The following is a 114,051-nucleotide window of genomic DNA, read 5'->3' as shown; positions in this document are numbered from 1 at the left end:
CGTGATGAGGATCAGCATGATCAGCGCGATCAGCAGCGAGGCGCCTTTTTGGGAGCGACGTTTCATGGCATCAGATTTCTCAGGCTGATGGTGCTGCCGGCAATTTGGTAGATACGGCTATCGCCATCTTTGAAGTCTGTTTTGTAGCGGTCATTCCAGCTGGCGATGATAGGGTTGACGCCTGTATCCAGATTCTTGCTGCTGGCGAGTAGGAGTCGATAACGAACTGCACCGATCTGTTGCCCAGAGGCTGGTTTGTCACTGTAGCTGGAAACCTTCCTTGCAGTGGTGCTTGCCCCGAAGTCGAATCGCACATCGGCTACGCCATCGATCAGAGTGCCGATACCTTTTGGGGTCTGGCAGGTTAGCCCGGGAAGGTCCTCATCCGCATTCTTTGTTAAGGTGTAGCGCTCGACGAATTCCGCAGTAGTACTGGTATAGGGTATTTTCAGGTTTGCGCTATCGGATGCGCCATAGCCAAGACAGTCTAGTTCGGCTGTATCCCTGGGTTTGTATCTGATACACAGGGTCTGGCTGTCAGGGGTGTTGATCGCTTCTCCGCTTGAAAACTTGCAAAATTTATAATCTTTCGCAGGAAATTCTACGGTGACGTCGACAAAGGGACGTCTTCTGAATCCGGCTTTGGATAGCTGCTGCTCCAGCATCAAGAGCGAATAGCGCCCATTCTCTTGGTTGATGGCCTGGCCTTGCTGGAATAGGTAGTTTCGCTTATTGGAGATATAGAGTTGGGTTACGCCTAATATGAGAAAGCTACTGATGACCAAGGCAATCATAAGCTCAATAAGAGAAAGGCCCCTTTGATGGTGGGTCATGGCCTAGAGCTCCGACCGCAAGCGATAACGGCAGATGCCTTTGTCCGCATCGGCATCTTGGCTATCCATACACTCTCCGTTTCTGACTCTCCAGGCCAACTGGATCTCAACTGTGGTGCCATCGGCATCGCACGTTTTGGCAGCTTTCGCTTTGCACACCTGAAATTCGTTCGTTAGTAGGTCCGCATCCACGCCTGGAAGCAGTCGAGCGGCTTCTTGGGACCAACAGCCCAATTGCTTGTCCGCTTCACTGGGCGTGCTGGTACAGCTATCTACGGCAGTAAAAGCATCTCCTTTCTTCTTTTCAGAGACCTTTCCTTGGGCGCGCATCAGTTCGAGCGCGTCCTGAGCCAGCATCGCTGCCGTATTGCGCTGCGTGGTGTCCTGAGTAAAGGCGATGGACTTGCTTTGGAGTGCGACCATGCCGAGCACGCCGATCGTGATGAGTACCAGAGTCACCAGTACTTCGATCAGGCTGAAACCATCTGACTTGATGAGTGACCTACTCATGGTTTGCACGCGGCCAGGGCGTTGCCCGTTTCGTCTGCCTTGCCCTTGGCGTAACGCCTGGTCACACCATTACGTTGAATGTCGATCTTGTAGCCGTAAGCCACCTCTAGGTCGTGGCAGATGAAGTAACTGACGCGGGATGCGACGTCGCCGTTGGTGGTTCCGTCGGCGTAGTAGCTTAGATTCGCCTGGCTTGCCCGGACATTCACCTGGGCCGGACTGATAGACATCGTACGCAGCTGTGCGCTGGGAGCGTCACAGGAGCCGAGAACCGATATCAACTGCGTATCAGACAGACAAAGGGAAACGGTTGCACGCCTGAGTACCGCCTCTGATCGCGCATGCATGATCAAGCCAAATATATTATCCGCTACGCTGCTGGTCCGGGTCTGGTTGATGAGGCTTGTAAAGCTCGGTACTGCGATAGCTGCGAAAATGCCCAGCAGGGCCACCACCGTCAACATCTCGAGTAATGTGAATCCCTTCTGCGCATGGGCGCGATGCATGATGACTTCCTATACTCAGCCAGGGGTTAGTTTCTTGCCGAGCTCTGCAGCTGTCGCCTGGGAAGGGACGGTCGGGAGGAGATCTTGGATGGCCGGTTACGCGGCTTCGGAATGATCAATCTGCCGCTTGCTCAAGGCACAGGGGACGACCCTTTGGTCTGGCCAGGCGCGCACGGCCATGGTTATTGACGGCAATTCGAGAGATTTCCTTGCCATGCGTATTACACAGGGAAAGAGTGCCGTTGAGTCCAGCACTGGTGCCGTTGTGGCGGTAGGTAATGGCACTCGTCCGGTTCCATCTGATCTTCAAGCCAGGGGGCATATCCGATTGCCGCAGCAGAACCTCATCGGTATCGGTATCCCGCACCTGCCAACCGCGTGCCCAGCTATCTCCACATCCTGATTCATCAATCGGACATAGCACCACGGTATGGCCACGCTCAATGCTCAAGGTACGGGCCGCCTGCAAATGCCTGAGGAGGGTATTGGCCGTTGCTTGATTACGGATTCGCTCCAACCAGTCCGAGGCGATGGGCGCGGCTACAGCGGCCAGAATGGCAAGTATGCTTAGCATTAAAAGCATCTCGAACAGGCTCAGTCCGAGTTCAGAGGTTCTCTTCATTCTCATCCTTGAGAAAAAGGTAGACGCCGTCCTGGAAGGACTTTTTGCTCGTATTGGTAGAGAGTGTCAAGGCTAGATGATGAGGGTATGACGTGATCTTTGATGTAGCTGTGATTGGAGCCGGCGCGATAGGGCTGATGTCGGCCTATCACCTGTCCTTGAGCGGTCGGCGGGTGGTAGTGGTCGAGCGGGGCGAGCCAGGACGGGAGGCGTCCTGGGCGGGCGGCGGGATCGTTTCGCCGCTGTATCCCTGGCGCTATCAGCCGGCGGTGACGGCGCTGGCGCACTGGTCGCAGGATTTCTATCCGGTGCTGGGTGAGCGGTTGCGGCAGGAGACGGGCGTGGATCCCGAGGTCGAGGTCACCGGGCTGTACTGGCTCGACCTAGACGACGAGGCCGAGGCGCTGGACTGGGCGCGGCGCAATGTGCGGCCGCTGGCGGCGGTATCGGTCGCGGAGGTGCGGCAGCGGGTGCCGGTGCTGGGGCCGGGCTATGAACGGGCGGTCTTCATGGCGGGAGTGGCAAATGTACGCAATCCCCGGCTGGTGCGCTCCCTGCGCGAAGCCCTGCTGCGCATGCCGAATGTGACGCTATTGAGCGAGGCGCCGGTGACCGGCTTCCTGCGCCAGGGCGAGCGCGTGGTGGGCGTGCAGACCGGGCGCGAGGACATCCATGCCGAATCCGTGGTGGTGTGCGCGGGGGCCTGGAGCGGCGAGTTGTTGCAGAGTCTGGGGCTGGCGGTGCCGGTACGGCCGGTGAAGGGACAGATGCTGCTGTATCGCCAGCCGGTGGGCTTTCTGACCAGCATGGTGTTGGCCAAGGGGCGCTACGCTATACCGCGGCGCGATGGTCATATCCTGATCGGTAGTACCTTGGAACACGCCGAATTCGACAAGACGCCAACCGCCGAGGCCTTGGCCAGCCTGCAGGCTTCGGCCGCCGAGTTGCTACCGGCGCTGGCCGGCCAGGCGCCGGTGGGGCACTGGGCAGGACTGCGGCCAGGGTCGCCGGATGGCGTGCCCTTCATTGGGCCGGTGCCGGAGCTGCCCGGGTTGTGGCTCAACTGCGGGCACTATCGCAACGGCCTGGTGCTGGCGCCGGCCTCCTGTCAGTTGCTGACCGATCTGCTCACCGAACGCACGCCAATCATCGATCCGGCACCCTATGCGCCAGGCATGCGGCTGGCGGCGGGCTGATCAGTCGATGCCAAGCTTTTTCAGGCGGTAGCGCATCGAACGGAAGGAGAGGCCCAGGCGCTCCGCGGCGGCGGTGCGATTCCAGCGGGTCTCTTCGAGTGCCTGCATGATCAGCTGGCGCTCGATGGATTCCAGGTGGTCTTCGAGATTGGCGATGTTGGCCAGGCTGGCTTCGCCGGTAGCGGTGGCCGCTGGCGCATCGGCCAGGCGCAGATCGGCCGGCCGGATGACATCGCCTTCACACAGGGTGTAGGCCCGTTCCAGCATGTTTTCCAGTTCGCGCACGTTGCCGGGGAATCTATAGCTCTTGAGTCTGGCCAGGGCATCGTCGCCGAGGGTGGCCGGCGCGAGCCCCGCATCCCGTGCCAGGCGTTCGAGCATGTGGGTGGCCAGGGCGCCGATATCCTCGCGACGTTCGCGCAGGGCAGGCACCTGCAGCTCGATGACGTTGAGGCGGTAGTAGAGATCCTGGCGAAAGGTGCCGGCGGAGACTTCGGCGGCGAGGTCCCTGTGGGTAGCACTGAGAATGCGCACGTCCAGGCTGATTTCCTGCTGGCTGCCTACTGGGCGCACGGCCTTTTCCTGGATGGCGCGCAACAGCTTGACCTGCATCGGCAGCGGTAGATCGGCCACCTCGTCGAGAAACAGGGTGCCGCCCTGGGCGGCCTGGAACAGGCCCTGCTTGTCCTCGATGGCGCCGGTGAAGCTGCCCCTGCGATGTCCGAAGAATTCGCTTTCCACCAACTCGGAAGGAATGGCGCCACAGTTGACCGGCACGAAGGGCCGACCCGCGCGCGGACCCTGCTCGTGGATCAGGCGTGCCACGCGCTCCTTGCCGCTGCCCGATTCGCCACTGATGTAGACCGGCGCCTGACTGCGGGCGAGCTTGGCGATCTGCCCACGCAAGGCGCGCATGGGCGGGGATTCGCCCAGCAGCTGGGTTTCACTGGCACCGGGTGCTGGCGGGGTAGGGCCGGACAGGCGCAGCGCCGTGCCCACCAGCTCGCGCAGACGCGGCAGGTCCACCGGCTTGGTGAGGTAGTCGAAGGCGCCGGCCTTGAGGGCCTGAACGGCAGTTTCCAGGCTGCCGAAGGCGGTGATCATGGCCACCGGCAATTGCGGCATCCGCTGCTGGATGAAATTGATCAGCTCAAGGCCCGAGCCATCCGGCAGGCGCATGTCGGTCAGGCAGAGGTCGAAGCTTTCCCGTTCGAGAATGGCTCGCGCGTCGGTGATGTTCTTGGCGCTGGCGGTGTCGAGCTTCATCCGCCCCAGGGTGATTTCCAGGAGTTCGCGGATATCGGGTTCATCGTCGACGATCAGGACTTTCTGTCGGGCCATGCTCAGCTCATTGTGCGGGGATGGGCGAAGGTGATGCGAAAACAGCTGCCATTCGCCAAGGGATGATAGCCAAGTCTGGCCTGGTTGCTCTCGCAAAGCTCGCGGGAGATGTACAGGCCAAGTCCGGTCCCCTTGTTCTCGGTGGTGAAGAAGGGCTCGAACAGGTGATCGAGCTGTTCGGCGGCAACCCCGGGCCCATCGTCGACCACTTCGAGGATGGGGAGATCGCTTTCCGGGTCGCGGTAGGTGCTTAGCCAGACCTGGCCTATGCCGTGCTTTTGGCAGCTGTAGCGCAGGCCGTTCTGCACCAGGTTGGTCAGGATCTGGCCCAGCTGGTGGGGGTCCATGTGCGTCTGCAGGGTGCCGGGCTCGGTCTTGACGTGCAGGGTCTGGCCGGCGGGCAGGGTAGGGCGCAGTTCACCGGCGAAGCGGTGTGCCCAGTAGCGCAGGTCGATCAGCTGCGGCGCCGACTGCCGGCGGCGGGACAACTGCAGGACGTTTTCCACCACGCGATTCATCCGCCGCGACTGGTCCTGGATGATCTGCGCCAGGCGCCGATCCGGCGTGGTCAGCTCTTCGGACTCCTGCAGCAATTGCGCTGCATGACTGATGGCGCCCAGCGGATTGCGGATCTCGTGGGCGATGCCGGCGGTGAGGCGGCCAAGGGAGGCGAGCTTGAGTTGCTGGGCCTGCTGGGCGATGCGCGAGACGTCTTCGAGAAAGGTCAGGACCCGCTCGCCTTCGCCCTGCTGCAGGTGTGCGAAGCTGGGCTGCAGCAGCGGGCCGTTGGCATAGGCGCGCCAGGGTGCGGGGCGGATGCTGGGATTGCGCTCCCATTCTTCCAGCCGCTGGGCCAGCCCCAGGGTCAGCGGCGTGATGGTGTCTTCGTCGTCCACGCCCAGCAGGCGACGGGCTGCCGGATTGGCCAGCAGCACCTGGTATTCGGCATCGAAGACCAGGATGCCGGTGCGCATGCGCTCGAGGATGAGGGCGTTGAGGGCCTCCAGCTCGGCTACGGCGGTGGCTCGGGTTTCGGCCAGGGCCTGGCTGTCCAGCAAGCGCCGGACCAGTCCCTGTACCAGCAGCGCCGTGGCGAAGCAGAGGGTGCCCAGGCCAGCCGCCTGGACGTAACCGCTGCCGCTGTCGCCGCGGCGCAGGTCGAGATAGCCGGTCGCCAGCAGCAGGGCGATGGCGGCCAGGGCGGCGATCAGTAGGCCGCGTCGACCGCGGATCAGGACATTGGACACCCCGACGGTCACCACCAGCAGGCTGCCCATGCCGCTGGCGATGCCGCCAGCGAGGAAGAACAGCCCGCCGAGGGCGAGAATATCGATCAACGCCAGGGTGAAGGCGCGACCGCGCAGCAGTCGATGGCCGACCGCGAGCACGGCGTTGGTGGCGAGATAGGCCCAGCTGGCCTGGCGGAACAGGTGGCCATCAACGGTGCGCAGCCAGTGTTGATCCAGGTCGTTGGAGATCAGCACCACCAGTGCCAGGCCGATGACGATGCGGTAGAGATGGTAGAGCCGCAGGACCGCGTCGGCTCTCAGGATGCCTGGATCAGCTGCGTTGCTCATGCTGCAACCGGCGATGTTCGGCGCTGCAATACCAGCGCTGGCCTTCGCCATCGGCCAGGGCTCTTTCCTGGGGCACATGGACCCCGCAATGGGCGCAGCGCACCATGGCCTGGGGCGGCAGCTGACGCGACTTGCCAGCCGGCGTCTGCGTCTTGCCGCGCCACCAGCGCCTGATCATCCAGAACAGCGCGCCCAGGAGGACGAGCCACAACAGCAGGCGAAGCAGACCCATGGCGATCTCGCAGCGTGAAGGAACGGGAAGTTTAGCAGGGCCGCCGCAGCGGGTGAGCCCCCTATGGCATCGATTGTCCCGCTTCGCTGCATGCGGGAAAATGTGGGGATAAATCGGGCAAGGAAGAGTGCATGAGTCAGCTGCTGAAGGTCGTGATGGCGCAATTGAACCTCAAGGTCGGCGACATCCACGGTAACGTGGAAAGGATCATCGCCACGGCCCATGAGGCCCGTGATCGGTGGCAGGGCGAGTTCATCGTTTTCCCGGAATTGTCGCTGTGTGGCTATCCGCCGGAAGACCTGCTGCTGCGGTCGAGCATGCAGCGCCGGATCGAGCAGGGTCTGCAGCGAATTCGTCAGGAGATCGCCGGCATCCATGTGCTGGTGGGCTTTCCCTGGCTGGAGGAGGGGCGCCGTTTCAACGCCTGTGCGGTCTATCGTGACGGCGCCGAGCTGGCCTTCTATCGCAAGCAGCAACTGCCCAACTATCGGGTGTTCGATGAAAAGCGCTATTTCGAACCAGGCGACAGCGCCGCGGTGTTCGACTACCAGGGCGTGTCCATCGGCGTCACCATCTGCGAAGACATCTGGTTCGCCGAGCCCATGGCCAAGGCGCGAGCGGCCGGGGCGCGGCTGATGCTCAACCTCAACGCCTCGCCCTTCCACGGCGGCAAGCAGCTGGAGCGTGAAACCGTGGTAGGCGAACGTGCCCGCGAAGGCGGCATGCCGGTGGTCTACGTCAATCAGGTGGGCGGCCAGGACGAACTGGTGTTCGATGGCCACTCCTTCGTGGTGGATGCCCAGGGCCAGGCCAGCCAGCGGGCACCTGCCTTCGTCGAGGGACTCTATCCGGTGGTCTTCGACAGGAGCCTGAAGCCGCAGCCCGCCGAGCTCGCGCCGCTGGCCTCGCTGGAGGCCAGCGTCTATGACGCCTTGGTGCTCGGCGTGCGCGACTACGTGCGCAAAAACGGTTTCAAGGGGGTGGTGCTGGGCCTGTCCGGCGGCATCGACTCGGCCCTTGTGCTGGCGATCGCTGCGGATGCCCTGGGCGCGGAGCAGGTAGAGGCGGTGATGATGCCCTACCACTATACCGCCCAGATCAGCCTGGAAGACGCCGAGGCCGAGGCCCGGGCGCTGGGGGTGCGCTACAGCGTCCTGCCCATCGCACCCATGGTCGAAGCCTTCCAGCAGACCCTCGCTGGCGAATTCGCCGGGCTCGGCCGGGACACCACCGAGGAGAATCTACAGGCGCGCTGTCGGGGCAACCTGCTGATGGCCATTTCCAACAAGAAGGGCTATCTGGTGCTCACTACCGGTAACAAGAGCGAGATGGCGGTGGGCTATGCCACCCTCTATGGCGACATGGCCGGTGGCTTCGATGTGCTCAAGGACGTGCCCAAGACCCTGGTGTTCCGCCTCTGCGAGTACCGTAATCGCCATGGCGAGGTGATTCCCCAGCGGGTGATCGACCGGCCGCCGTCGGCGGAGCTGTCGCCGGACCAGAAGGACGAGGATTCGCTGCCGCCCTATTCGGTGCTCGACGAGATCCTGCGGCTGTATGTCGAGCAGGATCTGTCGGCGGTGGATATCGTCGCCGCCGGTTTCGACGAGGAAATGGTGCGCAAGGTGCTGCGCCTGGTAGATCTCAACGAGTACAAGCGACGGCAGGCGGCAGTCGGGGTACGTGTGACCGAACGCGGCTTCGGTCGTGACCGGCGCTATCCCATCACCTCGGGCTGGCGGATAGGCGACTAGGATACGTGGCGCCGGATTTCTGATCCGGCGTCAGTCTTCACGATCAGAAGCTGACGCAATAAAAAGGGGAAGCCACTGGCTTCCCCTTTTTCACGTCTGGTGCTGGATCAGTCGAACAGACCAAAGGTCAGGCGGCTGAACCAGGAACGCTTGGCCGGAGCCGGCGTCGCGCCACCGGCCTTCTCGGCTTCGGCCGGGTCGACGATGCGGAGCTCGGGCGCCAGGTTGTCACGCTCTTCCTGGAACTTGCGCTGGATGTCCTGGCTGGCACGGGTCTCACCGGGCGGCAGCGGATCGCTCGGGCGATCGATCAGGCCCAGGGTCGCGCGGGTCAGCCAGGAACGCTGCTGATCCTTGTCGTCCGGCTCGCGCAGCTGGAATTCGCCATCCTTGAGGCTGACGTTGTCCGGGTAGTTGAGCTTGAGGGTTTCCAGGCTGGTGGCCGCCAGGTCGTTGAGGCCCAGGTGCTTGTAGGCTTCGGTCATGATCGCCAGGCCATCACCCACGGACGGCGTACCCTGGAAATTCTCGACCACGTAGCGGCCGCGGTTGGCGGCGGCCACATAGGCCTTGCGGGTCAGGTAGTAGTGGCCGACATGCACGTCGTAGGCCGCCAGCAGGTTGCGCAGGTAGACCATGCGCGCCTTGGCGTCCGGCGCGTAGCGGCTGTTGGGGAAGCGGCTGGCGAACTGGGCGAAGTCATTGAAGGAGTCACGCGCCGCGCCTGGATCACGCTTGGTCATGTCCAGCGGCAGGAAGCGCGCCAGCAGGCCGCGGTCCTGTTCGAAGGAAGACACGCCCTTCATGTAGTAGGCATAGTCGACATTGGGGTGCTGCGGATGCAGACGGATGAAGCGATCCGCCGCCGTGCGCGCTGCCTCGGGCTCGCCATTCTTGTAGTTGGCGTAGATCAGCTCCAGCTGGGCCTGTTCGGCATAGCGACCGAAGGGATAGCGCGACTCCAGGGCCTTCAGCTTGCTGATGGCGTCCGTGTAGCTGCTGTTGGAGATATCGCGCTGAGCCTGAGTATAGAGCTCGCCTTCCGGCATGTTTTCCGGAACCTCGGGCGCTTTCGAGGAGCAGGCGGCGGTGAGGACTAGGCTGGTGACCAGCAGCAGGTGCTTCAATTGCATGGCGGCTTGGATTCCCCGAAACGGTCGGCGGTGCAGGGATGAGGGCGGAAGGCACTCACCTAGCCTGTGACGGGGCCGGAACCGTCCTGTTATGATGATCGACCCGGAATGCCGGGGCAAAAAAGTCGCCGTATTTAACCACAGGGTCGGGCCGATTCCAAAAGCCCCGCCATTGCCCGCGCAGATCCATGTCCGAATCCATCGTTCTCAATGCCGAAGTCCCCTACGAACTTGGTGGCCAGCGCCTCGATCAGGTCGCTGCCCAGTTGTTCGCCGAACACTCCCGCTCGCGTCTCGCCGCCTGGATCAAGGATGGCAGCCTGACCGTCGATGGCGCCGTGCTGCGCCCACGTGACACCGTGCACGGCGGGGCCCAGCTGGCACTGCGTGCCGAGCGCGAAGCCCAGGGCGAGTGGGTTGCCCAGGACATCGAGCTGGACATCGTCTACGAAGACGATCACCTGCTGGTGCTCGACAAGCCGGCCGGGCTGGTGGTGCATCCGGCCGCTGGCCACGCCGATGGCACCCTGCTCAATGCCTTGCTGCACCATGTGCCGGGACTGGAAAGCGTGCCGCGCGCCGGTATCGTCCATCGCCTGGACAAGGACACCACCGGTCTCATGGTGGTGGCCAAGACCCTGGAGGCCCATACCCATCTGGTCGCCCAGCTGCAGGCGCGGTCGGTGAGCCGCATCTACGAAGCCATCGTCGCCGGGGTGATCGTCGCCGGGAGCACGGTCAATGCCCCCATCGGTCGGCATTCCCAGCGGCGTCAGCAGATGGCGGTGATCGCCGGTGGCAAGCCCGCCGTCAGTCACTACCGGGTGCTGGAGCGCTTCCGCGCCTATACCCATACCCGGGTCAAGCTGGAGACCGGCCGGACCCACCAGATCCGCGTGCACATGACCCACGTCGGTTTTCCCCTGGTAGGCGATCCGGTCTACGGTGGTCGCTTCAAGATTCCGCCAGCGACCAACCCGACCCTGATCAAGACCCTGCGCGAGTTTCCGCGCCAAGCCCTGCATGCCCGCTTTCTCGAACTGGATCATCCGGTGACCGGCGAGCGTCTGCGCTGGGAATCGCCGCTGCCGGAAGATCTGGTCTGGCTGCTCGATCTGTTGCGCCAGGACCGGGAGTCCTTCGAGTGACAGGCGCTGACTGGCTGCGGCCGGACTGGCCGGCGCCGGTCGGCGTCCAGGCCTGCGTCACCACCCGTGCCGGTGGTGTCAGCCAGCCGCCTTTCGCTAGCTTCAATCTCGGTAACCACGTCGGCGACGATCCGGCGGCAGTCGCGGAAAATCGTCGGCGCCTGGGCGAGGCGCTTGGCTGCCAGCCGGCCTGGCTCGAACAGGTGCACGGCACCGACGTGGTCGAGGCCGATCCGGCTCGGGTGTTGTGCGCCGATGCCGCGTGGACTGAGACGCCCGGCGTTGCCGTGACCATGATGACCGCGGATTGCCTGCCGGCGTTGTTCTGTCGCCGCGATGGTTCGCGCGTCGCGGCGGCTCATGCCGGCTGGCGCGGTCTGGCCGGTGGCGTACTGGAAGCTGCCGCCACCAGCCTGGAGGTAGCGCCCGCCGAGGTGCTGGTCTGGTTGGGCCCGGCCATTGGTCCGGCCAGCTTCGAAGTGGGCGCCGAGGTACGCGAGGCTTTCATCGCCCAGCACGCCGAGGCGGAACGCTGCTTCATGGCGCGAGGCGGAGACAAGTACCTGGGTGATCTCTACGCCCTGGCGCGTCTGCGGCTCGCTGCCCAGGGCATCACCGCGGTATATGGCGGCGGCTTCGATACCTTCGCTGATCACCAGCGCTTCTTCTCCTATCGGCGTGCCCCTCGCACGGGTCGCTTCGCCAGCCTGATCTGGATCAATCCCTAGGTCTTTTTTCGGGATGTCAAGCCTCATTGGCTTGAATCGTTACGCATCGCCCCTATCTAAAGGTCATTCCCGCGGGTAATCAAAAGCGCCGTCTGCCGCGCTGTCCCGCGTTTCAGATAGGACCTTGCCCATGCGTATAGACCGTTTTACCAGCAAACTGCAGCTCGCCCTGGCGGATGCCCAGTCCTTGGCCGTAGGCCATGACCATCCGGCCATCGAGCCGCTACACCTGTTCTCCGCTCTGCTCGAACAGCAGGGTGGTTCCATTTCCCCGTTGCTGCGCCAGGTCGGCTTCGACCTCGCCAGCTTGCGCAAGACCCTGGCCGAAGAGCTGGACAAGCTGCCCAAGATCCAGACGCCCACGGGCGACGTGAATCTCTCCCAGGACCTGGCGCGTCTGCTCAACCAGGCCGATCGCCTGGCCCAGCAGAAGGGTGACCAGTTCATCTCCAGCGAACTGGTCCTGCTCGCCGCCATGGACGAGAACACCCGTCTCGGCAAGTTGCTGCTGGGGCAGGGCGTTTCGCGCAAGGCGCTGGAGAACGCCATCAACAACCTGCGGGGTGGCGAAGCGGTCAACGACCCCAATGCCGAGGACAGCCGCAAGGCCCTGGACAAGTTCACCGTCGACCTCACCAAGCGCGCCGAGGATGGCAAGCTCGATCCGGTGATCGGTCGTGACGACGAGATCCGCCGCACCATCCAGGTCCTGCAGCGCCGGACCAAGAACAACCCGGTGCTGATCGGTGAGCCTGGCGTTGGCAAGACCGCCATCGCCGAGGGCCTGGCCCAGCGCATCATCAACGGCGAAGTGCCTGACGGCCTCAAGGACAAGCGCCTGCTGGCACTGGACATGGGTGCCCTGATCGCCGGTGCCAAGTTCCGCGGCGAGTTCGAGGAGCGCCTGAAAGGCGTGCTCAACGAACTGGGCAAGCAGGAAGGCCGCATCATCCTGTTCATCGACGAACTGCACACCATGGTCGGCGCCGGCAAGGCCGAGGGCGCCATGGATGCCGGCAACATGCTCAAGCCGGCCCTGGCCCGTGGCGAGCTGCATTGTGTCGGTGCCACCACCCTCGACGAGTATCGCCAGTTCATAGAGAAGGATGCGGCCCTTGAGCGGCGCTTCCAGAAGGTGCTGGTGGACGAACCGAGCGAAGAAGACACCATTGCCATCCTGCGTGGCCTCAAGGAGCGCTACGAGGTGCACCACAAGGTGGCCATCACCGACGGCGCCATCATCGCCGCGGCCAAGCTGTCCCATCGCTACATCACCGATCGCCAGCTGCCGGACAAGGCCATCGACCTGATCGACGAAGCCGCCAGCCGCATCCGCATGGAGATCGATTCCAAGCCCGAGGCCCTGGATCGTCTGGACCGCCGGCTGATCCAGCTCAAGGTGGAGCGCCAGGCATTGAAGAAGGAAGAGGACGAGGCCGCGCGCAAGCGTCTGGAAAAGCTCGACGAGGACATCGCTCGCCTCGAGCAGGAATACGCCGACCTGGAAGAGATCTGGAAGGCCGAAAAGGCCGAAGTGCAGGATTCCGCTCAGCTGCAGCAGCGCATCGAGCAGGCACGTATCGAGCTGGAGGCGGCCCGTCGCAAGGGTGACCTCAACCGCATGGCCGAGCTGCAGTACGGCACCATCCCCGATCTGGAGCGCAGCCTGCAGATGGTCGACCAGCACGAGAAACCGGCCAACCAGCTCCTGCGCAACAAGGTCACCGAAGACGAGATCGCCGAAGTGGTCTCCAAGTGGACCGGCATCCCGGTCAGCAAGATGCTCGAAGGTGAGCGCGACAAGCTCTTGCGCATGGAAGACGCCCTGCACAACAGGGTGATCGGTCAGGACGAGGCGGTTACCGCGGTGGCCAATGCCGTGCGCCGGTCGCGGGCGGGGCTGTCCGATCCGAATCGCCCCAGCGGCTCCTTCCTCTTCCTCGGCCCGACCGGGGTGGGCAAGACCGAGCTATGCAAGTCGCTGGCGGAGTTTCTCTTCGATACCGAAGACGCCATGGTGCGCATCGACATGTCCGAGTTCATGGAGAAGCACTCCGTGGCTCGGCTGATCGGTGCGCCGCCCGGCTATGTCGGTTATGAGGAGGGCGGTTACCTGACCGAGGCCGTACGGCGCAAACCCTATTCGGTGGTCCTGCTGGACGAAGTGGAGAAGGCCCATCCGGACGTCTTCAATATCCTCCTGCAGGTGTTGGACGACGGCCGTCTGACCGACAGCCAGGGCCGGACGGTGGATTTTCGCAACGCGGTGATCGTCATGACCTCGAACCTGGGCTCGGCGCAGATTCAGGAACTGGTCGGCGACCCCGACGCCCAGCGCGCGGCGGTGATGGATGCGGTAGCGAGCCATTTCCGCCCCGAGTTCATCAACCGGATCGACGAGGTGGTGGTGTTCGAGCCCCTGGGGCGCGAACAGATCGCCGGCATCGCCGAGATCCAGTTGCAGCACCTGCGGCAGCGACTGGCCGAGCGTGATCTGCAGCTGGAGCTGACGCCCGAGGCCTTGGACAAGCTGGTCGCGGTGGGCTACGACCCGGTCTACGGCGCGCGTCCGCTGAAGCGGGCTATCCAGCGCTGGATCGAGAACCCGCTGGCCCAGCGCATCCTGTCTGGCGCTTTCGCGCCGGGCAGCCGGATTCAGGGCAGTGTGGAGGATGACGAGATCGTCTTTGCCTAGGAAAACACCGGGCGACTTCAGGGTCGCCCGGCTTTCTACATAAATTTGTGAAAAAACAGCAGGCTAGGTGTTGACGTCTGTTTCTACTTCCGTAAAATGGCGCACCTCACTTACGGCAAAGCCTAAAGGGCTTTACGGTAAGCGGGGTTGGAAGACCGAAGTTCCGCGATAGCTCAGTCGGTAGAGCAAATGACTGTTAATCATTGGGTCCCTGGTTCGAGTCCAGGTCGCGGAGCCACTTCCAGTTTCGGGGTATAGCGCAGCCCGGTAGCGCGCCTGCTTTGGGAGCAGGATGTCGGGAGTTCGAATCCCCCTACCCCGACCATATTTGGGTCGTTAGCTCAGTTGGTAGAGCAGTTGGCTTTTAACCAATTGGTCGTAGGTTCGAATCCTACACGACCCACCATTTCTACCAGAAACCCTCCGCAAGGAGGGTTTTTGCGTTTCTGGGCACTTATTCTTCCTCAGACCCAGCCCCAGACTAAGCGTTATCCCGAAATCTTTCTGCTTCCAGTATTCCGCCTTGCCATCCTCGACTTATCACGCCGCGCTCTATTTCGCTCATCTCCGGCGAACACCTTAATCCGGGTAGCTTTCCGCGCGAATAGAAGCGATAGCCGGTCATAGCGACTGCCTAAGCACTTACTACTATCAGGTGAAGTAACGAGCTTTTAGGCGGTGGGAATGCAGTCGAAACGCCTCTCGGGTTTCACGCTCATCGAGGTCCTGGTCGTCATAGCGCTGCTGGGTATTGTAACGGCGCTGGCGGCGCCTGGCTTCGCGAACCTGGTGCAAAGCAACCGCGTCCAGGCGGCAGCAGGGGAGTTGCAGCGCGCTCTCTATTATGCACGCAGTGAAGCCATGAGCCGGGGGGTGAACGTCGTGATCGCCACCGAGCCGGAAGATACCAATGGCTGGATGGGTGCGCTGAAAATCACCACGGCCAAGACTGTGGTGCTGCCAAATGCCGAAGTCCTGCGGCAATACAGTGGCGGGCTGGGAAATGGCGTCAACGGGAGGGGTTTCATTGGCGGTGCTCCTCTCACTAGTCTGACCTTCCAGCCCAATGGCAGTCTGAAACTCAGCGGCGAAGCCACCATTCGCATCTGCGCCACCAATGCGCTCACCCAAGGCAAGCAGTTCACCCTCAACCAAGGCGGAGTGCTGACAGTAATCGACTACACGCCTAGTCGTGCCAGCGCCGTGGGGTGCAGCTAGATGAAGCGTCGGGAGGGTGGGTTCAGCATGATCGAGGTGCTGGTCAGTCTGGTGATCATCTGCATCGGCGTGCTGGGCATGGTCGCCCTGCAAACGCGTAGCGTGGCGCTGTCCCAAGACTCCGTGCAGCGCAGCAACGCCATGGTGCTGGCCAACGAGCTGCTCGAACTGATGCGCAGCAATCGTGATCAGGTGGTGGCGAGTGACAAGGTCAAGATCGACGGAGCCTATATCAAGCAGCCCGGCACCAACTTTCGCACCAAGGCGCTCGATGCCGGCAAGACCTGTTTGACCCGGGATCGCTCCGCAGGAGGCGAGACGGTGGCGGGGCAGGATCTGGTTTGCTGGTTGAATCAGGTGAAAGCCTTGCTGCCGGTGACGGATACGCTGATCGCCAGCAGTTTCGCGGTCTGTCCGGCGTCCGGCGTACCGCCATTGCCCTCCAGCGATACCGCCGGTAATACCACACCGCTCAAGGTCTGCGAGACCAATGCGGTGGCACCGGTAATGGTGGTGGTGGCCTGGCAGGACGTCAGCAACGATTCGCTGAATTGCCCCAGGGGCGTCTGCTACTACGCCCTACGCTCGGAGCTGTAGGCCATGGACCTCAAACCACGCAGACAGAGGGGCTTTTCCCTCATCGAGATGATGATCGTCCTGACCGTGGGCACCTTTCTAGTGCTGGGCGTTTCGCAGATCTATATCAACAACAAGCGCAGCTTTCTCTTCCAGCAGGGCCAGACCGGCAATCGCAACAACGCCCAGCTGACCTTGCAGGTGCTCGATCGGCAATTGGCACGGACCGGCTTCCGCGCCGAAATCCGTTATCAGGGTAGCCTGCAGGCAGCCTTTCCGGCGGTGGGTGAGGTCAAGGATGCCGATGACATCAGCTGTCCAGCCTTCGCTGCCGGCGCCACCTTCGCAGCGACCACGGACAGCGTCAACGCACCCACCGGTGTCTGCATTCGCTATCAGGGCGCACTGGACAGCAAGGACCAGGACTGCCTCGGCAACCCCATCCCGCGAGTGAATCTCAATGCAGGCGGCAACGTCCTGCTTAAGCTGCGCTATACGGCAGGAAATGCCCCTGGCAGTGGCACCCTGAGCTGCACCGTCTGGAGCGAGCGTGGGGGCGCGCTGACACCGAAGGGCAGTGCGGTGCTGGTGCAGGGACTGCAGGACTTCCGCTGGTCAATCCCACCCAAGGCGGATACACCAGCCGTGCGCTACGCGGCATTGCTCAGTACCACTGAAGCATTACCCAGCGATGTGGCCAGCAATACGGCTGCCAATTGGCAGACCCTGACCGGACTGCAGATCGCGGACGCCAGTCGACCCATGCAGATACTGCAGAGCACCGTCACCCTGAGGAATCTTGCGCTATGAGCCCGGTCCTTGGCAGGCAGCGCGGCGCGACCTTGCTGATCGCCCTGGTGATGTTGTTGCTGCTGTCGCTACTGGCCGCCTCCAGCATGCGTCAGACCTTGCTGCAGGCGCGCAGTGGCGGTGCCGCTCTGGAAAACACCCAGGCCTTCAATGCCGCGGAGGCGGCGTTGCGCGAAGGTGAGCGGCGATTGGTGGCCCTCAGTCGGCAACCGTCCTTCACGGCCTTCAGTGCCGGCTTCGCCAGTTGTTCGGAAAGCGTGCCAGCGGTACGCAGTGCCTTCGCTAAGGCGCCAACCGGCGACCTGTGCATCCTGACCAAGGCTAGCGATCTCAATACCGGTGCCCTGACCCAGACCTGGGCAGCAGCGGCGCTTCAGGCAAGCGGGACCGATCCTACAGCGCGTACCGTCGCCTATCGCGGCTCCGATGGCAGCGCTTCCTTCGCCCAGACACCCCGTTGGGTAGTGACGGCCATAGGTAGCAGCTCGGTCGATGTCTCGGCGCCAGCCACCAACCTGTTTCGGATCACTGCCGTGGCCCAGGATCGCGGCAAGCGCTTTCCGGTAATCCTGCAAAGTGTCGTCGCCCTGGAGGTGCCATGAGCCGAGCTGCATCGGGCATCGGGTCTCTGGCCCTGCTGCTGACCCTGGCCGCACCTGCGGCTCAGGCTGCGGCCCTGAATCTGAGCCAACAGCTGCTGTTTCTGACCAACAGTGTCGGTCCCAATCTGTTCGTTACCCTGGACAATTCCACCAGCATGCAGATGGCGGTGGTGCCGGATGCCTCCAATACCGATGCCATCCGCCCAACCCGCCGTGCCAAATCGGCGGCCTTCAACAGTCTCTACTACAACCCGGCGATCAGCTATCCGGCGCCCTATGCGGTGAGCTACAGCAGTACGGGCGGGCTGACCCGTACGCGACTGTCCACCAGCTTTACCAGTGCCTATGTAAACGGCTATCGATCGAGCCTGGGTAGCGTCAATCTGGCCACCGACTACCGCGTCAGCTGGAGTTATAACCCCAATCTGGTTACTACAGATCCCAATGTGGCGCGGGGTAACTCCTACGGAAATCCGGGGCTGCAGAACAATAGCCCGAGCATGCTGGCGGAGAACCCGTCTCAGGATTTTTTCAGTAGTGGTAATTACCGTGGAACCAGCTCGACCTATGGCAGCCTCACGCTGCTCACTATTCTGTTGGGTGTCGGCTTCAGCGAGAACATCAACGGTGCTCAAGTCAGTATCAGCGACGCCTCCCTGCTTGAGCGCCTACTGACAGGGGCAGCGCTCAATGGTGGCTGTACTGCGAGCATTGCCAATACGACGTCGGTTACCTACAGCAATGTTACCTGTACCCGCAACGTGGACTACGGGCTGCTTGGGGTGGTTTCCTCGGTCAACTACACGGTCACGGCCAATACCAATGTTTCTGCTGCCATCACCGGCGTGCAGGCCTATTACTATCTCTACGATACGACACTCAGTACTTGTCTTCCCGCCACCTTGCAGACCGAGGGCTGTTACCGCCGGGTCCTGGTCGGCAGCTCTTCCGGTCCCGGCGGGACGGACGAGCGGCAGAACTTTGCTAACTGGTATTCCTTCTATCGCAGCCGTGCCCTGGCCGCTCAGACATCGACCAACCTGGCCCTGGCGGATGCCTCGGAAAATCTCCGACTTGGCTGGCAGGCATTAGGTACCAGTGACAGCTGCATCTTGGTAACAGCCAACGCCAACTGCCGCGGCATCAGCAACTCCAGTTCCACGACCTATGACAATCGGTTGAGACCCTTTGCTGGTTCGCACCGGGCGGCTTTCTTCACCTGGCTCGGTGATGTCTATTACAACCAGAGCACGCCGCTGCTCCAGGCGGTTGCTCGTGTCGGCGAGCTGCTCAAGACCAGTGGGAGCAATAGCCCATACGCCTACGATCCAGGTAACAGCGAGTCACCGGTCTATGGCTGTCGCGCCAGCTATAGTCTGGTGGTGACGGACGGGATCTGGAATTCGGCCTTTACCTCCAGCAACTCCGACGGCTCTGCCGCGACCCTCCCGGACGGACAGCAGTACTCACCCCAGGCACCCTTCCAAGACACCACCTCCAGCACTCTCGCAGACCTGGCCTTTCTCTACTGGCGCACCGATGCCCAACCCGGGCTCGACAACAAGGTACCGCCCTACAATACCGTGACCAACAGCGAGGTTCGGGGCCCCAATACGCTTTCGCCCTACTGGAATCCGCGCAATGACCCCGCCACCTGGCAGCACCTCACGGGGTTCTACGTGGGTATCGGCTTGAGCAGTGCGCTGATCAATCCCGATTGGGATGGCGATACCTTCGCCGGTGGCTATGCTGGCTTGGCCGCAAGCACTACGCCCTGGCCGGTGGCGGGTGCGGATAACTCGGTCAATCAGAATAACGTCTACGACCTCTGGCACGCGGCGATCAATTCGCGGGGCGAGTTCTTCAGTGCGGAAAACGCCAGCGATCTGATCACCTCCCTTGGCAAGGTCGTCACGCGGATCACCCAGTCCACCAGCGTCGGCGCCAGCCAGATCGTATCGCCCACCCGAGTGGGGGACACCAACGCGCTCTTTACCTATTCCCCATCCTTTTCCAGTGCCGACTGGAGCGGGGATGTCATCAAGTACCAACGCACGGGTACCACCCAGACGAGGATCTGGAGCGCCGCTCAACAACTCGATGGCAAGTACGCTGCAGGTAATACCGGCTTCGGCACTCGCAAGATCTATATGGCCAAGGGTGGCGCCTTGACCGATTTCGCCTGGGTGAATCTGAATACCGATCAACGACTCAGTCTCAACAAGACTTCCGGTGGCACGACCGACACCTATGGCAGTCGTCGAGTGGATTATCTGCGCGGCGATCGTGGCCAGGAGGCGCCTGGCGCTACGCCGGCGTTCCGGCCGCGCAGTCATATCCTTGGTGACATCGTGAATTCCTCACCGGTGGTAGTGGATGGCCCCAATAGTCCCATCGCCCTGATGGACGCGACCGTTGGCGACAATTCCTACGCGACGTTCCGCAGCACCAATGCGTCCCGTGAGCGACGTATCTATGTCGGTGCCAACGACGGCATGCTGCATGCCTTCAACGACCAGGGGCAGGAGGTCTATGCCTTCGTTCCCAGCGCGGTCATCGTCAATCTCACCCGGCTGACGGAGCGCAGCTATAACGGAGGGGGCCATCAGTCCTATGTCGACAACACGCCAGTAGTGGGCGACGTCTATTTCAACGGGGCCTGGCGCACGGTACTGATCGGCACGTTGCGCGGGGGAGGGCGGGGCATCTTTGCACTGGACATAACCAATCCCAATGCCCCGGTGCTGCTCTGGGAAAAGTCTGACGCCGACGCCAGCTACAAGGACCTGGGCTTCACCTACGCCCAGCCCGTCATTACCCGGCTGCATACCGGCGGCTGGGGCGTGGTGGTCAGCAATGGCTACAACAGTGCCCAGGACAACGCCGTGCTCTATGTAATGAGCGTGGCCGACGGCAGCCTGATCAAGGCCTTGCCGGCCAGCGATAATATCGCCACACCCAACGGCCTGAGTTCGCCCTTCGTGGCCGATGTCGATGGCGACCTGATTGCCGATTACGCCTATGCCGGTGACCTCCACGGCAATCTCTGGCGCTTCGATCTGATCGGCACCTCCCTAACCGCAACGGCCGCAGCGGACAACTTCCGTGTCGCCTTCGGGGGGCGGCCACTCTATACCGCCCAGGCCAGTAGCCTGGTGTCCGGTACTACCAATCTGGTCCAGCCGATCACCGCCAGTCCTGCGGTCGTGGCTCACCCGAGTGGAACGGGACATCTGGTGCTCTTTGGTACCGGTAAGTATCTCGAAGCCAGCGACGCCCTCGCCAATACCAGCAAGGCGATGACTCTCTACGGCATCTGGGATCGCCAGACCGATGGCTCGGCCGCTGGCAGTACTCCGGTACTGACGATCGCCAACCTCCAGCAGCAGACCCTGGGCAGCGATCAGCGCATCAGCTACACCAGTTCTGCCGGTTCCAGCGTCAGCAGTACGGCTAACACCCTCTCCACGACGTCAGTCAGCTATGACGCCATTACGGCGACCAATGGCAAACAGGGCTGGTATCTGAATCTGCCCTTGAATGGCGAACTGGTAATCAACAAGCCCCAACTGTTCAACGGTACCCTGCTGATGAGTTCCCTGATTCCCAGCACCGACGCCTGTACCGCCGGGGTCACTACCTACCTCTATGCCCTGGATCCCTACACCGGCGGCAACAACAGCGGCCTGTTCAACTTGGGGACGGACACGGTCTATGGGCGTATCCAGCTCGATGGTCTGCTCGGTGGGATCGTGCCCTTCGTCTACGGTGACGGCACTTTCAGCATGGAAGGGACCCTGGCGGATGCGGCGATCTATGGCAGCGACGGCAAGTCACCGAATGGCTTGCGGGGTGATCTGCCCGCCAGTCGCCGCCAGACCTGGCGCGTAATCACCAACCAGGACTAGCGGCAGCGGCTTTCACGCAGGCATGAAAAAGCCCGGCACTAGGCCGGGCTTTTTCATGGAGCGGGGCGTCTCAACGCGCGTAGGTTACCAGCACGTCACCCGGGATCTGGAAATCTACCGACATCATCACGGACAGTGCGGTGATGGCGATAATGGAGAACCCGAACAGCTTGCGGGCCCACTGCACGTCATTCTCGGCCTGATAGCCCATGAAGGCCAGGCGCAGCCACCAGGCGCCGATCACGGCGGCCACTGCCAGGTAGACGTAGCCGGCATAGCCAAGCACGGTCAACAGCAGGGTGGCGGCCAGGAAGGCTACGGTGTACCAGACGATGTGACGCTTGGTTACCGAGATGCCCTTGGCCACCGGCAGCACCGGAATCGAGGCCGCGGTGTAGTCCTTGAGACGGAAGATGGCGATGGCGTAGGAGTGCGGCATCTGCCAGAGGCAGAAGATCAGCAGCAGCACCGCAGCACCGCTGTCGAACTGGCCGCTGGCAGCGCAATAACCGATCACCGGCGGAGCGGCACCGGACAGGCTGCCGACCAGGGTACCGTGGACCGAGGCGCGCTTGAGCCAGAGGCTGTAGAGCCCCACGTATACCACGAACCCCATCACCGCGAAGGCGGTGGCGACCAGGTTGGTCGCCACGTAGAGCAGCCCCACTCCGGCCAGGCCGAGGAGGGTGGCATAGGCCAGCGCCACCTTCGAGGAGATCGTGCCCTGGACCAGGGCACGATTGCGGGTCCTTTCCATCTTCTGATCGATGTCCATATCGATCACGTTGTTGAACACACAGCCAGAAGCAATGACCAACGACACCCCGATAGCCGTCGCCAGCAGCAACAGCGGGTCGATGCTTCCTTTGGAAGCCAGGAAGAACCCGCCGGCAACCGAGATCAGGTTGCCGAAGATGATGCCCGGCTTGGTCACGAGAAGGTACTTCTTGATCATTACGTCGGCCCGGTTCAGTGGATCATCATGTTGTGGTGCATGTGGTACATGATCCACAGGGATCCCACGACCACGATACCGACGATGACCACGGTGAAACCAAAGGAGATCACGTTCCAACGCTGCTCTTCGGACGTGTTCAGGTGCAGGAAGAAGTACAGGTGCACCAGCAGCTGTACCACCGCCATGATCACCACGATCGCCAGGGTCGCGCCCTTGGAGAAGGTGGGGAACATCACCAGGCCGAAGGGAATGACCGTCAGGATGACCGACAGGATGAAGCCGACCATGTAGCTCTTGAGAGTGCCATGGCTTTCGGCGGTATGCCCGTGGGCGTTATGGTCGTGCGCCATTACAGCACCCCCATCAGATAGACGATGGTGAAGACGAAGATCCAGATGATGTCCAGGAAGTGCCAGAACAGGCTCAGGCACGACAGGCGGGTGGCATTGGTGGTGGTCAGGCCCTTGGAAGCGACCTGCAGCATCAACACGATCATCCAGATCAGACCCGAGCTCACGTGCAGGCCGTGGGTGCCGACCAGCGCGAAGAACGACGACAGGAAGGCACTGCGATCCGGACCGTAGCCTTCTTCGATCAGATGGTGGAACTCATAGACTTCCATGCCGATGAAGCCGGCACCGAACAGCCAGGTGACCGCCAGCCAGCCCAGGACGCCACCCTTGCTGCCATGGTGCTGGGCAATCATGGCGAAGCCATAGGTGATACTGGAGAACAGCAGCAGGAAGGTTTCGACCAGGACGAACGACAGTTCGAAGATGTCCTTCTGGGAGGGGCCATCAGCATGGGCCCCGCTCAGTACTGCATAGGTCGCGAACAGCGTCCCGAACAGAATGCAGTCGGTCATCAGGTAGGACCAGAAGCCGAACGTCTTCATCGATCCGGCGTCGTGGTGCCCATGCTCCTCGGCATGGGCGACTTCGTTATGCATAACTTGATTCGCCATTGGTTAGGCCTGCTTCAATTTCGCCAGGGACTGAATGCGCGCGTTTTCGATGCGTGCCACTTCTTCCGCTGGTACGTAGTAGTCGACGTCTTCGTCATAGCTGCGGACGACCGCAGTGACGATGCAGCCTACGAAGCTGGCGATGGCCAGCCACCAGATGTGCCAGATCAGGGCAAAGCCAAGGATCAGGGCGAAGAGGCTGATCACGATGCCGGCGCCGGTATTGCGCGGCATGTGGATCTGCTTGTAGTCCGCATCCTTCTTCTCGGTGATGCCTTTTTCCTTCATGCCCCAGTAGGCGTCGATGTCGTGCACTTCCGGCACTTCAGCGAAGTTATAGAAGGGCGGCGGCGAAGAGGTGGACCATTCCAGGGTACGGCCATCCCACGGATCGCCCGTCACGTCCATGTTCTCCGGCAGATTGCGGTCGCGGATACTGACGTAGAACATCCACAGCTGGCTCAGGATACCCAGGGCGATGATGCCGGCGCCGATGGCGGCGGTCACCAGGAAGGGGTGCCAGTCGGGGTTGTCATAGTGGTTCAGACGACGGGTCATGCCCATAAAGCCCAGCATGTACAGCGGCATGAAGGCGACATAGAAGCCGATCAGCCAGCACCAGAAGGCCTGCTTGTTCAGCTTCTCGTTCAGCTTGAAGCCGAAGACCTTCGGGAACCAGTAGATCATGCCGGCGAAGTAGCCGAACACGGCGCCGCCGATGATCACGTTGTGGAAGTGAGCGATCAGGAACAGGCTGTTGTGCAGCACGAAGTCGGCGCCCGGTACCGCCAGCAGAACGCCGGTCATGCCGCCGATGCTGAAGGTCACGATGAAGCCCAGGGTCCAGAGCATCGGCGAGGTGAACTGGATGCGGCCCTGGTACATGGTGAACAGCCAGGTGAAGATCTTCACACCCGTCGGGATCGCAATGATCATGGTCGCGATGCCGAAGAAGGCGTTGACGTTACCGCCCGAGCCCATGGTGAAGAAGTGGTGCAGCCAGACGATGAAGGACAGCACGGTAATGGCTACCGTTGCCCAGACCATCGACACATAGCCGAACAGACGCTTCTTGCTGAAGGTGGAGGTCACTTCCGAGAACACGCCGAAGGCCGGCAGGATCAGGATGTATACCTCGGGATGGCCCCAGGCCCAGATCAGGTTGGTGTACATCATCTGGTTGCCGCCGGCTTCCGCGGTGAAGAAGTGGAAGCCCAGGTAACGGTCCAGGGTCAGCAGTGCCAGGGTAACGGTCAGGATCGGGAAGGCTGCCATGATCAGGATGGCAGTACACCAGGAGGTCCAGGTGAAGATCGGCATGCGCATCAGGGTCATGCCCTTGGTGCGCATCTTCAGCACGGTCACGAAGAAGTTGACGCCGGTCAGGGTCGTGCCGATACCGGACAACTGGAGCGCCCAGATGTAGTAGTCCATCCCTACGCCTGGACTGTACTTGATGCCTGACAGCGGCGGATAGGCCACCCAGCCGGTCGCGGCGAATTCGCCCACGAACAGCGACATCATGATCAGCACGGCGCCGGCTACGAACAGCCAGAAGCTCAGTGAGTTCAGGAAGGGGAAGGCCACGTCGCGGGCACCGATCTGCAGCGGTGTCACCACGTTCATCAAGCCGGCCACGAAGGGCATCGCCACGAAGAAGATCATGATCACGCCGTGGGCGGTGAAGATCTGGTCGTAGTGATGAGGCGGCAGGTAGCCCTCGGCCCCGCCAGAGGCGATGGCCTGCTGGCTACGCATGAGGATGGCGTCGGAGAAGCCGCGCAGCAGCATGATCAGGGCGACGATGAAGTACATCACGCCGATCTTCTTGTGGTCGACGGTGGTCAGCCACTCTTTCCAGAGGTAGCCCCACTTGCCGAAGTAACTGATCGCTCCCACCAGTCCCAGGCCGCCCAGGGCGACCGCGAGGAAGGTTACGAGAATGATCGGCTCGTGATACGGAATATCCGCGAGAGTTAATTTACCGAACATGACTTATTCCTCGGTACCGTGTTGACCGCCGTGCTGGCTCATGTCCATCACGTGATCGGTCTGCTTGCTGAAGTCGGACTTCATGAACTTCTTGATGACCGTTCTGAACAGATCCGGCTCGACCGTCGAGTAGTAGACGACCGGCTGCTTCTCGCTGGGCTTGGCCAGCTCGGTGTAGCTCGCCTGATCCAGGGTCTTGCCACCCGACTGCTTGACCTTGTTTACCCAGGCGTCGAAATCACCGGCGGTGGGTACCGCGTGCACGGCAAAGATCATGTCGGAGAAGCCAGCGCCACTGTAGTTGGCAGAGCGGCCTTCGAACTCGCCGGGATGATCGGCGATCAGGTGCAGCTGGCTCTGCATGCCGGACATGGCGTAGATCATGCCGCCCAGGGCCGGGATGGACAGGGTGTTCATGACCGACTCGGAGGTGATCTTGAACTGCACCGGGCGATTGACCGGGATGGCGATTTCATTCACCGAAGCGATGCCCTGCTCCGGGTAGATGAACAGCCATTTCCAGTCCATCGAGACCGCTTCGATCACCAGCGGCTGCTCGGGATGGTCGAGGGGCTTGAAGGGATCCAGTTCATGGGAGGTCTTCCAGGACAGGATGCTCAGGAACACCACGATCGCCAGGGGGACCAGCCAGACCACGGCTTCGATCTTGTAGGAGTGAGCCCAGTTCGGGGTGTACTTGGCGTCCTTGTTGGTCGCGCGGTACTTCCAGGCGAACAGGAAGGTCATCACGATGACCGGGATCACCACGATCAGCATGAGGCCGAACGCTGTGTAGATGAGGTTGCGTTCTTGCACGCCGATGGAGCCTTTCGGATCCAGCAGCACGGCGTCGCACCCGCTGAGCAGCAGCGCGGCGGCACCGGCCAGAAGCCAACCGGTTGGTTTTAGATACTTCGTTAGTTTCATCTCACGACCTCAGTAGAGCGGCTCATCGTGGTTATTCTCTCAACGTGCCTGTCGCCAGCCTCATGCTCCGCAACGGACAGGCATCCGTGCGGCAGGCTGATGGATTGCAGAAATTGCGGGATTTCGCAGCGCGGTATGGTGCCACAGAGGGGCTGGATATTCGACCCTTTGGTCAGCCGCCGTTCAGGTCTTGCCGGCCGTCAAGAAAGCAGAAAACGGGCGGTGTAAGGCACTGTCATGCGCTGGGTAAGAGTAGCTGAGCAGCGGGGAGTCGCCAGTTTGATCAGGCTTATGCGGTTCGCCCGGAGGCAAGGCTCAGGTCGGGGAAGGGCGCAAAAAAGCGCGGCCCAAGGCGGCTAAGGCCTTGAAGGCTTTGAAAAGACAGGGCGAGGAAGAAGCAGAAGGGTGGTGCCGGAGATAGGAGTCGAACCTACGACCTTCGCATTACGAATGCGCCGCTCTACCAACTGAGCTACACCGGCACGAAGCTTTCAATGATAAGTCTTCGGTTATCTGCTGTGCAAGCCTGGTCATTGAGTGTGCATGAAGGCCTGTGGCGATGTGTCGCACTGCTGCCTGCTCCGGATTTCGCGATTCACCAATGCCTCTCGGCCATACGCGATTTTTGAGAGGAGAGGTCAGCGGTCAGGAGCGAGGTCCATTCGGGAAACCTTTGCGGGAGTCGTCATACCTAATCCTTCGCGGATCCAGCCTTGCCGCAGCTTCGACCCCCTGATCCTTCCAATTGATAGCTGCCCATGCGGAGAGCCCCAATGACCGATTACTCCCTTACGCGTCGTAACGTACTCGTTGGCTCCGCCGTGGGGCTAGCTGCCGCTGCTTCAGGCGCTGCCGTCGCCCAGGAAGGCGCCAGCGTGCCTCGCCCCGCCAAGCCGCTGCAGGACCCGCGCACCAAGTACACCCGTGAGCCCTTCAAGGAGCAGCGCCAGGAATGGCCGGCGCTGACCAGCAAGATGGAACCGCGTCCCGATCATGGCGAGACCAGCTATCACGGCTCGGGCCGCCTGGCCGGGCGCAAGGCCCTCATCACCGGCGGCGACAGCGGTATCGGTCGCGCCGTGGCCATCGCCTTCGCCCGCGAGGGGGCGGATGTGGCCATCAACTATCACCCTTCCGAAGAATCCGACGCCCAGGAAGTGGTCAAGCTGATCCAGGAGGCCGGGCGCAAGGCCATCACCCTGCCGGCCGACATCCGTACCCAGGAGGCTTGCGAAGAGGTGGTGAACAAGGCCATCCAGCAACTAGGTGGCCTGGATCTCTTGGTGAACAACGCGGCTTACCAACAGAGCAAGGCCGACATCCTCGAAATAACCGACGAGCAATTCGACCGAACCTTCAAGACCAACGTCTATCACGTCTTCCGCTTCAGCAAGGCCGCCATCCCGCACCTGCCGCCGGGCGCCAGCATCATCAATACCGTCTCGGTGAATTCCTACGATCCTGGTGAAGAGCTGATCGATTACGCCTCGACTAAAGCCGCCATCCTCAATCTCACCAAGGGCATGGCCAAGCAACTGGCCAAGAAGGGCATCCGCGTCAACGCCGTGGCACCGGGTCCGGTTTGGACACCGCTGCAGGTAGCGGGTGGGCAATTGGAAGGACAGATGAAGGAGTTCGGCCAGGACACGCCGCTGGGCAGGGCCGGGCAGCCGGCGGAGTTGGCGGGGCTTTATGTAGCGCTGGCGGAGGAGGATGCGAGTTTTAGTACAGGGACGGTGGTGGGGGCGTTTGGGGGGAAGGGGATGCCTTAATAGCGTTTTCTATTCAAAGCTAGATTTTTGCGTTTATCTTAGTTGTGTTTGAAAGGCCTTCACTGGCCTTTCAAACACACAAAAAATTACATCGATGCGCAGTTTGACGGGCGGACTGCATCTGCTAGATCAGAAGTGCAAACCCAGCTGCCATCAGCAACGGTATATACGAGATCAACTTTCTTTCCATTGATCTTGTCGTTCACGCCGCTCGTTTTAAAGGTTGCTTCTAGCTTGCAGGAAGTTGTGCCAGTTGCTGTTGCGGTGATTCCAGAAACATACTTTCCCGACAATGTATAGCCGTTAGAGCTGTTAAGCGCACCTGCAGGTACGGGGGCTGCACTCGTACCGCCAGCAGCAGCTGTGCTACAAGCGTTAGCTAATCCAGCCGAGCCGGCTACATCAACGAGGGGGGTCTTTAGCCCGCCTAGCAAAGTCATCGCCTCGGCTACTTGCGCGCGGGCGGTATAGTTTTGATATTGCGGGATTGCGATTGCTGCCAGAATACCGATGATCGCAACCACGATCATCAATTCGATCAGGGTAAAACCTTTTTGAGCTTTCATTTCAAATCTCCGAGGTTGGATCAGGCCAACGTGCCTGCTTGAGGTATAGCACAGGCCGTGCCAAAGAAAAGTGGCGACTGCAGCACGTTTTCCTTGTGGTGGGCGTCAATAAAAGGGCAGCACGTGACAAAAAATGTCAGCTGTCTGACGCCATTTTGCGGACGGTCTGGGGGGTGCTATAACGCCTGTTGTAGCCAAGGGCGGGAATAATGATGAACGAGACGGTGATGCTGTCAGGGCTGGCACGGCAGTTGGTGGATGCTCAACTGCTGGCGGAGGCGGCAGCGCAGCAGGCGGTGGTCAAGGCCAAGCAGGCCAAGGTGCCACTAGTGACCTATCTCGTTCAGCAGCGGCTAGTGCAGAGCCGACCGCTGGCAGAATTGGCTGCTCAGGAGTTCGGTGTGCCCTTTTTGGATCTATCGGCCATCGACAAGGAGCAACTGCCCAAGGACATCGTCAATGAGAAGCTGATGCAACAGCATCACTTCCTGCCGCTGAGCAAGAGGGGCAACAAGCTTTTCATCGCGCTCTCGGATCCGACCAACCAGCAGGCCATTAACGATGTCTCCTTTGGCAGCAAGCTGGCGGTCGAGGTCGTGCTGGTCGAGGACGACAAGCTCCATCAGGCCATCGAGCGGTATCTAGATACGGGTACGGGTGGTCTGGATCTGGGTGACATTGATCTCGACCTGGAGACAGATGGCAGCGAGCGTCCTCAAGAAGCCGTAGCCGGCACCGATGCCGACGATGCGCCCGTGGTGAAGTTCGTCAACAAGATGCTGCTCGATGCCATCAAGAAGGGGTCGTCCGACCTGCACTTCGAGCCCTATGAAAAGATGTACCGGGTGCGCTTCCGCACTGACGGCGTCCTCCACGAGGCGGCGCGGCCGCCGGTACAACTGGTGTCACGGATCTCGGCGCGGCTCAAGGTGATGTCCAATATGGATATCTCCGAGCGGCGCAAACCCCAGGATGGGCGGGTCAAGCTGAAGGTATCCAAGACCAAGTCCATTGACTTCCGCGTCAACACCTTGCCCACCCTGTGGGGCGAGAAGATCGTGATGCGGATTCTGGATTCCTCCAGTGCCCAGATGGGGATCGATGCCCTAGGCTACGAGGATGTGCAGAAAGAGCTCTACCTGCAGGCGCTCAAGCAGCCACAGGGAATGATCCTGGTGACCGGGCCGACCGGTTCGGGCAAGACGGTCTCCCTCTATACCGGTCTCAATATCCTCAATACCGAAGACATCAATATTTCCACTGCCGAGGATCCGGTGGAGATCAACCTGGAAGGCATCAACCAGGTCAACGTCAATCCCCGTCAAGGACTCGACTTCTCCCAGGCGTTGCGGGCCTTCCTGCGTCAGGATCCTGACGTGATCATGGTTGGTGAGATTCGAGATCTGGAAACGGCGGAGATTGCCATCAAGGCGGCCCAGACCGGCCATATGGTGATGTCGACCCTCCACACCAACAGCGCGGCGGAAACCCTGACGCGTCTGCGGAACATGGGGGTGCCCGCCTTCAACCTGGCGACTTCGGTCAACCTGATCATCGCCCAGCGTCTGGCGCGCAAGCTGTGCAATAAATGCAAGAGAGTCCATGAGGTACCGCGTGAGGCGCTCTTGGCCGAAGGATTTCGCGAGGAAGAGATCGGTAGCTTTACCCTCTACCAACCCATTGGCTGTGAGGACTGCAATGCCGGTTATCGTGGTCGGGTAGGTATCTATGAGGTGGTGAAGGTCACCCCGGCGCTGCAGCAGATGATCATGGAAGAGGGTAACTCCATCGAGATCGCGGCGCGGATGCGCAAAGAGGGCTTCAATGATCTGCGACGGTCGGGGCTGGTGAAGGCCATGCAGGGGATTACCAGTCTGGAAGAGATCAATCGGGTGACCAAGGACTGATGGTTTTCCCTCACCCTAGCCCTCTCCCAGAGGGAGAGAGGACTTGATCGGAGCGGCGGTTGTGGAGCGCGCATAAGGTTTCAGCATCACAGGGCGTCTACAAGTCCGGCATATGGCGCGATGCTTGCCTTTAAAGCGGCAACCGGCTCTGAACAGAGCATTCTTTTGACGGGCTCGCCACGGCGGGCCGAGCCTTTGACGAGTCGAGGCCATGGCCGATAAAGCTATCAAGATGGGCAGCTTCACCTGGGAAGGGACCGATCGCAAAGGGACCAAGGTGAAGGGCGAGATGACGGGCCTGAATCCTGCGCTGATCAAGGCGCAGTTGCGCAAGCAGGGCATCAATCCGACCCGGGTGCGCAAGAAGTCGGTGTCGCTGTTCGGCAAGGGCAAGAAGATCAAGCCCATGGATATTGCCCTGTTCACTCGACAGCTGGCGACCATGATGAGCGCCGGTGTGCCCCTGCTGCAGGCCTTCGACATCATTGGCGAGGGCTTCGACAATCCCAACATGCGCAAGATGGTCGACGACATCAAGCAGGACGTTGCCGCGGGTAACAGCCTGGCCAACTCCTTGCGCAAGCAGCCGCAGTATTTCGATGACCTCTATTGCAACCTGGTGGATGCCGGTGAGCAATCGGGTGCCTTGGAGACCTTGCTGGATCGGGTAGCCACCTACAAGGAAAAGACCGAGGCGTTGAAGAAGAAGATCAAGAAGGCCATGACCTATCCCGCAGCGGTGATCGTCGTCGCGGTGATCGTGTCGGCCATTCTATTGATCAAGGTAGTGCCTCAATTCCAGTCGGTATTCGAGGGGTTCGGGGCTCAGTTGCCGGCCTTTACCCTTATGGTCATCGCGATTTCCGAGGTCTTGCAGGAGTGGTGGTTGCTGGTACTGGGCGGGCTCTTTGTGCTGGCTTTCTTCCTTCGCCACTTCTACAAGAAATCGGAAAAATTCCGCGACGCGGTCGACCGGGGATTACTGAAGATCCCATTGATCGGCTCCATTCTCTATAAATCGGCCATTGCCCGTTATGCGCGGACCCTGGCCACTACCTTCGCGGCGGGGGTCCCCCTGGTGGATGCCCTGGACTCGGTAGCGGGTGCGGCCGGCAACGTGGTGTTCCGCAATGCCGTGGAGAAGATCAAAGGCGATGTGTCCACCGGTATGCAACTCAACTTCTCCATGCGTACCACCGGGGTGTTCTCTTCGATGGCCATCCAGATGACGGCCATTGGTGAGGAGTCGGGCTCGCTGGACGAGATGCTGTCCAAGGTCGCGACCTTCTATGAAGACGAGGTCGACAACATGGTCGACAACCTCACCACGCTGATGGAGCCGATGATCATGTCGGTCCTCGGGGTTCTGGTCGGTGGTCTGATCATTGCCATGTACCTGCCCATCTTCCAGCTCGGCTCGGTGGTCTGATGGCGCTGTTGGAGTTTTTGGCCAGCGCGCCGCTGGCCGCGGCGCTGTGCGCGCTAGTCCTGGGGTTTTTGGTAGGCAGCTTTCTCAATGTGGTGGTCTATCGCCTGCCGATGATGCTCAGGCGGGATTGGCAGGCGGAGGCGCGCGAAGTACTGGAGCTACCAGCCGAGCCGGCCGGCGCCCCTTTCGACCTGGCGCGGCCTGCTTCTCGCTGCCCTCATTGCCAGCGTGCCGTACGGCCCTGGGAAAATGTGCCGGTGTTGAGCTATCTGCTCTTGCGCGGTCGTTGCAAGGGCTGTCAGGCGAGCATCAGCTTGCGTTATCCAATAGTAGAGTTGGCCTGCGGACTGCTATCCGCCTGGGTGATCTGGCATCTAGGTGTCACCTGGCAGGGCGGGACTTTCCTGCTGCTGACCTGGGGGCTGCTGGCGGCCAGTCTGATCGATGCCGATCATCAGCTGTTGCCAGACGTCATCGTCCTGCCGTTGCTATGGTTGGGGCTGATCGCCAATCAGTTCAGGCTGTTCACCACCCTCGGCGATGCCGTCTGGGGCGCGGTAGCGGGCTATCTGAGTCTGTGGCTAGTGTTCCAGCTGTTCCGCCTGGTGACCGGGAAGGAAGGCATGGGCTATGGCGACTTCAAGTTGCTGGCGCTGCTCGGCGCCTGGGGGGGCTGGCAGATCCTGCCCCTGACCATCCTGCTGTCGTCGCTGGTGGGTGCCATCCTGGGCGTCATCACCCTGCGTCTGCGGCGGGCAGAAACCAGCACGCCCTTGCCCTTTGGTCCCTATCTCGCCGTAGCGGGGTGGATTGCCTTGCTCTGGGGTGATCAAATAACCGGCTTGTACCTGAACTTCGCCGGATTCCGATGACTTCTGCCTGGACCCTCGGCCTGACCGGGGGCATCGGCAGTGGCAAGAGCGCCGCTGCCGAGCATTTCGCCCAGTTGGGCATCACCTGTGTCGACGCCGATCAGGCCGCCCGTTGGGTGGTCGAGCCGGGACGACCGGCGCTGGCCGAGATCGCCGGGCATTTTTCATCGGCTGTCTTGCAGCCGGATGGCAGCCTGGACCGGGCGGCGCTTCGGACCGCGATCTTTGCCGATCCGGCCGAGCGGCGCTGGCTCGAAGCCCTGCTGCATCCCCTTATTCGCCAGGAGATCCTGGCGGCCCTGGCCCGGGCCGAGTCGCCCTACGCCATCCTGGTGTCGCCGTTGCTGTTCGAATCCGGGCAACGGGCGCTGGTCCGGCGCGGGCTGGTGATAGACGCGCCGGAAGCGCTGCAGCTTGAGCGAGCCATGCGCCGTGACGGAGTGGACGAAGCCCAGGTGCGGGCCATCCTGGCGGCGCAGCTGCCGCGGGCTGAGCGCCTGGCCAAGGCGGATGACGTCATCTGCAACGACGGCGATCTCGCCACGCTCCACACCGAAGTGGAGCGCCTGCATTCCTTTTATCTGACCCTTGACGGAGGCCAAGCATGAGCACTCTCACCGTGGACTGCCCCACCTGTGGCGCACCCGTGGAATGGAGCGAGAAGAGCGCCAATCGGCCCTTCTGTTCCGACCGCTGCAAACTGATCGACCTGGGTGCCTGGGCGGCGGAAGAACACGCCATCCCGGGCAATGAGCTGGAAGACGATCTCTACTCGGAAGACCTTAATCGGCGCGGCCACTAAGCTTTGTCTGAAAAGTGCCTGCGCTCGGCCATGCGGCGTTAAAAATCCGCTCGGAATGCTCATTTACCACTCGTAAACTCCGCTTCCTCACAGATTTTTGCTTTGCCTGGCCTTCGCTCGGCGACCTCTCAGACAAGCTTAGGAGGCGCCTTCCCTCATAGCCGTTGCGCCCACGCCTGGGCAGTCGCCTGGGCTGCCTGGCGCAGTTTGGCCGCCAGTTCGGGTTTCTCGTATTCCAGCGGACTCGACGCCGTTACCGTATGGATGCGGTCGCGCTTGATGAAGAACACCTGGGTGCCCAGCAGCGGTTTGCTGCAGGCACTCGCGCCTTCGCCGAGACCGTCGATGGCCTTGCACTCCAGTTGCTCGCTGAGCGATTGCACCTGCCGGCGCAATTTGGGCAGCGCCCTGCCACCATTTTCGTAGCCCGCCGACAGGCCCAGCAGGTAGTTGGCGGGTTGGCCGGTGTCGCGGTCGGTGAAGGCGCAGCCGCCGGCGATCTGGCGGGCATAGGCCAGGGGCAGGCCGGAGGTCTGCTGGAGCAGGGGTAGGGGCAGCTGGGCCTGCAGGCTGGAGCAGTCGACGGGTTCGCCGTTATCGGCATGGGCGAGGGCAGCGCCCAGGAGCAGGGGAAGGGCAACGAGGAAACGCATGAAAACATCCTGTCGATGGCCGGCGGCCGATAGAGGCCGAGTCTACCGGCTGGAACCTCGTTTCAGGCGGGGAGACAGGAGCGGCTGTGCGCTGCGTCATGCGTCGGTAGGCACATTGCGGACTGGTATCCGGCGCGGGTGATCCTTACCCTGGCCGCAGACAGCGAACAGCGAGGCGTAGGATGTCCGAGGCGCTCACTCCCGGATTCATGGTGGTACACGGCAATCGGCTCGAAGAGCTGCGCGGCCTGGCGGTCGGCTGGATGCGGCGGTATCCCCTGGCGCCGTTGGAAAACGAACAGGTATTGGTGCAGAGCAATGGCATCGCCCAGTGGCTCAAGCTGGCGTTGGCCGAAGATCCGCGTGGCGACGACGAGGGCGGCTGCGGGGTGGCCGCGGCGCTGGAAGTGCAACTGCCGGCGGCCTTTCTCTGGCGCACCTATCGCCAGGTGCTGGGCCGTGACCAGGTACCGCCATCCTCGCCGCTGGACCGCGCGCCCCTGACCTGGCGCCTGATGCGGCTCTTGCCGACCCTGCTCATGCAGCCCGACTTCGCCGCACTGCGGCGTTTTCTCGACGATGACGGCGATCTGCGCAAGAGATACCAGTTGGCCGAGCGTCTGGCCGATCTCTATGACGGCTACCAGGTCTACCGCGCCGACTGGCTCAACGACTGGGCAGCGGGCCGCGATCTGCTGGCCAGCCTGCGTGACAGTCGGCGCCCCCTGCCCGAGAGCTGTCGCTGGCAGGCGCAGCTGTGGCGGGCGCTGTTGGCCGATGTGGGCGACGGCGGCCTGGCCCGCAGCCGGGCCGGAGTGCACCGGCGCTTTCTGGAGGTGATGCAGGCGGCCACCGAAGCGCCGGCTGGTCTGCCGCGGCGGGTGGTGATCTTTGGCCTGTCGGCGATTCCGGCGCAGACCCTCGAAGCCCTGGCCGCGCTGGCGCGCTTCAGCCAGGTGCTGCTCTGCGTGCACAATCCCTGTCGCCATCACTGGTCCGACATCGTCGCCGACCAGGATCTGCTGCGACAGAACTATCGGCGCCAGCAGCGCAAGCCGGGCATGCCCCAGACCCTGGATGCCGAGGCGCTGCATCAGCACGGTCAGCCGCTGCTGGCGAGCTGGGGCAAGCAGGGCCGCGACTACATCCACCTGCTGGACGAATTCGACGAGCCTGACGGCTATCGTCGGCTGTTCGAGGACCTCAATGGCGGCCGTATCGATCTCTTCGCCGAGACCGAACCCCAGCATCTGCTCGGCCAGTTGCAGGACGATATCCTCGAGCTGCGTCCGCTGACCGAGACCCGCGAACGCTGGCCGGCAGTTGATCCGGCGCGGGACAGGTCCATGCGTTTCCATGTGGCCCATAGTCCGCAGCGTGAGGTGGAGATCCTCCACGATCAGCTCTTGGCGCGCTTCAATAGCGATGGCAGCCTGAGGCCGCGCGACGTCATCGTCATGGTGCCGGACATCGATGCCTATGCGCCGCACATCCGTGCGGTGTTCGGTCAGCTCGACCGCCAGGATCCGCGCTTCATCCCCTTCAGCCTGGCCGACCAGCACCAGCGTGGCTTCCAGCCGTTGCTGATCGCTTTGGAGCATCTGCTGCAATTGCCCGACAGCCGCTTCGCCCTGAGCGAGATCCTCGACCTGCTGGACGTGCCGGCGGTGCGTGCTCGCTTCGGCCTGCGTGAGGGCGATCTGCCGACCCTGCATCTCTGGCTGGAGGGCGCCGGCGTGCGCTGGGGGCTGGATGCCGAGCAACGCAGTCGCCTCGACCTGCCTGAAGGCCTGACGCAGAACACCTGGCGCTTTGGCCTGAGGCGCATGCTGCTGGGCTATGCCGTAGGCAGCGGCGCGGCCCTGGGCGATATCGAACCCTTCGACGAGGTGGGTGGCCTGGACGCGGCGCTGGTCGGGCCGCTGGTGGATCTACTCGATGCGCTGGATGCGGCCCAGGTGGCGCTGGCCCAGCCGGCCCGGCCGGCGGAGTGGGGCGCTCGCCTGCAGGCGCTGCTGGCGCTGTTCTTCAGTGCTCAGGATGAGCATGACGAATACCTGCTGGAGCAGCTGGAAAATCTGCGCGAGCGTTGGCTGGAGCTGTGCGAAGACGTTGCCCTGGACGAAGAGCTGCCGCTCACCGTGGTCCGCGAGGCCTGGCTGGCCGGACTGGACAGCGGGGGCCTGGCCCAGCGCTTTCTCGCCGGGGCGGTCAATTTCTGCACCCTGATGCCCATGCGCGCCATTCCCTTCCGGGTGGTCTGTCTGCTGGGCATGCACGATGGCGCCTATCCGCGCATCCAGTCGCCGCTGGATTTCGATCTCATGGCCCAGGACTATCGCCCCGGTGACCGCTCGCGGCGCGAGGATGATCGCTATCTGCTGCTGGAGGCGCTGCTCTCGGCACGCGATCAGTTCTATGTCAGCTGGGTGGGGCGCAGCATCCGCGACAATAGCGAGCGCCCGCCGTCGGTGCTGGTCGCCCAGTTGCGTGACCATCTCCAGGCCGGTTGGCGGCTGGCAGGGCATGAAGAGGAGCCTGAGCGTCTGCTGGCGGCCCTGACCCAGGAGCATCCCCTGCAACCCTTTAGCGCCCGCTATTTTCGCGGCGAGCGTGGGTATTTCAGCTTTGCTGCCGAATGGCTGGGCGTGCATGACCGCACCACGCGCAATGAGGACGCCCTGCTGCCGCCGCTGATACCTGAAGAGCCCCTGGGTCTAGACGACCTGGCGCGCTTTCTGCGGGGGCCGGTGGACCTGTTCTTCGCCAATCGACTCAAGGTGCATTTCGAGGCGCCCGATGCGCCGGCGGAAGATGAGGAACCCTTTGGCCTGGACGCCCTGACCCGCTACCAGTTGGGAGAAGGGCTGCTGGAGGCGGCACTGGCTGCGCCGGCTGAGGCCGACCAGGCGCTCATGGCCGCCGCGGAGCGCTTGCGCGGCAGTGGTCGCCTGCCACTGGCCGGCTTTGGCGAACGAGCCGGACAGGCGTTGCGCGAGCCGCTGCCCGCCGTGGTCGCCCAGGTTGAGGCCTTGATAATGCGTTGGCCCGAATCCCTGGAAGAGGCTGTGACCCTGGATATCGAACATCGCGAGCTGCAACTGGTGGCCAACCTCGAACGCCTGCGCCGAGGGCCCGCGGGACTACTGGCGCTGACCGCTCAGGCCAATGGCCTGGGCAGCACCCGTACCCGCAAATGGCATCGGCTGCTGCGACCCTGGGTGCAACACCTGGTCGCCGCGGCGGGTGGACTGCAATTGACCACGGCGGTGGTGGCGACCGATCTGACCCTGCTGTTGGCGCCGCTGGACGTCGATCTGGCTCGACGTCAGTTGAACGAGTTGCTCGATGCCTGGGCGCTGGGCCAGCGTCGTCCACTGCCCGTCGCGCCGCGCACCGCCTTCGCCTGGCTGGCCAATGACTCGGACAAGGCCGCGGCCGAGCAGGCCTATCAGGGCGAGGCGGCGACCCACCCGGCACTGCGCCGGCAGTATCCGGACTTCGCCGCCTTGCTGGCCGACGAGGAATTCGATGGGTGGTGCCAGACCCTCTATGCGCCGGTCCATACGGCCGGCTGGCAGGTCGTGAGCGGGGAGGGGCAGGCATGAGTCAGCGTCCGCTCGCCTTGCGCTTTCCGCTGCAGGGCAATCAGCTCATCGAAGCCAGTGCCGGCACCGGCAAGACCTTCACCATTTCTGCGCTCTATGTCCGCCTAGTGCTCGGCCACGGCACGTCCGAGACGGCCTTTGGCCGTGACCTGTTGCCGCCACAGATCCTGGTGGTGACCTTTACCGAGGCCGCCACTCAGGAGTTGCGCGATCGTATTCGCCATCGCCTGGCCGAGGCGGCGCGCTTCTTTCGCGACGAGATCGCGGCGCCCGATCCCTTGCTCGCCGAGTTGCGCGAGGACTTTCCTGCCGAAGCCTGGGCGGATTGCGCTCGGCGCCTGGACATCGCCGCCCAGTGGATGGACGAGGCGGCCGTCTCCACCATCCACAGCTGGTGCCAACGCATGCTGCGCGAGCACGCCTTCGACAGCGGCAGTCTCTTCGTGCAGAACCTGGAGCAGGACCAGAGCGAATTGCTGGCCCAGGTGGTGCGCGACTACTGGCGGCGCTTCTGCTATCCCCTCGAAGGGGAAGCGCTGGACTGGGTGATCGAGCACTGGGGCGAACCCCGCGCCCTGGCCGTGCGCCTCCGCCCCCTGTTGAGCGAGGCCTTGGGTGCGCCCAGGGGCGAACCCGCCGCCTTGTTGGCCACCGCCCTGGCCGAACGCCGAGAGCGGTTGGCACGGCTCAAGGCACCCTGGACCCAGTGGGCAGAAGAGTTGCGCGATCTCTGCCAAGCTGGCTGCGACGCCAAGGTGGTCGATGGTCGCAAGTTGCAGAAGCGATTCTTCGGGCCCTGGTGCGACAAGCTGGTCGCCTGGGCGGACAACCCCACCAGTGAAGACCTCGATATCGGCACCGGCTTCATCCGGCTGACCGAGGAGGGCTTCGCCGAGGTCTGGACCAAGGCCAGCCCGCCGGATCATCCGGCGCTGGCAGCCATGGCGCGCTTGCCCATGCAACTGGCCGAGCTGCCCAGCCCCGAGGTGCCCCTGCTGGAGCATGCTGCCGCCTGGGTGCAGCAGAAATTCGAGCGCGAAAAGCTGCGCCGCGCCGAGCTGGGCTTCGACGACATCCTTACCCGTCTGGATCGGGCACTGCAGGCCGATGGCGCCGGGGCGCGGCTGGCGGCGCTGATCCGCGAGCAGTTCCCGGTGGCGCTGATCGACGAGTTCCAAGACACCGATCCGGTGCAGTACCGCATCTTCAGCAGCGTCTACGGGAGGGGAGAGGGCGCCGGGCTGTTCCTGATCGGCGATCCCAAGCAGGCCATCTACGCCTTCCGCGGCGCTGATATCCATACCTATCTGCAAGCCCGCCGCGCCAACGCCGGCCACCTGCATTCGCTGGACACCAACTTCCGCTCCACCGCCGCCATGGTCTCGGCGGTCAACCAGGTGTTCCAGCATGGCGAGGCCACGGCGCCCCGGGCAGCCTTTCTGTTCCGCCAGGGCGAGGACAATCCGGTGCCCTTCGAGCCGGTCCGTGCCCAGGGACGGCGCGAGGCGCTGGAGATCGACGGCGTACCTGCTGCGGCCCTGACCTTCTGGCAGCTGGCGGGCGACGAACCCCTGGCCGGTACCGCCTATCGCGCCACCCTGGCCGAGAGCACCGCCAGCGAGATCGTCCGACTGCTGAGCCTGGCGGCCGAGGGCAAGGCCGGCTTTCGCCGTAAAGACGCCGAGCTGGTGCCCCTGCGGCCGGCCGACATCGCCATCCTGGTGCGCGCCGGCAGCGAGGCCCAGGCGGTACGCCAGGCGCTGGTGCGCCGTGGGGTGCGCAGCGTCTATCTGTCGGACAAGGATTCGGTGTTCACCGCCCAGGAAGCCCGCTGCCTGCTGGACTGGCTCAAGGCCTGTGCCGAGCCCGATGTGGATCGTCGCCTGCGCGCGGCCCTGGGCAGCCTGACCCTGGACCTGCCGCTGGCCGAACTGGACGCCCTCAACCACGACGAGCAGGCCTGGGAGTCGCGGGTGCTGCAATTCCGCGGCTATCGCCAGCTCTGGCGTGGCCAGGGGGTGCTACCTATGCTGCGCCGCCTGCTGCAGGACTTCCGGCTGCCGCAGCGGCTGATGGCCCGTGCCGATGGCGAACGGGTACTGACCAACCTGCTGCACCTTGCCGAACTGCTGCAGCGCGCCGCTGGCGAACTGGACGGCGAACAGGCGCTGATCCGCCACCTGGCCGAGCAGCTGGCCGCCCAGGGCGCTGCCGACGAGCAGATCCTGCGCCTGGAGAGCGACGCCGAGCTGGTCAAGGTGGTGACGGTGCACAAGTCCAAGGGGCTGGAGTATCCCCTGGTGTTCCTGCCCTTCGCCTGCGCCTATCGCGCCGAGGAGGGCGCTACCCTGCCGCTGCGCTATCACGACGACCAGGGCCAGTTGCGCCGCACCTTCAAACCCTCCGCCGAGGAACTGGCCCGCGCTGACGACGAGCGCCTGGCCGAGGACCTGCGGCTGCTCTATGTCGCCCTGACCCGTGCCCGGTATGCCTGCTGGGTCGGGGTGGCCGATCTCAAGCGCGGCCGCAGCAAGGACTCCGGCTTCGCTCGCAGCGCCTTGGGTTATCTGGCTACCGGTGGCGAGCCCCTGGCGAGTTCGGCGTCCTTGGGCGCCGCCCTGACGACCCTGATCGGTGCGCAACCCGACACCCTCATCCTGCCGCTGCCCGAGGCCAGTCCCGTGCGGCTGCCGGAGGCGCGCGAGGCGCCCGTGACCCTCAAGGCGCTGACGGCCCGTCGTGCGGCCCGCGAGGACTGGTGGATAGCCTCTTACAGCGCCTTGCGCATCGGCACGCGCCTGGGTGAGGCGCGGGAGGAGGGCCAGCTCAACCTGGAGCTGGACCTGGATACCCCCGCGGCCCAAAAGCTGTTCGACGATGACCGGCTCGCCCCGGACGAAGCCCGTCAGCCGGCCGGCGGCGAGGATCTGCATCGCTTTCCTCGTGGTCCCGGCCCGGGCACCTTCTTGCACAGCCTGCTGGAGTGGGTCGGCGAAGAAGGCTTCGCCGCCATCCAGGCGGCGCCCGAGCGGCTGGACGACCTGATCGCCCGGCGCTGCCAGCGGCGCGGCTGGAATCACTGGATTCCCATCCTGCAGAGCTGGCTGCGTCAGCTGCTGGCCCTGCCGCTCCCCTTGCCGGGCGGCACCCAGCGCCTAGGCGAGTTGGCCCGCTACCAGGTGGAGATGGAATTCTGGTTCGCCACCCACGGTGTCGACCTGGAGCGCCTGGATGACCTGGTTCGCCGCGGCACCCAGGGCGGCCAGGCCCGTCCGGTGCTCGAGCCGGGCCAGCTCAACGGCCTGTTCAAGGGCTTCATCGACCTGGTCTTCGAACACGAGGGGCGCTATTTCGTGGTGGACTACAAGTCCAACTGGCTGGGCGCCGAGGCCGGTGCCTATACCCGCGCGGCCATGGAGGCCGCTGTCCTGGCCAAGCGCTACGACCTGCAATACGTGCTCTACAGCCTGGCGGTGCATCGGCTGCTCAAGGCGCGGCTGCCCGACTACAGCTACGAGCGTCACTTCGGCGGTGCCGTCTACCTCTTCCTGCGCGGGTGCGATCCGGCCGGGCACGGCGTCTTCGTCGAGCGTCCCTCCGCGGCTCTGATCGAAACCCTGGATCTGCTGTTCAGCGGTGCGGAGAACCCCAATGTCTGATTTCAGCACGGCTACCCAACGTCTTTTGCGTTTGGCCTCCCTGGTGCCGGAAGGCGAGCTGGCGCCGCTACGTCAGCGCGACGACCTCTTCCGCCTGCTGGAACTCTGGGTGCAGCGCGGTTGGCTGCGCCAGGTCGATCGTGCCTTCACCACCTTTCTCGGTGAGCTCGAAGCGGACGGCGAGGCGGCGGTGCTCCTGGCCGCGGCACTGGCCAGCCATCAGCTCGGCCATGGGCATGTCTGCCTGGATCTGGCTGCCGCCCTGCGCAATCCCGATGCCGCCCTGTCGCTGCCGCCCGAGGGTGACGAGACGCGCAGCTCGCTGCTGCCCTCGCAACTGCTCCAGGGCCAGAGCCTGGAGGCCTGGCGCCAGGCGCTGCTGGCCAGCGTGCTGGTCGATGGCGACGGCAGCGCGCCGGAGCGGCCACTGGTACTGGGGGGCGATCGCCTCTATCTGCGCCGCTACTGGAATTATGAGCGCGAGGTGGCTGCCAGCCTGCGCCAGCGCCTGGCGACCCCGGAGCCGCTGCCCGCGGATCTCACCGAGCGCCTCGACCAGCTGTTTCCGCCGGATCCCGATGCGGGTGGTGAGCCCGACTGGCAGAAGCTGGCCTGCGCCCTGGCGGTACGTGGTGCCTTCAGCATCGTGACCGGCGGCCCCGGCACCGGCAAGACCACCACCGTGGTGCGGTTGCTGGCGCTGCTCCAGGCGCCGGCGGTGGCGGCCGGTCGCCCCCTGCGTATCCGCCTGGCCGCGCCCACTGGCAAGGCCGCCGCGCGCCTTACCGAATCCATCGGCGGCCAGGTCAGCCGTCTGCCGGTGGATGACGAGCTGCGCCGGCACATCCCCACGGGGGTGACCACGGTGCACCGGCTGCTGGGCAGTCGACCCAATACCCGGCACTTCCGCCATCATCGCGGGCACCCGCTGCCGCTGGACGTGCTGGTGGTGGACGAGGCCTCGATGATCGATCTGGAAATGATGGCCAGCCTGCTGGCGGCTTTGCCACCCCGGGCGCGCCTGGTGCTGCTTGGGGACAAGGACCAGTTGGCTTCGGTGGAGGCGGGGGCGGTGCTGGGCGATCTCTGTCGCGACGCCGAGGCAGGGCGCTACAGCCCCGCCACCCGTGCCTGGCTGGAAGGGGTGAGCGGTCAGTCGCTCGCCCATACGGCGCTGACGGTCGGTGACGACCAGGGTGACGCCCTGGCCCAACAGGTGGTGATGCTCAGGCGCTCGCGACGCTTCGGCGCGGGCAGCGGCATCGGCCAACTGGCACGGCGGGTCAATGCCCAGGACGGCCTGGGGGCCCAGCAGGTACTAATCGACGGTGGCTACGCCGACCTGCACCGGGTGCTGCTCAAGGGACCGGAGGATCGCGCCCTGGAGCGCCTGGTACTGGAAGGGCGTGGGCGCGCTCGTGGCTATCGTCATTATCTCGAGGTCCTGCATGAGACGCGGCCCCACCTCGACAGCGTGCTGGAGGATCCGGCCTGGACGCACTGGGCCGGCCAGGTATTGGCCGCCTTCGATGATTTCCAATTGCTCTGCGCCGTGCGCAAGGGCCCCTGGGGCGTCGAAGGTCTCAACCTGCGCATCGCCAGTGCCCTGCTGGAGGCCGGCCTGCTCTCGAGTGAGCACGGCTGGTACGAAGGCCGCCCGGTGCTGGTGACACGCAACGACTACAGCCTGGGGTTGATGAACGGCGACATCGGCATCACCCTCTGTCTGCCCGATGCCACCCATCCCGGGCGCAAGGTGCTGAGGGTCGCCTTCCCCCGGGGCGATGGTAGCGGCGGCCTGAGATTTGTCTTGCCCAGCCGGCTATCGGCAGTGGAGACGGTGTTCGCCATGACCGTGCACAAGTCCCAGGGCTCGGAATTCGCCCATACCGCGCTGCTGCTGCCTGAGCAGCTCAGCCCGGTGCTGACCAAGGAGCTGGTCTATACCGGCATCACCCGGGCACGCGATGATTTCACCCTGATCGAGGCCCGCGGCGGCATCTTCGCCGAGGCGGTGGCACGCCGGGTCCGCCGCGTCAGTGGCCTGGACCTGGATTTGCGAAATACTGTGTAAATGTACAGATAAACGCTGGACGCTCCTCCTGTGCCTGCCTAAGGTGAGGGGAGCCGTCCGCAATGAGAGCGCCATGACTTCCCTGCCTTTCGTTTCCCTTGTGCTTCCTCTTTTGCTGCTCGCCGGTTGGGCGGGTTCGGCCGTCTGGCTGACCGGGCGCCAGCGCTATCTGCAGCAGCAGATCGACAGCGCCGCCGAGCGCTACGACATGCTGCGCGACGACCTGCAGCGCGCCGAACTGGCCAACGGGCGCCAGGTGGTGGAGCTGGGCGCCGAGCGCGAACGCAACGCCACCCTGCAGCGTCAGCTGGAGGCCAATCGGCAACTGGAGGCCGAGTTGCGCCAGCAGACCCGCCAGGCCCAGCTGCAAACCGCCGAACAACACGCCCTGGCCGAGGCCACCCGCGCCCAGCTGCAGGGGAGCCAGGAGCAGCTCGCCGAATTACGCGAGCGCCAGCACCGCGAGCAGGAACTGTACGCCGAGGTGCAGGAGCGCCATGCACGCCTGGCCGAAGAACACGCCACCCTGAAGACCACGCTGGAGCAGAAAGAAGAACATTTCCAGGCGCAGCACCAGCTGCTGCGCGAAAGTCGCGAGCAGCTCAAGCTGGAATTCGAGCAATTGGCCGGGCGCATCTTCGACGCCAAGGGCCAGGCCTTCGCCCAGCACAGTCAGCAGTCGCTGGACGCTCTGTTGCGACCGTTCCGTGAGCAGATCGAAGGCTTTCGTGCCAAGGTCGAGGACATCCACCACAAGGATGTGCAGCAGCAGGCCGCGCTCGGCCAGCAACTGCTCGACCTCAAGGAGCTTAACCGCCAGATCACCCAGGAGGCCCATGACCTGGCCACCGCCCTGCGCGGTCAGAAGAAGGCCCAGGGCAACTGGGGTGAACTCATCCTGGAAAACGTGTTGGAGCGCTCGGGCCTGCGCGAGGGTCGCGACTTCGTCCGCGAACGCAGCTTCACCACCGAGACCGGTCGCCGCCGCCCGGACGTCCTGGTCCATCTGCCGCAGAAGAAGCATCTGGTGGTGGACGCCAAGGTGTCGCTCAACGCCTATACCCGCTACGTCAACAGCGAGGACGAGGGTGAGCGCCGCCTGGCCCTGGGCGAGCACGTGCGCGCGGTGGGCGACCGCATCCGTGAGCTGGCCGATCGTGAGTACTTCAGTCTGCCGGGGTTGAATTCGCCGGAGATGGTCTTTCTCTTCATCCCCATCGAATCGGCCTTCGTCGAGGCGCTCAAGGCCGATGAGAGCCTGTTCCAGCGCGCCATCGAGCAGAACGTGCTGGTGGCCACGCCGACCACCCTGCTGACCAGCCTCAACATCGTCCGCCAGCTTTGGCGCTTCGAGGACCAGAACCGCCACACCGCCGAACTGGCCGAGCGCGCGGCCAAGGTCTACGACAAGCTGCGCACCTTTCTCGGCAGCATGGACGGCATCGGCAAGAGTCTGGACAAGGCCGGCGAAGCCTATCGCAAGGCCTGCGGTCAGCTGGTGGGCGGCCCGGGCAACCTGGTCAAGCAGGTGGCCGACTTCAAGGAGTTGGGCGTGGCGGTCCGCACCGAGCTGGATGGCCAGTGGACCGAGCGGGCGGAGTTGGAACTCAATGTAGTGGAGCTGGAAGACCGCAGCTGACGGCGGTGGGGCAGAGCGCCCGGCGAGGAAGGGTATGGGCCGCTGGCCGGCAGGAGGATCGCCGGCCAGGGAGGTAGCCCTTAGTGGTGCTCGCGGGTGGCGCGGAATCTGATCTCCGGCCAGCGCTCTTCCATCAGCGCCAGGTTGACGCGGGTCGGCGCCAGATAGGTGAGGTGCCCGCCGCCGTCCACGGCCAGGTTCTCGTAGGCCTTGGTCTTGAAGTCTTCGAGCTTCTTCTTGTCGTCGCACTCGATCCAGCGTGCCGACCAGACGTTGATGGCCTCATAGGCGCACTCCACCTTGTACTCTTCCTTCAGGCGGCTGGCGACCACATCGAACTGCAGCACGCCCACCGCGCCCAGCACGATGTCGTTGTTGCGCTCGGGGAAGAACACCTGGGTGGCGCCTTCCTCGGCCAGCTCCTGCAGACCCTGGCGCAGCTGCTTGGATTTCAGCGGGTCCTTGAGGCGCACCCGGCGGAACAGTTCCGGGGCGAAGTGCGGGATGCCGGTGAAGCCCAGCAGCTCGCCTTCGGTGAAGGTGTCGCCGATCTGGATGGTGCCGTGGTTGTGCAGACCGATGATGTCGCCGGCGAAGGCTTCTTCCAGGTGCTCGCGCTCGCTGGAGAAGAAGGTCAGAGCGTCGGCGATCTTCAGGTCCTTCTTGATGCGCACATGGCGCAGCTTCATGCCCTTCTCGTACTTGCCCGAGCAGATGCGCATGAAAGCGATACGGTCACGGTGCTTGGGATCCATGTTCGCCTGGATCTTGAACACGAAGCCGGAGAATTTCTCTTCCACCGGTTCCACCACGCGCTCGTGGGCGGCGCGCGACAGCGGGCGCGGTGCCCAGTCGACCACGGCGTCGAGCACCTGGTCGACGCCGAAGTTGCCCAGGGCGGTACCAAAGAACACCGGGGTCATCTCGCCGCGCTGAAAGGCCTCGCCGTCGAATTCGTGACAGGCGCCCTGCACCAGCTCCAGTTCCTCGACGAAGCGGTCGTAGAGATCGCCCAGGTGGGCGCGGGCTTCGTCGGAATCCAGCTTGTCGATGGTCTTGGTGGCGATGCGCTCGTGGCCATGGCCGGGGGTGTAGACGTAGATGCGATCGTCCGAGAGGTGATAGACGCCCTTGAAGTCGCGGTAGCTGCCGATCGGCCAGGTGATGGGCGCGGCCTTGATCTTGAGCACCGCCTCGATCTCGTCGAGCAGCTCGATGGGATCGCGGATATCACGGTCGAGCTTGTTGATGAAGCTGACGATAGGAGTATCGCGCAGGCGGCAGACGTCCATCAGGGCGATGGTCCGGGGTTCCACGCCTTTACCGCCATCGAGCACCATCAGCGCCGAGTCCACCGCGGTCAGGGTGCGGTAGGTATCTTCGGAGAAGTCTTCGTGTCCGGGGGTGTCGAGCAGGTTGATCATGTGCTCGCGGTAGGGGAACTGCATCACCGAGGTGGTGATGGAGATGCCGCGCTGCTTTTCCATCTCCATCCAGTCGGAGGTCGCATGGCGGTCGGATTTACGCGACTTCACCGTGCCCGCGACGGCGATGGCCTGGCCCATCAGCAGCAACTTCTCGGTGATGGTGGTCTTGCCCGCGTCGGGGTGGGAGATGATGGCGAAGGTACGGCGCTTGGCGACTTCGGCGGCCTGGGTGGTCATGGATGAACCTGGGCGGGAACGAAAAAGTGGGGGCGGAGTATAGCAGAAGGCAGCCCCCGCCGGCTCGGTGTCGGCGGGGGCTGCCTGCGTTGCCCATTAGGGCTGCGGCTGGATCTTGCCGTCGCAGAACGCGGTGTTGCGTCTCTTGCGTACCAGCCGCTTGCCCAGGGCGATTCCCGGGATCTCGATGTATCTGTGGGTGAGGCAGGCCAGGGCGAAGACCACGCCCAGCTCCAGCAGCACCACCAGATTGTCCAGCACGGGGCTGCCAGTGGCGATGTAGCGGATCATGAAGGGCACCGGCACGTCATGGGAGGGCGCCACCACCGTGAGATCCTGGTGCAGCAGCTTGCCCAGCACGATGAAGGCACTCTTGAACACGAAGATCACGGCGGCGTGGCAGAGGTAGATGGAGTAGGACAGCACGCCCAGGCGCACGAAGAAACGCTGATGCAGCACGCTGGAGACCAGGCCACGCTCGAAGGCGAAAGTGAGGATGGTCAGGCAGAACACCAGGCTGGCCAGCACCCCCTTCTTGGCCACCGGCAGGTCGGAGGTCATCACCGCCGCGGCGGCGATCAGGCAGGCTACCTCCAGCAGGGTGCCGCCGAATTGCCCCTGGTAATGCGTCTTCATCCAGGCATAGAGGCGATAGGTGCAGGTGCCGGCGAAAAAGCACGACAGGCCGCGAAAGATCTCGGTCTTCAGTGGCAGGATGGGAAACAGCAGCTGCACGAAGGCCAGCAGCGCGATCACCAGAAACCACTGGCGCTGGTGCCCCTGGCCTTTGAGGACCAGCAGGCCGAACAGCAGATAGAGGTAGTACTCGATGCTGATGCTCCAGGAGGGGTAGTTGAAGGAGCCGGTGATGGCTTCCCCCAGCCAGGATTGCAGCAGCAGCAGGTTGGGCAGGAACTGCTCGGGCCCGGTGGCCCCGCTGAAGGCCGGATCGTTGAAGCTGATGCCCAGCTTTTCCGCCAGCAGTCGCCCGGTTTCCAGCAGGACATAGAGGCCGAGCATGGCCAGATGCAGCGGCAGGATGCGCGCCGAGCGACTGATGGTGAAGTCGCGATAGTCGTCCAGGGTGCGCAGGCGGGTCTCGTAGGTGTGCATCAGCACGAAGCCACTGAGCACGAAGAAGAATTCGACGAACAGGTAGGCGTTGGCTATCAGCGGATTTTCCGAGGCAGCCTGAGCGACATAGGTGTGGAAGAGGACAACGGCGACGGCCAATAGACCGCGAAAGCTATCCAAAGCGACGAATCTTTCCATGGGAATTCCCTGACGGTAGAGCCGGAAGAGGCGAACGGAGGCAGCGCTGCCGCTAAGGGGAAAGGGAAAGAGGAGGGAGCGGAGAAGTTAACGGTGACATGGCATCCTAGCTCTTGATCGTGCAAGCGTCTTAATAGTCGAACTATTACTTGCTGTAACAATTTGATCGCAGAGAGCCAGCAAGTTCTGTGCAGGCCGTCCATGGCCATGACTTTTGTGACTTAAGTCACCTATTTTCAGGCAAGTCGCTGATGAGTGGCAGCAGGCGCCGTCTGGCTTGGCCAAGGGCACTCTGCCTTAGCGAGGACCTACGTCGGCGCAGTCGGCAGGTTTCACGTACTTCTGCAGTACTGCCCATTGCGGGCGGGGTTTGCCTTTGACCGGCTCGATCGCCAAGGGGTAATCGCCCCAGTTGGGGCCGGCTGCCCAGTACATGGCCGGAATGCATTCCTTGCGTAGACGGGCCAGCAGCCGGTCCATTGCCGCCAGCCAGCGCGGGTCGTTGTCCGGTACACCGAATTCGCCGATATGGCCGCGCTTGCCATGCTGCTTGAGCCAGGTGATGAACGGCTCGACCCTGCGGATACCGACGTCCGGATCGAAATCGGTCATGTCCTTCCTGAGGTATTTGCCACCGCCGTCATTGTCGAAATAGACGTGCGCCGAATAGATCAGGTTGTCCGCCGGATCCTTGAGCCCGAGCAGCTTGGCGTTGTAGCGCGGCCAGAGATAGCTGCTGGACCAACCATTGCCCTCGATCAGGATCGGCCGCGCGCGATCCACGTCCCGTACTGCATCGATGCCGTGCTGCGCGGCGATCGGCCACTGCTCAACGGCATCGTGGGGCTCGTTCATGATGTCGTAGGCAGCGAGGGCGGGATGGGCGTGCCAGCGCTGGGCGATTCGTCGCAGGACATCGGCATAGGCCGGGTAGGGCACGGCCGCGTTGCCGATGACCTGGCCGCGGTATCTCATGTAGTTGTGCAGATCCAGGATCACGCTCATGCGATAGCGCTTGGCGTGATCCAGGGTCTGGTCGATCAGCTTGGCATAGACAGGATCCAGCGGTTGCCCCAGGCGAGGCTGGAGACGTTCCCAGATGACCGGGAAGCGGATTACCCGGATGCCCTTGGCCGACCAGCGCCGGTAATGACCGGCATCGGGGAAGAAGTAGTTGGTCCCGGGTTTGCCCGGCAACACGTGGGGAGCGAAGCCGGCTCCGGAAAAATTCAGTCCGACCAGGTCGGTGGGAAAATCGCGAGGCTCGGCCTGGGCGGCCGGCGCGGTCACCAGGCAGGAGAGAAGGGCAAACAAGGTGGTGCAGGCGAGTTTCAGGCGTAACGTCATCGGCAAGGTCCCGGACAGTGACGGCAGACGGTAGGAATGACGGGCAGCGAATGCCCGATCCGCCATGAGGCCTGAAGAGTCGCAGGGAAGTTGCAGCGCAACGCTCAGAAGGTGCGCCAGACAACGTTACGGCCGGGCGAAAGCGTTGGAATGCGAGCTGGGTAAAGCCTGGGCAGCATGGACCCCGGCGGTGGGTCGCCTAGCGGGCAAGCTACTACTGAAGAGGGGGAGAGAGCGCTGTGGCGAGTGATGAGCTGCCTGTGACTGCTTTTCCGTCCGTTGACGGCGCAGGCAGGTCATCCGATAGCGGTCTTTAGCGACGCAGGCAGATTCCAGCCCACTGCTCGGCTTCGCGGCGGGCTGAAGCCTCGTCATCGAAGTCGGCGATCAGGCCACCGTGCGCATACACCACCACCCAATTTTCCACTTTGGGTTGCAGCAGCAGGACGGGGGCAGAAGACAGAGTAGCGGAGTCCAACGATGCACAAGCCGTCATGTCATTCATAACGTTCCCTTTGAAGTTAGCTCGATGAATAGTCTGTTTTTATAGCGGTACCAGAAACGACACTTGGTGCTATCACTGGGCCACCTATGGACCTTGGTTGGGCTGAATGTTCCCTCAAAGCGTCAGCCACTCGTCAGAATGATAAAGGGCTGTCAAACGCTCGGCGCCGCACTGGCTCACAGAAAGATGTTTCAGGGATGACCATACGTCACCTTGCCTGTGTGCTCTTCCACGAAACCGAAGCAGGTTGCCCGGGAAGTTGTGATGGATGTCTTGCGTGTCTTGCCAGCTGGCTAACAGTCAGAGCATTAAATTTATTGTCACAAACTGGCCGGCCGCTCTAGATCGGGCTCCTGTTGCCGGGATCACGCGAAGCCCTTCATTCAGGCGTTTTTGGAGCTCAAGCGAAGCGGTTATCGCCAACGGGTTGACATTGAGTGAGTCTATTGGGTTAGCCTGAAAAAGAGCTGGCGAACTATCGACTGCGATGGGCGTCAATCTCTTCGGTCGAGGCAACGCGCCATGTCGCTCCCCAGAAAGCGACACCCAAGGGCTAGGCAGATACAAGATCCGCAGTGCCCCGTTGGTCCAGCCGGCATACCCGCCATGCCCTGCTGTGTCTCGACCCTGAACCCGGACAGCCGTCCTGCGCCTCGCTTCTGTCGCGAGGTCCGCAATCGGAAGGCATGCGGCCTGTCCGCCCGTTGAAGGAGCCTGACATGGCGAAGTTCAAGACCCTCCTGCTCGGCACGGCCGTGGGAGTGGTGATCCTGGCACTGCTGGTGCACTGGATCGGTAGGGATACCCTCGGTACCTATCGCGCGGATCTGCTGTTCTATCTCCAGGCTCATCTCTACCTGGTGGCCGTCTCCATGGTTCTTGCCCTGCTGGTGGGCATACCGGCCGGGGTAATGCTCAGTCGGCCCCGCTTCGCCCGTAGTGCCGAACGCTTCATGCAGGTGTTCAACATCGGCAATACCGTGCCGCCGCTGGCAGTGCTGGCCATTGCCCTGGGCATCGTCGGCATCGGTGACGGTCCCGCGATCCTGGCACTGTTTCTCGCCTCGCTGCTGCCCATCGTGCGTAACACCTACGAGGGCCTGAAGAACGTACCGGGCTCGCTCAAGGAGGCCGCCACCGGCATCGGCATGACGCCTACCCAGGTGCTGACCAAGGTGGAGCTGCCCAATGCGGTACCCATCATCATCGGCGGGGTGCGGGTTGCCCTGGCGATCAACGTCGGTACCACGCCACTGGTATTCCTGATCGGCGCCAACAGCCTGGGCAGCCTGATCTTTCCCGCCATTGCCCTGGAGAACCAGCCCCAGCTGCTGCTGGGTGCCGCTGCCACCGCGCTGCTGGCGCTGCTGCTCGACGGTCTGGTGCTGCTCGCCAGCCGCCTTTGGCTGGAACGCGGCCTGGCCCGCTAAGGAGACGAGATGAAAAAGTTGCTTATCGCCCTCGGCGCGGCCTGGTTCGGTCTCATCCTGGCCAGTGCTGCCCAGGCCGACCCGATCCGCATCGGTGCCAAGGTCTTTACCGAGCAGGCCATCCTTGGCGAACTCACCGGCCAGTATCTGGCCCAGCACGGCTATCAGCCGGAAATCGTCGGCGGTCTGGGCAGCACCATCGCCTGGAACGGTGTGAAGAACGCCCAGCTCGACCTCACCTGGGAATACACCGGTACCTCGCTGGTCGCCTATAACCACATCACCGAACGCCTGGACAAGGACGCCTCCTACCAGCGGGTCAAGCAGCTGGACGCCAAGGTCGGCCTGGCCTGGCTCGCTCCCACCCGCTTCAACAACACCTATGCGCTGGCGTTGCCGGAAAAGGTCGCCCAGCAGCATCCCGAGCTGAACAGTATCAGTGACCTGGCCCGGCTGCTCGAAGCCGAAGCCGGCAAGCAGCACCTGACGGCCCTGGACATCGAATTCGCCAATCGCTCCGACGGCCTCGCCGGGCTGGTGAAGGCCTATGGGCTGAAGTACACCCGCGACGACATCCGTCAGATGGATCCAGGGCTGGTTTACACCGCCCTGCGCAATGGCCAGGTATTCACGGGCCTCGTCTACACCACCGACGGCCGCCTGGATGCCTTCAAGCTCAAGGTGCTGGAGGATGACAAGGGCTATTTCCCCGACTACACCGCAGCGCCGGTGGTCAACGCCCGGTACCTGGCTAAGCATCCCGCTCTCGCCGCATTGCTCAAACCCCTGGCCGAAAGCCTGGACCAGGCCACCATGCGCCAGCTCAACGCCAAGGTGGACATCGAGCGACAGACGCCAGCCCAGGTGGCCCGCGATTTCCTCGCCCAGCACCCCCTAAGCGGAGGGCAATGACCCATGGATTTCGTCACCTCCTTCAATCATATCGACTGGCTGCAGGTACTCGAGCTGACCCGCCAACACATCACCCTGGTAGGCATCGCCGTGACCCTGGCGATCCTGGTGGGGGTACCCCTGGGCATCCTCATGACCCGCTATCCCTGGCTGGCCGGTCCCCTGCAGGCGCTGGCCACGGTGGTCATGACGTTGCCGTCCATCGCCCTGTTCGGCCTCTTGCTGCCGTTCTATTCCAAGTTCGGCCAGGGGCTCGGTCCGCTGCCCGCCATCACCGCGGTCTTTCTCTACTCGCTGCTGCCGATTCTGAGGAATACCTACCTGGCGCTGACCAGCGTCGAGCCCGGCATTCGCGAGGCGGGTGCCGGCATCGGCATGACCTTCTGGCAGCGCCTGCGCATGGTCGAACTGCCCATCGCCCTGCCGGTGATCCTCGCCGGAGTGCGCACCGCCGTGGTCATGAACATCGGCGTCATGACCATCGCCGCCACCATCGGCGCCGGTGGTCTGGGGGTGCTCATCCTTACCTCCATCAGCCGCAGCGACATGGCCACGCTCATCGTCGGTGCCGTGCTGGTCAGTCTGCTGGCCATCGTCGCCGACCTCGTCCTGCAGTGGCTGCAACGTCGCCTCACTCCGCGCGGCCTGCGCAGCGCTCATTAAGGAATCCCAGATGATCGAACTCGACCGCCTGACCAAGACCTTCAAGCAGCATGGCAAGGACGTGACCGCGGTGGATGCCGTGAGCCTCACCGTCGAAGAAGGTCAGATCTGCGTCTTCCTGGGCCCCTCCGGCTGCGGCAAGACCACCACCCTGAAGATGATCAATCGCCTGATCGAGCCCACCTCGGGGCGAGTGCTGATCAATGGCGAGGACACCACCGGCATCGACGAGGTGACCCTGCGGCGGCATATCGGCTACGTGATCCAGCAGATCGGCCTGTTTCCCAACATGACCATCGAGGAAAACATCACCGTGGTGCCCAAGCTGCTGGGCTGGGACAAGAAGAAGTGCCGCGAGCGCGCCACCGAGCTGATGAGCATGGTGCAGCTCGAACCCAAGCAGTATCTCTCGCGCTATCCACGCGAGCTGTCCGGCGGCCAGCAGCAGCGCATCGGCGTGATTCGCGCCCTGGCAGCCGAGGCGCCGCTGTTGTTGATGGACGAACCCTTCGGCGCGGTGGATCCGATCAACCGCGATGCCATCCAGAACGAGTTCTTCCAGATGCAGCGGGCGCTGAACAAGACGGTGATCATGGTCAGCCACGACATCGACGAGGCCATCCGCCTGGGCGACAAGATCGCCGTTTTCCGCGGCGGGCGCCTGGTGCAGTTCGATCATCCGGACACCCTGCTGGCGCATCCCAAGGATGACTTTGTCAGCAACTTCGTCGGTCAGGACAGCACCCTCAAGCGTCTGCTGCTGATCCGCGCCGAAGACGCCGCCGACAATGCACCCGCCATCCAGGCCGAGACCCTGATCGGCGACGCCGTGGAGTTGATGGAAGAGCACGACCGCCGCTACCTGGTGGTGACCGATGCGGCCAACAAGGGGCTGGGCTATGTGCGGCGCCGTGACCTGCGCGGTCAGAGCGGTCCGGTCGCGCCCTTTGTCACCCCGTTCAAGGCGACCGCGGCCTTCGACGAGCACCTGCGCATCCTGCTGTCACGCATGTACCAGTTCAACACTTCCTGGCTGCCGGTACTCAGCGCCGACAACGACTTCCTTGGCGAAGTCACCCAGGAATCCATCGCGGACTACCTGAGCAGCGGCCGTTCGCGGGGCAAGACCAGCATCGTTTCGCCCGCGGAGCAGGTGGCGGGGTAGGGCAGGGGAAGCCTATCGGCGCGGAGTCTGTTCAAAGGCTCGCGAGCTAGAGCCAAACAAGGCCTGGGCGGCCCCGCGAAGACACCTGAGGAAGCAGGTCGGACTCGCGTTCGACCGGGCTCGCGCGCGAGTTTACGAAGGGTAGATGAGCATTGCGACGGGGCCGCCCAGGTCGGGCTGGCGACCCAGGGTCTCTTCAACGCGGTTTGGCCGACGCGTAGCAGCCTTTGGATAGGCTCTCAGGGGCGGATCTCGATCATGGTGCCATCCTTGACCAGCCCCCAGACCTCGCGCATATCGTGGTTGGTCAGCGCGACGCAGCCATTGGTCCAGTTCAGCGAGTTGAAATACCACTCGGGGTATTCCTCGTCGATGGGCGTGCCATGCAGCATGATCATGCTGCCGGGGGGCACGCCAGCCTGGCGTGCGCGGGCCAGATCCTCCCGGTTGGGATAGGAGATGTGCATGGCCAGGTTGAACTTGTCGCTGGTCTTGCGCCAGTCGATCCAGTAGAAGCCTTCCGGCGTGCGCTGGTCGCCCTCGCGCAGCTTGGGGCCACGGGGATTCTTGCCCAGCGAGACGCGATAGGACTTCATCACGGTATTGCCGCTGAGCAGCTGCAACTGATTGCGCGACTTGATCACCAGCACCTTGTCGATCAACGGCGCGGCCGGCTGGCGGATCACCGTGACGCTGGTGCTGGCTTGAGCCAACTGGGGAAGCAACGAACCGCACAGCACATAGCAGAGCGCCAACAACAGGTGCAACGGACGCATGTCGGGAAGATCCTCGGAAAGGCTCAGGCAGGCTTGCGCTCGACCACCATGGGTGCCATGCCCTCATGGCGCAGCGGAAAGTCGCCCTGACGGCGGTCAGCGAAAAAGCATTCTAGTGTTCGCTTGATGGTCGGAAAAGCCAGAGACGACCAGGGGATGTCGGCTTCGTCCAGAAGGCGTACGTCCAGGCTCTCCTCGCCGACGCCGAAGCGTCCGTCGACCAGTTCGGCGCGGAACAGCATGTAGATCTGATCGATGTGCGGCAGATCGAAGAGCGTATAGAGCTCCAGGCCTCGCACCTGGGCGCCGGCTTCCTCGAAGGTTTCGCGGGCCGCGGCCTCAAGCGTGGTCTCGCCGTTCTCCATGAAACCCGCCGGCAGCGTCCAATAGCCGCGTCGCGGTTCGATGGCGCGCTGGCAGAGCAGCACCCGGCCTTCCCAGGTCGCCAGGCAGCCGGCCACCACCCGCGGATTCTGGTAATGCACCGCGCCGCACTGGCTGCAGACCAGGCGCATCCGGTTGTCGCCCGCAGGAATGCGCTCTTCCAGCAGTCCGCCGCAGTGGTTGCAATGCTTCATGGCTTATCCTCGTTTTGCTGCAGTGTGCCGGGGTGATCCCGGGAGCCGCAAGCGATGGCTGGGCTTGGGATTGCCCGGCGGGCGTGCCATGATCCGGAGGATACGATGACCAAGGGAGAATTCCGGCGTGGATGAGTTGCTCCAGCGCCTGCGTCACTATCAGCCGCGCACCCTGAGCGGCACCGAGAACTATCGGGAAGCGGCGGTGCTGGTGCCCATCATCCGCGGCGAGCATCCCGAGTTGCTGCTCACCCTGAGGGCCAGCAACCTGTCCACCCATGGCGGAGAGGTTGCCCTGCCCGGTGGTCGCCGCGATCCCGAGGACGCCGACCTGGTCGCCACCGCGCTGCGCGAGGCCCAGGAAGAGGTCGGCCTGCCGCCCGGTCTGGTAGAGGTGATCGCCCCGCTGAGCCCGCTGGTGTCACGCTATGGGCTGGCGGTGACGCCCATCGTCGCCCTGATTCCCGATCAGCTCGAATACATTCCCAGCGAAGCCGAGATCGCCGCGATCTTCACCGTGCCCCTGCAGTTCTTTTGCGAGGTGCCGCCGGACTACACCCTCAGGGTCGACCACGATGGCCTGCGCTGGCAGGTGCCCAGCTATCAGTATGGCGAGCACCGCATCTGGGGGCTGACGGCGGTGATCATCGTCGAACTGGTCAACCTGCTGTACGACGCCGGGATCAAGCTCAAGGCACCGCCCAAGCGGGATTGAGCGGCATCGACAAGGTAAAGGCACATGCCAAGTCGGGCATTAACGGGCACAATGCGCGGCCATTCGAGGGAAGCCGCATGACCACCGCCGACTCACCCGTGCGTTCGCCCTGCGTCCATGTCTGTGCCCTGGACGAACAGGACATCTGCATCGGCTGCCAACGCAGCGCCGCCGAGATCACCCGCTGGATGTCCATGAGCGATGCCGAGCGCCGCGAGGTGCTGCTGCGCTGCGACGAGCGTGCGCGGGCGGGCGGTGCGGCCTTCCTGACCTGATATCAGCCGGAGAGATCTATCATGCCCCGTATCGGTACCCCCCTGTCCCCCAGCGCCACCCGCGTGCTGCTCTGCGGCTCCGGCGAACTGGGCAAGGAAGTCGTCATCGAGCTGCAGCGCCTGGGCGTCGAAGTCATCGCCGTGGATCGCTATGCCGATGCCCCGGCCATGCAGGTCGCCCACCGCAGCCACGTCATCGACATGCTCGACGGCGCCGCCCTGCGTGCGGTGATCGAGCGCGAGCAGCCGCACTTCATCGTGCCGGAGATCGAGGCCATCGCCACCGCCACCCTGGTGGAGCTGGAAGGCGAGGGCTATACCGTGGTGCCCACCGCCCGCGCGGCCCAGCTGACCATGAATCGCGAAGGTATCCGTCGTCTGGCCGCCGAGGAACTCGGCCTGCCCACCTCGCCCTATCATTTCGCCGATACCTACGAAGACTATGCCGCCGCCGCCGAGGCGCTGGGCTATCCCTGCGTGGTCAAGCCGATCATGAGCTCCTCCGGCAAGGGCCAGAGCCTGCTGCGCAGCGCCGATGAGCTGCAGGCCGCCTGGCAATACGCCCAGGAAGGCGGACGGGCGGGCAAGGGCCGGGTGATCGTCGAGGGCTTCGTCGACTTCGACTACGAGATCACCCTGCTGACCGTGCGTCATGTCGGCGGTACTGCCTTCTGCGCGCCGGTGGGCCATCGCCAGGTCAAGGGCGACTACCACGAGTCCTGGCAGCCCCAGGCCATGAGCGACAAGGCCCTGGCCGAATCCGAGCGGGTCGCCCGCGCCGTCACCGAGGCCCTGGGTGGTCGCGGCCTGTTCGGCGTGGAGCTGTTCGTCAAGGGCGACCAGGTCTGGTTCAGCGAGGTCTCGCCGCGGCCCCACGACACCGGCCTGGTGACCCTGATCTCCCAGGACCTGTCCGAATTCGCCCTGCATGCCCGCGCCATTCTCGGCCTGCCGATCCCCACCATCCGCCAGTTCGGCCCTTCGGCCTCGGCGGTGATCCTGGTGGATGGCGAGTCGCGCCAGACCGCCTTCGCCAATCTGGGCGCGGCCCTGGCCGAACCCGATACCGCGCTGCGGCTGTTCGGCAAGCCCGAGGTCAAGGGCCAGCGTCGCATGGGGGTGGCGCTGGCTCGGGACGAAAGCATCGAGGCTGCGCGGGCCAAGGCCGTGCGTGCTTCCCAGGCGGTAAAGGTCGAGCTGTAACGCCGACTGCGCGTTACGAAAAAGGGCCCCGCGGGGCCCTTTTTTATTGGCTAGACAATCTACAGCGACTGGTCGCGCGTCTCGCGCATGCAGAGCACCGCCAGAAGGCTGATGGCCGCCGCCGCCGAGACGTAGCCGCCCACCCAGCTCAGGCCGCCCGCTTCCACCAGTTGCTGCGCGGCATAGGGCGCTAGCGACGCGCCAAGGATGCCGCCCAGGTTATAGGCGGCCGAGGCGCCGGTATAGCGTACCCGGGTCGGGAAGATTTCCGGCAGCAGGGCGCCCATGGGGCCGAAGGTCATGCCCATCAGGAACAGCTCCAGCGCCAGGAACAGGCCCACCGCCTGGCTGGAACCGTGGGTCAGCAGCGGCTCCATGGCAAAGCCGGACAGCAGCGCGGCGATGGCGCTCACCGCCAGCACCGGCTTGCGCCCGAAGCGATCGGCCAGCCAGGCCGACAGCGGCGTGGCCAGGGCCATGAACAGCACCGCGATGCACAGCAGGCCGAGGAACTCCTGCCGGCTGTAGCCGAGATTCTTCACCCCGTAGCTCAGCGAGAACACCGTGGAGATGTAGAAGAGGGCGTAGCACACCACCATGCTCAGGGCGCCCAGCAGCACCGCCTTGCCGTGCTTGCCGAAGGTCTCGACCATGGGTAGGCGCAGTTTCTCGCGGCGGGCCATGGCCTCGGCGAACACCGGCGTCTCATGCAGCGACAGCCGCACATAGAGGCCGACCACCACCAGCAGCGCGCTGAGCAGGAAGGGGATGCGCCAGCCCCAGGCGCGGAACTGCTCGTCGTCCAGCAGCAGCGCCAGGGCCAGGAACAGGCCGTTGGCCATGAGGAAGCCGATGGAGGGGCCAAGCTGGGGGAACATGCCGAACCAGGCGCGCTTGCCGGGCGGGGCGTTCTCGGTGGCCAGCAGCGCCGCCCCGCCCCATTCGCCACCCAGACCCAGGCCCTGGCCGAATCTCAGCAGACACAGCAGGATGGGCGCCCAGACGCCGATGCTGGCGTAGCCGGGCAGGAGGCCGATCAGGGTGGTGGAAATGCCCATCAGCAGCAGCGAGGCCACCAGGGTGGACTTGCGGCCGATGCGGTCGCCGAAGTGGCCGAACAGCAGCGAACCCAGGGGGCGCGCCAGGAAGGCGATGCCAAAGGTGATGAAGGCGCTGAGGGTCTGGGCCATGCCCGCGCCCTGGGGAAAGAACACCGGGCCGATCACCAGGGCCGCGGCCGTGGCATAGACATAGAAATCGTAGAACTCGATGGCGGTGCCGATGAAGCTGGCGGTGGCCACGCGGGTGGGGGAGTTGCGCGGCACGGAGGTGGGCGCGTCGAAGGCGGCAGCGGTCGTGGACATGCAGGGTTACCGGGCAGTCGTTCTTGTAGGAGGCGTCTGCCGGAGCGGCCCGATGGGGCAGCGGCTGTCCGAGGGTGGGGACGGGCGTGACGACCTGTTATGACGTGCCGGGCGCGACCTGGCTGTTGGCCGGGTCGCGCCGAACGTGGTTCGGTCGCCTGATTATGCAGGTAGCGGAATGACGACTGTCAACGATGCAGGATGAATTCCCGCACCAGCTTGCTACCGAAGTAGGCCAGCATCAGCAGGATGAAGCCCAGCAGCGTCCAGCGGATCGCCGTATGGCCGCGCCAGCCCAGGCGATGGCGGCCCCACAGCAGGATGCCGAACACCACCCAGGCGATGCAGGAGAGCACCGTCTTGTGGATCAGGTGCTGGGCGAACATATCCTCGACAAAGAACCAGCCGGAGATCAGCGCCAGTGACAGCACCACCCAGCCAGCCCAGAGAAAGCCGAACAGCAGGCTTTCCATGGTCTGTAGCGGCGGAAAGCTGCGGATCAGTCCCGAGGGGTGCTTGTTCTTGAGTTGATGGTTCTGCAACAGCACCAGGCAGGACTGCAGCACCGCCAGGGTGAAGAGCCCATAGGCGATGATCGACAGCAGTACGTGCACGACGATCTTGGGCGATACGTCCAGCGGCGTGACCGTGCCGGGCGGCACGAACTCGGCCAGCAGCGCGGTCACCGCACCCAGGGGATAGATCAGCACCAGCAGCGGTTGCAGCGGCATGCGTAGGCAGCCGATCAGCATGAGCGCGATGGCAGTCGCCGAAATGAGGCTGGAGGCGTCGAAGAAGTCCAGGCTCAGGGTCGGTTCGAGGATCAGCTGCAGGTAGACAGCCAGGGCGTGAGGCAGCAGGGCCAGGATGCCGGCGCCCAGGACCAGGGGCTTGCTCGACGGCTGTTTGCGCAGCAGGCAACTGCCCTGGTAGAGGGTCGCGAGCAGATAGAGGGCGGCGGCCAAAAGGGTGGGCAGCAGGGCGTGCATGGTCCGGTTTCAGCAGGGCGGAAAGCAGGCGAGTGTGGCACAGACAGGGCGGCACAGAAAGTCTGAGGCACGCCCTGGCGCCTGCCGGGCAACCCGGCCGAACCCTGGCCGCCAATGGATGGTCCCATGAGGTACATATCTTGAAGAGGTCGCGACCATGCTTAAATTTCTCGGCGGTACCATGGGCATCATTTTCCTGATCGGCCTGGTGGTGGTCATCGGCATCTTCTCGCTGATTTTCTGACCCCATCCCTCGGGTACCGGCCTTGGCGCCGGTGCCTGTCTTCCTTTCCTCGGCTTCTCGCCGACGCGGGCACTGCTGACGGATTCACGCGGTACAGGCCCCAGCGGCTATCCCTGGCGCGGCGCTCTTTCGTTATACTTGTCGGTCAGCCGCCGTTTCTGCCCTGGATGTCCGCATGTTCGAGAATCTCACAGACCGCCTGTCCCAAAGCCTGCGCCACATTACCGGCAAGGCCAAGCTCACCGAAGACAACATCAAGGACACCCTGCGCGAGGTGCGCATGGCGCTGCTCGAGGCGGACGTCGCCTTGCCGGTGGTCAAGGAGTTCGTCAACCGGGTCAAGGAGCGGGCGGTCGGTACCGAGGTATCCAAGAGCCTGACCCCGGGCCAAGCCTTCGTGAAGATCGTTCGCGCCGAGCTGGAAGCCATCATGGGCGCGGCCAACGAAGACCTGGCGCTCAACGTGGCGCCACCGGCAGTCATCCTCATGGCTGGTCTGCAGGGTGCGGGCAAGACCACCACCGCGGGCAAGCTGGCGCGCTTCCTCAAGGAGCGCAAGAAGAAGACCGTCATGGTCGTTTCCGCCGACGTCTATCGTCCGGCCGCGATCAAGCAGCTGGAAACCCTGGCCGGGGAGGTGGGGGTCACCTTCTTCCCCTCCGACATCAGTCAGAAGCCGGTGGATATCGCCCAGGCCGCCATTCGCGAAGCCAAGCTGAAGTTCATCGACGTGGTCATCGTCGATACCGCCGGTCGTCTGCATATCGATAGCGAGATGATGGCGGAGATCCAGCAGGTCCACGCCGCCACCAAGCCGGCCGAGACCCTGTTCGTGGTCGATGCCATGACCGGCCAGGACGCCGCCAACACCGCCAAGGCTTTCAACGATGCCCTGCCGCTCACCGGCGTGATCCTGACCAAGGTCGACGGTGACGCCCGTGGTGGTGCCGCCCTGTCGGTTCGCCACATCACCGGCAAGCCGATCAAGTTCATCGGCATGGGCGAGAAGAGCGAAGCCCTCGATCCTTTCCACCCTGACCGTGTCGCCTCGCGCATCCTTGGCATGGGTGACGTCCTCTCGCTGATCGAGCAGGCCGAGCAGACGCTGGATCGGGAAAAGGCCGACAAGCTGGCCAAGAAGCTCAAGAAGGGCAAGGGCTTTGATCTCGAGGATTTCCGCGACCAGCTGCGCCAGATGAAAAACATGGGCGGCCTGGGTTCGCTGATGGACAAGCTGCCGACCATGATGGGTGGCATGAACATCCAGCAGATGGGCAATGCCCAGGGCGCGGCGGAAAAGCACTTCAAGCAGATGGAAGCCATCATCGACTCCATGACCCCGGCCGAGCGCCGTGATCCGGAGATGATCAGCGGCTCGCGCAAGAAACGCATCGCGTTGGGTTCGGGTACCCAGGTGCAGGACGTCGGTCGTCTCATCAAGCAGCACAAGCAGATGCAGAAGATGATGAAAAAGGTCACCGCCAAGGGCGGCATGGCCAAGATGATGCGCGGCATGGGCAGCATGTTGCCCGGCGGTGGCATGCCCAAGATGTGATCCCCGGTGCCGCCCGTCGCCAGACGGTCGGCCCTGGAAAGAACTCTGCGAAGGGCAGTGGCACCAGTATTGATGCGCCTTCGCGAGTGGCTCGGCGCCGTTGTCCGAGCCGTCAGTCCGCCCCGATGCCGGAAGTGCCGTCAAAAGCCATTGGCAAAAAGGGTGGCAGCCCTTAGAATATGCGGCCTTTCGGGCCATGTGGCCCAGCGTGCCCACTGTTTCAAGCACCGACTACAGGAACGAAGTTCAATGGTAACCATCCGTCTAGCCCGTGGCGGCTCCAAGAAGCGCCCCTTCTACCACCTGACCGTGACCAACAGCCGCAATGCGCGTGATGGTCGCTTCGTCGAGCGCATCGGTTTCTTCAACCCGATCGCCAGCGGCGCCGAAATCCGTCTGTCGGTGGATCAAGAGCGTGCCAGCTACTGGCTGTCGCAGGGCGCCCAGCCGTCCGAGCGCGTCGCTCAGCTGCTCAAGAGCGCTCAGGCTACTGCCTGAAGACCATGAGTACGCCGACTCCCGCCCCCGACCTGGTGGTCCTGGGCAAGATAGTTTCGGTCTTCGGCGTACGCGGTGAGCTCAAGATCTACTCCTTTACCGATCCGCTCGACAATCTGCTGGACTATCGGACCTGGACGCTGCGGCGCGAAGGCGAGATCCGGCAGGTCAAGGTGCTCGGCGGTCGGCTGCACGGCAAGGTTCTGACGGTACGTCTGCAGGGCCTGGATGATCGCGAAGAGGCTCGTCTCATGGCCGGTTTCGAGATCTGCGTGCCGCGTAGTGAATTGCCCCAGCTGGGCGCCGGCGACTATTACTGGCATCAGTTGGAAGGTCTCAAGGTGATCAATCGCGAAGGCCAGTGGCTGGGTGTGGTGGATCATCTGCTGGAGACCGGGGCCAACGACGTCATGGTGGTCAAGCCCAGTGCTGGCAGCCTCGACGATCGTGAGCGTCTACTGCCCTATCTGCCTGACCAGTACGTGCTGGCGGTGGATCTGGCCAAGGGCGAGATGCAGGTCGACTGGGACGCGGATTTCTAATCCATGCGTATCGATGTCATCAGCCTCTTTCCAGAGATGTTCGAGGCCGTGAGCGCCTATGGCGTGAGCGGTCGCGCGATGAAGCAGGGGCTCCTGGAGCTGACCTGCTACAACCCGCGCAGCTATACCGAGGATCGCCACCAGACCGTGGACGACCGGCCCTTTGGCGGCGGTCCCGGGATGGTCATGAAGATCCAGCCGCTGGAGCGCGCCCTGGCCGATGCCAAGGGTGATTCGGCGGCGAAGGTGATCTACCTGTCCCCCCAGGGTCGCAAGCTCGACCAGGCGGCGGTACGGGAACTGGCGCAGGAGGAGCATCTGATCCTCATCGCCGGGCGTTACGAAGGCATCGACGAGCGTTTCATCGAGACGCACGTGGATGAAGAATGGTCGATTGGCGACTATGTGCTGTCCGGCGGTGAATTGCCGGCCATGGTGCTGATCGATGGGGTTACGCGACTGCTGCCCGGAGCCTTGGGGCATGTGGATTCCGCCGAGCAGGACTCGTTTACCGACGGCCTGCTCGATTGCCCGCACTACACCCGACCCGAGGTGTACGAGGGCCGTCGCGTACCCGACGTGTTGCTCAGTGGTAACCACGAGCATATCCGGCGCTGGCGCCTGCAGCAGTCCCTGGGACGCACTGCGGAGCGACGCGCCGATCTTCTGGATGGCCGCTCGCTTTCTGGAGAAGAGCAGAACCTGTTGGCGGAATACCTTCGTCAGCGGAACGATAGTTAGGTATCGATGGCGGGCCGCGGCCTGTCTTAGGAGCAGAGTGACATGACCAACAAAATCATTGCCCAGATCGAAGCTGAGCAGATGAACAAGGAAATCCCGGCGTTCGCCCCCGGCGACACCGTGATCGTCCAGGTTAAGGTGAAGGAAGGCGACCGTCAGCGTCTGCAGGCCTTCGAAGGCGTGGTGATCGGCAAGCGTAACCGCGGCCTGAACAGCGCCTTCACCGTGCGTAAGATCTCCAACGGCGTTGGCGTTGAGCGTACCTTCCAGACCTACAGCCCGCTGGTCGACAGCCTGAGCGTCAAGCGTCGCGGTGACGTGCGCAAGGCCAAGCTGTACTACCTGCGCGAACTGTCCGGCAAGGCTGCCCGCATCAAGGAAAAGCTTTCCTGATCGCGGCGTGACCAGAAAAAAGCAGCTTCGGCTGCTTTTTTCGTTTCTGAGGTTCGAGGTAAGACATGACGACCCGCGAAGCGGAAATCCAGCGGCGCACCGCGCTGTCGGAAACCCGGGTGGCCAAGGCGGTGTTCCCGCCCACCACCAATCATCACCACACCCTGTTCGGCGGCACTGCCCTGGCCTGGATGGATGAGGTGTCCTTCATCACCGCGACGCGCTTCTGCCGCAAGCCGCTGGTGACGGTCTCCACCGATCGCATCGACTTCAATCATCCGATTCCCGCCGGCTCCATCGTCGAACTGATCGGGCGGGTGGTGAAGGTCGGTAATACCAGCATCAAGGTGCAGGTCGAGGTCTTCGTCGAGGGCATGTTGGCGGAAGGGCGCGAGCGCGCCATCAACGGTGCTTTCAGCTTTGTCGCGGTCGACGACGAGGGCAAGCCGACGCCGGTGCTGCCCGGATTCGCCGCGTGAGCGCCGAGCGGCTGATCGAGGCGTTCCTCGACGCCCTGTGGCTGGAGAAGGGGCTGTCGCCCCATACCCGCAGCGCCTACCGCACCGATCTGCTGGCCTTCGCCCGCTGGCTGGAGAGCAGGGGGCTGACCCTGGAGAGTCTGGGGCGCGACGCCGTGCTCGATCACCTCGGCTGGCGGCTGAGCGAAGGCTACCAGGCGCGTTCCACCGCGCGTTTCCTCTCCGGCCTGCGCAGCTTCTACAAGTATGCCGTGCGCGAGGGGCGGGTCGCCGAGGACCCGACGCTGCTGGTGAGCATGCCGCAGCTGGGCGCGCCGCTGCCCAAGAGCCTGTCCGAGGCGGACGTGGAAGCCCTGCTGGCCGCGCCGGATACCGAGGACACCCTGGGCCTGCGCGATCGCACCATGCTCGAGGTGCTCTATGCCACCGGACTGCGGGTGACCGAGCTGATCAGCCTGACCCTGGACGAGATCAACCTGCGCGAGGGCTCACTGCGGGTGTTCGGCAAGGGCAGCAAGGAACGGCTGATTCCCCTGGGTGAAGAGGCCATCGCCTGGTTGGAGGACTATCTCAAGACCGCGCGACCACTACTGCTGGGCGGCCAGCCCGGTGACATCCTTTTCCCCAGCCAGAGAGGTACGCCCATGACCCGGCAGACCTTCTGGCACCGCATCAAGCTACATGCCCAGGTGGCCGGCATCCGCACCTCGCTGTCGCCGCATACTCTCAGGCACGCCTTCGCCACCCACCTGCTCAACCACGGCGCCGACCTGCGCACGGTGCAGATGCTGCTCGGCCATACCAGTCTGTCCACCACCCAGATCTATACCCATGTCGCCCGGGTGCGGCTGCAGCAACTGCACGCCCAGCACCATCCGCGCGGCTAGGGCGGTGTTTCAGAAGTTCGCGCAAGAATTGGCGAGTGATTTTGGTTTCTGAGTCAGGCGCCGGGACGAGTCATAGCAGGGCTATGGCGAGGAGCGGCAACGCCGCTCAGGGATCAAAAGCGCCGCCAAAATTGCGTAGATACTTCTGAAGCCCCGCCCTGGGGCGGGACCGCCGTAGCCGGCAGGTCTGTGGTAGGCTTGCCGGCGTCTCAACAGGAGTCAACCATGCGTATTTCCCAACTGTTGCTCGCCGCTTGCCTGGGGCTCGGCGTGCAACTGGCTCAGGCCGAACCTGAGCAGGCCATTCGCCAGAGCCTGACCGCGCTGCAACCCAATCTCGCCATCGAGTCCATCGCCAAGAGCCCGCTGGAAGGCCTCTACCAGGTCCAGCTCAAGGGCGGTCGGGTGCTCTATGCCAGCGGCGACGGCCAGTTCGTCATGCAGGGCTATCTCTACCAGGTCAAGGACGGCAAGGCCTCCAACCTGACCGAGAAGGCCGAGAACGTCGCCGTGGCGCGGCAGATCAACGGCCTCGATCGCAACCAGATGATCGTCTATCCCGCCAAGGGCGAGACCAAGGCGCACATCACCGTCTTCACCGACACCACCTGCCCCTATTGCCAGAAGCTGCACGCCGAGGTGCCCGAGCTGAACAAGCGCGGCATCGAGGTGCGTTACCTGGCCTTCCCGCGGCAGGGCATGGGCTCGCCGGGCTCCAAGCAGCTGGAAGCGGTATGGTGCGCCAAGGACAAGCCTACCGCGCTGAACCAGATGTTCACCGGGCATGAGGTCAAGTCCGAAAGCTGCCAGAATCCGGTCGCTCAGCAATTCGCGCTGGGGCAGAACATGGGCATCCAGGGCACGCCGGCGATCATTCTGGCCGACGGCCAGATGATTCCGGGTTATCAGCCGGCGGACCAGTTGGCGGAGGCGGCAATCAGCGCCCGCTAGGTTCTGCACGACGCATCAAGCGCGGGCACTTTCGTACAGGGCCTGGCGCGGCGACAGAGATTTCAACGGCGCTGCGGAGCGGCGCCACACGACATGGGGATAAGGGTGTGAAGCCGGTCAAAGTAGGCATCTGTGGTCTGGGTACCGTGGGCAGCGGGACCTTCAACGTACTCAAGCGCAACGCCGAGGAAATCGCCCGGCGTGCCGGACGGGGTATCGAGGTGGCGCAGATCGCCCAGCGCCGGCCGAATCCTCACTGCGATACCGGCAACACGCCAATCACCGCCGATGTCCTGGCCGTGGTCGACAATCCCGAGATCGACGTGGTGGTGGAGCTGATCGGCGGCTACACCCTGGCGCGCGAGCTGGTGCTGCGCGCCATCGCCAATGGCAAGCACGTGGTCACCGCCAACAAGGCGCTGATCGCGGTCCACGGCAACGAGATCTTCGCCAAGGCGCGCGAGCAGGGCGTGATCGTCGCCTTCGAGGCCTCGGTGGCCGGTGGCATCCCGGTGATCAAGGCGCTGCGCGAAGGCCTGGCGGCCAACCGCATCAACTGGGTGGCCGGCATCATCAACGGCACCGGCAACTTCATCCTCTCCGAGATGCGCGAGAAGGGTCGCACCTTCCCCGACGTCCTGGCCGAGGCCCAGGCGCTGGGTTATGCCGAAGCCGATCCGACCTTCGATGTGGAAGGCATAGACGCCGCCCACAAGCTGACCATCCTGGCGTCCATCGCCTTTGGCATCCCGCTGCAATTCGACAAGGCCTACACCGAGGGTATCACCCGGCTGACCACCGCCGATGTCGGCTACGCCGAGGCGCTGGGCTATCGCATCAAGCACCTGGGCGTGGCGCGCAGCACCGACCAGGGCATCGAGCTGCGGGTACACCCGACGCTGATCTCGGCCGATCGGCTGATCGCCAACGTCAACGGCGTGATGAACGCGGTGATGGTCAATGGCGACGCCGTCGGCTCGACGCTGTTCTACGGCGCCGGAGCCGGCCAGGAGCCTACCGCCTCGGCGGTGGTGGCCGACCTGGTGGACGTGGTCCGCGCCATGACGTCCGACCCGGAAAACCGCGTGCCGCACCTGGCCTTCCAGCCCGATGCGCTGTCCGACCATCCGGTGTTGCCGATCGAGTCCTGCGAGAGCGCCTACTATCTGCGCATCCAGGCCAAGGATCACCCAGGCGTGCTGGCCCAGGTGGCGAGCATCCTGTCGGCACGCGGCATCAACATAGAGTCCATCATGCAGAAGGAAGCCGAGGAGCATGACGGCCTGGTGCCCATGATCCTCATCACCCATCGCGTGATCGAGCGTCACATGGTCGAGGCCATCGCCGCCCTGGAAGCCCTGGACGACGTCGTCGGCGACGTGGTCCGCATCCGTGTCGAGCACCTGAACTGAGCAGCCTGGCGGCGCCCGGCGCCGCCGTCTTTCCCGAGGTCGAGTCATGCGTTACATCAGTACCCGCGGCCAGGCGCCCGCGCTGAATTTCGAAGAAGTGCTGCTGGCGGGTCTCGCCAGTGATGGTGGTCTCTACGTACCGGAGAACCTGCCGCGGTTTTCCCTGGAGGAGATCGCCTCCTGGGCCGGTCTGCCCTATCACGAGCTGGCCTTCCGGGTGATGAAGCCCTTCGTCGCCGGCTCCATCGCCGATGCCGAATTCAAGGCCATCCTGGAAGAGACCTACGCCGGTTTCGCCCACAGTTCGATCGCGCCGCTGCGCCAGCTGGACGCCAACGAGTGGGTGCTGGAGCTGTTCCATGGCCCGACCCTGGCCTTCAAGGACTTCGCCTTGCAGCTGCTCGGCCGGTTGCTCGACCATGTACTGGCCAAGCGCGGCGAGCGCGTGGTGATCATGGGCGCTACCTCCGGTGACACCGGCTCGGCGGCCATCGAAGGCTGCAAGCGCTGCAAGAACGTGGACATCTTCATCCTGCATCCGCACCAGCGGGTGTCGGAAGTGCAGCGTCGGCAGATGACCACGCTGCTGGGCGACAACATCCACAACATCGCCATCGAAGGCAACTTCGACGACTGCCAGGAGATGGTCAAGGCCAGCTTCGCCGACCAGGGCTTCCTCAAGGGCGCACCGCTGGTGGCGGTCAACTCGATCAACTGGGCGCGGATCATGGCCCAGATCGTCTACTACTTCCATGCGGCCCTGCAGCTGGGCGGCCCGGCGCGTTCCATCGCCTTCTCCGTGCCCACCGGCAACTTCGGCGACATCTTCGCCGGCTACCTGGCGCGCAACATGGGCTTGCCGGTGAGCCAGCTGGTGGTGGCGACCAACCGCAACGACATCCTGCACCGCTTCATGTCGGGCAACCGCTATGACAAGCAGCAACTGGAGGCCTCGCTGTCGCCGTCCATGGACATCATGGTGTCGTCCAACTTCGAGCGACTGCTGTTCGACCTGCACGGTCGCGACGGCCTGGCCCTAGCCGAGCTGATGGCGAATTTCCGTAGCAGCGGCACCCTGTCGGTGGCGGACGATCGCTGGACCGAGGCACGCAAGCTGTTCGACTCCCTGGCCGTCAGCGACGAAGAGACCTGCGCCACCATCGCCGAGGTCTATGCGGCTACTGGCGAAGTGCTGGATCCGCACACCGCCATTGGCGTGCGCGCCGCTCGCGAATGCCGCCGCAGCCTGGCCACCCCCATGGTGGTGCTGGGTACCGCCCACCCGGTGAAATTCCCCGAAGCGGTGGAAAAGGCCGGCATCGGCGCGACGCTGAGCCTGCCGACCCACCTGGCCGACCTACTGCAACGCGAAGAGCGCTGCACCGTGCTGCCCAACGACCTCGCCGCCGTCCAGGCCTTCGTCGCCCGCCATGGCAAGCGAGGGCAACCGCTGTAGGGTAGTTTGCCCAACCTACGACCGTAGGTTGGGCAGAGACGGCTCCATCGTCGAAGCCCAACAAAGTCGGACGCGAATCGTCTTTGTTGGGCTTCGCTGCGCTCAGCCCAACCTACGGATCCACGGTCCCAAGTCCCGCGGCCTTTTCCGGTACAATGCCCGGCTTTCCCTGCCGGTGACCCGCCCATGGCTCTGCAAGCCACGCCCTACAAAGTCGAACTCAACCTCACCGATCTGGATCGTGGGGTCTATGAGAATCTGCGCCTGACCGTGGCGCGGCATCCCTCCGAGACCGAGGAGCGGCTGGTGGTACGGTTGTTGGCCTTTGCGCTCTGGTACAACGAGCAGTTGGCTTTTGGGCGCGGCCTGTCCGATGTCGACGAGCCGGCGCTGTGGGAGAAGAGTCTCGATGGCCGGGTACTGCACTGGATCGAGGTCGGGCAGCCCGATGCCGAGCGCCTGACCTGGTGCAGCCGTCGCACCGAACGTACCAGCCTGCTGGCCTACGGCAACCTGCGTGTCTGGCAGACCAAGGTGGTGGATGCGGTCAAGACGCTGAAGAATCTGCACATCGCCGCCGTACCCGCCGAGCCCCTGGCCGAGCTGGCCCGCGATCTGCCGCGTAGCATCGCTTGGCAGGTGATGATCAGCGAAGGCACCCTGTTCGTCACCGACGACCGTGGCCAGCACGAACTGCAGCTGGAATGGCTGCTGGGCGAGCGTTGATGCGCCTGGAGCCTCGCCCGCTGCCGGCGGTGTTGCCCGACCTGGGCGACCTGCCGCCGCTGCTCACCCGGCTCTATGCCGCGCGCGGCGTGACCCAGCCGGAAGAACTGGACAAGGGCCTGGCGCGGCTGGTGCCCTATCACCAGCTCAAGGGCATCGAGGCGGCGGTGGAGCTGCTGGCCCGCGCCTTGGAAGAGCGCCGCCGCATCCTCATCGTCGGCGATTTCGACGCCGATGGCGCCACCGCCAGCGCCGTGGGCGTGCTGGCCCTGCGCCGGCTGGGCGCCGCCTGGGTCGACTACCTGGTACCCAATCGTTTCGAATACGGCTATGGCCTGACGCCCGAGATCGTCGCCGTGGCCCTGCAGCGCGAACCCGAGGTGCTACTCACCGTCGACAACGGCATCTCCAGCCTGGATGGGGTGGCCGTGGCCAAGGCGGCCGGGCTGCAGGTGGTCATCACCGACCACCACCTGCCGGGCGCCGAATTGCCCGCCGCTGACGCCATCGTCAATCCCAACCAGCCGGCCTGCGCTTTTCCCAGCAAGTGCATCGCCGGGGTCGGGGTGATCTTCTATGTGATGCTGGCGCTGCGCAGTCGCCTGCGCGAGAGCGGCTGGTTCGCTCGCCAGGGCATCGCCGAGCCCAACTTGGCCGAGTTGCTGGATCTGGTGGCCTTGGGTAGCGTCGCCGACGTCGTGCCGCTGGATGCCAACAACCGCATCCTGGTGCACCAGGGGCTGATGCGTATCCGCGCCGGCCGGGCACGGCCGGGGCTCAAGGCACTGCTGGAAGTGGCCGGGCGCCAGCCGGGCAAGGTAGCCTCCAGCGACCTGGGCTTCATCCTCGGGCCGCGCCTCAATGCGGCCGGGCGCCTGGACGACATGTCCATCGGCATCGAGTTGCTGCTCTGCGAAGACCCGCAGCTGGCGCAGGAATACGCCCAGCAACTGGACGACTTCAACAAGGACCGCAAGAGCATCGAGCAGGGCATGCAGCGCGAAGCGCTCAAGCAGCTCAAGGAATTGCCGGAAGACAATCTGCCCTTCGGCCTCTGCCTGTTCGATCCGGAATGGCACCAGGGCGTGATCGGCATCCTCGCCTCGCGCCTCAAGGAAAAGTATCACCGCCCCGCGCTGGCCTTTGCCGATGACGGCAGCGGCACCGGCATGCTCAAGGGCTCGGCGCGTTCGGTGGCCGGGCTGCACATCCGCGATGCCCTGGACGCCGTGGCGACCCGCCATCCGGGACTGATCACCAAGTTCGGTGGTCACGCCATGGCCGCCGGCCTCAGCCTGCCCCAGGCGCACTACGAGACCTTTGCCGCCGCCTTCGACGCCGAGGTGCGGCGCCACTTGCAAGCCGACGACCTCAGCGGGCGCCTGCAGACCGACGGCTGCCTCGCGCCTGCCGAGTTCCAGCTCAACCTGGCCCAGGCCCTGCGCCAGGCCGGTCCCTGGGGCCAGCAGTTTCCTGAACCGCTGTTCCATGGCACCTTCGAGATCCTCTCCCAGCGACTGCTCAAGGAGCGCCATCTCAAGCTGACCCTGCGCAGCGAGCAGGGTGGCCCGGAGCTGGACGGCATCGCCTTCAACATCGACCGCGACACCTGGCCCGATCCCAACATCCGCTGGGCCGAGCTGGCCTATCGGCTGGACGTGAACGAGTTTCGCGGCAACGAGAGCGTGCAACTGCTGGTGGTGCACCTGGCGCCGCGTTAGGTCTCGTTTGAAAAATGCCTGCGCTCGGTGATGCTGCGTTAAAAATCAGCTGGTTCGCCAGTCCGATCGGAATGCTCATTTACCACTCGTAAACTCGAGCGCGAGTCCGATCCGCTTCCTCGCTGATTTGATTCGCTGGCGTTCACCCTCCGGGCCAGCCGTTGGCTGTTACTCCCGTTGGTCGTTGCGCCTTGCCTGACCTTGGCTCGGCGACTTTTCGGACGAGCCCTGTCGGATCGGCGATCTATTCTGGTCGGGCGTACTCCAATGCCGTGAATCCCGACTAGACGAGGTCCGCCATGAGTCTCCTGTTCCAGCCCCTGACCCTGCGTCAGCTGACCCTGCCCAATCGCGTGGTGGTCTCCCCGATGTGCCAGTACTCCAGCGAGGACGGCTTCGCCAACGACTGGCACCTGGTCCACCTCGGCAGCCGCGCCACCGGTGGCGCCGGTCTGGTGATCTTCGAGGCCACCGCGGTCACCGCCGACGGACGCATCACGCCCCAGGACCTGGGCCTGTGGAAGGATGAGCAGATCGAGCCCCTGCGGCGCATCACCCAGTTCATCGAAGGCCAGGGCAGCGTCGCCGGCATCCAGCTGGCCCACGCCGGGCGCAAGGCCAGTACCTGGCAGCCCTGGCTCGGCAAGCATGGCAGCGTGCCCATCGCCGAGGGCGGCTGGGTGCCGGTGGCGCCCTCGGCCATCGCCTTCGATCCCCAGCACACCCGGCCCACGGCCATGGATCGCGATGATATCGCCAGCGTCCGCCGGGCCTTCGTGGAGACCGCCGAGCGCGCCCTGGCGGCCGGCTTCAAGGTTGCCGAGGTCCATGCCGCCCACGGCTATCTGCTGCACCAGTTCCTCTCGCCGCTCTCCAATCGCCGCGAGGACGATTACGGCGGCAATTTCGAGAATCGTATTCGCCTGTTGCTGGAAGTCACCGCCGATGTACGCGCGGTCTGGCCGGAAGAGTTGCCGTTGTTCGTGCGGGTTTCCGCCACTGACTGGGTAGAAGACGGCTGGGATGTCGACGAAACGGTGGAGCTGGCACGCCGGCTGAAGACGCTAGGCGTCGACCTGATCGACGTCTCCTCCGGTGGCACCGCAGCCCAGGCGGACATTCCTACCGGGCCCGGCTACCAGACCCAGTTCGCCGAGCGGGTGCGCAAGGAAGCCGACATCCCCAGTGGCGCGGTAGGCATGATCACCGATGCGGCCCAGGCCGAGCACGTGCTGCGTACCGGGCAGGCCGATCTGGTGCTGCTGGCTCGCGAACTGCTGCGCGATCCCTACTGGCCGCTCAACGCTGCCGAGTCCCTGCGCGAAAAGGTTTCCTGGCCACCCCAGTACGTGCGTGCCGCGCACCGGGATACGCCACTGCGCAAGCCGTTCGGCGCGGAGTAGAGCGAAAGGCGGCCACCCATTCGGATGGCTGCCTGCCTCAGGGCTTGACCGGTCGCAGCAGGGCTTCCAGCGCGTCGCTGTCGTAGTAGTCGCCCAGGTACCAGATGCGGCCGTCGCGGATCTTCATGATGCTGGCGCCGCGAATCTTTACCGGCTGCTTGCCGGTGGCGGTAACGCGGTTGCCGGTCAGTTCCCATTCGAAGGCGATGCTGCGCGGACCGATCACCGGCTTGTGCACCATCTTTACCTGCAGATCGGGCACGGCCTTGAGCGTGACCTTGACGATGCGGTCACGGGCCTGGGTGCGGCTGGTCTCGGTGGTGGCGGCACCACTGTCGAAATACTGCACCTTGGGATCGAGCAGCGCGCTGGCGGCCTCGGCGTCGTGATCGTTCCAGGCATCGAGATAGCGATTGGCGATGAGGCGGGCGTCCTCGGCGGCGGCCTGAACCTGGCCGGCGGTGAGGGCGAGCGAAAGCGCGAACAGCACAGCCAGACGCGAACGCATGGGGTGTCTCCGGCAACTGCAAGGGGAAGACGCAAGAGTAGCGCCCAGTGCAACTGTCAGTAAGAAATATTTTGTATCGACCAGGTCGATGCGGGCCTCGGGATTGCAACATCCGGTAAGCAGGTGCCGGGAGCCGGAGGGCGAGGGGAGCGGTCACAACAGCCTGAACCCTGTTTCTTGTGGAGGTTGTCCATGAATACCCGCGGTTTGCTCGATCAGTTGCTCAGGGCCGGCCAGCAGGCCCTGGCCAAGAAGACCGGCCAGTCGACCACGCGGTTGGGTGCCGGTACGCCGTCGGCGGGCAAGGACCCCTTGGGCGGCCTGCTCTCGGGCCTGGGTAGCAGCGGGTTGGCCGCCGGCGCCCTGACGGCCCTGCTGGGCAGCAAGCGCGGTCGTGGCCTGGGCGGCAAGGCCGTTGGCTACGGCGGGCTGGCGGCACTTGGCATGGCTGCCTACAAGGCCTATCAGTCCTGGCAAGCCAATCAGGCGCAGGGTACGCAGACCGCCGAGCCTCGCACCGTGGATCGGGTGCCAGAGCACGAAGCCGAGGCCCATGGCCGGGCGGTACTCATCGCCCTGATCGCGGCAGCCAAGGCCGATGGTCATGTCGATGACCAGGAGCGCCAGGCCATCGAGGCCGAGATGGCCAAGGTGGATGACGATCCCGAGCTGCGCAGCTGGTTGCAGCGGGAACTGGAACAACCGCTGGATCCGGCCAAGGTCGCCGCGGCAGCCGAAACACCGGAGATGGCCGCCGAGATGTACCTGGCCAGCCTGATGCTGATCGACGATCAGCAGTACATGGAAAAGGCTTACCTGGACGAACTGGCGCGTCAGCTGCGCCTGGAGCCGGGCCTGCGGGCCGAACTGGAGCGTGAGGCCGCGGCGGTCTGACGGCTAGGGGAGCGGGCGTTCATCGCCCAGCAGGACGCTCCGCTCCGCCGCGCAGAGGTGCAACAGGAAATCCCAGACCACGCGCAAGCGCGCTGAGCGGTGCAACTCCCGGTGTGTCGAGATCCAGTACTCGCGGGTGAAGGACCGCTCCGGGAGCACGCCTTCCAAGGGGGTCTTCTGACCCATCAGGTAGCAGGGCAGCACCGCGATGCCGATGCCGGCGCAAGCGGCCTCGCGCTGGGCGATGACGCTGGTGCTGCGAAAGACGATGCGCGGTTCGGGGCAGAGTCCCTGGATGAATTGCAGTTCACGGGTGTACAGCAGGTCGTCGACGTAACCGATGAAGGCCTGTTCGCCGAGGTCGGCTTCGGCATCCAGCGCCGGTGCTCGATCCAGGTAGGCGCGACTGGCATAGAACCTCAGGCGATAGGGCGTCAGTCGCCGGCCGATCAGGCCTTCGGCGGTGGGTCTTTCCAGGGTGATGGCGATGTCCGCTTCGCGGTTGGTGACGCTGACGAAGCGCGGCACCGAGACCAGCTCCACTTCCAGACCCGGATAATCGCGCAGCAGCGCCCCCAGGCGCTGGGCGAGAAAGCCGGTGCCAAGGCCTTCGGTCACCCCGACCCGTACCTGGCCCAGCGGATTGAGCCTCTGGGTCACGGCCTCCTGGGCCAGCAGCGCGGCTTCTTCCATCGCCTGGGCATGCGCCAGCAGGGCCTGGCCGGCGGGGGTGAGCTGATAGCCGCTGGCCTGCTGCACCAGCAACTGGCTGCCCAGGGCGCGTTCCAGCGCCTCCAGGTGACGGGCGACGGTGGCATGACTGACGCCCAGGCTGCGAGCGGCGGTGAGCAGGCGGCCATGGCGCTGGACCTCCAGAAAAACCCGCAGATCGTTCCAATCGAACATCCTGTTTCCTCGTCGGTGCCTGTCTGACCGGCCGCTTGCTGGGCGCTGTTCAGAAATGCACAGCCGTTGCCCGTTTTCTGCGACTGTTGTTCGCGGATGACGACACTAGGATAGGGACCACAACAACAAAAAAGCGAGGGAACGTCATGCCCGGTCCTGCTGCGGAATATGACTTCATCATCGTCGGTGCCGGTCCGGCCGGCTGCCTGTTGGCCAATCGACTGTCCGCCGATCCAGCCCATCGCGTACTGCTGCTGGAAGCCGGCGGTCGCGACAACCATCCCTGGATCCACATCCCGGTCGGCTACCTGTTCTGCATCGGCAATCCGCGCACCGACTGGTGCTTCAAGACCGAGGTGGAAGCGGGCCTGGGCGGCCGGGCGCTCAATTATCCGCGCGGCCGGGTGCTGGGCGGCTGCTCCTCCATCAACGGCATGATCTACATGCGTGGCCAGGCCCGTGACTATGACGGCTGGGCCGCCGCCGGTAATCCGGGGTGGGGCTGGCAAGACGTGCTGCCGCTGTTCAAGCGCATGGAAGATCACTGCGATGGCGCCTCGACCTTTCATGGCGCGGGGGGCGAGTGGCGGGTGGAGCGCCAGCGCCTGCACTGGACGCTGCTCGACGCCTTTCGCAGTGCGGCCGACCAGACTGGCATCGAGCCGGTAGAGGACTTCAACACCGGCGACAATGAAGGCTGCGGCTATTTCCAGGTCAATCAGCGCAATGGGGTGCGCTGGAATGCGGCCAAGGCCTTTCTCAAGCCGATCCGCCAGCGCGCCAATCTGCAGGTGCTGACGGGTGTCCAGGTGGAGCGGGTACTGCTGGAGGAGGGCAGGGCGCGGGCGGTGCTGGCGCGCCTGCCGGGCCAGGCCGAGCCCCAGCGCCTGGTGGCGCGCCGGGAGATCGTGCTCTGCGCCGGCGCCATCGGCTCGCCGACCCTGCTGCAGCGTTCCGGTATCGGCCCGCGCGGCCTGCTCGAAGGGCTGGGCATCGGTGTCCAGCATCGACTGGAAGGGGTCGGCGGCAATCTGCAGGATCACCTGCAACTGCGCCTGATCTATCGGGTGCATGGCGTGCCGACCCTCAATGCCCTGGCCGGCAGTCTCTGGGGCAAGCTGGGCATGGGCCTGGAGTACCTCTGGAGCCGCAGTGGTCCCCTGGCCATGGCGCCGAGCCAGCTGGGCGCCTTCGCCCGTTCCGATCCGGAGCAGCCTTCGGCCAATCTGCAATACCACGTGCAGCCGCTATCGCTGGAGCGCTTCGGCGAGCCCCTGCACGGCTTTCCCGCCTTTACCGCCTCGGTGTGCAACCTGCGACCGGCCAGTCGTGGCCAAGTGGCCATTCGCAGCGCCGACCCCCAGGCCGCGCCGTTGATCCAGCCGCGCTACCTCAGCGCGCCGGAGGATCTCAAGGTGGCCGCCGACGCCATCCGCCTGACCCGGCGCATCGCCGCCGCGCCGGCACTGGCGGCCTATCGACCCGAGGAGTATCTGCCGGGCCCGTCCTATCAGACGGAGGCAGAGTTGCAGCAGGCCGCGGGGGCCATCGGCACCACCATCTTCCATCCTTCCGGCACCTGTCGCATGGGCCAGGGAGCCGACGCCGTGGTGGACGCCCGCCTGCGGGTGCATGGCATTCCGGGCCTTCGTGTGGCCGACGCCTCCATCATGCCGACCCTGGTCTCGGGCAACAGCTGTTCGCCGACGCTGATGATCGCCGAGCAGGCGGCCAATTTCATGCTGGCCGAGGCCCGCGAGCAGGGCGTGACCGAGCTGCCCGCGGCGCTGGCCCGACCCGAGCGGGTCTCGGCTGCCTAGTTTCTATTAGCTGGTTTCACCGACGGCGGGGCCTCCCGCCGTTTCCACCGTAGTAGCTGTCGCCCATAACAACAATCAGCCCGGCGATCCCGGGTCAGGAGAACGTGCGATGTCCGACTATGCCCAACCCCGGGTACAACCCAGCGCGGCCAGCAGTCGCCGCGAAGAACGCAAGGTGATCTTCGCCTCGTCCCTGGGGACCGTCTTCGAGTGGTACGACTTTTTTCTCTATGGCGCCCTGGCAGCGGTGATCAGCAAGCAGTTCTTCGCCGGCGTCAACGACACTACCGCCTTCATCTTCGCCCTGCTGGCCTTTGCCGCCGGTTTCGTGGTGCGGCCCTTCGGCGCCCTGGTGTTCGGGCGCCTGGGCGACATGGTCGGGCGCAAGTACACCTTCCTCGCCACCATCATCCTCATGGGCATCGCCACCTTCGGTGTCGGCCTGCTGCCCACCTATGCCAGCATCGGCGTGGCCGCGCCCATCATCCTGGTGTTGCTGCGCCTCCTGCAGGGCCTGGCCCTGGGTGGCGAATACGGCGGGGCCGCCACCTACATCGCCGAGCACGCGCCGCCCGGCAAGCGCGGCGCCCACACCAGCTGGCTGCAATCGACCGCGACCCTGGGCCTGTTGCTGTCGCTGGTGGTGATCCTGGTCTGCCGCTACCTGACCGGCGACCAGTTCGAGGTCTGGGGCTGGCGCCTGCCGTTCCTGCTGTCGATCTTCCTGCTGGCGATCTCCACCTGGATCCGCCTGTCGATGCACGAGTCGCCAGCCTTTCTGCGCATGAAGGCCGAGGGCAAGCAGAGCAAGGCGCCGATCCGTGATTCCTTCACCAACTGGAGCAACCTCAAGGTGGTGCTGATCGCCCTGTTCAGCATCAACGGCGGCCAGGCGGTGACCTTCTACCTGTCGCAGTTCTATGTGATGTTCTTTCTCACCCAGACCCTCAAACTGGACCCGGTGCTGGCCAACAACCTGCTGATCGTCAGCGTCATCCTCGGCGCGCCCTTCTTCGTCATCGCCGGCTGGCTGTCGGACAAGGTCGGGCGCAAGCCGATCCTCATGCTCGGCCTGCTGCTGGCCACGGTGCTCTACTTCCCGCTGTTCAAGGCCCTGACCCACTACGCCAACCCGCAGATCTACCAGGCCAGCCAGCAGGCCCCCATCGTGGTGACCGCCGATCCGGCCACCTGCACCTTCCAGTTCGACCCGGTGGGCAAGGCGCGCTTCGACAGTCCCTGCGACCGGGTCAAGACACTGCTGGCCAAGAGTGGTCTGCCCTACAGCAGCGTGGCCGCGGCGCCAGGGGACGCGGTGCAGGTCAACGTCGGTGACAAGGTCATCGTCGGCTACGACGAGCCGGCCCTGCGCGCCGCGGTACAGGCCGCCGGCTATCCGGCCAAGGCCGACTCGGCGCAGGTCAACAAGCCCATGGTGGTGGCGGTGATCTTCGCCCTCATCCTCATCGCCACCCTCTGCTATGGACCGCTGGCGGCGCTGATGGTGGAGCTGTTTCCCACCCGCATCCGCTACACCTCGATGTCGCTGCCGTACCACATCGGCAACGGCTGGTTCGGCGGCTTCCTGCCGACGGTGTCCTTTGCCCTGGTGGTCTATACCGGCGACATCTTCTACGGCCTCTGGTACCCGGTGCTGATCACCGGCGTCAGCCTGATAGTGGGCCTGCTGTGCCTGCCGGAAACCCGCCACCGCGACCTCGACGCCGATTGAGACGCAGCGGGCGGCGTACCCCGCCGCCCGCTGAGTTTCGCCGCCGATTGGGGTATACTCGCGAGCTTTTCCACAGCTTTTCTCGCGAGTGTTTCCCCCATGGAAATCAACCCGATCGTCACCAGCATCAAGGACCTCACCAGCCGCACCCAGACCATTCGGGGGTATCTTTGACTACGATCTGAAGCAGGATCGTCTGGTCGAAGTGGAGCGTGAGCTCGAAGACCCCAACGTCTGGAACAAGCCCGAGTACGCCCAGAATCTCGGCCGCGAGCGCGCCCAGCTGGCGCAGGTGGTCGGCACCCTGGACGAGTTGACCGGCGGCCTGGCCGATGCCAGCGACCTGCTGGAAATGGCGGCCGAAGAGGAAGACCAGGGCGCGGTCGATGACGTGGCGGCCGAGGTGGAGCGCCTGCGTGGCATCCTCGAGAAGCTGGAATTCCGCCGCATGTTCAGCGGCGAGATGGACCCCAACAACTGCTACCTGGACATCCAGGCCGGCTCCGGCGGCACCGAGGCCCAGGACTGGGCCAATATGCTCCTGCGCATGTACCTGCGCTGGGCCGACCAGCATGGCTTCAGCGCCGAGATCGTCGAGCTGTCCGAAGGTGAAGTCGCCGGCATCAAGGGCGCTACCGTGCACATCAAGGGCGAGTACGCCTTCGGTTGGCTGCGCACCGAGATCGGCGTGCACCGCCTGGTGCGCAAGAGTCCCTTCGACTCGGGCAACCGTCGCCACACCTCCTTTACCGCGGTGTTCGTCTCTCCCGAAATCGACGACAACATCGACATCGAGATCAACCCGTCCGATCTGCGCGTCGACACCTACCGCTCCTCGGGCGCGGGTGGCCAGCACGTTAACACCACCGACTCCGCGGTGCGGATCACCCACGTGCCCACCAATACCGTGGTGGCGTGCCAGAACGAGCGCTCCCAGCATGCCAACAGGGACACCGCCATGAAGATGCTGCGGGCCAAGTTGTACGAGCTGGAAATGCAGAAGCGCAATGCCGCGTCCCAGGCCCTGGAAGACTCCAAGTCCGATATCGGCTGGGGCCACCAGATCCGTTCCTATGTGCTCGACGCCTCGCGGATCAAGGATCTGCGCACCGGCGTGGAACGCAGCGATTGCGACAAGGTGCTCGACGGCGATCTGGACGAATACCTCGAAGCCAGCCTCAAGCAGGGCGTTTAATCCATCATTTCCTGTAGGAGCGGCCATGGCCGCTCCTACGGCAAGCACTCCCCAGGTAAACAGCAGACATGAGCGAACAACCCCTAGACCCCCAAGCCCAGGAACAGGAAGACAACAAGCTGATCGCCCAGCGCAAGGAAAAGCTTTCCGCGCTGCGCGACCAGCAGGCCATTCCCTTCCCCAACGACTTCCGTCGCGACAGCCTGGCCGGTGACCTGCAGAAGCAGTACGCCGACAAGACCAAGGAAGAGCTGGAAGCCGCGGGCATCAAGGTCAAGGTAGCCGGCCGCATCATGCTCAACCGCGGTGCCTTCATGGTGCTGCAGGACACCAGCGGGCGCATCCAGGTCTATGTCGACCGCAAGACCCTGCCGGCCGAGACCCTGGAAGCGGTCAAGACCTGGGACCTGGGCGACATCATCGCCACCGAAGGTACCCTGGCCCGCTCCGGCAAGGGCGATCTCTACGTCAACATGAGCGACGTGCGCCTGCTGACCAAGTCGCTGCGCCCGCTGCCCGACAAGCACCACGGCCTGACCGACACCGAGCTGCGCTATCGCCAGCGCTATGTCGACCTGATCGTCAACGAGGAGGTCCGCCAGACCTTCCGCGTGCGCTCCCAGGTCATCGCCCACATCCGCCGCTTCCTCATGGAGCGGGGTTTCCTCGAAGTGGAAACGCCCATGCTGCAGACCATTCCCGGCGGCGCGGCGGCCAAGCCCTTCGAGACCCACCACAACGCCCTGGACATGGCCATGTTCCTGCGTATCGCGCCGGAGTTGTACCTCAAGCGGCTGGTGGTCGGTGGCTTCGAGAAGGTCTTCGAGATCAACCGCAACTTCCGTAACGAAGGCGTCTCGACCCGGCACAATCCCGAGTTCACCATGCTCGAGTTCTACCAGGCCTATGCCGATTACCGCGACAACATGGACCTCACCGAGGAACTGTTCCGCGAACTGGCCATGGCCGTGCTCGGCACCACCGACGTGCCCTATGGCGACAAGGTGTTCCACTTCGGCGAGCCCTTCGTGCGCCTGTCGGTGTACGACTCCATCCTCAAGTACAACCCGGACATCACCGCGGAAGACCTGCAGGACGTCGAGAAGGCCCGCGCCATCGCCAAGAAGGCCGGCGCCAAGGTCCTCGGCCACGAAGGCCTGGGCAAGCTGCAGGTGATGATTTTCGAGGAGCTGGTGGAGAGCAAGCTGGAGCAGCCGCACTTCATCACCGAGTACCCCTTCGAGGTCTCGCCGCTGGCGCGCCGCAACGACGACAATCCCGGCGTCACCGATCGCTTCGAGCTGTTCATCGGCGGCCGCGAGATTGCCAACGCCTACTCCGAGCTCAACGACGCCGAAGACCAGGCCGAGCGCTTCATGCTGCAGGTCCAGGAAAAGGACGCCGGTGACGACGAGGCCATGCACTATGACGCCGACTTCATCGACGCCCTGGAATACGGCATGCCGCCCACCGCTGGCGAGGGCATTGGCATCGACCGCCTGGTGATGCTGCTGACCAACTCGCCGTCGATCCGCGACGTCATCCTCTTCCCGCACATGCGTCCGCAATAAGCGCCGCGCCTCCTTTCCGGGGGCGCCGCTGGCACCTGCTGACTCGGGGCTCTGTCATCAAAGGTTCATCCGGACCTGCTAACAGAGCCCTGATGTCGCGTTCCTCCGCAGGTAGTCATGACCAATACGTTGATCCCCCTGCATCCGGCCGCCGAACGGCTGGGGCTGCTCTACGCCTACCATTTCACCTCCGGTCAGCCGGGGCAGGCGCTGACCATGGCGCCGGAAGATCCCTGGGACGCGGAAGAGGGTGGCTTTCGCTGGCTGCACTTCAACCTGGCCCACGCCGCCGCCGAGCGCTGGATGCGCGAGCACCTGGGGCTGCCGGAGGAGTTCTTCGAATCCCTGCACGCCGGTTCCCACTCGACCCGCCTGGAGCCGGCCGACGACACCCTGCTGGGGGTGGTGAACGATGTGACCCTGGCCTACGGTCAGGTCTCGGTGGACGTCGCCACCCTCTGGGCCTGCGCCCGCCCAGGACTGCTGGTGACCGCCCGGGCCCAGCCACTGCGCTCGGTGGATCGCCTGCGCCATGCGGTGCGTCGTGGTGAGGGCTTCGGCTCGACCCTGGAACTGCTGGTTCATCTGCTGCGCGACCAGGCCGATGTGCTGACCGGCATCATCCGCGATACCACGGTCAAGGTGGACGCCATCGAGGATCGGCTGCTGTCCCAGCGGCTGTCCGCCAGTCGCGCCGAACTCGGCAGCCTGAGACGCGCCCTGGTACGCCTGCAGCGCCTGCTGGCGCTGGAACCGGGCTCGCTGCTGCGGTTGCTCAACCGGCCGCCTGCCTGGTTGCGCCGCGACGACATCCAGACCCTGCGCGAGGCCACCGAGGAATTCGACCGGGTGCTGGACGACCTCGCCGCCCTGGTGGAGCGTCTCAAGCTGTTGCAGGAGGAGATCGCCGCCGCCTCCGCCGAGCAGACCAACCGCACCCTGTTCACCCTGACCCTGGTCACGGTGCTGGCCCTGCCGATCAACATCATCGCCGGCTTCTTCGGCATGAACGTCGGCGGCATCCCGCTCTCCGATTCGCCCCACGGTTTCTGGATCCTGGTGGCGCTGGTGGCGACCTTCACGGCGCTGGCCGGCAGCCTGGCCTTTCGCAAACGCGGCGACTGACCGGCGTCATGCAACCGTTGCCGGCGCCGCGCGGTCTCTAGGGGAACCCCCACTGGAGACCGCGATGGACTTCAAGGACTACTACGAGGTGCTTGGCGTCGCCCCCGACGTCGACGACAAGACCCTCAAGACCACCTATCGCAAGCTGGCGCGCAAGTACCACCCGGACGTGAGCAAGGAGGCCGATGCCGAGGCTCGCTTCAAGGAGGTGGCCGAGGCCTATGACGTCCTGCGCGATCCACACAAGCGCGCCGAATACGATCAGGTCCGCCGCTATCAGCAGCAAGGCGAGCGCTTCCAGGTGCCGCCAGACTGGCAGCCGGGGTCGGGCGCCGACTACAGCGATCCCCACGCCGGCTTTGGCCAGGACTATTCTGATTTCTTCGAGTCGCTGTTCGGCGCTGCCGGACGCTCGCAGCAGGGTGGCTTCGCTCGCCGTGGCCGCGACATCGAGCTGGAACTGCCATTGTTTCTCGAGGAGAGCCAGGCCGGCAGTACCAAGCCGCTGAGCTTTTCGTTGCCGCAGCGCGACGAGCTGGGCCGGCGCGTCGGCGAGACCACCAAGAACCTCAACGTCAAGATTCCCGCCGGCAGCACCGACGGCGAGCGTATCCGCCTGAAAGGGCAGGGCGAGCCGGGCATGGGGGGCGCGGAGGCAGGCGATCTGTACCTGGTCATCCGTCTGGTGCCTCATCCGCTGTTCGACGTCGACGGTCAGGACCTGGTGGTCAGCGTACCCCTTGCCCCCTGGGAAGCCGCCTTGGGCGCCAAGGTGCAGGTGCCCACCCTGGATGGCCAGATCATGCTGAGCATTCCGCCTGGCAGCCAGAGCGGCGCCCGCTTGCGGGTACGAGGCAAGGGCCTGGCTGGAAAGGCAGGGCAGGGCGATCTCCATGCCCTGCTCAAGGTCGTGATGCCACCGAAGGGCGATGAAGAAACCCAGGCGCTGTGGCGCCAACTGGCCGAGCGGGCGGCCTTCGATCCCCGCCAAAACTGGAGGAAAGTCTGATGAGCAGTCTGATCGTCCTGCAGGAATTCTGCGTGCTCTGCGAGGTGAGCGAGCCCGTGGTGGTGGAGATCGTCGAGCACGGCATCCTGGCGCCCCAGCGCGGCAAGCGCCCGGCCGAGTGGCATTTCGACACCGGTGCCCTGCACCGCGCCCGTCGCGCTGTACGCCTGCGCCACGAGCTGGACCTGGACTGGTCCGCGACCGCCCTGGCCCTGCACCTTTTGGATGAGGTGGAAGAGCTGCGCCGCGAGAACCAGCGCCTGCGTAGACGGCTGGAGCGCTTCGCCGGAGAACTGCGAGACGTCTGACCGGCCCGCGTAGGTTGGGTTGAGACGGCTCCATCGGCGAAGCCCAACAGTGGGGGCGTGTCTGGTTGTTGAGCTTCGCTGCGCTCAACCCAACCTACGGAACTCCCGTCTGCACCGAGGCGCCCCCTCTCCCTCTGGGAGAAGGTTGGGGTGAGGGAGCCGGATAGAGGTTTCCAACGTAAGGTTTCTATCCAATCACGGCCATGCCGGGACGCCGTAGCGACCGCTCCTACAGGAGCATAGGCCTACGTAGGAGCGGCCCATGGCCGCGATGTCCTTCGCACTAACACCTAATGAAGCTATCCCGCCGCGATCAACCCGCGTCGCTGCATCGCCTGTTCCTGACTGAGCCGCTCGATCCGCACCGGCAGAGACTTCGACGCCGGGGTATGGCTGCGGGTGTCGTGGTTGGCCAGGGGCGCCAGGCTGTTGGTTTCGGGGTAGTAGGCCGCGCAGCAACCGGCCGGTACGTCGTAGGCGATGACCTTGAAGGGGCCGGCGCGGCGTGAGATGCCGTCCAAGGCAGCGCCGATGAAGTCGATGAAGTCACCCTCCTGCACCTCATGGCGGCGCATGTCCTCTGGGCTGAGCATGGCCACCATGCGTTCGTCGATGTCGCGGTAGCGGTCGCGATTGGAGTAGATGGTGGTGTTGAACTGGTCGTGACTGCGGATCGTCATCAGCTGCAGGTGCTCGGCATCCGGCGGGCTGTCGTCCTCGTCCAGCACGTCGCCGGGAAAGAGGAAGTTGGCCTTGCCGTTGGGTGTATCCCACTGTCGCTCACGGGCACCATTGGGCAGGCGGAAACCTCCGGGCTGTTCGATGCGGGCGTTGTAGTCGGCGAACTGTTCGGGCAGCACCGCTTCGATCTTGTCGCGGATGAGCGCGTAGTCGCCGACCAGGGCGTCCCAGTCGATATGGGGATGGCGTTCGCCCAGGGTCGCCTTGGCGATGCCGGCAACGATGGCGATCTCCGACAGCAACTCCGGCGAGGCCGGCTCCAGGCTGCCGGTGGAGCCATGCACCATGGACATGGAGTCCTCCACGGTAATGGTCTGCACTCCGCTGGCCTGCACATCGCGTTCGGTGCGGCCCAGGCATGGCAACAGGAAGGTGCTGCGGCCGTGCAGGGTGTGGCTCCAGTTGAGTTTGGTGGCGATCTGTACCGTCAGGCGCAGGTTGGCGACATGGGGTGCTACCCGCTCGATGTCGGGAATGGCGCGGAAGAAGTTGCCGCCCAGGCCGATGAAGGCCTGGGGCTCGTCGCGCAGCAGGGCCTCGCAGCATTCCACCACGTCATGGCCGCCCTCGCGCGGCGCGCGAAAGGCGAAGGCCTGGTCGAGGCGGGCCAGGAAGGGCTCCTTGGGTTTCTGATAGATGCCCACGGTGCGGTCGCCCTGGACGTTGGAATGACCCCGAATCGGGCAGGGTCCGGCGCCAGGCTTGCCGACGTTGCCACGCAGCAGCAACAGATTGATGATCTGCTGCAGGACATCGCCACCGCGGCGGTGCTGGGTCACGCCCATGCCCCAGCAGGCGATCACCCGGTCGGCCTTCATGTAGACCTCGGCCGCTTCCCTCATGGCCGCCTGGGTCAGGCCGGAATAACGCTCCAAACGCTCCCAGCTCAGCCCTCGGCAGTGTTCGGCGAAGGCTTCCAGGCCGACGCAATGCTGTTCGATGAACGCCACGTCGAGGATGCGGGGGGCACCACTGCGGCGCGCCTCGTCGTCAGCCTCGATGACGACCTTGCACAGCCCCTGCATGGCCGCCATATCGCCGCCGATACGCACCTGGTGGTACTGGGAGCTGATGGCCACGCCCCCACCCGGCAAGGCCATGTCGCGCACGGCCTGTGGCGAGGCGAAGCGCACCAGGGCCTTTTCCCGCAGCGGATTGAAGGTGAGGATGGGCACGCCGCGGTGCACGGCGTCGTGCAGCTCGCTCATCATTCGCGGGCTGTTGGTGCCGGGATTCTGGCCGATGATGAAGATGGCGTCGGCCTGGGCGAAATCCTCCAGGTCCAGGGTGCCCTTGCCGACGCCGATGCTCTCCGGCATGGCAGTGGTGGTGGTCTCATGGCACATGTTGGAACAGTCGGGAAAGTTGTTCATGCCGTAGAGCCGGCCGAACAGCTGGTAGAGAAAGGCGGCTTCGTTGGAGGAACGGCCCGAGGTGTAAAGCTCCAGCTTCCAGGGATCGTCCAAGGCGCGCAGTTCGGCACCGATCTCGGCGAAGGCGTCCGCCCAGCTCACCGGGCGGTAGGTGTCGCTGGCGGCGTCGTAGCGCATGGGGTGGGTGAGACGGCCCTGGTCTTCCAGGTCATGGTCGGTCCAGGTACGCAGTTCGGTCAGGGTATGGGCCGCGAAGAATTCCGGAGTGGTGCGTTTACGGGTGGCCTCCCAGGCCACTGCCTTGGCGCCGTTCTCGCAATATTCGAAGGTATGCGGGGTCTTCGGATCGGGCCAGGCGCAGCTCGGGCAGTCGAAGCCGCCCGGCTTGTTCATGGTCAGCAATGCCTTGTTGCCGCGCATCAACACCTTCTGGCGGCTCAGGTGCTGGGTCACGGCATTGAGCGCACCCCAGCCCCCGGCGCTGCCGTGCTCCTGGGTGCCGTGCAGGGGTTGAGCGGGGGAGTGGGCGGATTGCTTGGTCATGTTCACCTCTGGAACTGAGCCGGACAGGAAGCCGGCGGGTACCTAGAGGGGAACCCTGGAAGCGGACTGGCGTTCCACCGTCTGGCTGCCGGGCCGACGAGTGCGAGCGGACAGCGAAGCGCCGTTCAGTGACCTGAAGAGGCGCGCCAAGGCGGCCGGTGACTGCTAGGCTGGACGCTTCCGCAGCTACCGAGAAAGCCCATAATGGCCAGCCATATCCTCGACCATCGCATCCTCGGCGAATCCCTGCAGGCCGTGGAGATCGGTCTCGATCCCGGCGAGACGGTGATCGCCGAGGCCGGTGCCATGACCTACATGGAGGCCGACATCGACTTCACCGCGCGTATGGGCGATGGCTCCGCCGGCTTGCTCGGCAAGCTCTGGGGCGCCGGCAAGCGGATGCTTGGCGGGGAGTCGCTGTTCATGACCCATTTCACCAATGAGGGCCGGGAGAAGCGCCACGTCGCCTTTGCCGCGCCCTATCCGGGCCAGGTGATCCCGCTGGATCTGGCGGCCCTGGGCGGCACCCTGTTCTGCCAGCGCGATTCCTTTCTCTGCGCCGCCAGGGGTACCCGCATCGGCGTGGCCTTCACCCGCCGCCTGGGCGCCGGCTTCTTCGGTGGCGAGGGCTTCATCCTGCAGCGGCTGGAAGGCGATGGCATGGCCTTCGTGCATGCCGGGGGCACGGTGATCCGCAAGGAGCTAAGGGGCGAAACGCTGCGCCTGGATACCGGCTGCCTGGTGGGTTTCACCAGTGGCATCGACTACAACATCAAGCTGGTCGGGGGGCTGCGCAGCATGCTGTTCGGCGGTGAGGGTCTGGTGCTGGCGACCCTGAGCGGCCATGGCACCGTGTGGATCCAGACGCTGCCTTTTTCGCGGCTAGCCGGCCGGGTCCAGGCCGCGGCCGGCGGCGTCACCGGTGAACGCCGCGCGGGGGGCGACTGATTCCTCTCGTGTCCTAGGCCCGCTGCAGGGTGCTCTGCGGCGCCATGCGCTCCAGCCAGTCGCGCCAGCGCACCCGGCTGTCATGGACCAGCCAGCCGTCCTGACGGGCGAAGCTTTCCGACAGCCAGAGGCCGCGGGTCGACACGGGCAGGCGCTGGCCGGCGGACAGGGTATAGAGCTCACCGGTGGGCTTGCCGTCGTCCAGGGCGACCAGATAGAGATCCGGGCGCTGGCGGGCGAGACGTGCGAGCAACTGGCCGTTCTCGATCTTCTCGTCGACGTGGAACAGGCTTGGCGCCTTGCACTCCTTGGGCAACTCCAGCAACAGGTCGTAGACCAGCTGGAGCGAGGCGGTGGGGGTGTGCACATAGGCGCGCGGACGCTCCAGTAGCGCCAGGCTGCCGCAGCGCACCGGCCGTGCCGCCCCCGAGCGCGGGGTCAGGCGGAAGGCCACGTCCTCGCGATAGGGCAGGGCGGGGGCATAGGGCGTCGGCAGCCAGGTGTCGGCGAAGCGTCCGGCCAGCCAGCCGCGCGGCGTCTCGATCAGGCATTCCTCGGCCACCTCCTGCACGGCGGTGAGCAGCGGCAGGGCCAGTTCGTGGGTCGGGATATAGCCGGAGATCAGCTTGAGCACCACGTCGCCGCGATCGGGCCGGCGCTGGCGCACCAGCAGCCAGTGATCCTGGCCCTGCCAGTTGAGGGTGAGGCGGACCGAGACGCCCAGATTGGCGAGCTTGGCACTGAACTGCTGGGCGTCGGCGATCTCGATCGGTTGGCGTCGCTCCAGCATCTCGCTGAAATTCAGCGGCTGGCCGAGGGCCTGGTAGCTGAGGCCGTCGTGATTGGCCTCCACCGCGAGCGATAGGGTCTTGAACGCCTTGGGGTTGTGGCGGGCGATGAGCTGGGGCATGGCCGACTCCTGTTGTTGTGTGCCGCGAACACGCCATCCGGGGCGACCGGATGGCGCGTCCAGCGAACGGAAGCAAGGGTTCAGCGAAAGGCTCTGGATCAGGGCCGAGCGGTGATCACGTCGGCCAGGGTACGGACATTATGTGACAGGTGCAGGGGATCGATAGTGCCGACTATCGCACTGGTCACCCCCGGCTCGCCAAAGACCCGGGCGAAGCTCGCCCGCACCGGATCCTGGCCGGCGCCCAGCACCGCATGGCCGCTGGCCAGGGCCTTCTTGATCAGGATGCCCTTGCCCAGGGCGGCGGCGGCCTGGATCACCGGGATCTCGGCGTCTTCGTTGAGGTTGAAGGTGACCATGGCGCAATCGCCGGTCTCCAACGCCTTGAGGCCGCCGGCGACGGTCTTGCCGGAAAAGCCGAAGGCGCGGATCAGGCCTTTGCGCTTGAGCTCGGCCAGGGTCTCGTAGCAGCCACTGTCTTGGAGAATGCTCAGATCGTTGCCGTCGGAGTGCACCAGTACCAGATCCAGCCAATCGGTTTCCAGGCGCTTCAGGCTGCGTTCCACCGAACGACGGGTGTGCGCCGGACTGAAGTCGAAGCTGGACAGCCCGCCTTCGAACTCCTCACCCACCTTGCTGGCGATCACCCAGTGCTGGCGCTGGCCGCGCAGCAGCGGGCCCAGGCGTTCTTCGCTGCGGCCATAGGCGGGAGCGGTGTCCAGCAGGTTGATGCCCAGCTCGCGGGCCAGGCTCAGCAAGTCGGCGGCGGTGCGGTCGTCGGGGATGGTGAAGCCATTGGGGTACTTCACACCCTGGTCGCGGCCGAACTTGACCGTACCCAGACCTAGGGGGGAAATCTGGAGACCGGTGCTACCCAGGGCGCGGTGCAGGCCGTGCAGGTCGCGCAGGCTCATGGCAGCAATTCCTCCCAGAAGGGCGCGGCCACTGGTGGCTGCGGGTGGGCGGGCAGGGTGGGATGCTGTCCCGGCCGGATACCGTCACGGTCGAGATGGGCCAGGACCCGGTCGGCCAGGTCCGGCGACAGCGCCAGCTTGGTCGGCCAGCCCACCAGCAGGCGGCCGTCCTCGGCGAGGAAGGCGTTGTCCGGCCGCACCAGCCCGGATTGCGCCGGCTCGGCACGGTCCACCCGGAGGGTCGCCCACTGGGCGCCCGCGAAATCGATCCAGGGCAGCAGGCGCTGCAGTTCTTCCCGCGCCGTGGCGATCTGCGCGTCTGGCTCACGGGCCACGCCCTCGGCCTCGGCCAGGTCGCCGCCCAGGTACCACAGCCACTGGCCGTCGGCGGTGGGGTGGCTGGTGATGGTCAGGCGCGGCTTAGGACCGCCGCCCAGGCAGTGGGCATAGAGGGGTTTGAGCATGGGCCCCTTGACCACCACCATGTGCAGCGGGCGGCGCTGCATGGCCGGCTGTTCGAGGTGGAGCGCCTGGAGCAGGTCGGCCATGCCGGCGCCGGCGGTGAGCACGATACGGCGGGCGCGGATGGCCTGGCCGTCCACCACCAGGCCGGTCAGTTCGCCCTCTTCGCGCAAGGGCTGGAGGTCATGCCCGGCCAGCAGGCTGTCGCCGGCCAGTTCGGCCAGACGCGCGACCAGGCTGGGCACATCCAGCACCAGCTCGGCCAGGCGATAGACCTTGCCCTTGAAGGCGCGATCGCGCAGGGCCGGGGGCAGTTCGTCGCCCTTGACCGCATCCACCCGGCCGCGCACCGCCTTGCTGGCGAAGAAGCTGGTGAGGTTGCCGGCCAGGCTGCCCGGCGACCAGAGGTAGTGGGCTTCGGAGAGCAGGCGCACGCCGGAAAGATCCAGCTCGCCGCTGCCGGCCAAGCTCTCGCGCCAGCGTCGCGGCATGTCGGCGATGGCCTCGGAGGCACCGGTGAGCATGCCGGTCAGGGCATATTTGGTGCCGCCGTGGATGATGCCCTGGGACTTGCCGCTCTGGCCGCCGCCCAGGGCGCCGGTCTCCACCAGCACGGTGGCGTAGCCGGCGCGTCTGAGACGGGCGTTGAGCCAGAGGCCGGCGACGCCGCCGCCGACGATGAGGATATCGGTGGACCAGGGTTGGGACATGAACGGCCTGCTGGATAATCGGCAAAGGAGTGATTTTACACGCTCCTCGCCGCCGCTGGTCTCAATGCCCGGTACTGCCGGAAAACAACTGGATCACCACCACCCCGGCGACGATCAGCCCCATGCCCAGCATGGCCGGCAGGTCCAGCTTCTGGTCGTAGAGAAACGCCGCGGCGATGCTCACCAGCACGATGCCCAGGCCGGCCCAGATGGCGTAGGCGATGCCCACGGGAATGCTGCGTACCACCAGGGTCAGCATCCAGAAGGCCAGGCCATAGCCGGTGATGACCAGAAACAGTGGTAACGGCTTGCTGAAGCCGCTGATGGCCTTCATGGAGGTGGTGGCGACGACTTCGGCGGCGATGGCGATGGCCAGGTAGATGTATCCGCTCATGATGATTCCTCCTGTCGAATGCGCCCATTCTTCGCTTAATCTGCGATAGGTAAAAGTTGATACCTATCCGTTGAGGAGATGGGTCGTGCAGTGGAATCTGGAGCAATTGGAGATCTTCGTCGGCGTCGCCGAGGGCGCGAGCTTCTCCGCCATAGCGCGCCGTCTGGGACGGGCGCAGTCGGCGGTGAGTACCGCCATCGCTCTGCTGGAGAGCGATCTGGGCGTCGCGCTGTTCGAGCGCAGCAATGGTCGTACGCCGGTCATCACCGCGGCCGGTCTGGCCTTGCTGGAGGAGGCGAGGGAGGTCCTGCGTCAATGCCAGCGGCTGGACAGCCGTGCCCAGGCCCTCTGCGCCGGTCAGGAGCCTTTGTTGCGCCTGGCGCTGGACGAAGCCATGCCCTACCAGCCGGTGCTCGATGCGCTGGACGCCCTGGCCGCGGCCTTCCCGCATCTGGAAGTCCAGCTCACCAGCGGCGCCCAGGGCGATGTGGCGCGCAAGCTGCTGACCAAGCAGGCCGACCTCGGCCTGCTGTTTCGCCATGAGCACATGCCTCAGGCCCTGGAGCGCCAGGCCCTGGGTGATGTCGCCCAGGTCACCGCCTGCGGCGCCCAGCATCCGCTGGCCAGCCAGCGCGGGGTAGGGCGGCGCGAACTGGCCCGCCACCGTCAGCTGCTCATCGCACCGCTGGAGAATCCCTATCCCGGTGGCGAGCAGATCGCGCCCCAGGTCTGGCGCGCCGACAGCTTCTATCTGCTCGCCGAACTGCTGATGCGCGGCCTGGGCTGGGGCTGGCTGCCGCGGCACGTGGCGCGCTATCCCTCCTACCAGGGGTTGCTGGCCGAGCTGGATTGCGACTGGGTGCCGCCGGCGCTGGTGGTGGAGCTGGCCTGGCGCCGCAATGCCGCGCCGGGGCCGGCGGCGCGCTGGCTGGCCCAGCGGCTGGCGGAGGAGTTGCGGGCGATTGGTTGAAATCGATGTGTTGGGCTTCGCTTTCGCTCAACCTAACCTACGTCGAGCGCCGTAGGTTGGCGCTGAGCGAAAGCGAAGCCCAACATGACGGAGCCTCAGCGCTCGCCCATGGCCTCTTCCCATGACAGCCATATTCTGGCCGAATCCGTGGGGCAGCTTGACCAGCGCCAAGGCGCGAGCGCTGCGATACTCGGGTCATTCCTCCTCGATCCGGGATGATCGCCATGACCACAACCCCCGCCCTCGGCCAACGCTACGTCTTCATCGTCCTGGCGCTGATCTTTCTCGCCCTGCTGGTTTCGGCCGGGGTGAGGTCCACGCCTGGCGTACTGCTGCTACCGTTGCAGGAGACCTTTGGCTGGAGTCGTGAGACGATCTCGCTTTCCGCCGCCATCGGCATCTTTCTCTATGGCCTGGTCGGGCCCTTCGCCGCCGCCCTGATGCAGACCCTGGGCATCCGTCGCACCCTGCTCGGCGGCCTGACCCTGATCAGCCTGGCCACCGCCCTGAGCACCCTGATGCGCGAGCCCTGGCACCTCGTCGCCACCTGGGGCGTGCTCAGCGGCCTGGGTACCGGTTGCGTGGCCATGGTGCTCGGCGCCGCCATCGTCAATCGCTGGTTCGTCGCCCGCCGGGGCTTGATGATGGGTCTGCTCGCCGCCAGTACCGCCACCGGCAACCTGGTGTTCCTGCCGCTGCTGGCCCATCTCACCAGTCAGGAAGGCTGGCAGACCGTGGTGCTGACCGTGGCCGTGGCCAGCGCCGCCCTGATCCCGCTGGTAGCCTGGCTGCTGCCGGAGCGGCCGGCGGACGTCGGCCTGCGGCCCCATGGCGCCCCAACGGACTACCAGGCGCCAGCGGCCTCCGCACCGGGCAATCTGTTTCGCGTGACCCTCGGCACCCTGGCCATGGCCAGCCGGCGGCGCGATTTCTGGCTACTGTTCCTGACCTTCTTCGTCTGCGGCTTCACCACCAATGGCCTGATCGGCACCCACTTCATCGCCATGGGCCACGATCATGGGCTGTCCCAGGTGCAGGCCGCCGGCATCCTCGCGCTGATGGGCATCTTCGACCTGGTGGGCACCACCGCCTCCGGCTGGCTGACCGACAGATACGATCCGCGCCGGCTGCTGTTCGTCTACTACAGCCTGCGCGGCCTCTCGCTGATCTACCTGCCGTTCTCCGGCTTCGCCCCCGAGCAACTGCTGCTGTTCGGCATCTTCTACGGGCTGGACTGGATCGCCACCGTGCCGCCCACGGTCAAGCTGACCAACCAGAGCTTTGGCGAAAAGAGCGCGCCGGTGGTGTTCGGCTGGGTGTTCTGCGGCCACATGCTCGGCGCCGCCTGCGCGGCCTTTCTCGCCGGGGCCTTGCGCGAGCACTTCGGTTCCTACCAGGAGGCCCTGGTATTGGCTGGGTTGACCGGCATCGTCGCGGCGGTGATGGCGCTGGGGATCGGGCGACCGAGCGCCGCGGGAGCCGGGCGCTCGGCCGTGCCCGAGGCCGGCTAGGCGGTCTTGAGGTCGAGCGGCACGGCGGTCGGCGCCCGGTGCAGCATCGACGCCGGGATCGCCAGGATCAGCAGGCCGCTGACGAACAGGCAGGCGCCGAGCACATAGGTGCCGTTGTTGATGTCGCCGGTGAGGGTTTCCATGGTCGCGGTGATCATGGAGCCGGTGAAGCCGGAGAGGTTGCCGATGGCGTTGATCATGCCGATGCCCGCCGCCGCGGCGACGCCGGAGAGCAGGGTGCCGGGCAGCGACCAGAAGATCGGCATCAGCGCCAGCAGCCCCGAGGCGGCCACGGTGAGGAAGAAGATCGACAGCACGATGTTGTGGATGAACCAGGCACTCAGCACCAGCCCCAGGGCGCCGACGAAGGCCGGTACCGCCGCATGCATGCGCTGCTCGCCGGTGCGCGCCGAGTGGCGGGCGTTGAGCAGCATGACCACCAGGGCGACGCTGTAGGGGATGGCGGTGAGCAGGCCGATCTGCAGGCTGCCGCTGACCCCGGCGTTCTTGATGATCGAGGGCATCCAGAAGGCCAGGCCATAGAAGCCGGTGTTGAAGGTCAGCAGGATGAACACCAGCAGCCAGACCCGCGGATTGAGAAAGACCTCGCTCAGCCGCGACGCCTTGCCAGCGTTGTGCTGGTCCAGGTTGCGCTTGAGCAGGGCCTTTTCCCGGGCGTCCAGCCAGGGCGCCTTGTCGATGTTGTCGCTCAGGCAGCAGAACACCACCACCGCCATGATGATCGAGGGCACCCCTTCCACCAGCAGCATCCACTGCCAGCCGGCCAGGCCGTGCCAGTCGTGCAGGCTGCTCATCAGCCAGCCGGAAAGCACGCCGCCAAAGCTCAGGCTGAAGGGCAGGGCGACCAGGAAACCGGACATCACCCGACTCTGGCGCTGGGTCGGGAACCAGTAGTTGAGATAGAGCACCACGCCGGGAAAGAAGCCTGCCTCGCAGATGCCGAGCAGGAAGCGCAGGGTATAGAACAGCGTGCTCGACTGCATGCCCAGCGCGTGCGCCAGCGGCTGGGTGAAGGCCACCGCCATGGACACGATGGCCCAGGTCAGCATGATGCGGGCGATCCAGAAGCGCGCGCCGTAGCGGTGCAGCAGCAGGTTGCTGGGGACCTCGAAGAGGAAATAGCCCCAGAAGAACATGCTGGCGCCGAGCGCGTAGACGGTGTTGCTGAAGCCCAGGTCGTCGAGCATGTCCAGCTTGGCGAAGCCGACGTTGACCCGGTCCAGGTAGGCGGCGATGTAGCACAGCAGCAGGATCGGCAGGATACGCAGCACCACCTTGCGGTAGGTGCGTTCTTCGAAGGCGTCGCCAGCGGCGCCCTGGGGAGCGGTGGTTTCGAACATGGGAATGACCTTCGGGGCCTTGAGGCCCGTTGTTGTTATGAAGAGGTCGAAGGCGGCCGGTGAAGTGAAACTGGCCGTCTGAAACGCCAGGCCACTCTAGGAGCGCAAGCGATTCTTTCCCAATGGCATTTGCGGATCATTCGATAACGGCGCGTTATCGAATTGTCTAGGCTGCGGACTCCTCGCGACCGGCATGGCTCAGCAGGATGGCGGCGAATTCCCGGGCCGCCTCGCCGAGGGGTTCGCCCTTGCGGGTGAGGATGCCGTAGTCCTGCGCCGGCAGGTGCAGCGGCAGCTCCAGGGCACTGAGCGCGCCGCTGGCGAGATAGGGTTCGACCATGGCCTCGGGCAGCATGCCGATCATGGGGCCGGCGCGCAGCACCTGGAGAAAGGTCTGCATGGAAATGGTATCGATGGTGTTGCTCGGCACCGGCAGGCCGGCGGCGGCGAAGGCCCGCTCCATGCGCCCGCGAATCGGCGTGCCCTTGGGATAGAGGATCCAGGGCCAGGCCAGCACCTGGTCGAGGCCCACGGGGCCGCTGCCCACCAGCGGATGATCGGCGTTGACCACGAAGCGGAAGGGCTCCGGCGCCAGGGGCTGGAAGTCGAAACGCTGGGCCTGGGCTTCGTCGGTGAAGCGTGCCACCGCCAGGTGCAGCAGTTTGTCGTCGAGCATCTCCATCAGGTGATCGCTGGTCTGCTCCACCACCTCGATGGCCAGCAGCGGCCAGCGCTGCTTGATCGCGACGATGGCCTGCGGCAGGGCCACCGCCGTGGCAGCGAAGATGCCACCGACCTTGAGCTGGCCGTGACCGCCGCGTCTCAGGCTGTCGATCTGCTCGGCGAAGTCGCGGGCATCGTTGAGTGCCACCCGGGCGTAACGCAGCACGTGCTCGCCCAGCGCCGTGGGCGGCATGCTGCGCGGCTGGCGCTCGAACAGGGCGAAGCCGAGCAGGTGCTCGATCTCCTTGAGCATCTTGCTGATGGCCGGCTGGCTGAGGTTCATCTGCTGCGCGGCCAGGTGCATGTTGCGGGTGCGGCCCAGGGTGTCGATCAGCAGCAGGTGGCGAAACTTGAGCCAGTGGCAGATCTGGCTGAACGACGGCTCGGACAAGGACGCCTCCTGGGCGATAAGCATTGGTTATCGAATGATGAGATAAGCCCATTTGAGTTTATCAGTCTGGCTGCCTAGCGTGGACCCATCAACCCTGGAGTCCTGCCCATGCCCCTTCGTCTTTCGCCTGCCAATACTCTCCCCGCCGATGGCCTGGCCGGCACCCTGGTGGGCCGTGCCTGGGTGCCCGGTCCGCTGGCCGGTCCCTCGCCCGTGATGCTGCGCGAAGACGGCGTCTTCGATGTCTCGGCACGCTTCGCTACGCTGAGCGCCCTGTTCGAGGAAGAGGCGCCGCTGCAGGCCCTGCGCGATACTCCTGGGCGCTACCTCGGCAGCCTTGAGGAGCTGCTGGCCAACAGTGGCGAGCAGGCCGATCCCGCACGTCTGCACCTGCTGCCGCCGGCCGACCTGCAGGTGATCAAAGCCGCCGGCGTGACCTTTGCCGCCAGCATGCTGGAACGGGTGATCGAGGAGCAGGCCGGTGGCGATGCCGGGCGCGCCGTGGCCATCCGCGAGCAGGTGCAGGCGGTGATCGGCGCGGATCTGCAGGGCCTGGAGCCGGGCAGTCCGCGCGCCCAGGCGCTCAAAGCGCTGCTGATCGAGAAGGGCATGTGGTCGCAGTACCTGGAGGTGGGTATCGGGCCGGACGCCGAGATCTTCACCAAGGCGCCGGTGCTGGCCGCGGTCGGCAGCGGCAGCGCCATCGGCATTCACCCCGTGTCCCAATGGAACAATCCCGAACCCGAGGTGGTGCTGGTGGCGGACAGCCGCGGCCGCCTGCATGGCGCTACCCTGGGCAACGACGTCAATCTGCGCGACATCGAGGGCCGCAGCGCCCTGCTACTGAGCAAGGCCAAAGACAACAACGCCTCCTGCGCCCTGGGGCCCTTCATCCGCCTGTTCGACGAGACCTTCGATCTCGACCGGGTCCGCCAGTGCGTGGTGACCCTGGAGGTGAGGGGCGAAGACGGCTTTCACCTCAATGGCAGCAGCTCCATGGCGCAGATCAGCCGTGATCCCGCGGACCTCGCGGCCCAGACGCTCAATGCCAACCACCAGTATCCCGACGGCTTCCTGCTGTTCCTCGGTACCCTGTTCGCCCCGACCCAGGATCGCGACGCCCCGGGCGGTGGCTTCACCCACAAGGTAGGGGACGTGGTGAGCATCGCCAGCCCGCTGCTGGGGACCCTGCACAATAGGGTGACCACCAGCGACCAGGCCCCGGCCTGGCGCTTCGGCCTCGGCGCCCTGATGCACAACCTGGCCGCCCGTGGCTTGCTGGGCCGCTAACCGCTCTTTCCTAATAACAACTAGAGACCATCATGACTTCCGCCAAACGCCCGCTGCGCAGCCAGCAATGGTTCGATGACCCTGCCCACGCCGACATGACCGCGCTCTATGTCGAGCGCTATATGAACTACGGCCTGACCCGTGACGAACTCCAGTCCGGCCGCCCCATCATCGGCATCGCCCAGACCGGTAGCGACCTCACCCCCTGCAATCGTCATCACCTGGAGCTGGCCCAGCGGGTCAAGGCCGGTATCCGCGACGCGGGCGGCATCCCCATGGAATTCCCGGTGCACCCCATTGCCGAGCAGAGTCGCCGCCCCACCGCGGCCCTGGATCGCAACCTGGCCTACCTCGGCCTGGTGGAGATCTTGCACGGCTTTCCCCTGGATGGTGTGGTGCTCACCACCGGCTGCGACAAGACCACCCCGGCCTGCCTGATGGCCGCGGCCACCACCGACCTGCCGGCCATCGTGCTGTCCGGTGGCCCCATGCTGGACGGCCATTTCAAGGGTGAGCTGATCGGCTCCGGCACCGTGCTCTGGCACGCGCGCAACCTGCTGGCGACCGGCGAGATCGACTACGAGGGCTTCATGGCCCTGACCACCGCCGCCTCGCCCTCGGTGGGCCACTGCAACACCATGGGCACGGCCCTGTCGATGAATGCCCTGGCCGAGACCCTGGGCATGTCGCTGCCCGGCTGCGCCAGCATCCCCGCGCCCTATCGCGAACGCGGCCAGATGGCCTATGCCACCGGCAAGCGCATCTGCCAGCTGGTGCTGGACGACGTCCGCCCCTCGCAGATCATGACCCGCGAGGCCTTCGAGAACGCCATCGTGGTGGCCTCGGCCCTGGGTGCTTCCAGCAACTGCCCGCCGCACCTGATCGCCATCGCCCGCCACATGGGCGTGGAACTGTCGCTGGACGACTGGCAGCGCCTGGGCGAGGACATCCCGCTGCTGGCCAACTGCATGCCAGCCGGCAAGTACCTGGGCGAGGGCTTCCACCGCGCTGGCGGGGTGCCGGCGGTCCTTCACGAGCTGCTCAAGGCCGGTCGCCTGCACGGCGACTGCCTGACCGTTTCCGGCAAGACCATCGGTGCCATCGCCGAAGGCGCGGCCAGCTCGGATCCCGCCGTGATCCAGCCTTATGAGGCCCCGCTCAAGCACCGCGCCGGCTTCATCGTGCTCAGTGGCAATTTCTTCGACAGCGCCATCATGAAGATGTCGGTGGTGGGCGAGGCCTTCCGCCAGACCTACCTGGCTGAACCGGGCAAGGAAAACAGCTTCGAAGCGCGGGCCATCGTCTTCGAAGGCCCCGAGGACTATCACGCGCGCATCGACGACCCGGCCCTGGACATCGACGAGCGCTGTATCCTGGTGATCCGCGGCGCCGGTCCGGTGGGCTATCCGGGCAGCGCCGAGGTGGTCAACATGGCACCCCCGGCGGCGCTGATCAAGAAGGGCATCGATTCCCTGCCATGCCTGGGCGACGGTCGCCAGAGCGGCACCTCGGCCAGTCCCTCGATCCTCAACATGTCGCCGGAGGCGGCGGTGGGTGGTGGCCTGGCCCTGCTCAAGACCAACGACCGGCTGCGTGTGGACCTCAACGCCCGCAGCGTCGATGTGCTGCTCGACGATGCCGAGCTGGAGCGCCGCCGCGCCGAATGGACGCCCAACCTGCCGCCGGCCCAGACCCCCTGGCAGGAGCTCTATCGGCAACTGGTGGGCCAGCTCTCCACCGGCGGCTGCCTGGAACCGGCCACCCTGCACCTCAAGGTGATCGCCCGCGAAGGCGGGACGCCACGGCATTCGCATTAGGATCGGGCTCGCACTGGCGGCCTTGCTTCATTAAGCTCTGCCGCCATGAACCGTACCCTCTATAGCCTGATCTTTACCCTGGCCTTGCCCTTCATCCTGCTGCGCCTGCTCTGGCGCGGACGCAGGGCTCCCGCCTATCGGCAACGTATCGGCGAGCGCCTGGCACTGGGACTACCGGCGGTACCTCCCGGCGGCATCTGGGTGCATGCGGTGTCGGTGGGGGAGAGCATCGCCGCCGCGCCGGTGATCCGCGCCCTGCGCCAGCGCCATCCGCAGCTGCCGATCACCGTGACCTGCATGACGCCCACCGGCTCGGAGCGCATTCGCGCCCTGTTCGGTGACGAGGTCTATCACTGCTATCTGCCCTACGACCTGCCCTGCCTGGCCGGGCGTTTCCTCGACCGGCTGCGACCGAGTCTGGGGGTGGTGATGGAAACCGAGCTCTGGCCCAACCTCATCCACCAGGCGGCGCGCCGCGACGTTCCCATCGCCCTGGCCAATGGCCGGCTGTCCGAGCGTTCCGCCCGTGGCTACGGAAAACTGGGCGGGGTGACCGCGCCGATGCTGGCGGAACTGGCCTGGCTCGCGGTGCAGACGCCGGTGGAAGCCGAGCGCTTCCGCGCCCTCGGTGCCCGTGCCGAGCGGGTCGCGGTGACCGGTTCCATCAAGTTCGACCTGCGCATCGATCCCGAGCTGCCGGCCTGCGCGGCTGCGCTGCGCCAGGATTGGGGCCATCGCCCGGTGTGGATCGCCGCCAGCACCCATGCCGGTGAAGACGAGATCCTGCTCCAGGCCCATCACCAACTGCTGGCCGCATGCCCCGATGCCCTGCTGATCCTGGTGCCGCGTCATCCCGAGCGCTTTCCCGAGGTACTGGCCGAGGTGCGCCGCGAAGATTTCAGCGTGATCCAGCGCTCGACGGGGGAGGCGGTGCAACCGCAGACCCAGGTCCTGCTGGGCGACACCATGGGCGAGCTGCTGTTTCTCTACGCCCTGGCCGACGTGGCCTTCGTCGGTGGCAGCCTGATCGAGCGTGGCGGCCACAATCCGCTGGAGCCGGCGGCCCTGGGGGTGCCGGTGCTCAGCGGTCCGCACGTATTCAACTTCCTCGACATCGTCGCCCAGTTGCGCGACGCCGGCGCTTTGGAAACAGTAGCGGAAGCCTCGGCCATTGCTGCCGCCGTGGCCCGACTCTGGGCCGAACCGGCGGAAGCCGAGCGACGCCGGCAGGCGGGTCTGGCGGTGTTGGCCGCCAATCAGGGCGCGCTGGAGCGTCTGCTCTCCGGACTGGATAAATTGCTCACGCCCTGAGCCGAGCGCGCCGGCAGGACGTCGGCGCGGGTCTTGGCCAGGTCCGGCGGCAGGAAGTCGCGGTCCGGGTCGTAGTGGGGGTCGAGATAGCCCGACAGCGCCAGCAGGTCGTTGGGCGCCAGGGTGCCGGCTGCCTGCTTGAGTCTTAGGGTATCCAGGATGTAGTTGTAGCGGGCGTCGTTGTACTGGCGCACGGCGTTGTACAGCAGCCGCTGGGCGTCGAGCACATCTACGATGGTGCGGCTGCCCACCTGGTAGGCGATCTCGGTGGCGCGCAGGGCGCGCTGGCTGGAGGCGATGGACAGCCGTCGGGCACGCACCTGCTCGATGTCGGTGTTGATCGCCCGATGGGCATTGCGGGTGTTCTGCACCACCTGGCGGCGCAGGCTTTCCTGCTGCTGTTCGCTCCGGTCCAGCTGCTGGTAGGCCTGACGCGCCTGGGAGCTGGTGGCGCCGCCGCTGTACAGCGGTAGCTCCACTTGGATACCGATGCTGCGGCTGTTGACCGGGCTGCCGAACAGCGCCAGCTGCTCGGCGTTGGGCAGATTCACCGCATCGTTGTCGCTGTGGCTGTAGCGCGCCACCGCATCCACCGTCGGCAGGTGCCCGGCGCGACGCTGGCGCAGGGTTTCCTGGGCCGCGTTCACGCCCTGGCCGGCAGCCAGCAGCTGCAGATTCTGGCGCATGGCGGTGTCCACCCACTGCCGGGCATCGTTGGGCTGCGGCGGCAGGATCGGCAGGTCGTGGCGAATGCCGGCGATGCTGCCGTAGTCACGATCGGTCAGACGGGTCAGGGCCTGGAAGGCGTCGGCCACCTGCTGCTCGCTCTGCGAGCGGTTGGCCTGGGCATTGTCGAAGCTGGCCTGGGCCTGGAGCACGTCGGTGTCGTCGGTCAGGCCGACCTTGTAGCGCTCGCGGGACTGGTCCAGCTGGCGGTACAAGGCCTTTTCCTCGGCACGGGCGGTGGCCAGGGCGTCCTGGGCGCGCAGGGCGCTGAAATAGCCCTCGGCGGTCTGCAGGATCAGTTGCTGCTGGGCGGCGGAAAACTGCAGCTCGGCCTGCTCGGTGGCGGCCTGGGCGGCCTTGAGCTGGAACCAGCGGTCGGCACGGAACAGTGGCTGGCTGAGGGTGGCCTGGATCAGCTGGCTGCTGCGATCGCTGCTGTAGCGGCCACCTTGGACGCCCAGCGCGGGATTGTCCTTCAGCTCCAGGCTGGTGTGGGTGTCGTTGAACTGGGCGCCAAGGCCGAGTTGCGGCAGTAGGCCGGCCCGTGCCTGGGGCACCGCTTCGCGCTGGGCGCCGAGACCGGCGCGCTCGGCGGCCAGATCGGCGTTGTTGTCCAGCGCCTCGCGGTAGACGTCGAGCAGGCCATTGCCGGCCACCTGGGCCTGGGCCAGACCGGCCGTGGTGCAGAGCGCCGCGAGCAGCAGGAATCTTCGCATTCTTGGAGCCTTCCTTGAGGGACCGGGCCAGTGTAGTGACTTCGTCCGAATCCGCCATAGGAGAGGAAATAGCGGTCGAAGTTTCTGCCAGTCTGGGTTTACACTGACCGCGTTCTTGTCGGGGTGCGCTACGAGGCGCTGAGATCGGGTAGTCCCGGATCCCGTTGAACCTGATCAGGCTAGGCGCGCCGCATGGCGGTGCGTCAACCTGCGTAGGGAACAAGAGGGCGTCCGCATTCGTCTCCGTGGTCGCCATCCGTCCGGGCTTGCGTCTTCCTGCGTGCCCACCCCTTCGTCCAGGTTCTTCCCTCGGCAACGCGCCCACCAGGAGAGCCTCGATGAACAAGCAGAACAACGTCACCGACTTTACCCGCGTCGACCGCCAGTCCACCCAGCCGTTGCCCAATTCGCGCAAGGTCTATCTGACTGGCTCGCGTCCCGACATTCGCGTGCCGGTGCGGGAAATCTCCCTCGCCGATACCCCCACCGCGTTCGGCGGTGAAAAGAACGCCCCGGTGTTCGTCTATGACACCTCCGGTCCCTACACCGACCCGACCGCCCGCATCGACCTGCGCAAGGGCCTGCCGGACGTGCGTTCACGCTGGATCGAAGAGCGCGGTGACACCGAACTGCTGGCCGGCCTCTCCTCCGAATTCGGCCAGGCGCGGCTCGCCGATCCGAGCCTCGCCGCCCTGAGATTCGACCTGGCGCGCCAGCCGCGTCGAGCCAAGGCCGGGCGCAACGTCTCCCAGATGCACTATGCCCGCCAGGGCATCGTCACGCCGGAGATGGAATACATCGCCATCCGCGAGAACATGAAGCTGCAGGAGGCCCGCGCCGCTGGCCTGCTCGGCAACCAGCACCGCGGCCAGAGCTTCGGTGCCAGCATTCCCCAGGAGATCACGCCGGAGTTCGTCCGCGACGAGGTGGCCCGCGGCCGCGCCATCATCCCGGCCAACATCAACCACCTGGAGCTGGAGCCGATGATCATCGGCCGCAACTTCCTGGTGAAGATCAACGGCAATATCGGCAACAGCGCCCTGGGCTCTTCCATCGAGGAAGAGGTGGAAAAGCTGACCTGGGGCATCCGCTGGGGCGCCGACACCGTGATGGACCTGTCCACCGGCAAGCACATCCACGAGACCCGTGAGTGGATCATCCGCAACTCACCGGTCCCCATCGGCACCGTGCCCATCTACCAGGCCCTGGAAAAGGTCGATGGCGTCGCCGAGGAGCTGACCTGGGAACTGTTCCGCGACACCCTCATCGAGCAGGCGGAGCAGGGCGTGGACTACTTCACCATCCATGCCGGGGTGCGCCTGCACTACGTGCCCCTGACCGCCAAGCGCGTCACCGGCATCGTTTCCCGCGGCGGCTCCATCATGGCCAAGTGGTGCCTGGCACATCACAAGGAAAACTTCCTCTACACCCACTTCGAAGACATCTGCGAGATCATGCAGGCCTACGACGTGAGCTTCTCCCTGGGTGACGGCCTGCGTCCGGGCTCCATCGCCGATGCCAACGACGCCGCCCAGTTCGGCGAGCTGGAAACCCTCGGCGAGCTGACCAAGATCGCCTGGAAGCACGACGTCCAGACCATGATCGAAGGCCCGGGCCATGTGCCGATGCAGCTGATCAAGGAAAACATGGACAAGCAGCTGGAGTGCTGCGATGAGGCGCCGTTCTACACCCTCGGCCCCCTGACCACCGATATCGCCCCTGGCTACGACCACATCACCAGCGGCATCGGCGCCGCCATGATCGGCTGGTTCGGCTGCGCCATGCTCTGCTACGTGACGCCCAAGGAGCACCTGGGCCTGCCCAACAAGGACGACGTCAAGACCGGCATCATCACCTACAAGATCGCCGCCCATGCCGCGGACCTGGCCAAGGGGCATCCCGGCGCCCAGATCCGCGACAACGCACTAAGCAAGGCGCGCTTCGAATTTCGCTGGGAAGACCAATTCAACCTGGGCCTGGACCCGGACACGGCGCGTGCCTTCCACGACGAGACCCTGCCCAAGGACTCGGCCAAGGTGGCGCACTTCTGCTCCATGTGCGGCCCCAAGTTCTGCTCCATGAAGATCACCCAGGAAGTCCGCGACTACGCCAAGGAGAACGGCCTGACCGACGAGCAGAAGGCCATCGAGGCCGGCTTCCAGGAACAGGCCGCGCGCTTCAAGGACGAAGGCGGGGTGATCTACAAGCAGGTCTAGGGCTTGCGTAGGTTGGGTTGAGCGCAGCGAAGCCCAACGTTGTCCAGATCGACCCCGCAACGTTGGGCTTCGACGATAGAGCCGTCTCAACCCAACCTACGGTTCCAGACAAACCACCGTAGGTTGGCGCTGAGCGCAGCGAAGCCCAACAATGCCCAGGTCACCCTGCAACGTTGGGCTTCGACGATAACGCCGTCTCAGTCCAACCGACGTCTGCTAGGCCAGCACGCCGTTTCCGTAGGTTGGCGCTGAGCGCAGCGAAGCCCAACAATGCCCAGGTCACCCCGCAACGTTGGGCTTCGACGGTAGAGCTGTCTCAGCCCAACCTACGTCCGCTAGGCCAGCACGCCGTTTCCGTAGGTTGGCGCTGAGCGCAGCGAAGCCCAACAATGCCCAGCGTCACCCAACGACGTTGGGCGTCCTCAACCCCTTGCTCACGAGACCTATCATGGCCCAGGCCCCCGGCCTCTACACCCCCACCGTCCCCGTCCCGGCCGACCGCCGCATCCTTGGCGGGCGCGACCTCTTCACCCTCTGGTTCTCCCTCGGCATCGGCCTCATGGTGGCCCAGGCCGGCGCGCTGCTGGCACCCGGTCTCGGCCTGGCCGACGGCCTGCTGGTGCTGGTGCTGGGCACCGGGGTCGGGGTGCTGCTGCTGGCGGCCGCCGGCCTGGTGGGCAGCGATACCGGCCTGGCCGGCATGACCGCCCTGGGCCAGAGCCTCGGCCAGCGCGGTGCCCTGCTGCCGGCGGTGCTCAACATCACCCAGCTGATCGGCTGGGGCGCCTTCGAACTGGTGGTGATGCGCGAGGCGGCCAGCGTGCTGCTGGGCAGCTGGGGTCTGCAGGACTGGGCCTCGCCGGTGCTCTGGACCCTGGTCTTCGGCGCCCTGGCCACGGCGCTGGCAGTGGCCGGTCCGCTGACCTTCGTGCGGCGTTTCCTCAGCCGCTGGGGTATCTGGCTGCTGCTGGGCGCCTGCGGATGGCTGACCTTGGACCTGTTCCTGCGCGCCGACCTGGCCGCGCTCTGGCAGCGCCCGGGCGATGGCTCCCTGACCCAGGCCCTCGGCTTCGATCTGGTGGTGGCCATGCCGCTGTCCTGGCTGCCGGTGATCGCCGACTACACCCGCTTCGCCCGCACCGGACGCAGCGCCGGGCGGGGCGTCATGCTGGGCTATTTCTGCGGCAACCTCTGGCTGATGGGCCTGGGTTTCGCCTACACCCTGGCCTTCGCCAGCGGCGGTGAAGCCGACGCCCTGCTGCGCGCCCTGGCCGTGGCCGGCCTGGGGCTGCCACTGCTGCTGATCCTGTTGGATGAGTCGGAAAACGCCTTCGCCGCCTATCATTCGGCAGCTGTGGCGACAGGATTCCTGGCCCAGGTCAAGATCTGGCAGCTGACCCTGGCCATCGGCATTCTCTGCACCCTGCTGGCGCTGCTGGTCCCCCTGGCGCAGTACGAGCATTTCCTGCTGCTGATCGGCTCGGTGTTCGCGCCGCTGTTCGGCGTGGTGCTGGTAGATCATTTTCTATTGCGCCGCCGCAAGGCTCCGCAGCAGGTACGGGCACTGCGCCTGGAGTCCCTGGTCGCCTGGGCCCTCGGTGTGGCCGTCTACCACCTGCTGCCAACGCTGCTGCCGGCCTGGGGCGCGACCCTGCCGGCCATCGTGGTGGCCGGTACCGCACAGGCGCTGCTGGGGTTGAAGCGAGTTTAGGGGCCGGCCGTTGGGCTTCGCTGCGCTCAACCCAACCTACGCCCATTGCATACCCGTCAGGCGCGCATGGCTCTCGTAGGTTGGGCTGAGACGGTTCCATCGTCGAAGCCCAACAGTGCCCTGCTGAATAGGGCCTGTTGGGCTTCGCTGCGCTCAGCCCAACCTACGTCGGTTGCGGTCCGAGGTGACACCGTAGATTGGGCTGAGACGGCTCCACCGTCGAAGCCCAACAAGGCGGACTACGGCTGGCGACTCTTCCCGCGCCCCGGAAAATACTCACCCTTGAGGATGCCGTTGAGCTTGGGATAGGGGATCTTCAGCTCCGGATGGCCCATGGCGTAGGGCGCTATGCTGCCGATGTCGTACTTGAGCGTCAGGGCGCCGAAGTCCAGGGCCACGTTGTTGGTCTTGAGGAAGGGCCATTGCTGGCGGAACTCGGCATCGCCGACGCCGTTGCTGACCATCCAGGCCTCGCGGGACAGCTGCGCCAGCCGCCAGAATTCGCCTTCCTGCCCGGGAACCAGCATGTCGCCCAGGGTGATCTGCCGATCGAGGTGGCGATCCCAGGTGACGAAGTCGCGCCCGGCCAGGCCATGGGCGCCGCCATTGGCCAGATAGCTGGAGAACTCGATGATCACCAGGCCGTCATGCTGTTCGCGCACCTTGGCCTGCAGATAGCTGCTCCAGCGTGGCTGGGCCTGGCTGAGGAAGTCCCGCTCATAATTCGCGAGCGAAGTGGGAATGGGTGCCCCCGGCTCGGCCCGTGCCAGGCCCAGCAGGTGACGCTGCACCAGGGCGTCCAGCGCCGGTTCGCCGAATTCCACGTAGTCGATGTTGATCAGCGGGCATTCTTCGCCCTGGCAACCGGCGGGGCGATGCTCCCAGGCCTGGTGGCGGGGCGTGAGCGGTTTGTCCAGGTTGGGGCCGAAGACGCTTTGGCAACCACCGAGCAGCAGGCCGGCGAGCAGGAGGAGCGGGCGGATACGCATGGGATTCCTTGTCGTTGAAACCTTCGTTGAAGCGGAGTGCGACGGCTTTCGAACCCGTCTGGACCCATAAGTTTGCCAGGCCCGGGCAGAGGTTTCCTGGCTTGTTGCCCGTTTCGCGACTTGTCTCGTCAGGGGCTGCACGAGCGCAGGCGGCACGCTAGGATGATCTGATGACCTTTTACCAGCGCTGGAGCGCCCATGAACGAAGCCAACGAATCCCAGGTGCCTGCCGTTGAGATCCTGAGTCGCGAGATCTGCTTCCAGGGCTTCTACCGCATGGCCCGTTTCCGGCTGCGCCACCGGCAGTTCTCCGGTGACCTCGGCCCTGAACTGGAGCGCGAGGTCTTCGTGCGTCCGGATGCCGTCTGCGTGCTGCCCTACGATGCGGTGCGCGACGAGGTGGTGCTGATCGAACAGTTTCGCGTCGGCGTCATGGAAAAGACCGCTCATCCCTGGCTGCTTGAGCCGGTGGCGGGCTTGGTGGACAAGCAGGGCGAGGCCGTCGAGGCGGTCGCTCATCGGGAAGCCGAGGAAGAAGCCGGGCTGACCTTGCAATCGCTCTGGCCCATCTCCACCTACTTCCCCTCGCCCGGCGGCAGTGACGAACAGGTCTATCTCTACCTGGGTCGCTGTAGCACCGCGGACGCCGGTGGCGTCCATGGTCTGGAGGAGGAGGGCGAGGACATTCGCGTCCATGTCTGGTCGCTGGACGAGGCACTGGCCGGGGTTCGCGACGGTCGAATCAATAACGCAGCGGCAATCATCGCCCTGCAATGGTTGGCGCTCAATCGCGCCGAGGTACGGGGGTTATGGGGCTGAAACTGCGAGATCGCTATCGAGTTGACCTGCCGGGCCTGCAGGCCACGTGCGAGGCCAACTACGTGCGGCTGATGCGGCTTCTGCCCAAGATGCGCGAAGCCATGGTTTCGCGTCGCGTCATGCTGTCACAAGGCGAGCGCCCGCTGGGGGTGCTCGCGCTGGAGGTCACCGAGGCCTGTCCCTACACGACGGCCCTGCGGGTCCGCCAGGAGCTGGGGCTGCCCTGGCTGCCGGTTCCTGAACTGGAGGTGCGGGTCTATCACGATGCGCGGATGGCGGAAGTGGTGTCGGCGGGGGCCTCCCGGCACCTGCTCGGGCGCTATCCCTATCCCAACCAGGCGATGCATCAGCCTGACGAAAAGAACCAGCTCAATCTGTTTCTCGGCGAATGGCTGAGTCACTGCCTGGCCTGTGGCCATGAAGCTGAACCGATCCTGCAGCGATGAGCACCAGAGCGCAACGCTGACAGCTGCGGCTTCCCTCGCGCCGTTCAAGCTGCGAAAATGTGAAGCATGCACGCAAGTTCTCGGGAACTTTTCTGCACCCTGCCTGCGCTCGTTGTCCCCTTATGCCTAGGAGGCTTTGGTGAGTTTGCCGGATAGTGTCAACGCTCCTCTCGTTGTCCAGCTGACCGATAGTCATCTGTTTGCCCGTGCCAATGGACGGTTGCTGGGTATCGACACGGCAGCCAGCCTGCAACAGGTGGTCGCTCAGGTGGTACAGGAGCAGCCACGCATCGATCTGTTGCTGGCCAGCGGTGACCTCTCCCAGGACGGCTCGGTAGCCTCCTATCAGCGGTTCTGCGAACTGACCAAACCCCTCGCTGCGCCGATGCGCTGGCTGGCCGGCAATCACGACGAAAACGCGCCCATGGCCAAGGCCTGTGGCGACCGCGATTTTCTGGACACCGTCACCGATCTCGGTGCCTGGCGCCTCATCCTGCTCGACAGCACCGTGCGCGGCTGCGTCTTCGGCGAGCTGGAGCAGGCACAGCTGGCTACCCTGGACGAGGCTTTGAGCGCGGCGCCCGAGCGTCCGGCGCTGATCTGCCTGCACCATCACCCGGTGCCGGTAGGCTGTGGCTGGATGGAACCTCTGGGCCTGAACCGGCCGGACGAGCTGTTTGCCGTGCTGGATCGTCACCCACAGGTCAAGGTGGTGCTCTGGGGGCATATCCACCAGGAATTCGATCAGCTGCGCAATGGCGTGCGGCTGCTGGCCTCGCCGTCCACCGGCCTGCAGTTCGAACCGGGCAGCCAGGAGTTCAAGGCGGGCGACCAGGCCCCTGGCTATCGCTGGTTGCGCCTGCTCCCCGACGGCGAGCTGGAGACCGGTGTCTCGCGCCTGCAACAGCATGCCTTCACCGTGGATCACAGCGCGGCAGGCTACTAGGTCTGACGCCGGTCGGCTGCCTTGGTCGCGGAGGTCGAAACCGGGTACTCTTTGCCTGTATTTTTATCCAGTAGGAGCGGCCTGATGCCGTCGATCCTCTATATCCATGGTTTCAACAGCTCGCCCGCGTCCTTGAAGGCCCGGCAGCTGACCGCCTGCATGACCCACCTTGGCTTGGCGGACCACCTGCGCGCCCCGGCGCTGCCCAACGATGCCGGTGCTGCCTTCGCGCTGTTGGAGCACGAACTGGCAGAGCTGGACGCCCCCTTGCTGGTCGGCAGCTCCCTGGGCGGCTACTATGCCACCGTCTTGGCCGAGCGCCATGGGCTCAAGGCCGTGCTGATCAACCCGGCAGTCCGGCCCTGGCGCTTCATGGAGCATTATCTCGGCCCCCAACGCAATCACCATACCGGCGAGACCTGGACCCTCACCGAGGCCCACGTCGAAGCCCTGAGCGCGCAGGAAGTCGCAGCGCCGGCAGATCCCGAGCGCTTTCACGTCTGGCTGCAAACTGGTGACGAGACCCTCGACTACCGGGATGCCGAACGCTACTACGGCGCCTGCACCCTGCGCATCGAACAGGGTGGCGACCACGGCTTCCAGGGCTTCCACCGCCAGCTGCCGCTGCTGCTCGAGCTGGCCGGCTTCGACCCGGCGCTCTGGCGCGAGCTGGATTTCAACACCTTCGAATAGAGACCCCATGGCCACGCAGAACGCCTATAACGCCGACGCCATCGAAGTCCTCTCCGGACTCGATCCGGTGCGCAAGCGCCCTGGCATGTACACCGACACCTCCCGGCCCAACCACCTGGCCCAGGAAGTCATCGACAACAGCGTGGACGAGGCCCTGGCTGGTCACGCGCGCCAGGTGCAGGTGATCCTGCACGCCGACAACTCCCTCGAAGTGATCGACGACGGTCGCGGCATGCCGGTGGACATTCACCCGGAAGAGGGCGTTTCCGGTGTCGAGCTGATCCTCACCAAGCTGCACGCCGGCGGCAAGTTCTCCAACAAGAACTACCAGTTCTCCGGCGGCCTGCACGGTGTAGGCATTTCCGTGGTGAACGCCCTGTCGACCCGGGTCGAGGTACGTGTCAAGCGTGAGGGTAACGAATACGCCATGGCCTTCGCCGACGGCTTCAAGGCCAGCGAACTGGCCGTGGTCGGTAGCGTTGGCAAGAGAAACACCGGTACCAGCGTGCACTTCTGGCCGGACCCCAAGTACTTCGATGCCCCCAAGTTTTCCGTCAGCCGCCTGAAGCACGTGCTCAAGGCCAAGGCAGTACTCTGCCCGGGCCTCGCCGTGAGCTTCCACGACGAAGCCAGCGGCGAACGCACCGAGTGGCATTATGAGGACGGCCTGAGATCCTACCTGGTGGATACCGTGGGCGACGCCCTGCGGCTACCGGAGGCGCCTTTCCACGGCAGCCTGGCTTCGGCTCGGGAAGCGGTGGACTGGGCACTGTTCTGGCTGCCCGAGGGTGGCGAGTCGGTGCAGGAAAGCTACGTCAACCTGATTCCCACCGCCCAGGGCGGCACCCATGTGAATGGCCTGCGCCAGGGTTTGCTGGATGCCATCCGGGAATTCTGCGAATTCCGCAACCTGCTGCCGCGCGGCCTCAAGCTGGCTCCGGAAGACGTCTGGGAGCGCATCGCCTTCGTCCTCTCGATGAAGATGCAGGAGCCGCAATTCTCCGGCCAGACCAAGGAGCGGCTGTCCTCCCGCGAGGCGGCTGCCTTTGTCGCCGGGGTGGTCAAGGACGCGTTCAGCCTCTGGCTCAATGCCCATCCCGAGCTGGGTCAGCAGATCGCCGAGCTGGCCATCAACAACGCCGGCCGCCGCCTCAAGGCGGGCAAGAAGGTTGAGCGCAAGAAGATCACGCAAGGGCCGGCGCTGCCCGGCAAGCTGGCCGACTGCGCCGGCCAGGATCCGATGAGATCCGAGCTGTTCCTGGTGGAGGGCGACTCCGCCGGCGGCAGCGCCAAGCAGGCGCGCAGCAAGGAATTCCAGGCCATCATGCCGCTGCGCGGCAAGATCCTGAATACCTGGGAAGTGGATGGCAGCGAAGTGCTGGGCAGCCAGGAGGTGCACGACATCGCCGTGGCCATCGGCATCGACCCCGGCAGCGCCGACCTGAGCGGGCTGAGATACGGCAAGATCTGCATCCTCGCCGATGCAGACTCCGACGGCCTGCACATCGCTACCCTGCTGTGCGCCCTGTTCGTGCAGCACTTCCGCCCGTTGGTGGACGCCGGCCATGTCTATGTAGCCATGCCGCCGCTGTACCGCATCGACCTGGGCAAGGAGGTCCATTACGCCCTCGACGAGGCCGAGCGTGACGGCGTCCTCGATCGCCTGGCGGCGGAGAAGAAGCGCGGCAAGCCCCAGGTCACCCGCTTCAAGGGCCTCGGTGAGATGAATCCGCTGCAGCTGCGCGAGACCACCATGGATCCCAACACCCGCCGCCTGGTGCAGCTGACCCTCGAGGACGTGCCCGGCACCCTCGAGATGATGGACATGCTGCTGGCCAAGAAGAGGTCCAGCGACCGCAAGAGCTGGCTGGAATCCAAGGGCGATCGCGCCGAAGTGCTGCTTTAAATATGTTGGCTGCGCTTATCGCGGTCATGGCGGTTCGCCGCAGCGACCGCTCCTACAGGTGTATCGAGCGCCTGTAGGAGCGGTCCATGACCGCGATGGACCGGGCCCCCCGATCAAAGACGTAACACCAAAGGATTCCCATGAGTGCACCCCTCGACCTGAGCCTGGATGGCGTCGAACGCCGTTCGCTGGCCGACTTCACCGAGCAGGCGTACCTGAACTACTCCATGTACGTCATCATGGACCGTGCCCTGCCGCACATCGGCGACGGTCTCAAGCCGGTCCAGCGCCGCATCATCTATGCCATGAGCGAACTGGGCCTGGACGCCGACGCCAAGCACAAGAAATCCGCCCGTACCGTGGGTGACGTGCTCGGTAAGTACCACCCCCATGGCGACTCGGCCTGCTACGAAGCCATGGTGCTGATGGCCCAGCCGTTCTCCTATCGCTATCCGCTGGTGGATGGCCAGGGCAACTGGGGTGCGCCGGACGATCCCAAGTCCTTTGCCGCCATGCGCTATACCGAGGCGCGGCTGTCGCGCTATTCCGAGGTGCTGCTCAATGAACTGGGGCAGGGCACCGTGGACTGGGTGCCCAACTTCGATGGCACCCTGAACGAACCGGCGGTGCTGCCGGCACGCCTGCCCAACCTGCTGCTCAACGGCACCACCGGCATCGCCGTGGGCATGGCCACCGATATCCCGCCGCACAACCTGCGTGAGGTGGCGGCTGCCTGCGTGCGCCTGCTGGACGATCCCATCGCCGGGATTCCCGAACTCCTCGAGCATGTGCCGGGTCCGGACTTCCCCACCGAAGCCGAGATCATCACGCCACCCGCCGACCTGCGCAAAATCTACGAGACCGGGCGCGGCTCGGTGCGCATGCGTGCCGTCTACCGCCGTGAAGACGGCGACGTGGTCATCACCGCACTGCCGCACCAGGTCTCCGGTTCCAAGGTGCTGGAGCAGATCGCCGCCCAGATGCAGGCCAAGAAGCTGCCCATGGTGGCCGACCTGCGTGACGAGTCGGACCACGAGAACCCGACCCGCATCGTCATCGTGCCGCGCTCCAACCGCATCGATGCCGACGAACTGATGCAGCACCTGTTCGCCACCACCGATCTCGAATCCAGCTACCGGGTCAACCTCAACGTCATCGGCCTGGACGGCAAGCCCCAGGTCAAGGACCTGCGGCAGATCCTCCAGGAGTGGCTGATCTATCGCATCGGCACGGTGCGCCGCCGCCTGCAGTTCCGCCTGGACAAGGTCAACCGCCGCCTGCACCTGCTGGACGGCCTGTTGATCGCCTTTCTCAACCTGGACGAGGTGATCCACATCATCCGTACCGAAGAGCATCCCAGGCAGGCATTGATGGCCCGCTTCGAGCTCTCCGAGGACCAGGCCGACTACATCCTCGAAACCCGCCTGCGCCAGCTGGCGCGGCTGGAAGAGATGAAGATCCGTGGCGAACAGGCCGAGCTGCTCAAGGAGCAGAAGCGCCTGCAGACCCTGCTGGGCAGCGACAAGAAGCTGCGCAATCTGGTCCGCGACGAATTGATCAAGGACGCCGAGACCTACGGCGACGCTCGTCGCTCGCCCATCGTCGTGCGTGCCGAAGCCAAGGCCCTGTCCGAAACCGAACTCATGCCCACCGAGCCGGTGACCGTGGTGCTGTCCGAGAAGGGCTGGGTGCGCCAGGCCAAGGGCCATGACGTCGATCCGACCGGGCTGTCCTACAAGGCCGGCGACGGCTTCAAGGCGGCAGCCCTGGGCCGCTCCAATCAGTTCGCCGTCTTCATCGACTCCACCGGGCGCAGCTATTCGGTTGCGGCTCACTCCCTGCCGTCGGCGCGGGGTCAGGGCGAACCCCTGACCGGACGCCTGACGCCGCCGCCAGGGGCCAGCTTCGAGTGTCTGCTCCTGCCGGACGACAGCAGCCTCTATGTACTGGCCTCGGATGCCGGCTACGGCTTCGTGGTCAAGGGCGAGGACCTGCAGGCCAAGAACAAGGCCGGCAAGGCGCTGATCAGCCTGCCCAACGGTGCCAAGGTGCTGTCTCCGAAGGCGGTGGCCTCCCTGGAGGACACCTCCATCGCGGTGGTCACCAACGAGGGGCGCCTGCTGGTATTCGCCATCACCGAGCTGCCACAGCTGGCCAAGGGCAAGGGCAACAAGCTGATTTCCATTCCTGGCGAGCGGGTGGCCAAGCGTGAGGAATACGTAGTCGATCTGGCCGTGGTCCCGGCCGGCGCGTCCCTCACCCTGCAGGCGGGCAAGCGGCCCTATACCCTCAAGGGCAGCGACCTGGAACATTACCGTGCCGAGCGCGGGCGGCGAGGCAACAAGCTGCCGCGTGGCTTCCAGCGGGTG

At 64.7% G+C, this 114,051-nt stretch carries 98 protein-coding genes, 4 tRNA genes and 1 riboswitch (2 of these 103 cut by a window edge); of the genes, 66 read left to right on the top strand and 36 right to left on the bottom strand.

What is annotated here, in order from left to right; translation table 11 throughout:
* From ACUCV0_RS18860 to ACUCV0_RS18840, 5 genes are all read right to left on the bottom strand, one after another.
* Positions 1-66, bottom strand: the beginning of a protein-coding gene (locus ACUCV0_RS18860) for a pilus assembly PilX family protein (protein WP_482213371.1). 483 nt of this gene lie to the left of the window's left edge; 66 of the gene's 549 nt are visible here — the first part of the coding sequence; its start codon is at positions 64-66; the stop codon falls past the left edge of the window.
* Positions 63-833, bottom strand: coding sequence for a PilW family protein (locus ACUCV0_RS18855; RefSeq protein ID WP_454253644.1), 771 nt, complete (start codon positions 831-833; stop codon positions 63-65). The genes ACUCV0_RS18860 and ACUCV0_RS18855 overlap by 4 nt, the downstream gene beginning before the upstream one ends.
* A 3-nt stretch (positions 834-836) precedes the next feature.
* Positions 837-1,343 carry a type IV pilus modification protein PilV gene (gene pilV / locus ACUCV0_RS18850; RefSeq protein WP_313648301.1) on the bottom strand — a complete coding sequence of 169 codons (507 nt, stop codon included), beginning with the start codon at positions 1,341-1,343 and terminating at the stop codon, positions 837-839.
* Positions 1,340-1,849: a GspH/FimT family pseudopilin gene (locus tag ACUCV0_RS18845; protein ID WP_313648300.1), complete on the bottom strand. Its 510-nt coding sequence runs from the start codon at positions 1,847-1,849 to the stop codon at positions 1,340-1,342. The genes pilV (ACUCV0_RS18850) and ACUCV0_RS18845 overlap by 4 nt, the downstream gene beginning before the upstream one ends.
* 115 nt (positions 1,850-1,964) lie before the next feature.
* The gene (locus ACUCV0_RS18840; RefSeq protein WP_313648299.1) at positions 1,965-2,471 is read right to left on the bottom strand and encodes a GspH/FimT family protein; all 507 of its coding nucleotides are present in this window, start codon (positions 2,469-2,471) and stop codon (positions 1,965-1,967) included.
* A gap of 92 nt (positions 2,472-2,563) precedes the next feature.
* Between ACUCV0_RS18840 and thiO the strand changes: the two genes are divergently transcribed.
* Positions 2,564-3,667: a glycine oxidase ThiO gene (gene thiO, locus ACUCV0_RS18835; protein WP_482213370.1), complete on the top strand. Its 1,104-nt coding sequence runs from the start codon at positions 2,564-2,566 to the stop codon at positions 3,665-3,667.
* Here the strand turns inward: thiO and ACUCV0_RS18830 are convergent, their stop codons facing one another.
* Genes ACUCV0_RS18830 through ACUCV0_RS18820 form a run of 3 tightly spaced genes read right to left on the bottom strand, consistent with a single transcriptional unit; the run spans position 3,668 to position 6,817 of the window.
* A complete protein-coding gene (locus ACUCV0_RS18830; RefSeq protein ID WP_059316093.1) occupies positions 3,668-5,008 on the bottom strand; it encodes a sigma-54-dependent transcriptional regulator in 1,341 nt (446 codons plus the stop codon).
* A 2-nt stretch (positions 5,009-5,010) separates the two neighbouring features.
* Complete coding sequence (locus ACUCV0_RS18825; RefSeq protein ID WP_271652948.1) at positions 5,011-6,585, bottom strand: sensor histidine kinase; 1,575 nt, start codon at positions 6,583-6,585, stop codon at positions 5,011-5,013.
* Positions 6,569-6,817: a PP0621 family protein gene (locus ACUCV0_RS18820; RefSeq protein ID WP_271652947.1), complete on the bottom strand. Its 249-nt coding sequence runs from the start codon at positions 6,815-6,817 to the stop codon at positions 6,569-6,571. The genes ACUCV0_RS18825 and ACUCV0_RS18820 overlap by 17 nt, the downstream gene beginning before the upstream one ends.
* 131 nt (positions 6,818-6,948) lie before the next feature.
* Here ACUCV0_RS18820 and ACUCV0_RS18815 point away from each other — a divergent pair, with 131 nt between their 5' ends.
* Entirely contained in the window at positions 6,949-8,571 is a 1,623-nt protein-coding gene (locus ACUCV0_RS18815; RefSeq protein ID WP_482213369.1) for an NAD+ synthase, read from the top strand.
* A gap of 107 nt (positions 8,572-8,678) precedes the next feature.
* Here ACUCV0_RS18815 and ACUCV0_RS18810 read toward each other — a convergent pair whose 3' ends face one another.
* A complete protein-coding gene (locus ACUCV0_RS18810; protein ID WP_482213368.1) occupies positions 8,679-9,704 on the bottom strand; it encodes an outer membrane protein assembly factor BamD in 1,026 nt (341 codons plus the stop codon).
* 188 nt (positions 9,705-9,892) lie between these two features.
* On the opposite strand from ACUCV0_RS18810, the gene rluD reads away from it, so the two are divergent.
* From rluD to ACUCV0_RS18755, 11 genes are all read left to right on the top strand, one after another.
* Positions 9,893-10,852 (top strand): 23S rRNA pseudouridine(1911/1915/1917) synthase RluD, encoded by a 960-nt coding sequence (gene rluD / locus ACUCV0_RS18805; RefSeq protein ID WP_059316088.1) that lies wholly within the window; start codon positions 9,893-9,895, stop codon positions 10,850-10,852.
* Positions 10,849-11,580 (top strand): peptidoglycan editing factor PgeF, encoded by a 732-nt coding sequence (gene pgeF / locus ACUCV0_RS18800; protein WP_482213367.1) that lies wholly within the window; start codon positions 10,849-10,851, stop codon positions 11,578-11,580. Before rluD ends, pgeF begins: the two co-directional genes overlap by 4 nt.
* Before the next feature lie 130 nt (positions 11,581-11,710).
* A complete protein-coding gene (clpB, locus tag ACUCV0_RS18795) occupies positions 11,711-14,275 on the top strand; it encodes an ATP-dependent chaperone ClpB (RefSeq protein WP_059316086.1) in 2,565 nt (854 codons plus the stop codon).
* 162 nt (positions 14,276-14,437) lie between these two features.
* Positions 14,438-14,513 (top strand) — tRNA-Asn (locus tag ACUCV0_RS18790).
* Between the two features lie 10 nt (positions 14,514-14,523).
* Positions 14,524-14,600 (top strand) — tRNA-Pro (locus ACUCV0_RS18785).
* Positions 14,601-14,605: 5 nt separating this feature from the next.
* A tRNA-Lys gene (locus tag ACUCV0_RS18780) sits at positions 14,606-14,681 on the top strand.
* Between the two features lie 278 nt (positions 14,682-14,959).
* Positions 14,960-15,493, top strand: coding sequence for a GspH/FimT family pseudopilin (locus tag ACUCV0_RS18775; protein ID WP_482213366.1), 534 nt, complete (start codon positions 14,960-14,962; stop codon positions 15,491-15,493).
* Entirely contained in the window at positions 15,494-16,090 is a 597-nt protein-coding gene (gene pilV, locus ACUCV0_RS18770) for a type IV pilus modification protein PilV (RefSeq protein WP_059316084.1), read from the top strand. It abuts the gene before it with no gap.
* 3 nt (positions 16,091-16,093) lie between these two features.
* Complete coding sequence (locus ACUCV0_RS18765) at positions 16,094-16,879, top strand: PilW family protein (RefSeq protein ID WP_482213365.1); 786 nt, start codon at positions 16,094-16,096, stop codon at positions 16,877-16,879.
* Positions 16,876-17,481 carry a pilus assembly PilX family protein gene (locus ACUCV0_RS18760; protein WP_482213364.1) on the top strand — a complete coding sequence of 202 codons (606 nt, stop codon included), beginning with the start codon at positions 16,876-16,878 and terminating at the stop codon, positions 17,479-17,481. Before ACUCV0_RS18765 ends, ACUCV0_RS18760 begins: the two co-directional genes overlap by 4 nt.
* The gene (locus tag ACUCV0_RS18755) at positions 17,478-21,389 is read left to right on the top strand and encodes a pilus assembly protein (RefSeq protein ID WP_482213363.1); all 3,912 of its coding nucleotides are present in this window, start codon (positions 17,478-17,480) and stop codon (positions 21,387-21,389) included. Before ACUCV0_RS18760 ends, ACUCV0_RS18755 begins: the two co-directional genes overlap by 4 nt.
* A gap of 70 nt (positions 21,390-21,459) precedes the next feature.
* Here ACUCV0_RS18755 and cyoE read toward each other — a convergent pair whose 3' ends face one another.
* The 6 genes from cyoE to ACUCV0_RS18725 all read right to left on the bottom strand — a co-directional run bounded on the left by cyoE (position 21,460) and on the right by ACUCV0_RS18725 (position 26,712).
* Complete coding sequence (gene cyoE, locus ACUCV0_RS18750; RefSeq protein WP_271652937.1) at positions 21,460-22,344, bottom strand: heme o synthase; 885 nt, start codon at positions 22,342-22,344, stop codon at positions 21,460-21,462.
* Between the two features lie 14 nt (positions 22,345-22,358).
* Positions 22,359-22,697: a cytochrome o ubiquinol oxidase subunit IV gene (gene cyoD / locus ACUCV0_RS18745; protein ID WP_482213362.1), complete on the bottom strand. Its 339-nt coding sequence runs from the start codon at positions 22,695-22,697 to the stop codon at positions 22,359-22,361.
* The gene (locus ACUCV0_RS18740) at positions 22,697-23,311 is read right to left on the bottom strand and encodes a cytochrome o ubiquinol oxidase subunit III (RefSeq protein WP_059316079.1); all 615 of its coding nucleotides are present in this window, start codon (positions 23,309-23,311) and stop codon (positions 22,697-22,699) included. Before ACUCV0_RS18740 ends, cyoD begins: the two co-directional genes overlap by 1 nt.
* 3 nt (positions 23,312-23,314) lie before the next feature.
* Positions 23,315-25,303, bottom strand: a complete 1,989-nt coding sequence (gene cyoB, locus ACUCV0_RS18735) for a cytochrome o ubiquinol oxidase subunit I (RefSeq protein WP_271652936.1) — start codon at positions 25,301-25,303, stop codon at positions 23,315-23,317.
* Between the two features lie 3 nt (positions 25,304-25,306).
* Entirely contained in the window at positions 25,307-26,230 is a 924-nt protein-coding gene (cyoA, locus tag ACUCV0_RS18730; RefSeq protein ID WP_059316077.1) for a ubiquinol oxidase subunit II, read from the bottom strand.
* Positions 26,231-26,636: 406 nt separating this feature from the next.
* Positions 26,637-26,712 (bottom strand) — tRNA-Thr (locus ACUCV0_RS18725).
* Positions 26,713-27,003: 291 nt separating this feature from the next.
* Between ACUCV0_RS18725 and ACUCV0_RS18720 the strand changes: the two genes are divergently transcribed.
* Positions 27,004-28,002, top strand: a complete 999-nt coding sequence (locus ACUCV0_RS18720) for an SDR family oxidoreductase (protein WP_482213361.1) — start codon at positions 27,004-27,006, stop codon at positions 28,000-28,002.
* A gap of 86 nt (positions 28,003-28,088) precedes the next feature.
* Here the strand turns inward: ACUCV0_RS18720 and ACUCV0_RS18715 are convergent, their stop codons facing one another.
* Entirely contained in the window at positions 28,089-28,568 is a 480-nt protein-coding gene (locus ACUCV0_RS18715) for a pilin (RefSeq protein WP_482213360.1), read from the bottom strand.
* Positions 28,569-28,780: 212 nt separating this feature from the next.
* Between ACUCV0_RS18715 and pilB the strand changes: the two genes are divergently transcribed.
* From pilB to yacG, 5 genes are all read left to right on the top strand, one after another.
* Positions 28,781-30,475, top strand: a complete 1,695-nt coding sequence (gene pilB / locus ACUCV0_RS18710; RefSeq protein ID WP_482213359.1) for a type IV-A pilus assembly ATPase PilB — start codon at positions 28,781-28,783, stop codon at positions 30,473-30,475.
* 211 nt (positions 30,476-30,686) lie between these two features.
* Complete coding sequence (locus tag ACUCV0_RS18705; RefSeq protein ID WP_482213358.1) at positions 30,687-31,904, top strand: type II secretion system F family protein; 1,218 nt, start codon at positions 30,687-30,689, stop codon at positions 31,902-31,904.
* A complete protein-coding gene (locus ACUCV0_RS18700; RefSeq protein ID WP_482213357.1) occupies positions 31,904-32,776 on the top strand; it encodes a prepilin peptidase in 873 nt (290 codons plus the stop codon). The genes ACUCV0_RS18705 and ACUCV0_RS18700 overlap by 1 nt, the downstream gene beginning before the upstream one ends.
* Positions 32,773-33,384 carry a dephospho-CoA kinase gene (coaE, locus tag ACUCV0_RS18695; RefSeq protein WP_482213356.1) on the top strand — a complete coding sequence of 204 codons (612 nt, stop codon included), beginning with the start codon at positions 32,773-32,775 and terminating at the stop codon, positions 33,382-33,384. Before ACUCV0_RS18700 ends, coaE begins: the two co-directional genes overlap by 4 nt.
* Entirely contained in the window at positions 33,381-33,578 is a 198-nt protein-coding gene (yacG, locus tag ACUCV0_RS18690) for a DNA gyrase inhibitor YacG (RefSeq protein WP_007160931.1), read from the top strand. Before coaE ends, yacG begins: the two co-directional genes overlap by 4 nt.
* 155 nt (positions 33,579-33,733) lie before the next feature.
* Here yacG and ACUCV0_RS18685 read toward each other — a convergent pair whose 3' ends face one another.
* Positions 33,734-34,231, bottom strand: coding sequence for a hypothetical protein (locus ACUCV0_RS18685; RefSeq protein ID WP_059316071.1), 498 nt, complete (start codon positions 34,229-34,231; stop codon positions 33,734-33,736).
* A 182-nt stretch (positions 34,232-34,413) separates the two neighbouring features.
* Between ACUCV0_RS18685 and recC the strand changes: the two genes are divergently transcribed.
* The 4 genes from recC to ACUCV0_RS18665 all read left to right on the top strand — a co-directional run bounded on the left by recC (position 34,414) and on the right by ACUCV0_RS18665 (position 45,211).
* Positions 34,414-37,839, top strand: coding sequence for an exodeoxyribonuclease V subunit gamma (recC, locus tag ACUCV0_RS18680; protein ID WP_482213355.1), 3,426 nt, complete (start codon positions 34,414-34,416; stop codon positions 37,837-37,839).
* Positions 37,836-41,498, top strand: a complete 3,663-nt coding sequence (gene recB, locus ACUCV0_RS18675; protein ID WP_482213354.1) for an exodeoxyribonuclease V subunit beta — start codon at positions 37,836-37,838, stop codon at positions 41,496-41,498. Before recC ends, recB begins: the two co-directional genes overlap by 4 nt.
* Entirely contained in the window at positions 41,491-43,572 is a 2,082-nt protein-coding gene (recD, locus tag ACUCV0_RS18670) for an exodeoxyribonuclease V subunit alpha (RefSeq protein ID WP_482213353.1), read from the top strand. The genes recB and recD overlap by 8 nt, the downstream gene beginning before the upstream one ends.
* Positions 43,573-43,645: 73 nt before the next feature.
* Complete coding sequence (locus ACUCV0_RS18665) at positions 43,646-45,211, top strand: DNA recombination protein RmuC (RefSeq protein WP_059316067.1); 1,566 nt, start codon at positions 43,646-43,648, stop codon at positions 45,209-45,211.
* 80 nt (positions 45,212-45,291) lie between these two features.
* Here the strand turns inward: ACUCV0_RS18665 and ACUCV0_RS18660 are convergent, their stop codons facing one another.
* The 4 genes from ACUCV0_RS18660 to ACUCV0_RS18645 form a co-directional block, all read right to left on the bottom strand.
* Entirely contained in the window at positions 45,292-46,875 is a 1,584-nt protein-coding gene (locus ACUCV0_RS18660; protein WP_059316066.1) for a peptide chain release factor 3, read from the bottom strand.
* A gap of 96 nt (positions 46,876-46,971) precedes the next feature.
* Complete coding sequence (locus ACUCV0_RS18655; protein WP_434774939.1) at positions 46,972-48,147, bottom strand: acyltransferase family protein; 1,176 nt, start codon at positions 48,145-48,147, stop codon at positions 46,972-46,974.
* A 297-nt stretch (positions 48,148-48,444) separates the two neighbouring features.
* Complete coding sequence (locus ACUCV0_RS18650; RefSeq protein ID WP_482213352.1) at positions 48,445-49,494, bottom strand: glycoside hydrolase family 5 protein; 1,050 nt, start codon at positions 49,492-49,494, stop codon at positions 48,445-48,447.
* A 313-nt stretch (positions 49,495-49,807) separates the two neighbouring features.
* Positions 49,808-49,999: a hypothetical protein gene (locus ACUCV0_RS18645; protein WP_156428972.1), complete on the bottom strand. Its 192-nt coding sequence runs from the start codon at positions 49,997-49,999 to the stop codon at positions 49,808-49,810.
* Between the two features lie 719 nt (positions 50,000-50,718).
* Here ACUCV0_RS18645 and ACUCV0_RS18640 point away from each other — a divergent pair.
* Genes ACUCV0_RS18640 through ACUCV0_RS18625 form a run of 4 tightly spaced genes read left to right on the top strand, consistent with a single transcriptional unit; the run spans position 50,719 to position 54,169 of the window.
* A complete protein-coding gene (locus ACUCV0_RS18640) occupies positions 50,719-51,429 on the top strand; it encodes an ABC transporter permease (protein WP_059316063.1) in 711 nt (236 codons plus the stop codon).
* 9 nt (positions 51,430-51,438) lie between these two features.
* On the top strand, positions 51,439-52,341 hold the full coding sequence (locus ACUCV0_RS18635) for a glycine betaine ABC transporter substrate-binding protein (protein ID WP_434774937.1): 903 nt from the start codon (positions 51,439-51,441) through the stop codon (positions 52,339-52,341).
* A 3-nt stretch (positions 52,342-52,344) separates the two neighbouring features.
* Positions 52,345-53,004, top strand: coding sequence for an ABC transporter permease (locus ACUCV0_RS18630; RefSeq protein ID WP_482213351.1), 660 nt, complete (start codon positions 52,345-52,347; stop codon positions 53,002-53,004).
* 10 nt (positions 53,005-53,014) lie between these two features.
* Positions 53,015-54,169: an ABC transporter ATP-binding protein gene (locus tag ACUCV0_RS18625; protein ID WP_059316060.1), complete on the top strand. Its 1,155-nt coding sequence runs from the start codon at positions 53,015-53,017 to the stop codon at positions 54,167-54,169.
* Between the two features lie 239 nt (positions 54,170-54,408).
* Here the strand turns inward: ACUCV0_RS18625 and ACUCV0_RS18620 are convergent, their stop codons facing one another.
* Positions 54,409-54,882 carry a L,D-transpeptidase family protein gene (locus ACUCV0_RS18620; RefSeq protein ID WP_423815097.1) on the bottom strand — a complete coding sequence of 158 codons (474 nt, stop codon included), beginning with the start codon at positions 54,880-54,882 and terminating at the stop codon, positions 54,409-54,411.
* A gap of 86 nt (positions 54,883-54,968) precedes the next feature.
* Positions 54,969-55,523: an NUDIX hydrolase gene (locus tag ACUCV0_RS18615; protein ID WP_059316058.1), complete on the bottom strand. Its 555-nt coding sequence runs from the start codon at positions 55,521-55,523 to the stop codon at positions 54,969-54,971.
* A gap of 127 nt (positions 55,524-55,650) precedes the next feature.
* Here ACUCV0_RS18615 and ACUCV0_RS18610 point away from each other — a divergent pair, with 127 nt between their 5' ends.
* From ACUCV0_RS18610 to purT, 3 genes are all read left to right on the top strand, one after another.
* Entirely contained in the window at positions 55,651-56,238 is a 588-nt protein-coding gene (locus ACUCV0_RS18610; RefSeq protein WP_313648267.1) for a CoA pyrophosphatase, read from the top strand.
* 77 nt (positions 56,239-56,315) lie between these two features.
* On the top strand, positions 56,316-56,513 hold the full coding sequence (locus tag ACUCV0_RS18605) for a DUF1289 domain-containing protein (RefSeq protein ID WP_059230141.1): 198 nt from the start codon (positions 56,316-56,318) through the stop codon (positions 56,511-56,513).
* A 21-nt stretch (positions 56,514-56,534) separates the two neighbouring features.
* Positions 56,535-57,716, top strand: a complete 1,182-nt coding sequence (gene purT, locus ACUCV0_RS18600; protein ID WP_059316055.1) for a formate-dependent phosphoribosylglycinamide formyltransferase — start codon at positions 56,535-56,537, stop codon at positions 57,714-57,716.
* A 59-nt stretch (positions 57,717-57,775) separates the two neighbouring features.
* Here purT and ACUCV0_RS18595 read toward each other — a convergent pair whose 3' ends face one another.
* On the bottom strand, positions 57,776-59,080 hold the full coding sequence (locus ACUCV0_RS18595; protein ID WP_059316054.1) for an MFS transporter: 1,305 nt from the start codon (positions 59,078-59,080) through the stop codon (positions 57,776-57,778).
* A gap of 188 nt (positions 59,081-59,268) precedes the next feature.
* Positions 59,269-60,069 (bottom strand): cytochrome C assembly family protein, encoded by an 801-nt coding sequence (locus tag ACUCV0_RS18590; protein WP_059316053.1) that lies wholly within the window; start codon positions 60,067-60,069, stop codon positions 59,269-59,271.
* Positions 60,070-60,226: 157 nt separating this feature from the next.
* On the opposite strand from ACUCV0_RS18590, the gene ACUCV0_RS18585 reads away from it, so the two are divergent.
* The 14 genes from ACUCV0_RS18585 (at position 60,227) to ACUCV0_RS18520 (ending at position 73,077) form a co-directional block, all read left to right on the top strand.
* A complete protein-coding gene (locus ACUCV0_RS18585; RefSeq protein WP_108582491.1) occupies positions 60,227-60,313 on the top strand; it encodes a small membrane protein YohP in 87 nt (28 codons plus the stop codon).
* Between the two features lie 175 nt (positions 60,314-60,488).
* On the top strand, positions 60,489-61,868 hold the full coding sequence (gene ffh, locus ACUCV0_RS18580; RefSeq protein ID WP_059316052.1) for a signal recognition particle protein: 1,380 nt from the start codon (positions 60,489-60,491) through the stop codon (positions 61,866-61,868).
* Positions 61,869-62,117: 249 nt separating this feature from the next.
* Positions 62,118-62,366 (top strand): 30S ribosomal protein S16, encoded by a 249-nt coding sequence (gene rpsP, locus ACUCV0_RS18575; protein WP_059316051.1) that lies wholly within the window; start codon positions 62,118-62,120, stop codon positions 62,364-62,366.
* 5 nt (positions 62,367-62,371) lie between these two features.
* A complete protein-coding gene (rimM, locus tag ACUCV0_RS18570; RefSeq protein ID WP_059316050.1) occupies positions 62,372-62,908 on the top strand; it encodes a ribosome maturation factor RimM in 537 nt (178 codons plus the stop codon).
* Positions 62,909-62,911: 3 nt separating this feature from the next.
* Complete coding sequence (trmD, locus tag ACUCV0_RS18565; protein ID WP_059316049.1) at positions 62,912-63,649, top strand: tRNA (guanosine(37)-N1)-methyltransferase TrmD; 738 nt, start codon at positions 62,912-62,914, stop codon at positions 63,647-63,649.
* 42 nt (positions 63,650-63,691) lie between these two features.
* A complete protein-coding gene (rplS, locus tag ACUCV0_RS18560; protein ID WP_007160957.1) occupies positions 63,692-64,042 on the top strand; it encodes a 50S ribosomal protein L19 in 351 nt (116 codons plus the stop codon).
* Positions 64,043-64,107: 65 nt separating this feature from the next.
* On the top strand, positions 64,108-64,521 hold the full coding sequence (locus tag ACUCV0_RS18555) for an acyl-CoA thioesterase (RefSeq protein ID WP_059316048.1): 414 nt from the start codon (positions 64,108-64,110) through the stop codon (positions 64,519-64,521).
* Positions 64,518-65,408 (top strand): site-specific tyrosine recombinase XerD, encoded by an 891-nt coding sequence (gene xerD, locus ACUCV0_RS18550; protein ID WP_482213350.1) that lies wholly within the window; start codon positions 64,518-64,520, stop codon positions 65,406-65,408. The genes ACUCV0_RS18555 and xerD overlap by 4 nt, the downstream gene beginning before the upstream one ends.
* A 225-nt stretch (positions 65,409-65,633) precedes the next feature.
* The gene (locus ACUCV0_RS18545) at positions 65,634-66,359 is read left to right on the top strand and encodes a thioredoxin fold domain-containing protein (protein WP_271652913.1); all 726 of its coding nucleotides are present in this window, start codon (positions 65,634-65,636) and stop codon (positions 66,357-66,359) included.
* Between the two features lie 107 nt (positions 66,360-66,466).
* Positions 66,467-67,771 carry a homoserine dehydrogenase gene (locus tag ACUCV0_RS18540; RefSeq protein ID WP_482213349.1) on the top strand — a complete coding sequence of 435 codons (1,305 nt, stop codon included), beginning with the start codon at positions 66,467-66,469 and terminating at the stop codon, positions 67,769-67,771.
* Between the two features lie 46 nt (positions 67,772-67,817).
* On the top strand, positions 67,818-69,227 hold the full coding sequence (thrC, locus tag ACUCV0_RS18535) for a threonine synthase (RefSeq protein ID WP_482213348.1): 1,410 nt from the start codon (positions 67,818-67,820) through the stop codon (positions 69,225-69,227).
* Between the two features lie 186 nt (positions 69,228-69,413).
* Positions 69,414-69,953, top strand: coding sequence for a YaeQ family protein (locus ACUCV0_RS18530; protein WP_313648265.1), 540 nt, complete (start codon positions 69,414-69,416; stop codon positions 69,951-69,953).
* Complete coding sequence (gene recJ / locus ACUCV0_RS18525) at positions 69,953-71,674, top strand: single-stranded-DNA-specific exonuclease RecJ (RefSeq protein ID WP_482213347.1); 1,722 nt, start codon at positions 69,953-69,955, stop codon at positions 71,672-71,674. Before ACUCV0_RS18530 ends, recJ begins: the two co-directional genes overlap by 1 nt.
* A 299-nt stretch (positions 71,675-71,973) precedes the next feature.
* Positions 71,974-73,077 carry an NADH:flavin oxidoreductase/NADH oxidase gene (locus ACUCV0_RS18520; protein WP_059316042.1) on the top strand — a complete coding sequence of 368 codons (1,104 nt, stop codon included), beginning with the start codon at positions 71,974-71,976 and terminating at the stop codon, positions 73,075-73,077.
* Positions 73,078-73,114: 37 nt separating this feature from the next.
* Here the strand turns inward: ACUCV0_RS18520 and ACUCV0_RS18515 are convergent, their stop codons facing one another.
* A complete protein-coding gene (locus ACUCV0_RS18515; RefSeq protein ID WP_271652908.1) occupies positions 73,115-73,585 on the bottom strand; it encodes a nuclear transport factor 2 family protein in 471 nt (156 codons plus the stop codon).
* A 192-nt stretch (positions 73,586-73,777) separates the two neighbouring features.
* Here ACUCV0_RS18515 and ACUCV0_RS18510 point away from each other — a divergent pair, with 192 nt between their 5' ends.
* Positions 73,778-74,479, top strand: a complete 702-nt coding sequence (locus tag ACUCV0_RS18510) for a tellurite resistance TerB family protein (RefSeq protein ID WP_482213346.1) — start codon at positions 73,778-73,780, stop codon at positions 74,477-74,479.
* A 3-nt stretch (positions 74,480-74,482) separates the two neighbouring features.
* Here ACUCV0_RS18510 and ACUCV0_RS18505 read toward each other — a convergent pair whose 3' ends face one another.
* Positions 74,483-75,385, bottom strand: a complete 903-nt coding sequence (locus ACUCV0_RS18505; protein WP_482213345.1) for a LysR family transcriptional regulator — start codon at positions 75,383-75,385, stop codon at positions 74,483-74,485.
* Positions 75,386-75,531: 146 nt separating this feature from the next.
* On the opposite strand from ACUCV0_RS18505, the gene ACUCV0_RS18500 reads away from it, so the two are divergent.
* From ACUCV0_RS18500 to ACUCV0_RS18470, 7 genes are all read left to right on the top strand, one after another.
* Positions 75,532-77,205, top strand: coding sequence for a GMC family oxidoreductase (locus ACUCV0_RS18500; RefSeq protein WP_482213344.1), 1,674 nt, complete (start codon positions 75,532-75,534; stop codon positions 77,203-77,205).
* 109 nt (positions 77,206-77,314) lie between these two features.
* Positions 77,315-78,937 carry an MFS transporter gene (locus ACUCV0_RS18495; protein ID WP_059316037.1) on the top strand — a complete coding sequence of 541 codons (1,623 nt, stop codon included), beginning with the start codon at positions 77,315-77,317 and terminating at the stop codon, positions 78,935-78,937.
* Between the two features lie 99 nt (positions 78,938-79,036).
* Positions 79,037-80,132 (top strand): peptide chain release factor 2 gene (gene prfB / locus ACUCV0_RS18490; RefSeq protein WP_313648259.1). Its coding sequence is split into 2 segments (ribosomal slippage): positions 79,037-79,108 and positions 79,110-80,132, totalling 1,095 coding nucleotides; the frame shifts between segments, so codons are not numbered across the junction.
* A gap of 68 nt (positions 80,133-80,200) precedes the next feature.
* A complete protein-coding gene (gene lysS / locus ACUCV0_RS18485; protein ID WP_482213343.1) occupies positions 80,201-81,703 on the top strand; it encodes a lysine--tRNA ligase in 1,503 nt (500 codons plus the stop codon).
* A gap of 117 nt (positions 81,704-81,820) precedes the next feature.
* Positions 81,821-82,828, top strand: coding sequence for a transporter (locus ACUCV0_RS18480; RefSeq protein ID WP_482213342.1), 1,008 nt, complete (start codon positions 81,821-81,823; stop codon positions 82,826-82,828).
* 64 nt (positions 82,829-82,892) lie between these two features.
* Positions 82,893-83,837, top strand: a complete 945-nt coding sequence (cbpA, locus tag ACUCV0_RS18475; RefSeq protein WP_482213341.1) for a curved DNA-binding protein — start codon at positions 82,893-82,895, stop codon at positions 83,835-83,837.
* The gene (locus ACUCV0_RS18470; protein WP_017640778.1) at positions 83,837-84,145 is read left to right on the top strand and encodes a chaperone modulator CbpM; all 309 of its coding nucleotides are present in this window, start codon (positions 83,837-83,839) and stop codon (positions 84,143-84,145) included. The genes cbpA and ACUCV0_RS18470 overlap by 1 nt, the downstream gene beginning before the upstream one ends.
* Before the next feature lie 299 nt (positions 84,146-84,444).
* On the opposite strand, the gene ACUCV0_RS18465 is transcribed toward ACUCV0_RS18470, so the two are convergent.
* Positions 84,445-86,802: an FdhF/YdeP family oxidoreductase gene (locus ACUCV0_RS18465; protein WP_482213340.1), complete on the bottom strand. Its 2,358-nt coding sequence runs from the start codon at positions 86,800-86,802 to the stop codon at positions 84,445-84,447.
* Positions 86,803-87,006: 204 nt separating this feature from the next.
* Between ACUCV0_RS18465 and ACUCV0_RS18460 the strand changes: the two genes are divergently transcribed.
* Positions 87,007-87,750 carry a TIGR00266 family protein gene (locus ACUCV0_RS18460; RefSeq protein ID WP_482213339.1) on the top strand — a complete coding sequence of 248 codons (744 nt, stop codon included), beginning with the start codon at positions 87,007-87,009 and terminating at the stop codon, positions 87,748-87,750.
* Positions 87,751-87,763: 13 nt separating this feature from the next.
* Here ACUCV0_RS18460 and ACUCV0_RS18455 read toward each other — a convergent pair whose 3' ends face one another.
* The 4 genes from ACUCV0_RS18455 to ACUCV0_RS18440 all read right to left on the bottom strand — a co-directional run bounded on the left by ACUCV0_RS18455 (position 87,764) and on the right by ACUCV0_RS18440 (position 91,140).
* Positions 87,764-88,660, bottom strand: coding sequence for a metal ABC transporter ATPase (locus ACUCV0_RS18455; protein ID WP_482213338.1), 897 nt, complete (start codon positions 88,658-88,660; stop codon positions 87,764-87,766).
* Positions 88,661-88,758: 98 nt separating this feature from the next.
* A complete protein-coding gene (locus ACUCV0_RS18450) occupies positions 88,759-89,574 on the bottom strand; it encodes an aldo/keto reductase (RefSeq protein WP_482213337.1) in 816 nt (271 codons plus the stop codon).
* A complete protein-coding gene (locus tag ACUCV0_RS18445) occupies positions 89,571-90,746 on the bottom strand; it encodes an FAD-dependent oxidoreductase (RefSeq protein WP_482213336.1) in 1,176 nt (391 codons plus the stop codon). The genes ACUCV0_RS18450 and ACUCV0_RS18445 overlap by 4 nt, the downstream gene beginning before the upstream one ends.
* Before the next feature lie 61 nt (positions 90,747-90,807).
* Complete coding sequence (locus tag ACUCV0_RS18440; RefSeq protein WP_184290483.1) at positions 90,808-91,140, bottom strand: DMT family transporter; 333 nt, start codon at positions 91,138-91,140, stop codon at positions 90,808-90,810.
* A gap of 85 nt (positions 91,141-91,225) precedes the next feature.
* On the opposite strand from ACUCV0_RS18440, the gene ACUCV0_RS18435 reads away from it, so the two are divergent.
* Together ACUCV0_RS18435 and ACUCV0_RS18430 are read left to right on the top strand one after the other, a co-directional pair.
* Entirely contained in the window at positions 91,226-92,110 is an 885-nt protein-coding gene (locus tag ACUCV0_RS18435) for a LysR family transcriptional regulator (RefSeq protein ID WP_482213335.1), read from the top strand.
* 224 nt (positions 92,111-92,334) lie between these two features.
* Positions 92,335-93,621 (top strand): MFS transporter, encoded by a 1,287-nt coding sequence (locus ACUCV0_RS18430; protein ID WP_482213334.1) that lies wholly within the window; start codon positions 92,335-92,337, stop codon positions 93,619-93,621.
* Here the strand turns inward: ACUCV0_RS18430 and ACUCV0_RS18425 are convergent.
* A complete protein-coding gene (locus tag ACUCV0_RS18425) occupies positions 93,618-94,982 on the bottom strand; it encodes an MFS transporter (RefSeq protein ID WP_271655809.1) in 1,365 nt (454 codons plus the stop codon). The two genes, ACUCV0_RS18430 and ACUCV0_RS18425, sit on opposite strands and share 4 nt — an antisense overlap.
* A 166-nt stretch (positions 94,983-95,148) precedes the next feature.
* Positions 95,149-96,096, bottom strand: a complete 948-nt coding sequence (locus ACUCV0_RS18420) for a LysR family transcriptional regulator (RefSeq protein ID WP_059316024.1) — start codon at positions 96,094-96,096, stop codon at positions 95,149-95,151.
* Positions 96,097-96,204: 108 nt separating this feature from the next.
* On the opposite strand from ACUCV0_RS18420, the gene ACUCV0_RS18415 reads away from it, so the two are divergent.
* From ACUCV0_RS18415 to waaA, 3 genes are read left to right on the top strand one after another with little or no spacing between them, the layout of a single operon-like run.
* A complete protein-coding gene (locus ACUCV0_RS18415) occupies positions 96,205-97,386 on the top strand; it encodes a fumarylacetoacetate hydrolase family protein (RefSeq protein ID WP_482213333.1) in 1,182 nt (393 codons plus the stop codon).
* A gap of 32 nt (positions 97,387-97,418) precedes the next feature.
* Entirely contained in the window at positions 97,419-99,203 is a 1,785-nt protein-coding gene (locus ACUCV0_RS18410; RefSeq protein ID WP_323149931.1) for an IlvD/Edd family dehydratase, read from the top strand.
* Between the two features lie 45 nt (positions 99,204-99,248).
* Positions 99,249-100,514 carry a lipid IV(A) 3-deoxy-D-manno-octulosonic acid transferase gene (gene waaA / locus ACUCV0_RS18405; RefSeq protein WP_482213332.1) on the top strand — a complete coding sequence of 422 codons (1,266 nt, stop codon included), beginning with the start codon at positions 99,249-99,251 and terminating at the stop codon, positions 100,512-100,514.
* Here waaA and ACUCV0_RS18400 read toward each other — a convergent pair.
* Positions 100,460-101,956, bottom strand: a complete 1,497-nt coding sequence (locus ACUCV0_RS18400) for a TolC family outer membrane protein (RefSeq protein ID WP_271655804.1) — start codon at positions 101,954-101,956, stop codon at positions 100,460-100,462. The two genes, waaA and ACUCV0_RS18400, sit on opposite strands and share 55 nt — an antisense overlap.
* Before the next feature lie 109 nt (positions 101,957-102,065).
* A riboswitch (TPP riboswitch) is annotated at positions 102,066-102,192 on the top strand.
* Between the two features lie 102 nt (positions 102,193-102,294).
* On the opposite strand from ACUCV0_RS18400, the gene thiC reads away from it, so the two are divergent.
* Together thiC and cytX are read left to right on the top strand one after the other, a co-directional pair.
* Positions 102,295-104,172, top strand: a complete 1,878-nt coding sequence (thiC, locus tag ACUCV0_RS18395) for a phosphomethylpyrimidine synthase ThiC (protein ID WP_017640759.1) — start codon at positions 102,295-102,297, stop codon at positions 104,170-104,172.
* 448 nt (positions 104,173-104,620) lie between these two features.
* Positions 104,621-105,883, top strand: coding sequence for a putative hydroxymethylpyrimidine transporter CytX (cytX, locus tag ACUCV0_RS18390; protein WP_482213331.1), 1,263 nt, complete (start codon positions 104,621-104,623; stop codon positions 105,881-105,883).
* 239 nt (positions 105,884-106,122) lie between these two features.
* On the opposite strand, the gene ACUCV0_RS18385 is transcribed toward cytX, so the two are convergent.
* Positions 106,123-106,872, bottom strand: coding sequence for an RsiV family protein (locus ACUCV0_RS18385; RefSeq protein ID WP_271655801.1), 750 nt, complete (start codon positions 106,870-106,872; stop codon positions 106,123-106,125).
* Positions 106,873-107,070: 198 nt separating this feature from the next.
* Here ACUCV0_RS18385 and ACUCV0_RS18380 point away from each other — a divergent pair, with 198 nt between their 5' ends.
* From ACUCV0_RS18380 to parC, 6 genes are all read left to right on the top strand, one after another.
* On the top strand, positions 107,071-107,691 hold the full coding sequence (locus ACUCV0_RS18380; protein ID WP_059316016.1) for an NUDIX domain-containing protein: 621 nt from the start codon (positions 107,071-107,073) through the stop codon (positions 107,689-107,691).
* On the top strand, positions 107,682-108,137 hold the full coding sequence (locus tag ACUCV0_RS18375; protein ID WP_059316015.1) for a DUF1249 domain-containing protein: 456 nt from the start codon (positions 107,682-107,684) through the stop codon (positions 108,135-108,137). Before ACUCV0_RS18380 ends, ACUCV0_RS18375 begins: the two co-directional genes overlap by 10 nt.
* A gap of 139 nt (positions 108,138-108,276) precedes the next feature.
* A complete protein-coding gene (gene cpdA / locus ACUCV0_RS18370) occupies positions 108,277-109,083 on the top strand; it encodes a 3',5'-cyclic-AMP phosphodiesterase (RefSeq protein WP_423815105.1) in 807 nt (268 codons plus the stop codon).
* Positions 109,084-109,167: 84 nt separating this feature from the next.
* Positions 109,168-109,776, top strand: coding sequence for a YqiA/YcfP family alpha/beta fold hydrolase (locus ACUCV0_RS18365; RefSeq protein WP_323148021.1), 609 nt, complete (start codon positions 109,168-109,170; stop codon positions 109,774-109,776).
* A gap of 7 nt (positions 109,777-109,783) precedes the next feature.
* A complete protein-coding gene (parE, locus tag ACUCV0_RS18360; protein ID WP_482213330.1) occupies positions 109,784-111,682 on the top strand; it encodes a DNA topoisomerase IV subunit B in 1,899 nt (632 codons plus the stop codon).
* A gap of 140 nt (positions 111,683-111,822) precedes the next feature.
* Positions 111,823-114,051 carry the 5' portion of a DNA topoisomerase IV subunit A gene (gene parC, locus ACUCV0_RS18355; protein WP_482213329.1) on the top strand. 24 nt of this gene lie beyond the right edge of the window, so 2,229 of the gene's 2,253 nt are visible here — the first part of the coding sequence; its start codon is at positions 111,823-111,825; its stop codon lies off the right edge, out of view.

This window comes from Pseudomonas sp. VMV1 (assembly GCF_056790235.1).
Note: the sequence above shows the minus strand (reverse complement) of the source record. Positions and strands in the feature narration are given on the sequence as shown.

Excerpts from the sequence above, each read along its gene's own strand:
- ACUCV0_RS18855 (WP_454253644.1), bottom strand. The coding sequence starts at position 833 with ATGACCCACCATCAAAGGGGCCTTTCTCTTATTGAGCTTATGATTGCC.
- pilV (WP_313648301.1), bottom strand. The coding sequence starts at position 1,343 with ATGAGTAGGTCACTCATCAAGTCAGATGGTTTCAGCCTGATCGAAGTA.
- ACUCV0_RS18845 (WP_313648300.1), bottom strand. The coding sequence starts at position 1,849 with ATGCATCGCGCCCATGCGCAGAAGGGATTCACATTACTCGAGATGTTG.
- ACUCV0_RS18840 (WP_313648299.1), bottom strand. The coding sequence starts at position 2,471 with ATGAAGAGAACCTCTGAACTCGGACTGAGCCTGTTCGAGATGCTTTTA.
- ACUCV0_RS18830 (WP_059316093.1), bottom strand. The coding sequence starts at position 5,008 with ATGGCCCGACAGAAAGTCCTGATCGTCGACGATGAACCCGATATCCGC.
- ACUCV0_RS18825 (WP_271652948.1), bottom strand. The coding sequence starts at position 6,585 with ATGAGCAACGCAGCTGATCCAGGCATCCTGAGAGCCGACGCGGTCCTG.
- ACUCV0_RS18820 (WP_271652947.1), bottom strand. The coding sequence starts at position 6,817 with ATGGGTCTGCTTCGCCTGCTGTTGTGGCTCGTCCTCCTGGGCGCGCTG.
- ACUCV0_RS18815 (WP_482213369.1), top strand. The coding sequence starts at position 6,949 with ATGAGTCAGCTGCTGAAGGTCGTGATGGCGCAATTGAACCTCAAGGTC.
- ACUCV0_RS18810 (WP_482213368.1), bottom strand. The coding sequence starts at position 9,704 with ATGCAATTGAAGCACCTGCTGCTGGTCACCAGCCTAGTCCTCACCGCC.
- rluD (WP_059316088.1), top strand. The coding sequence starts at position 9,893 with ATGTCCGAATCCATCGTTCTCAATGCCGAAGTCCCCTACGAACTTGGT.
- clpB (WP_059316086.1), top strand. The coding sequence starts at position 11,711 with ATGCGTATAGACCGTTTTACCAGCAAACTGCAGCTCGCCCTGGCGGAT.
- ACUCV0_RS18775 (WP_482213366.1), top strand. The coding sequence starts at position 14,960 with ATGCAGTCGAAACGCCTCTCGGGTTTCACGCTCATCGAGGTCCTGGTC.
- pilV (WP_059316084.1), top strand. The coding sequence starts at position 15,494 with ATGAAGCGTCGGGAGGGTGGGTTCAGCATGATCGAGGTGCTGGTCAGT.
- ACUCV0_RS18765 (WP_482213365.1), top strand. The coding sequence starts at position 16,094 with ATGGACCTCAAACCACGCAGACAGAGGGGCTTTTCCCTCATCGAGATG.
- ACUCV0_RS18760 (WP_482213364.1), top strand. The coding sequence starts at position 16,876 with ATGAGCCCGGTCCTTGGCAGGCAGCGCGGCGCGACCTTGCTGATCGCC.
- ACUCV0_RS18755 (WP_482213363.1), top strand. The coding sequence starts at position 17,478 with ATGAGCCGAGCTGCATCGGGCATCGGGTCTCTGGCCCTGCTGCTGACC.
- cyoE (WP_271652937.1), bottom strand. The coding sequence starts at position 22,344 with ATGATCAAGAAGTACCTTCTCGTGACCAAGCCGGGCATCATCTTCGGC.
- cyoD (WP_482213362.1), bottom strand. The coding sequence starts at position 22,697 with ATGGCGCACGACCATAACGCCCACGGGCATACCGCCGAAAGCCATGGC.
- ACUCV0_RS18740 (WP_059316079.1), bottom strand. The coding sequence starts at position 23,311 with ATGGCGAATCAAGTTATGCATAACGAAGTCGCCCATGCCGAGGAGCAT.
- cyoB (WP_271652936.1), bottom strand. The coding sequence starts at position 25,303 with ATGTTCGGTAAATTAACTCTCGCGGATATTCCGTATCACGAGCCGATC.
- cyoA (WP_059316077.1), bottom strand. The coding sequence starts at position 26,230 with ATGAAACTAACGAAGTATCTAAAACCAACCGGTTGGCTTCTGGCCGGT.
- ACUCV0_RS18720 (WP_482213361.1), top strand. The coding sequence starts at position 27,004 with ATGACCGATTACTCCCTTACGCGTCGTAACGTACTCGTTGGCTCCGCC.
- ACUCV0_RS18715 (WP_482213360.1), bottom strand. The coding sequence starts at position 28,568 with ATGAAAGCTCAAAAAGGTTTTACCCTGATCGAATTGATGATCGTGGTT.
- pilB (WP_482213359.1), top strand. The coding sequence starts at position 28,781 with ATGAACGAGACGGTGATGCTGTCAGGGCTGGCACGGCAGTTGGTGGAT.
- ACUCV0_RS18705 (WP_482213358.1), top strand. The coding sequence starts at position 30,687 with ATGGCCGATAAAGCTATCAAGATGGGCAGCTTCACCTGGGAAGGGACC.
- ACUCV0_RS18700 (WP_482213357.1), top strand. The coding sequence starts at position 31,904 with ATGGCGCTGTTGGAGTTTTTGGCCAGCGCGCCGCTGGCCGCGGCGCTG.
- coaE (WP_482213356.1), top strand. The coding sequence starts at position 32,773 with ATGACTTCTGCCTGGACCCTCGGCCTGACCGGGGGCATCGGCAGTGGC.
- yacG (WP_007160931.1), top strand. The coding sequence starts at position 33,381 with ATGAGCACTCTCACCGTGGACTGCCCCACCTGTGGCGCACCCGTGGAA.
- ACUCV0_RS18685 (WP_059316071.1), bottom strand. The coding sequence starts at position 34,231 with ATGCGTTTCCTCGTTGCCCTTCCCCTGCTCCTGGGCGCTGCCCTCGCC.
- recC (WP_482213355.1), top strand. The coding sequence starts at position 34,414 with ATGTCCGAGGCGCTCACTCCCGGATTCATGGTGGTACACGGCAATCGG.
- recB (WP_482213354.1), top strand. The coding sequence starts at position 37,836 with ATGAGTCAGCGTCCGCTCGCCTTGCGCTTTCCGCTGCAGGGCAATCAG.
- recD (WP_482213353.1), top strand. The coding sequence starts at position 41,491 with ATGTCTGATTTCAGCACGGCTACCCAACGTCTTTTGCGTTTGGCCTCC.
- ACUCV0_RS18665 (WP_059316067.1), top strand. The coding sequence starts at position 43,646 with ATGACTTCCCTGCCTTTCGTTTCCCTTGTGCTTCCTCTTTTGCTGCTC.
- ACUCV0_RS18660 (WP_059316066.1), bottom strand. The coding sequence starts at position 46,875 with ATGACCACCCAGGCCGCCGAAGTCGCCAAGCGCCGTACCTTCGCCATC.
- ACUCV0_RS18655 (WP_434774939.1), bottom strand. The coding sequence starts at position 48,147 with ATGGAAAGATTCGTCGCTTTGGATAGCTTTCGCGGTCTATTGGCCGTC.
- ACUCV0_RS18650 (WP_482213352.1), bottom strand. The coding sequence starts at position 49,494 with ATGACGTTACGCCTGAAACTCGCCTGCACCACCTTGTTTGCCCTTCTC.
- ACUCV0_RS18645 (WP_156428972.1), bottom strand. The coding sequence starts at position 49,999 with ATGAATGACATGACGGCTTGTGCATCGTTGGACTCCGCTACTCTGTCT.
- ACUCV0_RS18640 (WP_059316063.1), top strand. The coding sequence starts at position 50,719 with ATGGCGAAGTTCAAGACCCTCCTGCTCGGCACGGCCGTGGGAGTGGTG.
- ACUCV0_RS18635 (WP_434774937.1), top strand. The coding sequence starts at position 51,439 with ATGAAAAAGTTGCTTATCGCCCTCGGCGCGGCCTGGTTCGGTCTCATC.
- ACUCV0_RS18630 (WP_482213351.1), top strand. The coding sequence starts at position 52,345 with ATGGATTTCGTCACCTCCTTCAATCATATCGACTGGCTGCAGGTACTC.
- ACUCV0_RS18625 (WP_059316060.1), top strand. The coding sequence starts at position 53,015 with ATGATCGAACTCGACCGCCTGACCAAGACCTTCAAGCAGCATGGCAAG.
- ACUCV0_RS18615 (WP_059316058.1), bottom strand. The coding sequence starts at position 55,523 with ATGAAGCATTGCAACCACTGCGGCGGACTGCTGGAAGAGCGCATTCCT.
- ACUCV0_RS18605 (WP_059230141.1), top strand. The coding sequence starts at position 56,316 with ATGACCACCGCCGACTCACCCGTGCGTTCGCCCTGCGTCCATGTCTGT.
- purT (WP_059316055.1), top strand. The coding sequence starts at position 56,535 with ATGCCCCGTATCGGTACCCCCCTGTCCCCCAGCGCCACCCGCGTGCTG.
- ACUCV0_RS18595 (WP_059316054.1), bottom strand. The coding sequence starts at position 59,080 with ATGTCCACGACCGCTGCCGCCTTCGACGCGCCCACCTCCGTGCCGCGC.
- ACUCV0_RS18590 (WP_059316053.1), bottom strand. The coding sequence starts at position 60,069 with ATGCACGCCCTGCTGCCCACCCTTTTGGCCGCCGCCCTCTATCTGCTC.
- ACUCV0_RS18585 (WP_108582491.1), top strand. The coding sequence starts at position 60,227 with ATGCTTAAATTTCTCGGCGGTACCATGGGCATCATTTTCCTGATCGGC.
- ffh (WP_059316052.1), top strand. The coding sequence starts at position 60,489 with ATGTTCGAGAATCTCACAGACCGCCTGTCCCAAAGCCTGCGCCACATT.
- rpsP (WP_059316051.1), top strand. The coding sequence starts at position 62,118 with ATGGTAACCATCCGTCTAGCCCGTGGCGGCTCCAAGAAGCGCCCCTTC.
- rimM (WP_059316050.1), top strand. The coding sequence starts at position 62,372 with ATGAGTACGCCGACTCCCGCCCCCGACCTGGTGGTCCTGGGCAAGATA.
- trmD (WP_059316049.1), top strand. The coding sequence starts at position 62,912 with ATGCGTATCGATGTCATCAGCCTCTTTCCAGAGATGTTCGAGGCCGTG.
- rplS (WP_007160957.1), top strand. The coding sequence starts at position 63,692 with ATGACCAACAAAATCATTGCCCAGATCGAAGCTGAGCAGATGAACAAG.
- ACUCV0_RS18555 (WP_059316048.1), top strand. The coding sequence starts at position 64,108 with ATGACGACCCGCGAAGCGGAAATCCAGCGGCGCACCGCGCTGTCGGAA.
- ACUCV0_RS18545 (WP_271652913.1), top strand. The coding sequence starts at position 65,634 with ATGCGTATTTCCCAACTGTTGCTCGCCGCTTGCCTGGGGCTCGGCGTG.
- thrC (WP_482213348.1), top strand. The coding sequence starts at position 67,818 with ATGCGTTACATCAGTACCCGCGGCCAGGCGCCCGCGCTGAATTTCGAA.
- ACUCV0_RS18530 (WP_313648265.1), top strand. The coding sequence starts at position 69,414 with ATGGCTCTGCAAGCCACGCCCTACAAAGTCGAACTCAACCTCACCGAT.
- recJ (WP_482213347.1), top strand. The coding sequence starts at position 69,953 with ATGCGCCTGGAGCCTCGCCCGCTGCCGGCGGTGTTGCCCGACCTGGGC.
- ACUCV0_RS18520 (WP_059316042.1), top strand. The coding sequence starts at position 71,974 with ATGAGTCTCCTGTTCCAGCCCCTGACCCTGCGTCAGCTGACCCTGCCC.
- ACUCV0_RS18515 (WP_271652908.1), bottom strand. The coding sequence starts at position 73,585 with ATGCGTTCGCGTCTGGCTGTGCTGTTCGCGCTTTCGCTCGCCCTCACC.
- ACUCV0_RS18510 (WP_482213346.1), top strand. The coding sequence starts at position 73,778 with ATGAATACCCGCGGTTTGCTCGATCAGTTGCTCAGGGCCGGCCAGCAG.
- ACUCV0_RS18505 (WP_482213345.1), bottom strand. The coding sequence starts at position 75,385 with ATGTTCGATTGGAACGATCTGCGGGTTTTTCTGGAGGTCCAGCGCCAT.
- ACUCV0_RS18500 (WP_482213344.1), top strand. The coding sequence starts at position 75,532 with ATGCCCGGTCCTGCTGCGGAATATGACTTCATCATCGTCGGTGCCGGT.
- ACUCV0_RS18495 (WP_059316037.1), top strand. The coding sequence starts at position 77,315 with ATGTCCGACTATGCCCAACCCCGGGTACAACCCAGCGCGGCCAGCAGT.
- lysS (WP_482213343.1), top strand. The coding sequence starts at position 80,201 with ATGAGCGAACAACCCCTAGACCCCCAAGCCCAGGAACAGGAAGACAAC.
- ACUCV0_RS18480 (WP_482213342.1), top strand. The coding sequence starts at position 81,821 with ATGACCAATACGTTGATCCCCCTGCATCCGGCCGCCGAACGGCTGGGG.
- cbpA (WP_482213341.1), top strand. The coding sequence starts at position 82,893 with ATGGACTTCAAGGACTACTACGAGGTGCTTGGCGTCGCCCCCGACGTC.
- ACUCV0_RS18470 (WP_017640778.1), top strand. The coding sequence starts at position 83,837 with ATGAGCAGTCTGATCGTCCTGCAGGAATTCTGCGTGCTCTGCGAGGTG.
- ACUCV0_RS18465 (WP_482213340.1), bottom strand. The coding sequence starts at position 86,802 with ATGACCAAGCAATCCGCCCACTCCCCCGCTCAACCCCTGCACGGCACC.
- ACUCV0_RS18460 (WP_482213339.1), top strand. The coding sequence starts at position 87,007 with ATGGCCAGCCATATCCTCGACCATCGCATCCTCGGCGAATCCCTGCAG.
- ACUCV0_RS18455 (WP_482213338.1), bottom strand. The coding sequence starts at position 88,660 with ATGCCCCAGCTCATCGCCCGCCACAACCCCAAGGCGTTCAAGACCCTA.
- ACUCV0_RS18450 (WP_482213337.1), bottom strand. The coding sequence starts at position 89,574 with ATGAGCCTGCGCGACCTGCACGGCCTGCACCGCGCCCTGGGTAGCACC.
- ACUCV0_RS18445 (WP_482213336.1), bottom strand. The coding sequence starts at position 90,746 with ATGTCCCAACCCTGGTCCACCGATATCCTCATCGTCGGCGGCGGCGTC.
- ACUCV0_RS18440 (WP_184290483.1), bottom strand. The coding sequence starts at position 91,140 with ATGAGCGGATACATCTACCTGGCCATCGCCATCGCCGCCGAAGTCGTC.
- ACUCV0_RS18430 (WP_482213334.1), top strand. The coding sequence starts at position 92,335 with ATGACCACAACCCCCGCCCTCGGCCAACGCTACGTCTTCATCGTCCTG.
- ACUCV0_RS18425 (WP_271655809.1), bottom strand. The coding sequence starts at position 94,982 with ATGTTCGAAACCACCGCTCCCCAGGGCGCCGCTGGCGACGCCTTCGAA.
- ACUCV0_RS18415 (WP_482213333.1), top strand. The coding sequence starts at position 96,205 with ATGCCCCTTCGTCTTTCGCCTGCCAATACTCTCCCCGCCGATGGCCTG.
- ACUCV0_RS18410 (WP_323149931.1), top strand. The coding sequence starts at position 97,419 with ATGACTTCCGCCAAACGCCCGCTGCGCAGCCAGCAATGGTTCGATGAC.
- waaA (WP_482213332.1), top strand. The coding sequence starts at position 99,249 with ATGAACCGTACCCTCTATAGCCTGATCTTTACCCTGGCCTTGCCCTTC.
- ACUCV0_RS18400 (WP_271655804.1), bottom strand. The coding sequence starts at position 101,956 with ATGCGAAGATTCCTGCTGCTCGCGGCGCTCTGCACCACGGCCGGTCTG.
- thiC (WP_017640759.1), top strand. The coding sequence starts at position 102,295 with ATGAACAAGCAGAACAACGTCACCGACTTTACCCGCGTCGACCGCCAG.
- cytX (WP_482213331.1), top strand. The coding sequence starts at position 104,621 with ATGGCCCAGGCCCCCGGCCTCTACACCCCCACCGTCCCCGTCCCGGCC.
- ACUCV0_RS18385 (WP_271655801.1), bottom strand. The coding sequence starts at position 106,872 with ATGCGTATCCGCCCGCTCCTCCTGCTCGCCGGCCTGCTGCTCGGTGGT.
- ACUCV0_RS18380 (WP_059316016.1), top strand. The coding sequence starts at position 107,071 with ATGAACGAAGCCAACGAATCCCAGGTGCCTGCCGTTGAGATCCTGAGT.
- ACUCV0_RS18375 (WP_059316015.1), top strand. The coding sequence starts at position 107,682 with ATGGGGCTGAAACTGCGAGATCGCTATCGAGTTGACCTGCCGGGCCTG.
- ACUCV0_RS18365 (WP_323148021.1), top strand. The coding sequence starts at position 109,168 with ATGCCGTCGATCCTCTATATCCATGGTTTCAACAGCTCGCCCGCGTCC.
- parE (WP_482213330.1), top strand. The coding sequence starts at position 109,784 with ATGGCCACGCAGAACGCCTATAACGCCGACGCCATCGAAGTCCTCTCC.